The organism is Ruegeria sp. CL6 (assembly GCF_056536465.1).
Genome location: NZ_JBQFPR010000001.1, coordinates 112,570 through 224,728, shown reverse-complemented (window position 1 = coordinate 224,728; position 112,159 = coordinate 112,570). Strand labels below are relative to the sequence as shown.

Annotated in this window: 114 protein-coding genes and 3 tRNA genes (1 of these 117 cut by a window edge); 69 read left to right on the top strand and 48 right to left on the bottom strand. The window is 56.0% G+C overall.

From position 1 onward, the window contains the following. The 3 genes from ACR0LH_RS01165 to ACR0LH_RS01155 form a co-directional block, all read left to right on the top strand. Window positions 1–590, top strand: the 3' portion of a protein-coding gene (locus ACR0LH_RS01165) for a YihY/virulence factor BrkB family protein (RefSeq protein WP_480719313.1). It extends 277 nt beyond the left edge of the window; only the last 590 of its 867 coding nucleotides appear in the window; its start codon lies off the left edge, out of view; it ends in the stop codon at window positions 588–590. Continuing rightward, window positions 587–2,485: a cytochrome c3 family protein gene (locus ACR0LH_RS01160; RefSeq protein WP_480719312.1), complete on the top strand. Its 1,899-nt coding sequence runs from the start codon at window positions 587–589 to the stop codon at window positions 2,483–2,485. Before ACR0LH_RS01165 ends, ACR0LH_RS01160 begins: the two co-directional genes overlap by 4 nt. 146 nt (window positions 2,486–2,631) lie before the next feature. After that, the gene (locus ACR0LH_RS01155; RefSeq protein ID WP_170481963.1) at window positions 2,632–2,772 is read left to right on the top strand and encodes a hypothetical protein; all 141 of its coding nucleotides are present in this window, start codon (window positions 2,632–2,634) and stop codon (window positions 2,770–2,772) included. Here ACR0LH_RS01155 and ACR0LH_RS01150 read toward each other — a convergent pair. Next, window positions 2,769–3,491 (bottom strand): RlmE family RNA methyltransferase, encoded by a 723-nt coding sequence (locus tag ACR0LH_RS01150; RefSeq protein WP_170389256.1) that lies wholly within the window; start codon window positions 3,489–3,491, stop codon window positions 2,769–2,771. The genes ACR0LH_RS01155 and ACR0LH_RS01150 overlap by 4 nt on opposite strands. Beyond that, entirely contained in the window at window positions 3,491–4,603 is a 1,113-nt protein-coding gene (locus tag ACR0LH_RS01145; RefSeq protein ID WP_170389311.1) for a Ppx/GppA phosphatase family protein, read from the bottom strand. Before ACR0LH_RS01145 ends, ACR0LH_RS01150 begins: the two co-directional genes overlap by 1 nt. Window positions 4,604–4,843: 240 nt before the next feature. Here ACR0LH_RS01145 and ACR0LH_RS01140 point away from each other — a divergent pair, with 240 nt between their 5' ends. The 5 genes from ACR0LH_RS01140 (at window position 4,844) to ACR0LH_RS01120 (ending at window position 8,260) form a co-directional block, all read left to right on the top strand. After that, window positions 4,844–5,140 carry a virulence factor gene (locus tag ACR0LH_RS01140; protein WP_480719311.1) on the top strand — a complete coding sequence of 99 codons (297 nt, stop codon included), beginning with the start codon at window positions 4,844–4,846 and terminating at the stop codon, window positions 5,138–5,140. Window positions 5,141–5,166: 26 nt separating this feature from the next. Further along, window positions 5,167–6,093: a methylenetetrahydrofolate reductase gene (locus ACR0LH_RS01135; RefSeq protein WP_480719310.1), complete on the top strand. Its 927-nt coding sequence runs from the start codon at window positions 5,167–5,169 to the stop codon at window positions 6,091–6,093. Window positions 6,094–6,102: 9 nt separating this feature from the next. Then, window positions 6,103–7,164 carry a methyltetrahydrofolate cobalamin methyltransferase gene (locus tag ACR0LH_RS01130; RefSeq protein ID WP_170389258.1) on the top strand — a complete coding sequence of 354 codons (1,062 nt, stop codon included), beginning with the start codon at window positions 6,103–6,105 and terminating at the stop codon, window positions 7,162–7,164. 128 nt (window positions 7,165–7,292) lie between these two features. After that, entirely contained in the window at window positions 7,293–8,120 is an 828-nt protein-coding gene (locus ACR0LH_RS01125; RefSeq protein ID WP_480719309.1) for a polyphosphate kinase 2 family protein, read from the top strand. A 66-nt stretch (window positions 8,121–8,186) separates the two neighbouring features. Then, window positions 8,187–8,260 (top strand) — tRNA-Gly (locus ACR0LH_RS01120). A gap of 1 nt (window position 8,261) precedes the next feature. On the opposite strand, the gene ACR0LH_RS01115 is transcribed toward ACR0LH_RS01120, so the two are convergent. Then, the gene (locus tag ACR0LH_RS01115; protein ID WP_480719308.1) at window positions 8,262–9,119 is read right to left on the bottom strand and encodes a class I SAM-dependent methyltransferase; all 858 of its coding nucleotides are present in this window, start codon (window positions 9,117–9,119) and stop codon (window positions 8,262–8,264) included. Between the two features lie 23 nt (window positions 9,120–9,142). Then, window positions 9,143–11,188 carry an ASKHA domain-containing protein gene (locus ACR0LH_RS01110; RefSeq protein WP_480719307.1) on the bottom strand — a complete coding sequence of 682 codons (2,046 nt, stop codon included), beginning with the start codon at window positions 11,186–11,188 and terminating at the stop codon, window positions 9,143–9,145. A gap of 217 nt (window positions 11,189–11,405) precedes the next feature. Between ACR0LH_RS01110 and guaB the strand changes: the two genes are divergently transcribed. The 3 genes from guaB (at window position 11,406) to ACR0LH_RS01095 (ending at window position 16,492) form a co-directional block, all read left to right on the top strand. Next, window positions 11,406–12,854, top strand: coding sequence for an IMP dehydrogenase (gene guaB / locus ACR0LH_RS01105; RefSeq protein WP_170389262.1), 1,449 nt, complete (start codon window positions 11,406–11,408; stop codon window positions 12,852–12,854). 85 nt (window positions 12,855–12,939) lie between these two features. Then, window positions 12,940–14,097: an RsmB/NOP family class I SAM-dependent RNA methyltransferase gene (locus tag ACR0LH_RS01100; RefSeq protein ID WP_480719306.1), complete on the top strand. Its 1,158-nt coding sequence runs from the start codon at window positions 12,940–12,942 to the stop codon at window positions 14,095–14,097. A 103-nt stretch (window positions 14,098–14,200) separates the two neighbouring features. Continuing rightward, window positions 14,201–16,492 (top strand): ATP-binding protein, encoded by a 2,292-nt coding sequence (locus ACR0LH_RS01095; protein ID WP_480719305.1) that lies wholly within the window; start codon window positions 14,201–14,203, stop codon window positions 16,490–16,492. A 5-nt stretch (window positions 16,493–16,497) separates the two neighbouring features. On the opposite strand, the gene ACR0LH_RS01090 is transcribed toward ACR0LH_RS01095, so the two are convergent. Next, entirely contained in the window at window positions 16,498–17,091 is a 594-nt protein-coding gene (locus ACR0LH_RS01090) for a sulfotransferase family 2 domain-containing protein (RefSeq protein WP_480719304.1), read from the bottom strand. 192 nt (window positions 17,092–17,283) lie between these two features. On the opposite strand from ACR0LH_RS01090, the gene recA reads away from it, so the two are divergent. From recA to ACR0LH_RS01070, 4 genes are all read left to right on the top strand, one after another. Continuing rightward, window positions 17,284–18,351: a recombinase RecA gene (gene recA, locus ACR0LH_RS01085; protein WP_170389266.1), complete on the top strand. Its 1,068-nt coding sequence runs from the start codon at window positions 17,284–17,286 to the stop codon at window positions 18,349–18,351. A gap of 136 nt (window positions 18,352–18,487) precedes the next feature. Further along, complete coding sequence (alaS, locus tag ACR0LH_RS01080; protein ID WP_480719303.1) at window positions 18,488–21,157, top strand: alanine--tRNA ligase; 2,670 nt, start codon at window positions 18,488–18,490, stop codon at window positions 21,155–21,157. Between the two features lies 1 nt (window position 21,158). Beyond that, the gene (locus ACR0LH_RS01075; RefSeq protein WP_170413111.1) at window positions 21,159–21,446 is read left to right on the top strand and encodes a DUF1330 domain-containing protein; all 288 of its coding nucleotides are present in this window, start codon (window positions 21,159–21,161) and stop codon (window positions 21,444–21,446) included. A 363-nt stretch (window positions 21,447–21,809) separates the two neighbouring features. Then, window positions 21,810–22,433 (top strand): transglutaminase-like cysteine peptidase, encoded by a 624-nt coding sequence (locus tag ACR0LH_RS01070; RefSeq protein ID WP_480719302.1) that lies wholly within the window; start codon window positions 21,810–21,812, stop codon window positions 22,431–22,433. A 119-nt stretch (window positions 22,434–22,552) separates the two neighbouring features. Here ACR0LH_RS01070 and ACR0LH_RS01065 read toward each other — a convergent pair whose 3' ends face one another. From ACR0LH_RS01065 to ACR0LH_RS01040, 6 genes are all read right to left on the bottom strand, one after another. Beyond that, window positions 22,553–23,602, bottom strand: coding sequence for a hypothetical protein (locus tag ACR0LH_RS01065; RefSeq protein ID WP_480719301.1), 1,050 nt, complete (start codon window positions 23,600–23,602; stop codon window positions 22,553–22,555). 434 nt (window positions 23,603–24,036) lie between these two features. After that, window positions 24,037–25,854, bottom strand: coding sequence for a translational GTPase TypA (gene typA / locus ACR0LH_RS01060; RefSeq protein WP_480719300.1), 1,818 nt, complete (start codon window positions 25,852–25,854; stop codon window positions 24,037–24,039). A gap of 74 nt (window positions 25,855–25,928) precedes the next feature. Next, window positions 25,929–26,264, bottom strand: a complete 336-nt coding sequence (locus ACR0LH_RS01055) for an SMR family transporter (protein WP_170413098.1) — start codon at window positions 26,262–26,264, stop codon at window positions 25,929–25,931. 378 nt (window positions 26,265–26,642) lie between these two features. Beyond that, window positions 26,643–27,800 carry an HD domain-containing protein gene (locus ACR0LH_RS01050; protein WP_480719299.1) on the bottom strand — a complete coding sequence of 386 codons (1,158 nt, stop codon included), beginning with the start codon at window positions 27,798–27,800 and terminating at the stop codon, window positions 26,643–26,645. Then, window positions 27,797–28,042, bottom strand: coding sequence for a hypothetical protein (locus ACR0LH_RS01045; RefSeq protein ID WP_170389273.1), 246 nt, complete (start codon window positions 28,040–28,042; stop codon window positions 27,797–27,799). Before ACR0LH_RS01045 ends, ACR0LH_RS01050 begins: the two co-directional genes overlap by 4 nt. Continuing rightward, entirely contained in the window at window positions 28,042–28,695 is a 654-nt protein-coding gene (locus ACR0LH_RS01040; RefSeq protein ID WP_170389274.1) for an alpha/beta hydrolase, read from the bottom strand. The genes ACR0LH_RS01045 and ACR0LH_RS01040 overlap by 1 nt, the downstream gene beginning before the upstream one ends. Window positions 28,696–28,872: 177 nt before the next feature. Here ACR0LH_RS01040 and iscR point away from each other — a divergent pair, with 177 nt between their 5' ends. The 11 genes from iscR (at window position 28,873) to ACR0LH_RS00985 (ending at window position 39,328) form a co-directional block, all read left to right on the top strand. Next, on the top strand, window positions 28,873–29,331 hold the full coding sequence (iscR, locus tag ACR0LH_RS01035) for a Fe-S cluster assembly transcriptional regulator IscR (protein ID WP_170485326.1): 459 nt from the start codon (window positions 28,873–28,875) through the stop codon (window positions 29,329–29,331). A gap of 60 nt (window positions 29,332–29,391) precedes the next feature. Next, window positions 29,392–30,435: a cysteine desulfurase family protein gene (locus ACR0LH_RS01030; protein ID WP_480719298.1), complete on the top strand. Its 1,044-nt coding sequence runs from the start codon at window positions 29,392–29,394 to the stop codon at window positions 30,433–30,435. Window positions 30,436–30,453: 18 nt separating this feature from the next. After that, entirely contained in the window at window positions 30,454–31,974 is a 1,521-nt protein-coding gene (gene sufB / locus ACR0LH_RS01025) for a Fe-S cluster assembly protein SufB (RefSeq protein ID WP_170413089.1), read from the top strand. 75 nt (window positions 31,975–32,049) lie between these two features. Then, a complete protein-coding gene (gene sufC / locus ACR0LH_RS01020; protein ID WP_170389278.1) occupies window positions 32,050–32,805 on the top strand; it encodes a Fe-S cluster assembly ATPase SufC in 756 nt (251 codons plus the stop codon). Continuing rightward, complete coding sequence (locus tag ACR0LH_RS01015; RefSeq protein ID WP_480719297.1) at window positions 32,805–34,085, top strand: SufB/SufD family protein; 1,281 nt, start codon at window positions 32,805–32,807, stop codon at window positions 34,083–34,085. Before sufC ends, ACR0LH_RS01015 begins: the two co-directional genes overlap by 1 nt. After that, on the top strand, window positions 34,085–34,570 hold the full coding sequence (locus ACR0LH_RS01010) for a YIP1 family protein (RefSeq protein ID WP_170413083.1): 486 nt from the start codon (window positions 34,085–34,087) through the stop codon (window positions 34,568–34,570). The genes ACR0LH_RS01015 and ACR0LH_RS01010 overlap by 1 nt, the downstream gene beginning before the upstream one ends. Then, on the top strand, window positions 34,567–35,124 hold the full coding sequence (locus tag ACR0LH_RS01005) for a YIP1 family protein (RefSeq protein WP_480719296.1): 558 nt from the start codon (window positions 34,567–34,569) through the stop codon (window positions 35,122–35,124). The genes ACR0LH_RS01010 and ACR0LH_RS01005 overlap by 4 nt, the downstream gene beginning before the upstream one ends. A 12-nt stretch (window positions 35,125–35,136) precedes the next feature. Next, entirely contained in the window at window positions 35,137–36,357 is a 1,221-nt protein-coding gene (locus ACR0LH_RS01000; RefSeq protein WP_480719295.1) for a cysteine desulfurase, read from the top strand. 66 nt (window positions 36,358–36,423) lie between these two features. Continuing rightward, window positions 36,424–36,500 (top strand) — tRNA-Arg (locus ACR0LH_RS00995). Window positions 36,501–36,577: 77 nt separating this feature from the next. After that, window positions 36,578–37,984, top strand: coding sequence for a DUF6538 domain-containing protein (locus tag ACR0LH_RS00990; protein ID WP_480719294.1), 1,407 nt, complete (start codon window positions 36,578–36,580; stop codon window positions 37,982–37,984). 72 nt (window positions 37,985–38,056) lie between these two features. Further along, complete coding sequence (locus tag ACR0LH_RS00985; RefSeq protein ID WP_480719293.1) at window positions 38,057–39,328, top strand: hypothetical protein; 1,272 nt, start codon at window positions 38,057–38,059, stop codon at window positions 39,326–39,328. A gap of 642 nt (window positions 39,329–39,970) precedes the next feature. Here ACR0LH_RS00985 and ACR0LH_RS00980 read toward each other — a convergent pair. Beyond that, window positions 39,971–40,342 (bottom strand): hypothetical protein, encoded by a 372-nt coding sequence (locus ACR0LH_RS00980; RefSeq protein ID WP_480719292.1) that lies wholly within the window; start codon window positions 40,340–40,342, stop codon window positions 39,971–39,973. 259 nt (window positions 40,343–40,601) lie between these two features. On the opposite strand from ACR0LH_RS00980, the gene ACR0LH_RS00975 reads away from it, so the two are divergent. From ACR0LH_RS00975 to ACR0LH_RS00965, 3 genes are all read left to right on the top strand, one after another. Then, window positions 40,602–41,168: a recombinase family protein gene (locus ACR0LH_RS00975; RefSeq protein ID WP_480719291.1), complete on the top strand. Its 567-nt coding sequence runs from the start codon at window positions 40,602–40,604 to the stop codon at window positions 41,166–41,168. 311 nt (window positions 41,169–41,479) lie between these two features. Further along, a complete protein-coding gene (locus ACR0LH_RS00970) occupies window positions 41,480–42,535 on the top strand; it encodes a DNA cytosine methyltransferase (RefSeq protein WP_480719290.1) in 1,056 nt (351 codons plus the stop codon). Next, window positions 42,535–44,043 carry a hypothetical protein gene (locus tag ACR0LH_RS00965; protein ID WP_480719289.1) on the top strand — a complete coding sequence of 503 codons (1,509 nt, stop codon included), beginning with the start codon at window positions 42,535–42,537 and terminating at the stop codon, window positions 44,041–44,043. The genes ACR0LH_RS00970 and ACR0LH_RS00965 overlap by 1 nt, the downstream gene beginning before the upstream one ends. 491 nt (window positions 44,044–44,534) lie before the next feature. On the opposite strand, the gene mepK is transcribed toward ACR0LH_RS00965, so the two are convergent. Beyond that, the gene (gene mepK / locus ACR0LH_RS00960) at window positions 44,535–45,104 is read right to left on the bottom strand and encodes a peptidoglycan L,D-endopeptidase MepK (protein ID WP_480719288.1); all 570 of its coding nucleotides are present in this window, start codon (window positions 45,102–45,104) and stop codon (window positions 44,535–44,537) included. Window positions 45,105–45,143: 39 nt separating this feature from the next. Next, window positions 45,144–45,422 carry a hypothetical protein gene (locus ACR0LH_RS00955; protein ID WP_480719287.1) on the bottom strand — a complete coding sequence of 93 codons (279 nt, stop codon included), beginning with the start codon at window positions 45,420–45,422 and terminating at the stop codon, window positions 45,144–45,146. A 37-nt stretch (window positions 45,423–45,459) separates the two neighbouring features. Between ACR0LH_RS00955 and ACR0LH_RS00950 the strand changes: the two genes are divergently transcribed. Genes ACR0LH_RS00950 through ACR0LH_RS00935 form a run of 4 tightly spaced genes read left to right on the top strand, consistent with a single transcriptional unit; the run spans window position 45,460 to window position 49,696 of the window. Then, window positions 45,460–47,061, top strand: a complete 1,602-nt coding sequence (locus ACR0LH_RS00950; protein ID WP_480719286.1) for a L,D-transpeptidase family protein — start codon at window positions 45,460–45,462, stop codon at window positions 47,059–47,061. Window positions 47,062–47,096: 35 nt separating this feature from the next. Then, window positions 47,097–48,188, top strand: coding sequence for a UDP-3-O-(3-hydroxymyristoyl)glucosamine N-acyltransferase (locus ACR0LH_RS00945; protein WP_480719285.1), 1,092 nt, complete (start codon window positions 47,097–47,099; stop codon window positions 48,186–48,188). A 32-nt stretch (window positions 48,189–48,220) separates the two neighbouring features. Continuing rightward, complete coding sequence (locus ACR0LH_RS00940; protein ID WP_170389287.1) at window positions 48,221–48,478, top strand: acyl carrier protein; 258 nt, start codon at window positions 48,221–48,223, stop codon at window positions 48,476–48,478. A gap of 9 nt (window positions 48,479–48,487) precedes the next feature. After that, entirely contained in the window at window positions 48,488–49,696 is a 1,209-nt protein-coding gene (locus ACR0LH_RS00935; protein ID WP_170389288.1) for a beta-ketoacyl-[acyl-carrier-protein] synthase family protein, read from the top strand. A gap of 55 nt (window positions 49,697–49,751) precedes the next feature. Here the strand turns inward: ACR0LH_RS00935 and ACR0LH_RS00930 are convergent, their stop codons facing one another. Then, complete coding sequence (locus tag ACR0LH_RS00930; RefSeq protein ID WP_480719284.1) at window positions 49,752–50,348, bottom strand: invasion associated locus B family protein; 597 nt, start codon at window positions 50,346–50,348, stop codon at window positions 49,752–49,754. 433 nt (window positions 50,349–50,781) lie between these two features. Between ACR0LH_RS00930 and ACR0LH_RS00925 the strand changes: the two genes are divergently transcribed. Then, a complete protein-coding gene (locus ACR0LH_RS00925) occupies window positions 50,782–52,323 on the top strand; it encodes a helicase HerA-like domain-containing protein (RefSeq protein WP_480719283.1) in 1,542 nt (513 codons plus the stop codon). Window positions 52,324–52,368: 45 nt separating this feature from the next. On the opposite strand, the gene ACR0LH_RS00920 is transcribed toward ACR0LH_RS00925, so the two are convergent. The 7 genes from ACR0LH_RS00920 to ACR0LH_RS00890 form a co-directional block, all read right to left on the bottom strand. Beyond that, on the bottom strand, window positions 52,369–52,641 hold the full coding sequence (locus ACR0LH_RS00920; RefSeq protein ID WP_480681961.1) for a hypothetical protein: 273 nt from the start codon (window positions 52,639–52,641) through the stop codon (window positions 52,369–52,371). Between the two features lie 140 nt (window positions 52,642–52,781). Further along, window positions 52,782–54,095 (bottom strand): branched-chain amino acid ABC transporter permease, encoded by a 1,314-nt coding sequence (locus tag ACR0LH_RS00915; RefSeq protein WP_170553411.1) that lies wholly within the window; start codon window positions 54,093–54,095, stop codon window positions 52,782–52,784. Further along, entirely contained in the window at window positions 54,092–55,102 is a 1,011-nt protein-coding gene (locus ACR0LH_RS00910) for a branched-chain amino acid ABC transporter permease (protein WP_480719282.1), read from the bottom strand. The genes ACR0LH_RS00915 and ACR0LH_RS00910 overlap by 4 nt, the downstream gene beginning before the upstream one ends. Next, window positions 55,102–55,497 (bottom strand): hypothetical protein, encoded by a 396-nt coding sequence (locus ACR0LH_RS00905; RefSeq protein ID WP_170389293.1) that lies wholly within the window; start codon window positions 55,495–55,497, stop codon window positions 55,102–55,104. The genes ACR0LH_RS00910 and ACR0LH_RS00905 overlap by 1 nt, the downstream gene beginning before the upstream one ends. A gap of 80 nt (window positions 55,498–55,577) precedes the next feature. Continuing rightward, entirely contained in the window at window positions 55,578–56,408 is an 831-nt protein-coding gene (locus tag ACR0LH_RS00900) for an ABC transporter ATP-binding protein (protein ID WP_480719903.1), read from the bottom strand. Window positions 56,409–56,416: 8 nt separating this feature from the next. Continuing rightward, window positions 56,417–57,205 carry an ABC transporter ATP-binding protein gene (locus ACR0LH_RS00895; protein WP_170389294.1) on the bottom strand — a complete coding sequence of 263 codons (789 nt, stop codon included), beginning with the start codon at window positions 57,203–57,205 and terminating at the stop codon, window positions 56,417–56,419. Window positions 57,206–57,332: 127 nt separating this feature from the next. Further along, complete coding sequence (locus tag ACR0LH_RS00890) at window positions 57,333–58,514, bottom strand: ABC transporter substrate-binding protein (protein WP_170389295.1); 1,182 nt, start codon at window positions 58,512–58,514, stop codon at window positions 57,333–57,335. A 153-nt stretch (window positions 58,515–58,667) separates the two neighbouring features. Between ACR0LH_RS00890 and ACR0LH_RS00885 the strand changes: the two genes are divergently transcribed. Continuing rightward, window positions 58,668–59,765 carry a PQQ-dependent sugar dehydrogenase gene (locus ACR0LH_RS00885; protein WP_480719902.1) on the top strand — a complete coding sequence of 366 codons (1,098 nt, stop codon included), beginning with the start codon at window positions 58,668–58,670 and terminating at the stop codon, window positions 59,763–59,765. Here ACR0LH_RS00885 and ACR0LH_RS00880 read toward each other — a convergent pair. After that, window positions 59,762–60,766 carry a GlxA family transcriptional regulator gene (locus ACR0LH_RS00880; protein WP_170389296.1) on the bottom strand — a complete coding sequence of 335 codons (1,005 nt, stop codon included), beginning with the start codon at window positions 60,764–60,766 and terminating at the stop codon, window positions 59,762–59,764. The two genes, ACR0LH_RS00885 and ACR0LH_RS00880, sit on opposite strands and share 4 nt — an antisense overlap. Window positions 60,767–60,934: 168 nt before the next feature. Between ACR0LH_RS00880 and ACR0LH_RS00875 the strand changes: the two genes are divergently transcribed. Further along, the gene (locus tag ACR0LH_RS00875; RefSeq protein ID WP_170389297.1) at window positions 60,935–62,305 is read left to right on the top strand and encodes a class II 3-deoxy-7-phosphoheptulonate synthase; all 1,371 of its coding nucleotides are present in this window, start codon (window positions 60,935–60,937) and stop codon (window positions 62,303–62,305) included. 50 nt (window positions 62,306–62,355) lie between these two features. On the opposite strand, the gene ACR0LH_RS00870 is transcribed toward ACR0LH_RS00875, so the two are convergent. Next, window positions 62,356–63,030, bottom strand: coding sequence for a PAS domain-containing protein (locus tag ACR0LH_RS00870; protein WP_480719281.1), 675 nt, complete (start codon window positions 63,028–63,030; stop codon window positions 62,356–62,358). A gap of 255 nt (window positions 63,031–63,285) precedes the next feature. On the opposite strand from ACR0LH_RS00870, the gene ACR0LH_RS00865 reads away from it, so the two are divergent. The 12 genes from ACR0LH_RS00865 to ACR0LH_RS00810 all read left to right on the top strand — a co-directional run bounded on the left by ACR0LH_RS00865 (window position 63,286) and on the right by ACR0LH_RS00810 (window position 75,029). Beyond that, window positions 63,286–64,164 (top strand): YicC/YloC family endoribonuclease, encoded by an 879-nt coding sequence (locus ACR0LH_RS00865; RefSeq protein ID WP_480719280.1) that lies wholly within the window; start codon window positions 63,286–63,288, stop codon window positions 64,162–64,164. A 15-nt stretch (window positions 64,165–64,179) separates the two neighbouring features. Beyond that, window positions 64,180–64,821 carry a guanylate kinase gene (gene gmk / locus ACR0LH_RS00860; protein ID WP_170485398.1) on the top strand — a complete coding sequence of 214 codons (642 nt, stop codon included), beginning with the start codon at window positions 64,180–64,182 and terminating at the stop codon, window positions 64,819–64,821. Next, complete coding sequence (locus ACR0LH_RS00855; RefSeq protein WP_170485401.1) at window positions 64,818–65,339, top strand: gamma carbonic anhydrase family protein; 522 nt, start codon at window positions 64,818–64,820, stop codon at window positions 65,337–65,339. Before gmk ends, ACR0LH_RS00855 begins: the two co-directional genes overlap by 4 nt. A 22-nt stretch (window positions 65,340–65,361) precedes the next feature. After that, a complete protein-coding gene (locus ACR0LH_RS00850) occupies window positions 65,362–66,432 on the top strand; it encodes an ATP-binding protein (RefSeq protein WP_480719279.1) in 1,071 nt (356 codons plus the stop codon). Between the two features lie 172 nt (window positions 66,433–66,604). Beyond that, a complete protein-coding gene (locus ACR0LH_RS00845) occupies window positions 66,605–67,645 on the top strand; it encodes a substrate-binding domain-containing protein (RefSeq protein WP_480719278.1) in 1,041 nt (346 codons plus the stop codon). 84 nt (window positions 67,646–67,729) lie between these two features. After that, window positions 67,730–69,202, top strand: a complete 1,473-nt coding sequence (gene pstC / locus ACR0LH_RS00840) for a phosphate ABC transporter permease subunit PstC (RefSeq protein ID WP_480719277.1) — start codon at window positions 67,730–67,732, stop codon at window positions 69,200–69,202. Further along, window positions 69,199–70,560, top strand: coding sequence for a phosphate ABC transporter permease PstA (gene pstA, locus ACR0LH_RS00835; RefSeq protein WP_480719276.1), 1,362 nt, complete (start codon window positions 69,199–69,201; stop codon window positions 70,558–70,560). The genes pstC and pstA overlap by 4 nt, the downstream gene beginning before the upstream one ends. 10 nt (window positions 70,561–70,570) lie before the next feature. Continuing rightward, the gene (gene pstB, locus ACR0LH_RS00830; protein WP_170389306.1) at window positions 70,571–71,368 is read left to right on the top strand and encodes a phosphate ABC transporter ATP-binding protein PstB; all 798 of its coding nucleotides are present in this window, start codon (window positions 70,571–70,573) and stop codon (window positions 71,366–71,368) included. 16 nt (window positions 71,369–71,384) lie between these two features. Next, window positions 71,385–72,086 (top strand): phosphate signaling complex protein PhoU, encoded by a 702-nt coding sequence (gene phoU / locus ACR0LH_RS00825; RefSeq protein WP_170389307.1) that lies wholly within the window; start codon window positions 71,385–71,387, stop codon window positions 72,084–72,086. Window positions 72,087–72,098: 12 nt separating this feature from the next. Continuing rightward, window positions 72,099–72,788, top strand: coding sequence for a phosphate regulon transcriptional regulator PhoB (gene phoB / locus ACR0LH_RS00820; RefSeq protein WP_170389308.1), 690 nt, complete (start codon window positions 72,099–72,101; stop codon window positions 72,786–72,788). A gap of 125 nt (window positions 72,789–72,913) precedes the next feature. Continuing rightward, window positions 72,914–74,143, top strand: coding sequence for an acyl-CoA dehydrogenase (locus ACR0LH_RS00815; RefSeq protein WP_480719275.1), 1,230 nt, complete (start codon window positions 72,914–72,916; stop codon window positions 74,141–74,143). A gap of 118 nt (window positions 74,144–74,261) precedes the next feature. Then, complete coding sequence (locus ACR0LH_RS00810) at window positions 74,262–75,029, top strand: SDR family oxidoreductase (RefSeq protein ID WP_480719274.1); 768 nt, start codon at window positions 74,262–74,264, stop codon at window positions 75,027–75,029. On the opposite strand, the gene ACR0LH_RS00805 is transcribed toward ACR0LH_RS00810, so the two are convergent. Further along, on the bottom strand, window positions 75,026–75,895 hold the full coding sequence (locus tag ACR0LH_RS00805) for an acyl-CoA thioesterase (protein WP_480719273.1): 870 nt from the start codon (window positions 75,893–75,895) through the stop codon (window positions 75,026–75,028). The genes ACR0LH_RS00810 and ACR0LH_RS00805 overlap by 4 nt on opposite strands. Before the next feature lie 49 nt (window positions 75,896–75,944). Continuing rightward, on the bottom strand, window positions 75,945–77,162 hold the full coding sequence (locus ACR0LH_RS00800; protein WP_480719272.1) for a serine hydrolase domain-containing protein: 1,218 nt from the start codon (window positions 77,160–77,162) through the stop codon (window positions 75,945–75,947). A 197-nt stretch (window positions 77,163–77,359) separates the two neighbouring features. On the opposite strand from ACR0LH_RS00800, the gene ACR0LH_RS00795 reads away from it, so the two are divergent. Further along, the gene (locus tag ACR0LH_RS00795; protein WP_170485421.1) at window positions 77,360–77,965 is read left to right on the top strand and encodes a 2-hydroxychromene-2-carboxylate isomerase; all 606 of its coding nucleotides are present in this window, start codon (window positions 77,360–77,362) and stop codon (window positions 77,963–77,965) included. Here the strand turns inward: ACR0LH_RS00795 and ACR0LH_RS00790 are convergent, their stop codons facing one another. Continuing rightward, on the bottom strand, window positions 77,966–79,003 hold the full coding sequence (locus ACR0LH_RS00790) for a phosphotransferase family protein (protein WP_480719271.1): 1,038 nt from the start codon (window positions 79,001–79,003) through the stop codon (window positions 77,966–77,968). It abuts the gene before it with no gap. Window positions 79,004–79,027: 24 nt separating this feature from the next. Then, window positions 79,028–79,846, bottom strand: a complete 819-nt coding sequence (locus tag ACR0LH_RS00785; RefSeq protein ID WP_170485426.1) for an SDR family oxidoreductase — start codon at window positions 79,844–79,846, stop codon at window positions 79,028–79,030. Window positions 79,847–80,001: 155 nt separating this feature from the next. Here ACR0LH_RS00785 and ACR0LH_RS00780 point away from each other — a divergent pair, with 155 nt between their 5' ends. The 3 genes from ACR0LH_RS00780 to ACR0LH_RS00770 all read left to right on the top strand — a co-directional run bounded on the left by ACR0LH_RS00780 (window position 80,002) and on the right by ACR0LH_RS00770 (window position 82,332). Beyond that, entirely contained in the window at window positions 80,002–81,006 is a 1,005-nt protein-coding gene (locus ACR0LH_RS00780; protein ID WP_170485428.1) for an NADPH:quinone oxidoreductase family protein, read from the top strand. Window positions 81,007–81,130: 124 nt separating this feature from the next. Continuing rightward, window positions 81,131–81,580 (top strand): type II 3-dehydroquinate dehydratase, encoded by a 450-nt coding sequence (aroQ, locus tag ACR0LH_RS00775; RefSeq protein WP_480719270.1) that lies wholly within the window; start codon window positions 81,131–81,133, stop codon window positions 81,578–81,580. Continuing rightward, complete coding sequence (locus ACR0LH_RS00770; protein ID WP_170388350.1) at window positions 81,577–82,332, top strand: LuxR family transcriptional regulator; 756 nt, start codon at window positions 81,577–81,579, stop codon at window positions 82,330–82,332. The genes aroQ and ACR0LH_RS00770 overlap by 4 nt, the downstream gene beginning before the upstream one ends. Window positions 82,333–82,707: 375 nt before the next feature. On the opposite strand, the gene tsf is transcribed toward ACR0LH_RS00770, so the two are convergent. The 5 genes from tsf to ACR0LH_RS00745 all read right to left on the bottom strand — a co-directional run bounded on the left by tsf (window position 82,708) and on the right by ACR0LH_RS00745 (window position 86,495). Next, a complete protein-coding gene (tsf, locus tag ACR0LH_RS00765; protein ID WP_480719269.1) occupies window positions 82,708–83,583 on the bottom strand; it encodes a translation elongation factor Ts in 876 nt (291 codons plus the stop codon). Between the two features lie 77 nt (window positions 83,584–83,660). Next, window positions 83,661–84,452, bottom strand: a complete 792-nt coding sequence (rpsB, locus tag ACR0LH_RS00760) for a 30S ribosomal protein S2 (RefSeq protein WP_170388354.1) — start codon at window positions 84,450–84,452, stop codon at window positions 83,661–83,663. Window positions 84,453–84,617: 165 nt separating this feature from the next. After that, complete coding sequence (gene olsA, locus ACR0LH_RS00755) at window positions 84,618–85,454, bottom strand: lyso-ornithine lipid O-acyltransferase (protein ID WP_480719268.1); 837 nt, start codon at window positions 85,452–85,454, stop codon at window positions 84,618–84,620. Window positions 85,455–85,458: 4 nt separating this feature from the next. Then, complete coding sequence (gene olsB, locus ACR0LH_RS00750) at window positions 85,459–86,214, bottom strand: L-ornithine N(alpha)-acyltransferase (protein ID WP_480719267.1); 756 nt, start codon at window positions 86,212–86,214, stop codon at window positions 85,459–85,461. A gap of 98 nt (window positions 86,215–86,312) precedes the next feature. Further along, complete coding sequence (locus ACR0LH_RS00745) at window positions 86,313–86,495, bottom strand: DUF3553 domain-containing protein (protein WP_170388360.1); 183 nt, start codon at window positions 86,493–86,495, stop codon at window positions 86,313–86,315. A gap of 43 nt (window positions 86,496–86,538) precedes the next feature. Between ACR0LH_RS00745 and ACR0LH_RS00740 the strand changes: the two genes are divergently transcribed. Then, entirely contained in the window at window positions 86,539–87,135 is a 597-nt protein-coding gene (locus ACR0LH_RS00740) for a histidine phosphotransferase family protein (protein ID WP_480719266.1), read from the top strand. On the opposite strand, the gene ACR0LH_RS00735 is transcribed toward ACR0LH_RS00740, so the two are convergent. The 9 genes from ACR0LH_RS00735 to ACR0LH_RS00695 all read right to left on the bottom strand — a co-directional run bounded on the left by ACR0LH_RS00735 (window position 87,132) and on the right by ACR0LH_RS00695 (window position 94,114). Then, on the bottom strand, window positions 87,132–88,394 hold the full coding sequence (locus ACR0LH_RS00735) for a glutamate-5-semialdehyde dehydrogenase (RefSeq protein WP_480719265.1): 1,263 nt from the start codon (window positions 88,392–88,394) through the stop codon (window positions 87,132–87,134). The genes ACR0LH_RS00740 and ACR0LH_RS00735 overlap by 4 nt on opposite strands. Window positions 88,395–88,413: 19 nt before the next feature. Then, entirely contained in the window at window positions 88,414–89,520 is a 1,107-nt protein-coding gene (proB, locus tag ACR0LH_RS00730; RefSeq protein ID WP_480719264.1) for a glutamate 5-kinase, read from the bottom strand. After that, window positions 89,508–90,542, bottom strand: coding sequence for a GTPase ObgE (gene obgE / locus ACR0LH_RS00725; RefSeq protein ID WP_170388368.1), 1,035 nt, complete (start codon window positions 90,540–90,542; stop codon window positions 89,508–89,510). Before obgE ends, proB begins: the two co-directional genes overlap by 13 nt. 37 nt (window positions 90,543–90,579) lie before the next feature. Beyond that, window positions 90,580–91,116, bottom strand: coding sequence for a GNAT family N-acetyltransferase (locus ACR0LH_RS00720; protein ID WP_170388370.1), 537 nt, complete (start codon window positions 91,114–91,116; stop codon window positions 90,580–90,582). Beyond that, complete coding sequence (locus ACR0LH_RS00715) at window positions 91,113–91,271, bottom strand: hypothetical protein (protein ID WP_480719263.1); 159 nt, start codon at window positions 91,269–91,271, stop codon at window positions 91,113–91,115. Before ACR0LH_RS00715 ends, ACR0LH_RS00720 begins: the two co-directional genes overlap by 4 nt. Before the next feature lie 93 nt (window positions 91,272–91,364). Further along, a complete protein-coding gene (rpmA, locus tag ACR0LH_RS00710; protein ID WP_010440093.1) occupies window positions 91,365–91,634 on the bottom strand; it encodes a 50S ribosomal protein L27 in 270 nt (89 codons plus the stop codon). A gap of 11 nt (window positions 91,635–91,645) precedes the next feature. Then, complete coding sequence (locus ACR0LH_RS00705; RefSeq protein WP_170388373.1) at window positions 91,646–92,263, bottom strand: 50S ribosomal protein L21; 618 nt, start codon at window positions 92,261–92,263, stop codon at window positions 91,646–91,648. A 208-nt stretch (window positions 92,264–92,471) separates the two neighbouring features. Beyond that, window positions 92,472–93,194, bottom strand: a complete 723-nt coding sequence (locus ACR0LH_RS00700) for a DUF2059 domain-containing protein (RefSeq protein ID WP_480719262.1) — start codon at window positions 93,192–93,194, stop codon at window positions 92,472–92,474. A gap of 77 nt (window positions 93,195–93,271) precedes the next feature. Then, window positions 93,272–94,114: a DUF2059 domain-containing protein gene (locus ACR0LH_RS00695; protein WP_170485437.1), complete on the bottom strand. Its 843-nt coding sequence runs from the start codon at window positions 94,112–94,114 to the stop codon at window positions 93,272–93,274. Window positions 94,115–94,238: 124 nt separating this feature from the next. Between ACR0LH_RS00695 and ACR0LH_RS00690 the strand changes: the two genes are divergently transcribed. The 9 genes from ACR0LH_RS00690 to ACR0LH_RS00650 all read left to right on the top strand — a co-directional run bounded on the left by ACR0LH_RS00690 (window position 94,239) and on the right by ACR0LH_RS00650 (window position 102,863). Further along, a tRNA-Ser gene (locus ACR0LH_RS00690) sits at window positions 94,239–94,328 on the top strand. Window positions 94,329–94,504: 176 nt separating this feature from the next. Then, window positions 94,505–94,963: a hypothetical protein gene (locus ACR0LH_RS00685; RefSeq protein WP_170416613.1), complete on the top strand. Its 459-nt coding sequence runs from the start codon at window positions 94,505–94,507 to the stop codon at window positions 94,961–94,963. Window positions 94,964–95,168: 205 nt separating this feature from the next. Next, window positions 95,169–96,197: a zinc-binding dehydrogenase gene (locus ACR0LH_RS00680; protein WP_480719261.1), complete on the top strand. Its 1,029-nt coding sequence runs from the start codon at window positions 95,169–95,171 to the stop codon at window positions 96,195–96,197. A gap of 75 nt (window positions 96,198–96,272) precedes the next feature. Continuing rightward, window positions 96,273–97,148: a branched-chain amino acid ABC transporter permease gene (locus tag ACR0LH_RS00675; protein WP_170388382.1), complete on the top strand. Its 876-nt coding sequence runs from the start codon at window positions 96,273–96,275 to the stop codon at window positions 97,146–97,148. Between the two features lie 4 nt (window positions 97,149–97,152). Continuing rightward, a complete protein-coding gene (locus ACR0LH_RS00670; protein WP_170603086.1) occupies window positions 97,153–98,250 on the top strand; it encodes a branched-chain amino acid ABC transporter permease in 1,098 nt (365 codons plus the stop codon). Continuing rightward, window positions 98,247–99,011, top strand: coding sequence for an ABC transporter ATP-binding protein (locus ACR0LH_RS00665; RefSeq protein WP_170388386.1), 765 nt, complete (start codon window positions 98,247–98,249; stop codon window positions 99,009–99,011). The genes ACR0LH_RS00670 and ACR0LH_RS00665 overlap by 4 nt, the downstream gene beginning before the upstream one ends. Continuing rightward, window positions 99,008–99,781 carry an ABC transporter ATP-binding protein gene (locus ACR0LH_RS00660; RefSeq protein WP_480719260.1) on the top strand — a complete coding sequence of 258 codons (774 nt, stop codon included), beginning with the start codon at window positions 99,008–99,010 and terminating at the stop codon, window positions 99,779–99,781. Before ACR0LH_RS00665 ends, ACR0LH_RS00660 begins: the two co-directional genes overlap by 4 nt. Window positions 99,782–99,786: 5 nt before the next feature. Continuing rightward, on the top strand, window positions 99,787–101,673 hold the full coding sequence (locus ACR0LH_RS00655; protein WP_170804024.1) for an AMP-dependent synthetase/ligase: 1,887 nt from the start codon (window positions 99,787–99,789) through the stop codon (window positions 101,671–101,673). 29 nt (window positions 101,674–101,702) lie between these two features. Continuing rightward, window positions 101,703–102,863, top strand: coding sequence for an ABC transporter substrate-binding protein (locus ACR0LH_RS00650; RefSeq protein ID WP_170566649.1), 1,161 nt, complete (start codon window positions 101,703–101,705; stop codon window positions 102,861–102,863). 61 nt (window positions 102,864–102,924) lie between these two features. Here ACR0LH_RS00650 and rpsI read toward each other — a convergent pair whose 3' ends face one another. The 3 genes from rpsI to ACR0LH_RS00635 form a co-directional block, all read right to left on the bottom strand. Beyond that, window positions 102,925–103,410 carry a 30S ribosomal protein S9 gene (rpsI, locus tag ACR0LH_RS00645; protein WP_170388395.1) on the bottom strand — a complete coding sequence of 162 codons (486 nt, stop codon included), beginning with the start codon at window positions 103,408–103,410 and terminating at the stop codon, window positions 102,925–102,927. A gap of 6 nt (window positions 103,411–103,416) precedes the next feature. Next, on the bottom strand, window positions 103,417–103,875 hold the full coding sequence (gene rplM, locus ACR0LH_RS00640) for a 50S ribosomal protein L13 (RefSeq protein ID WP_039536983.1): 459 nt from the start codon (window positions 103,873–103,875) through the stop codon (window positions 103,417–103,419). Window positions 103,876–104,038: 163 nt separating this feature from the next. After that, window positions 104,039–105,442, bottom strand: coding sequence for an aminotransferase-like domain-containing protein (locus tag ACR0LH_RS00635; RefSeq protein WP_480719259.1), 1,404 nt, complete (start codon window positions 105,440–105,442; stop codon window positions 104,039–104,041). A 99-nt stretch (window positions 105,443–105,541) separates the two neighbouring features. Here ACR0LH_RS00635 and ACR0LH_RS00630 point away from each other — a divergent pair, with 99 nt between their 5' ends. After that, a complete protein-coding gene (locus ACR0LH_RS00630) occupies window positions 105,542–105,769 on the top strand; it encodes a DUF1127 domain-containing protein (RefSeq protein ID WP_480719258.1) in 228 nt (75 codons plus the stop codon). A 56-nt stretch (window positions 105,770–105,825) separates the two neighbouring features. Here ACR0LH_RS00630 and ACR0LH_RS00625 read toward each other — a convergent pair whose 3' ends face one another. Beyond that, window positions 105,826–106,269: a PaaI family thioesterase gene (locus ACR0LH_RS00625; protein ID WP_480719257.1), complete on the bottom strand. Its 444-nt coding sequence runs from the start codon at window positions 106,267–106,269 to the stop codon at window positions 105,826–105,828. Window positions 106,270–106,327: 58 nt separating this feature from the next. On the opposite strand from ACR0LH_RS00625, the gene ACR0LH_RS00620 reads away from it, so the two are divergent. The 4 genes from ACR0LH_RS00620 to gluQRS all read left to right on the top strand — a co-directional run bounded on the left by ACR0LH_RS00620 (window position 106,328) and on the right by gluQRS (window position 110,262). Further along, window positions 106,328–107,113: an enoyl-CoA hydratase gene (locus ACR0LH_RS00620; RefSeq protein ID WP_480719256.1), complete on the top strand. Its 786-nt coding sequence runs from the start codon at window positions 106,328–106,330 to the stop codon at window positions 107,111–107,113. A gap of 254 nt (window positions 107,114–107,367) precedes the next feature. Then, window positions 107,368–108,708 (top strand): methylenetetrahydrofolate--tRNA-(uracil(54)-C(5))-methyltransferase (FADH(2)-oxidizing) TrmFO, encoded by a 1,341-nt coding sequence (gene trmFO / locus ACR0LH_RS00615; protein ID WP_480719255.1) that lies wholly within the window; start codon window positions 107,368–107,370, stop codon window positions 108,706–108,708. Window positions 108,709–108,745: 37 nt separating this feature from the next. Further along, a complete protein-coding gene (locus ACR0LH_RS00610; RefSeq protein ID WP_480719254.1) occupies window positions 108,746–109,360 on the top strand; it encodes a class I SAM-dependent DNA methyltransferase in 615 nt (204 codons plus the stop codon). Continuing rightward, entirely contained in the window at window positions 109,357–110,262 is a 906-nt protein-coding gene (gene gluQRS, locus ACR0LH_RS00605) for a tRNA glutamyl-Q(34) synthetase GluQRS (protein WP_480719253.1), read from the top strand. Before ACR0LH_RS00610 ends, gluQRS begins: the two co-directional genes overlap by 4 nt. On the opposite strand, the gene hisI is transcribed toward gluQRS, so the two are convergent. After that, a complete protein-coding gene (gene hisI, locus ACR0LH_RS00600) occupies window positions 110,248–110,637 on the bottom strand; it encodes a phosphoribosyl-AMP cyclohydrolase (RefSeq protein ID WP_480719252.1) in 390 nt (129 codons plus the stop codon). The two genes, gluQRS and hisI, sit on opposite strands and share 15 nt — an antisense overlap. A 48-nt stretch (window positions 110,638–110,685) precedes the next feature. Between hisI and ACR0LH_RS00595 the strand changes: the two genes are divergently transcribed. After that, entirely contained in the window at window positions 110,686–111,138 is a 453-nt protein-coding gene (locus ACR0LH_RS00595; protein WP_170485458.1) for an iron-sulfur cluster assembly scaffold protein, read from the top strand. Window positions 111,139–111,197: 59 nt separating this feature from the next. After that, window positions 111,198–111,836, top strand: a complete 639-nt coding sequence (locus ACR0LH_RS00590) for a MarC family protein (protein WP_480719251.1) — start codon at window positions 111,198–111,200, stop codon at window positions 111,834–111,836. A gap of 187 nt (window positions 111,837–112,023) precedes the next feature. Here ACR0LH_RS00590 and ACR0LH_RS00585 read toward each other — a convergent pair whose 3' ends face one another. Beyond that, window positions 112,024–112,146 carry a hypothetical protein gene (locus ACR0LH_RS00585; protein ID WP_480681982.1) on the bottom strand — a complete coding sequence of 41 codons (123 nt, stop codon included), beginning with the start codon at window positions 112,144–112,146 and terminating at the stop codon, window positions 112,024–112,026. Between the last annotated feature and the right edge of the window lie 13 nt (window positions 112,147–112,159).

Sequence of the window (112,159 nt, the reverse complement as noted above, 5' to 3'; positions counted from 1 at the left end):
CCGGTTCAGGCGTCATAACCATTGGGGGCTTACTGGCCGTGTTCTTCGCATCCAACGGTGTTGTGGCCGTTCGTGCAGCGATGAATCAGGCGTATCATGATCACGATAGCTGGCCGTTCTGGAAAACCCGGCTGTTCTGTCTGGCGTTGGTGGTAATCGGTGGTGCCACGATTTTAGCGATTGCTGCGGTCGAAGTGGTTTTGCCGGTTTACACAAAACTTGTGTCTGAAAGAACCGATGTAAACGTGTCAGAGTGGTTGTCGGTGGATCGGCTGCGATGGACGTTCACGGTCGCGGTGCCAGCCGGAACGGTGATCCTGGCGCATCTTCTTTTGCCGACGCGCCGACATTCCGTGATGCAGATTTTGCCCGGTGTAGTTCTTACGCTGGCGCTTTGGGCTGCCGGGGGATGGGGGTTCTCGATCTATATTGGTCAGTTTGCAACTTACAGCACGACCTATGCGGGATTGGCCGGGGCAATGGCGGCTTTGATCTTCCTGTATCTATGCGCGGCGATCCTGATACTGGGTGCTGAATTTAACGGTGCTTTGATGGACCTTCAAAATTCGGGCAAAGGGACCGTAGATTGAGACACTTCTTTTTCGGTTTATTCGTGCTTTATCCGTCGTTCGCTTGGGCACAGGTCCCGACCTATGTCGGCTCGGATCAATGTACTGAGTGTCATCAGGCCGAAGCCGACGCATGGGCCAGTTCTCATCACGCATTGGCGTGGACCGAGGCAGATGCCGGTCACGTTGCCGCTGATTTTGACGGCACCAGGTTTGAGCATGACGGCATGTCCGTCGAGTTTTCCAATGACGATACCCTGCGTGCTCGGGTCACCGAAAAAGACGGTGTATCGACCGAGTATGATGTGCATTCGGTGGTCGGTATCGCGCCATTGCAGCAATACCTGTTTGAAACCGAGCCGGGGCGTTTGCAGAGCTTTGACGTGGTTTGGGATACCGAGAAGAAGCGTTGGTTTCACCTCTATCCCGATCAGGACCTGCCCCCGGATGACGGGTTGCATTGGACTGGTCCTTACAAGAATTGGAATGCCCGTTGCGCGGAATGTCATGCAACTGGATTTGAAAAGAACTATGACACTCAGACCCGCAGTTACACGTCAACGCAATCGGAAATCGGCGTCGGGTGTGAGGCGTGTCATGGTCCGGGCTCTGCCCATATCGACTGGACAAAAGGTCAGAGCGTTAGCGGCGACCTGACAGAATACGGGTTCAACATGGATTGGGGCAGCGGCCAGACCGAGGCTGAAATCCAGCAATGTGCCGGATGCCATTCGCGCCGCGAAGCGCATGGTGACGGCAATCCCTTGCCGGGAACTCCGTACCACGATGCCTATAACCTCGCGGTGCTGAGGCCGGGATTGTACCATCTCGACGGGCAGATACAGGACGAAGTTTATGTCTATGGATCGTTCCTGCAGTCCAAGATGTACGCGCAAGGCGTAGGGTGCATGGATTGCCACGAGCCCCACAGCGCAACTCTGCTGGCCGAAGGGAATGGGGTCTGCACCCAGTGTCATTCTCTCGCAGGGAACAGTCGCTTTCCGACTTTGAAAGCAAAAGAGTACGACTTGACGGATCATCATCACCATCCTGACGGCAGCGATGGTGCGCAGTGTAAGTCATGCCACATGATCGAGCGTGTCTACATGGGTGTTGACGGTCGGCGCGATCATAGTTTCCGCGTCCCGCGTCCTGACTTGGGGCTTGGCGAAGATGCCTGCACCGATTGTCACGAGGATAAAGATCAGGAATGGGCAGCGACACAGATTGAGGCATGGTTTCCGCAGTCGGAACACCGTGGCGCACATTATGGCACAACGTTCCAGCAAGTGATGTCGGGCCGCGCAGATGGACCCGCCGCATTGCTGGATATCGCCAACGATCGCGGGCAGGCCGGTATCGTTCGCGCAACGGCGGCTTATTTACTGCAGGATTTTGGCTCGGACGAAATTGCGGCACAGACGGTGGCTCTGCTGACCGATGACGATCCGATTGTCCGTGCCAACGCAGCGCCGCTGCAACGACATGCAGGCATGTCGGATCGGGTGCTGCGATTGGAACCCTTACTGTCGGACCCGCGCAGAAATGTGCGGATCGCTGCGGCAAAAGAGTTCCTGACCATACCGCCGCAGGCATTGACTCGTGAACAAGGCGAGCGGGCCGGGCAGGGCATGTCCGAGTGGCAGGGCGCGATAGCCAATCGCCTGGACTTTCCCGAAACGCACATGGTGCTGGGTGGCATGGCATTGACGCTTCGCAATCCAAAAGCAGCCGAGCGTGCCTTTACTGAAGTGATAACCCTTGACCCTCAGCGTGCGGAAGCATGGCCGATATTGGTTCAACTCGTTCAACTGAACCGAGGGGTCGAGGCTGCACGAGACGTTCTTGCCCAAGGGTTGTTGCGGGTTCCGAACCATCCTGAACTGCTGCAACTGCAGGCTCAGATCGGGCGCTGAATTGGCATTGTAAAACCCGCTTTCGGCCATGTTCACGGCAAATTCTCGGGGTATCCAAACCGGAAAGAGTGGAAACTTTCTCGGGTAAGGGGTTTGAAATGTTTGGAAAACCGGTTCGCATATCGCAGCTGCAACGGCCGCTATCAATGTCTCAGCGCATTGAAGACCTGCGCACACGCAAGCCGCAATACCTGAATCACGGAGAGGCTCTGCTGCTGCAGGGTATCGCTGCGGCGTCTCTGCGCGAGCAGGTTCTGACCGAAGAGCGAGTTTCGCTTGAAGATTAAGAGTTGCCCCTAAACCCAGTAGCAACAACAAACTTTTCAGAACTGTCTGACCGGGATGCAGGTGGCTTTACGTTGGCCACCTTGGTGAATTTCTGTTTCAGCAGCTTTTGCAGATCGCCCTCGGCGCCACCTGCCAAGACCTTGGCCACGAAGGTGCCGCCTTCTTCCAGCACGTCGAAAGCGAAATATGCGGCTGTCTCGCACAGTGCCATGATCCGCAAGTGGTCGGTCTGCTTGTGCCCCGATGAGGCGGCGGCCATGTCCGACATCACCACATCCGCCTTGCCGCCCAGCCAGTCCTTGACCTTCTGGTCGGCGTCGTCCTCCATGAAATCCAGCACATGGGCCGTGGCACCCGCGACGGGCTCGACCTCTTGCAGGTCTACGCCCAGAACCGTGCCGATCCGCTTGCCGCTTTTTTCGCCCAGCGCGTTCACCCGTTTGACGGCGACCTGCAACCAGCCGCCGGGAGCGCAGCCCAGATCAACAACCCGCGCGCCGGGGACCAGAAAGCGAAACTTGTCGTCCAGCTCCAATATCTTATAGGCCGCGCGCCCGCGATACCCTTCGGCAGTTGCGCGCTTTACATACGGGTCATTCAACTGCCGCTCGAGCCAGCGGGTCGAGCTGAGCTTGCGCCCGCGTGCAGTCTTGACCTTGACCTTCAGGTCGCGCTGTCCGCGGCCCGAGGTGTTTTTGCCAGTTGGTGTCTTCGCCATCAGAACGGTCCGTCTTCCAATACGCCGTCCGCGCTCATTTGTGCATATAGCAGACCTTCGCGCAGCCCACGATCCGCCACAGAAAGGCGGTCGGTGGGCCAGCAGCGCAACAGTGCCTGCAAGATGGCCGAGCCGGACATTATCAGAGCCTGCCGGTCATCGCCAATGCGCGGGTCCCGGCGTCGACCCTGAGGGCCGAGTTCTAGATAACCGCGTATCACTTTGTCAATCTGATCGCTGGTCATGCGCAGACCATCCACTTTTGTCCGGTCATATCGCTTGAGACCAAGGTGGGAGGCAGCGACGGTTGTGACCGTGCCGCTGGTTCCGACGATCTGAAACCCTTCACGCGCCTGTTCATCCTTGTAGGGGGCAAAATCGGCCAGATTTTCTTCAAAGAACCAGCTCATCAGGGCAAACCGGGCCGAATCGTCTTCGACATCGTTGAACTGGTCCCGCAGGGTCGCGACGCCCAGCGGAACACTGATCCAGTCCACGACCTTGGCCGCAGGAAAGGGGCTTTCGGCCGTGTGAAAGCCGTTGTGCAGGCGCATTATTGCCGCAGGCCGATCCCGGCGCGGAACAGAGGAAACGTCGATCCACACCAATTCGGTCGACCCGCCGCCGATATCCACGACCAGCAGTTGCTCGGTCTTGGTTGAAACCAGCGGTGCGCACGAGATCACGGCAAGGCGTGCCTCCTCCTCGGGCTGGATGATCTCAAGCGTCAGTCCGGTTTCGCGTTTCACCTGGCGGATGAAATCGCGTGAGTTCTTGGCGCGACGACAGGCTTCGGTTGCGACCAGTCGCATCCGTTTGACTTTATTGCGCTTCAGCTTTTGCTGGCAGATGCGCAGCGCCTGAATGGTGCGCGCCATCGATGACCGGGACAAACGCCCGGTTCTCTCAAGACCCGCGCCCAACTGCACGGATTTCGAGAAGCTGTCGACCACATGGAACCCGCTGCCCTTGGGCTGGGCTATCAACATGCGGCAGCTATTTGTCCCCAGATCCAGCGCTGCATACAACGCATCTGGATCGGGTCTTGCCGGCGCGGGGCTTTCGACCGCCTTCGGGAACGCGCCCGCACCTTTGGGACGCTTGGGCGCCATCGTAACGCCCTCCGATTTTCGAGTTACCTCGACCATAGGTCGCGCATTCGCGTCGTGCAAGACGCTCATTAAAGTGATGAGAATTTTGATGTGAGCGTTTGCCCAAAGGTTCGCTACAAGGCGGCTATCCCATCGGGGGCAAAAAGGTCGTTTGAAATGCGCCTTGTGTCGAAAATCGACCGACCTGAGCCCATATAGAAGTTTAGAACCGGTCCATCTGGTTAGGAGGAATCACACGCGATGCCTGACGTCACCATCGTTTACTGGCGCGATATCCCAGCTCAAGTCATCGTCGGCAAAGGCCGACGGGGTGCCAAGCGACAGTTGGAAGAACGGTTCGAGCAAGCCATCGACCGGGCGGCCATGAAGGTGAACGCCAAGGACAGCGATGCCTACCTTGCCGAATGGCGCAAGGCTGAACCCTTTGCAATCGAGGGCGATCCGTCCGAGATCGCCGAGGCAGAAGCCGCGCGTTTGGAAACGGAATACGACCACGAGCGTATCAAGGCTCTGATCGCCAATGACGGTTGGGCATGAGCCTCAAATCTATACGGGAGGCCGTGATGGCTTTGCTGAACTTCAAAAAACGTGATGCGGTCGAAAACGGCCCAGTAAATCCGACCGTCGAAGCCTTTTTGCAGGGCTATTCGATTGAGGTGATGCCCCGCACCGCTGAAAAGGTCGAGGATTTCCGGGCGCTGCTGCCCGAAGGCACCCGCGTCTACATCGCCCATATCGAGGGCACCCCGATCGAAGATATGGTCCAGACCGCCAAACGCATCGCTGCCGAAGGCTATCCGGTCATGCCGCACTTTCCGGCACGGATCATCAAGGATGCCGCCATGCTGGAAAACTGGATTTCGATGTATCAGGGCGAAGCAGGCGTTGAACAGGCGCTGTTGCTGGCTGGTGGAGTCGCCAATCCGCATGGCGCGTTCGACAGCTCGATGCAGCTGTTAGAGACCGGCCTTTTCGACAAGGCAGGCTTCAAGCGTCTGCACGTTGCAGGTCACCCCGAGGGCAACAAGGACATCGACCCCGACGGCTCGACCAAAAACGTCGATGACGCGCTGCGCTGGAAACAGAAGTTCAACGAAACCACCGATGCTGAAATGGCGCTGGCGACGCAGTTCGCGTTCGACGCCAAGCCGATCATCGAATGGGCGGATGGTCTGAAGGCTGCGGGCATCGACCTGCCGATCCATATCGGTATTGCAGGTCCGGCCAAGCTGCAGACCCTGATCAAATTCGCCATCGCCTGCGGCGTTGGCCCCTCGCTGAAGGTTCTGCAGAAACGCGCTATGGATGTGTCCAAGCTGCTGTTGCCCTATGAGCCGACTGATGTGATCACCGAACTGGCCAATCACAAGGCGGCCAACCCGGATTTCAACATCACCAACGTGCATTTCTTCCCGCTTGGCGGCATTAAGTCCAATGCCAACTGGGCCATCAACAACGGCGGCGCTTCGGCAAAGCCTGCAAACTCCTAAGGAACGGATATGACCCGTACAGTCGTAGAATCAAAAACAAAAACTGCCGTTCTGGGCTTTGACGAACCGTTCTGTGTGATCGGTGAGCGGATCAACCCCACAGGCCGTAAGAAACTGGCCGCGGAACTGGAAGCGGGCGACTTCTCGACCGTTGAAAAGGACGCGCTGGCACAGGTTGCAGCGGGCGCGACCGTCTTGGATATCAACGCGGGCGTTGTCTACAACTCGAACCCCAACCCCAACGAGACCGAGCCACCGCTGATGCGAAAGATCGTCGAACTCGTGCAGGGTTTGGTCGAAGTGCCGCTGTGCATTGACAGCTCGGTTCCTGGTGCGCTGGAAGCCGGTCTTGAGGCGGCAGAAGGCCGTCCGCTGCTGAACTCGGTTACGGGCGAGGAGGAGCGTCTGGAACTGGTTCTGCCGCTGGTCAAGAAATACAACGTGCCGGTTGTGGCGATCTCGAACGACGACACCGGGATTTCCGAAGACCCCGACGTGCGGTTTGACGTGGCCAAAAAGATCGTGGAACGCGCTGCAGATTTCGGCATCCCGGCCCATGACATTGTGGTTGACCCGCTGGTGATGCCCATCGGCGCAATGGCAACCGCCGGTCAGCAGGTATTTGCCCTTGTCCGTCGCCTGCGCGAGGAACTGGGCGTGAACACTACCTGCGGTGCGTCCAATATCTCGTTCGGCCTGCCGAACCGCCACGGTATCAACAACGCCTTCCTGCCGATGGCGATGGGGGCTGGTATGACTTCGGCGATCATGAACCCGGTGGCTCTGCCGGTGACGCAGAAGAAGATTGCAGAAAAGAAAGAGGCGGTCGCTGCGGCTGGCATCATCCTGCCAGACGGTATGGACGATGAGGCGTTTGTTCAGATGTTCGGTCTCGGTTCGACCAAACCGCGTGCCGGCAAAGAGATGGAGGCCATACGCGCCGCCAACTTGCTGACGAACAACGACGCTCATGGTGGCGAGTGGATTCGGTTCAACAAATCGCCCGAGGAAGCCGGTGCAGCCGGTGCTGCAGGTGGTCGTCGCGGCGGTGGTCGCCGCCGCCGCGCCTGATCCGCAATACATTTTGATACAGAGGCCGGGCAAAAGCCCGGCCTTTTTCGTTTTGATACCGATCAATGCCGGACTCGGGCGAAACTGCGATACTGATCGCGATCCGTCTAGAGAGGCCGCGCACTTTCATGAGCAAACACTTTCCTCCCAAGCTGGCCGATGCCGATCTGGGCAAGCGGCTAGGCAAAAAAGAGTATTTTGAACAACTTGTAGACCTGCAATCGCAACTGGCGTTGATACAGCAGGCGTTTTTGTTCCACGGCGCCAAAGGCGTACTGGTGTTTGAGGGATGGGACGCAGCGGGCAAGGGCGGTACGATCCGGCGGATCAGTCAGGCGCTTGACCCGCGTAGTTTCAAGGTATGGCCAATCGGTGCACCGAGAAATTACTACCTGAACCGCCACTATCTGCTGCGGTTTTGGGAACGACTGCCGCCAGAAGGGGCGATTTCGGCATTTGACCGCAGTTGGTACGGGCGTGTGCTGGTTGAGCGGCTGGAAAAATTCACTCCCGAACACCGCTGGCGTGCCGCTTATAGCGAAATCAATGACTTTGAGCGGATGTTGGTTGACGATGGCACTCGGATTGTAAAGTTGTTCTTCCATATCTCGCCCGAGGAGCAGATGGCGCGCTTCACCGAACGTCTGCGCAACCCGATGAAACGCTGGAAGCTGACCTATGAGGATTTCCGCAATCGTGAACGTTGGGCCGAGGCTCAAGTAGCCGTAGATGAAATGTTGGCTCGAACATCGACAGAAATTGCGCCTTGGCACGTTATCCCTGCCAACAACAAAAAATACGCTCGGATCAAGGCGATGCGTGCCATTGTCGAAGCGTTCTCCAAGGACATTGACCTGAGCCCGCAACATCTGGATCAGCGAACCCTTGACGCCGCGTGCGAAGCCTTGGACGTTGAACAATCGCTGATCGACAGCCTGCGTGCGCGGACAGAGTAATCATGCGGTTCCGTGTTGAAACGCGCTTGAAGCTGGTCCCGGGCCAATGCTATTCAATCCCACGCGGCGGGTATGATGTAATGGTAGCCTGTCAGCTTCCCAAGCTGAACGCGCGGGTTCGATTCCCGCTACCCGCTCCAGTCACTCGGGCCGACGCGCCTGAAACAGGTTGATGAGCGCAGGTACTTTAACCATATCTCCTGCCTGATAGGGCTGGAATTCACCTGCTACTGCGTCCCGAATGGCAGCGACATCTTCGGGGCTGCCGTCGAAATGGGCGATCACCCGAGCCGCTGGGCCTACGCGGGTGCAGAGTGCTGCGCAGTCCTCTAGCGTGCCATGTACCGGCAAGGTCAGATCAACTGCGTCGACCTTGATGTCCATCAGCCCGGCGTCTTTCAGCAAACCTGTAACGCGATCCTGATCGTGAAAGGCCAAAGGTCCGGGCGCGTTGCGATCCACCCTTGGCGGAGTCCCGAGGCGCGCGGTGGCTGCGGTATGCGGGATATAGAACCAGGGGTTGCCAGAAAGCGGGCCCCAAGCGGCAAAGGTCATTTGTCCGCCGGGCTTGAGGGCGCGGGCCATGTTTGCAAAGGCAGCAACCGTATCATCGAAGAACATCACGCCAAAGCGAGAGATCACGGCATCCCGATCGCCTTCGTCGAAAGCGTGGGTCTGTGCGTCTGCGTATTGAAAACCGACGTTGGTGTTTCCGGCAGCCCGGGCGCGTTCAGCCGCCCGATCCAGAAACGGTTGTGAAAAGTCAGCAGCCAGAACGTGCCCTTTGGGGCCAACGACCTGAGCGACCTGTACCGTGCTTGCCCCTGTGCCGCAGCCGATGTCCAACACGCGATGGCCCGGTTGAAGGGCGGCGCGATCCAGCACCAAATCCAAAACCGGGGCCAACAGCGTGTCCATCTGGCTCTCATAGGTTAGCCATTTCGCGCCCGATGGAGAATTCGCCCAAAACTCCGCCTGTTCTTCGTTTGCTGTTGCCATGTCGCCTCCGATCTATGCGGGGACTATGACCTGCGGCGACGGCGACGGCCAGATTTTTCCTCATCCCCGCCACCCGTGTTGAACGAGGGCGAGGGCAACGTGACCACCTGCGCCAGCTCTGGGAACGGGTCCGTTTTATGCGGGATCGCGTTGGCGGCGACGAAATGGTCCTGGAACTTGGGTTCAATAGCGGTTTCAACCTTGGTGATCTCGCGCACGACACGTTCGATTTCCTTGCGTGCGCCGATATTGCACAGGGCGATCCGCGCGCCGGTGCCCGCAGCGTTGCCCGCGCTTGAGACCTTGTCCAGCGGCGCATCCGGGATCATGCCCAGAACCATCGCGTGTTTGGTCGAGATGTGCGCTCCAAACGCCCCGGCCAGAACGACGCGGTCAACGGTGTCGACCTCCATCTCGTCCATCAACAGGCGCGCACCGGCGTATAGTGCCGATTTCGCCAGTTGGATGGCGCGGATGTCGCCTTGGGTCACGGTGATACGCGGGCCGCCCTCGGCGCTGGCGTCGTGGATCAGATAGGCATGGGTGCGGCCTTCGGGCACGCTGCGGGCGGTGCCGGTTTGCGCGGCCGATCCGATCAGGCCGCTTTCGTCCAGCAGTCCGGCGATGCGCATTTCGGCCACGGCCTCGATAATGCCCGAGCCGCAGATGCCGGTGATCCCGGTGGTGGCAATGTCCTGATCGAACCCATCCTCATCGGACCATTTGTCCGACCCGATGACGCGGAAGCGGGGTTCTTTGCTTATGGGGTCGATCTCGATCCGTTCAATCGCGCCGGGGGCCGCGCGTTGACCGGAGCTGATTTGTGCACCCTCAAACGCGGGGCCGGTGGGCGACGAGCAGGCCAGAACGCGGCTGGTGTTGCCCAGCAGGATTTCCGCATTGGTGCCAACATCCACGACTAGCACGAGGTCTTCCGATTTGCCCGGCTCCTCGGATAGTGCAACGGCGGCACAGTCGGCCCCAACATGCCCCGCGATACAGGGCAGGATATAGACCTGCGCGCGGGGGTTCATTTTGGTCAGGTCCATCTCACGCGCGGGCAGGGACATGCTTTCCGAGGTCGCCAGTGCGAACGGAGCCTGCCCAAGCTCAACTGGGTCCAGTCCCAGCAGCAGGTGGTGCATGACCGGGTTGCACACGAAAACCGTCTCGATGATCAGTGCGGCGTCGATCCCGGCCTCATCTGCGATCGAGGTGGTCAGGTCGTTGATCGCCTCGCGCACGGCGCGGGTCATTTCCTGATCGCCGCCGGGGTTCATCATGGCGTAGGACACACGGCTCATCAGGTCTTCGCCAAAGCGGATCTGCGGGTTCATCAGGCCCGAGGACGCCTTGACCTCGCCTGTTTCCAGATCGGTCAGATGGGCGGCGATAGTGGTCGACCCAAGGTCGATGGCCAGACCGTACAGGCCACTTTCATGCAGGCCGGGCCAGATTTCCACGATCCGCGCGACCGAGTCGTTGTGGCCTTTGTGGACGGCTACGGTAACCTCCCATTTACCTTTGCGTAGAACTGGTTGCAGCTTGGCCATCAGCGACAGATCGGCGGTGACGGCGTCGATCTTCCACTGCTCGCGCAGGGCGCGTTCCAGCCGCTCCAGATCGCCGGTGGGCGAATGCATGTCGGGTTCCTCGACCACGACGAAATACAGCCTTGTGGCCGGGTCCATGGTGATGGCGCGCGCGGCAGCGGCCTTGCGCACTACCTGACGGTGGACCTGAGATTCGGGCGGCACGTCAATCACCACGTCGCCTTGAACGGTTGCCTGACACCCCAGACGGCGACCGGGCTTCAACCCGCGCTTGTCTTCATAGCGTTGTTCCACCGCGTTCCATTCGCTCAGCGCGTCCTCGGACACGGTGACGCCATGCTTGGGAAACTCGCCATAGCTGGGCGTGATCTGGCATTTCGAGCATATCCCGCGCCCGCCGCAGACCGAGTCCAGATCGACGCCCAATTGCCGGGCCGCTGTCAGTACCGGAGTGCCAACTGGGAAATGCCCGCGTTTGCCCGAGGGGGTAAAGACGACAAGGGGGTCGGTGGTCATATCTGGCCTGCCTTTTGTATTCGCGCGTGTTCCGCGCAAGATATGGTTTTAAGCGCAAAGGGAAAGGCCATTCAGCGGCAAGTTTTGCACGTCTAGCGTCGTTTTTTGCCGCGGCATTGCCCCGCAGGGCCAAACTAGTTCAGGTCAGGGGCTTTTCCTTGCCTTAAATCCATGTAATAGGGTCACCGCCAAACGGGGTTTTGCATGGGGTTAATAGATGCAGATTCGTGAGGCACTTACCTTTGACGATGTTCTTTTGGTTCCGGCGGCGTCGTCGGTCCTTCCTGCGACGGCAGATACAGCAACGCGTGTGACGCGTGAAATCACCATGAACATCCCGCTGCTGAGCTCGGCGATGGACACTGTGACCGAGGCGCGCATGGCCATCGCGATGGCGCAGGCCGGTGGGATCGGGGTTATCCACAAGAACTTGACGACCGAAGAACAGGCGCGTGAAGTGCGCAGGGTCAAGCGGTTTGAGTCCGGTATCGTCTATAACCCCGTCACGCTGCGGGCAGAACAGACTCTGGCAGATGCCAAGGCTCTGGTCGAGCGTTACAACTTCACCGGCTTCCCTGTGGTGGATGAGGCAGGTCGTGTGGTCGGCATTGTGACCAACCGTGACATGCGCTTTGCAACATCGGACGACCAGCCGATCAAGGCCATGATGACCACGGACAATCTGGCGATGCTGCAGGAGCCAGCCGATCTGGAAGAAGCCAAAAGCCTGATGAAGGCGCGCCGGATCGAGAAACTGCTGGTTGTTGACGGTGCGGGCAAGCTGACCGGTTTGCTGACTTTGAAAGACACCGAGCAAGCGGTGCTGAACCCCACCGCGTGCAAGGACCGTTTGGGCCGCCTGCGCGTTGCGGCGGCGACCTCGGTCGGGGACGCGGGGTTTGAGCGCTCCGAGCAACTGGTGGATTCGGGCGTAGACATTATCGTTGTGGATACCGCGCATGGTCACTCGCAAGGCGTGTTGGACGCAGTGAAGCGGGTCAAAACCCTCTCGAATGAGGTACAGATCATCGCCGGTAACGTCGCCACCGGTGACGCGACCAAAGCGCTGATCGACGCAGGCGCGGATGCGATCAAGGTCGGTATCGGGCCGGGCTCGATTTGCACCACGCGGATGGTGGCCGGTGTTGGCGTGCCGCAACTTACAGCGATCATGGATTGCGCTGCGGCGGCTGGGGATGTGCCGGTGATTGCCGATGGCGGCATCAAGTTTTCTGGCGATTTCGCCAAGGCGATCGCGGCGGGGGCGTCTTGCGCGATGGTCGGTTCGATGATCGCGGGCACCGATGAAAGCCCGGGTGAGGTGATCTTGTACCAAGGCCGTTCGTTCAAATCCTATCGTGGAATGGGCAGTCTGGGCGCGATGGCGCGAGGCTCGGCCGATCGCTATTTCCAGAAGGACGCGGCGAATGACAAGCTGGTGCCCGAAGGGATTGAGGGGCAGGTGCCCTACAAGGGTTCAGCCAGCGCGGTTGTGCATCAGCTGGTCGGCGGTCTGCGCGCCGCGATGGGCTATACGGGCTGTGCATCCGTCGACGAAATGCGACGCAACTGCAACTTTGTCAAAATCACTGGTGCCGGGTTGAAGGAAAGTCATGTGCATGACGTTCAGATCACACGTGAAAGCCCGAATTACCGCGTAATGTAACCCGCATCGTTTGGCATTGCGGCGTCCGGACAAGGGCGCCGTATTGCGTTCAGCGTGGTTAAGTTCAGCAATCTGGGAAAGCCCCATGACACCTGCCGCACGTATTCAGGCTTCGATCGAAATTCTCGATGACATACTCGCTGGTGTGCCCGTTGAAAAAGCCCTGACGGGCTGGGCCCGTCGCAGCCGCTTTGCCGGGTCCAAGGACCGTGCTGCGGTGCGCGATCATGTATTTGGCGCGCTACGTTGCAAACGATCTTTTGCAGCCTTGGGTGGTGCAGAAACCGGTCGCGGTCTTATGATCGGCGCGATGCGTGCGTCAGGTGCTGACCTCAGCGAGACCTTCACCGGCGCACGACACGCTCCATCTCAGGTATCTAATGAGGAAGCCGCGCGAGACTTTGTGTCGGACGCCGAGCGGTACGACATTCCGGATTGGCTGTGGCCCGGGTTCAATGCGTCGCTGGGTGATCAGGCGGTTCCGGTCGCGATGGCCCTGCAAAAGCGTGCTCCGGTCCATCTGCGCGTCAACTTGTTAAAATCCGATCGTTCCTCAGCAGTTGCCTCTTTGGCGGCCGAGGGCATCGAAGCCCAACCTCATCCCGCCTGTGAAACCGCTTTGGAAATCGTCGAGGGCGCTCGCAAGATCGCTCAGAGCCGCGCTTATGCGGATGGGCTGGTCGAGCTACAGGATGCTGCGAGCCAGGCGGTTGTATCAGCGTTGGATTTGAAGCCGGGTATGCGTGTTCTGGACTATTGCGCTGGTGGAGGTGGGAAATCTCTGGCCTTGGCTGCACACCCGGGTATCGAGGTTTTTGCACATGATGTGAATACGAGCCGGATGCGTGATTTGCCGGCCAGAGCAAAGCGAGCGGGTGCGCGTATCCGGGTTCTGTCCACCGATGAGGCGTTCCAGAACGGTCCGTTCGACGTTGTGTTGGTTGATGCGCCGTGCTCAGGCAGCGGCGCGTGGCGGCGTGCGCCTGCAGGGAAATGGGCTTTGTCATTGCAACGACTGGCCGATTTGTCTTCGTTACAGGGCGAGATACTGGAAAAAACGTCCTCTCTGGTCGCTGAGAAAGGCGTGCTGGCTTATGCGACATGTTCGATGCTGCAAGAAGAAAACGGAGCAGTGGTGGACCATTTCAGGAAAGCCCACTTGGAATGGGATGAGATTTTCCGCAAAACGTGGCTTGCAGCACACGGCACTGATGGGTTCTTTTCAGCACACTTGACGCGATAATATCCGCGCGAATAACAACTAAAAGGAGAGTGTTCGCGAGAATTAAGCGGGCGTTAACCTTATTTGGGCTGATTGTCTAAAAGCCCATTGATCTGAGTTGTTTATGCCCGAAACAGCAGAATTATTTTTTCGTCCGCCCGTCAAGAAAATGCCCGCTGGCGCGCGATTGGCGTCGTTGATAGCGTTTGGAGCGGCGCTCAGCTTGGCGCCGCTTGCCGTTGGGCTTCCGGTTACTTTGGAGGCCGGTATGTCGGTCGCTGGGGCTACACTTTTAGTTGTTGCCTTCGTGGTTGTTGTCAGGGGGTGGATTGCGGATCAATCTACGCGGCAGTCCGTCGAAGTGATGGCCTTGTTTGCAGAACAAGACATGTTCCCGTGCTTGATTGCGGATGCAGAAGGCAACGTGTTGTCGGCCAACTCTAGGGCCAGAGCACGGTTTCACGCTTTTCCGGGCGTCACGCTTGAGAAATGCTTGGCGTCGGTGTTTGCAAATCCATCGGCGATCCTTCTCCGCCTGCAATCTCTTACTGAAATACACGGCCGGGCACGCGAGGATGTGGTCACCGTCGGTTCAACAGTTCCGGTGTCGGTATTTGGCGTCGGACATGCCCTGTATTGTTGGCGATTTCATCTGGGTGAGCAGGGCCAGTGGGACGACGCCAACGTACCGGTTTTGACACATGGGCGAAATGGCACCTTATTGCGTGTAAACGGCGCGGCCGAACATTTGTTGGGGTACAAGCCGGAGAATGTGCAGCAAGTTTTTTCGACCGAGGTTCCTGAATCCGGCGATGTCATACGGGCGGAAACGTCAGATGGCCCACTGCCAGTAACGGTCTGTGACGTTTCTCGATCGGGGTCCGTTCGCGATACGCTAGTTCTTCCCGTGAACGTGGCGATCAGCCAGATCCCCGAAGCTCCGTTTGCTGACTTGCCCGTGCCCATTATGTGCCTTTCTCTTGATGGCCTGATCTTGGATGCGAACCGACTTGCGATGCATTTGGTTGGCGATATACGGCCCGGGGAAACGAATGTGGCACAAATCATGCAGGGGTTGGGCTATCCAATTCACGATTGGCTGTCGCAGTCGGCAGCGGAAGACGCAGTGCCACGATCTGAGTTTTTGCGCCTTTCACGGCGCGACAAGGAAGTTTTCGTTCAAGTTACGCTTAGCAAGGTAACAACGAACGGAGATGTCTGTCTGGTCGCCGTGCTGAACGATGCCACCGAGCTGAAGACGCTTGAGGCCCAATTTGTTCAGGGGCAAAAGATGCAGGCCGTCGGGCAATTGGCTGGTGGCGTTGCCCATGATTTCAATAACTTGCTGACCGCGATTTCCGGCCATTGCGACCTGTTGCTGTTGCGGCATGACCAGAACGATCCCATCTACGGCGATTTGGTTCAGATTAACCAGAACGCGAACAGAGCAGCAGCTTTGGTTAGTCAATTGTTGGCGTTTTCACGCAAACAGACCCTGCAACCCGAAGTTTTGGATTTGCGAGACACGATTTCAGATTTGATCCATCTTTTGAACAGGTTGTTGGGTGAGAAGGTCAGGCTGAGTCTAAGTCACGACCCCGTTCTAAAGCCTGTTCGCGCGGACAAAAGACAGCTTGAACAGGTTTTTATGAATCTGGTCGTCAATGCACGGGATGCGATGCCTGAAGGTGGGGAAGTGCGGATCGAGACAGAAGTCGTCGCGCTGTCCGAACCCTATCGGCGGGATCGCGCAACCGTTCAACCCGGCGAGTATGTTACCGTGAAGGTCATAGACAGCGGTGTCGGAATCCCGGCGGACAAAATGCAAAAGGTGTTCGAGCCGTTTTATACGACCAAACGGACAGGCGAGGGTACAGGTCTGGGTTTGTCGACCGTCTACGGCATCGTCAAGCAAACCGGAGGGTTTATCTTTGTCGACAGCCTTGTCGGGCGCGGAACCGAGTTTACAGTGTTCCTTCCCGTGGCTGGCGATGCCCAAAAAATCACCCCTGATGAGGTCGTTGTGCCAGACTCAGGAAGTGCGCGGCAGGGTGAGGGAGTCGTTCTTCTGGTCGAGGATGAGGCTCCGGTCAGGGCGTTCGCGACACGCGCGCTGCGTCTGAAGGGATACACAGTGCTCGAGGCGGCCTCAGTTGAAGAAGCCCTGAAGTTGCTGGAGGATGGCTCATTGAATGTCGACGTTTTTGTTACAGATGTTGTGATGCCGGGGATGGATGGCCCGACTTGGGTGCGTCGGGCGATAGAGGATCGGCCCGATGTCAGAGTGATTTTCATGTCGGGGTATACTGAAGGTGCATTTGGAGAGTCCGAACCCGAGATTGCGAACTCGACGTTCCTGCCAAAACCGTTCTCTTTGAATCAACTGACCGAGGCCGTGTTCCAACAGATCAACTGACCGCTTCAGAGAGCGGCATCATGACACGCGAATTCTGAGGCGTAGTTTTGGCGAAACGTCTTTTCCGTTTCAGCCGCCAAATTCAACTCGCGCGGCGGAGAGACGTTTTCCCGTTTCAACGAGATTTCCATGTCCAGCCGGTTCTGTAGGAAATCCAGTATCCCGGTCTGGTTTTCATATTTGAAGATGTGACTTGCCCCGAATCCGTTGCTGCGCGTGCGGAAAAACTGGCTCTGGCTGCCAACATCAGCAAACTCGGGCCGGGGGGATTGCATATAAGCTTGTACAAATTCATCAAAGCTCATGTCGTGTGTAGAATGGGGGTGGCCCACACGTTCCTCTCGACCGCGAAACTTGTACCAACTGCCAAGCCAATCAAGCGGTTCACGGACAACGGCCATGACTTCCATCTCGGTGTCGTACATTTTCCGAAATATGTTCTGAAAAAACCGGTCGTACCGCCGAACCGGGGCATGTTTGAGGTCAGGCGGCCCTGTCACAACTATGTCAGCGCGATCTCGCAGTGCCGAGTGATACGCTGTGCTGCCGGTCTTGGGGACGGCTAGAAACGCGAGGCGTTCTTTATAGAAAACAAGCAATTATCCGGTCCTTGGCCTCGTTTCTCACGAGGGCAGAGTGTCGTAAACGACTCTTTAACACAATTGCTGAACAGTAATTTATGTAAGTTTTTATTGAAATGTTCTCTTTTTGGTCTCATAAGGAACAAGAGGCGAACAAAGCAGCGATTGCCGCCCGTTCAAGGGTGTGACAAAAGAGAAGGCGACAGGACAATGGCGGATCTTCTAACCATGAGCGACAAGAAAAACGCAGACAAGCAAAAGGCGCTCGACAGCGCGCTGGCACAGATCGAACGTCAGTTCGGTAAGGGCTCGATCATGAAGCTGGGCGAAGATGCCAAGCAGGATATCGACGCCAGCTCGACCGGTTCTCTGGGGCTGGATATCGCGCTGGGAATCGGTGGTCTGCCGATGGGTCGGATTGTCGAGATTTACGGACCTGAAAGCTCGGGCAAAACCACACTGACGCTGCATTGCATCGCAGAGCAGCAGAAACGTGGCGGTGTCTGTGCGTTCGTCGATGCGGAACACGCGCTGGACCCGCAATATGCCCGCAAGCTGGGTGTTGATCTGGATGAACTGCTGATCTCGCAGCCCGACACCGGTGAACAGGCGCTTGAGATCACCGATACGCTGGTACGGTCCGGCGCGGTGAACATGGTCGTGGTCGACTCGGTTGCTGCGCTGACCCCGAAGTCGGAACTGGAAGGCGATATGGGCGACAGCAATGTCGGCGTGCAGGCCCGTTTGATGAGCCAGGCGATGCGCAAGCTGACCGGCTCGATCAGCCGCTCGAACTGCATGGTGATCTTCATTAACCAGATTCGGATGAAGATCGGCGTTATGTTCGGCAGCCCGGAAACGACCACCGGGGGCAACGCCCTGAAGTTCTACAGCTCGGTCCGTCTGGACATTCGCCGTATTGGGGCGATCAAGGACCGCGACGAGGTTGTCGGCAACCAGACCCGCGTGAAAGTCGTCAAGAACAAGGTGGCGCCGCCGTTCAAGCAGGTGGAGTTCGACATCATGTATGGCGAAGGCATCAGCAAGATGGGCGAACTGTTGGATCTGGGCGTCAAGGCCGGTGTGGTTGAGAAATCCGGCTCGTGGTTCAGCTATGGTGATGAGCGGATCGGGCAGGGGCGTGAGAATGCCAAGCAGTACCTGCGAGACAACAGCCGGATTGCGTTTGATATCGAGGATAAAATCCGGGCCGCGCACGGGCTGGATTTCGACATGCCGCCAGGCGCGGCCGAGGATGACGATATTCTCGAGGCCTGATCTTACCCATAATTCTAACAGACGGGCGGTCCTTTGGGGCCGCCTTGTTTCGTTTGGGCCTCCAATCCTGTGGACTATCCCAAGGGACGGGGATAAACCCATCTGGAACAAGATGATTGCGCGCTGAGAGAGCCTTATGCCCACGCTGAACGATATCCGATCGACCTTTCTGAACTACTTTGCCAAACAAGGGCACGAAGTGGTGGCGTCCAGCCCTCTGGTGCCCCGCAATGACCCGACGCTGATGTTCGTGAACTCGGGCATGGTGCAGTTCAAGAACCTCTTTACCGGCGTCGAAACCCGCGATTATCAGCGCGCGACGACGGCGCAGAAATGCGTGCGTGCAGGTGGCAAGCATAACGATCTGGACAATGTGGGTTACACCGCGCGGCACCACACATTCTTTGAAATGTTGGGGAACTTCTCGTTCGGGGACTACTTCAAACATGACGCGATCCCCTTCGCGTGGGAGCTGATCACCAAGGAATTCGGTATCGACAAAAACCGCCTTCTGACAACGGTTTACCACACCGATGACGAGGCGTTCGAGATTTGGAAGAAGGTCGGCGTTCCCGAAGACCGGATCATCCGCATCGCCACCAGTGACAACTTCTGGCAGATGGGTCCGACCGGGCCGTGTGGTCCGTGCACCGAGATTTTCTATGACCACGGCGATCACATCTGGGGCGGCCCTCCGGGTTCGGCCGAGGAAGATGGCGACCGGTTCATCGAAATCTGGAACATCGTTTTCATGCAGAACGAGCAGTTCGAGGACGGCTCGATGGTGGAATTGGACATGCAATCCATCGACACCGGCATGGGGCTGGAACGGATCGGCGCATTGCTGCAGGGCAGCCATGACAACTATGACACCGACCTGTTCAAAACGTTGATTGAGGCGTCGGCCGAGGCGACCGGCGTTGATCCTTATGGCGACCAGAACGTGCATCACCGCGTGATTGCGGATCACTTGCGTTCGACCTCGTTCCTGATTGCCGATGGCGTGATGCCCAGCAATGACGGGCGCGGCTACGTCCTGCGCCGCATTATGCGCCGCGCGATGCGCCACGCGCACCTGCTGGGTGCGAAAGATCCGGTGATGCACCGCCTTGTGCCCTCGCTGGTGCAGTTGATGGGTGCGCAGTATACGGAACTGGGACAGGCGCAGGCTCTGATCGAGGAGACGCTGCTGCTGGAGGAAACCCGGTTCAAACAGACCCTCGATCGTGGTTTGAAACTGCTGGACGACGAAGTCGCGGGATTGCCCGAAGGGGCTGCTTTGCCCGGTGATGCGGCGTTTAAACTCTATGACACTTATGGCTTCCCGCTGGACCTGACGCAGGACGCATTGCGTGAAAAAGGCCGGACGGTGGATACCGATGGGTTCGACGAAGCCATGGCTGAACAAAAGGCCAAAGCGCGGGCTGCCTGGGCTGGGTCCGGCGAGGCGGCGGATCAGGCGGTTTGGTTTGACGTTCTGGACAACGCCGGGGCCACTGACTTTCTGGGCTATGACACTGAAAAGGCCGAAGGGCAGGTTGCTGCTCTGGTCGTGGACGGCGCGTTGGTTGACACCATCGAGCAGGGCGGCACTGGTTGGGTCATCGTGAACCAAACCCCATTCTATGGCGAAGCCGGTGGTCAGGTCGGCGATACCGGCGAAATTCGGCGGCTTGAGAATATGCAGGATGTGGCGCAGGTTGAAGACACGCGCAAATTTGCCGAAGGTAAAGTCTATGCGCATAAGGTGACGGTAAGCCAAGGCAGCCTGTCCAAAGGCGACGGCGTCGAGCTTGCGGTCGACCACACCCGCCGCAGCGCGATCCGGGCCAATCACTCGGCCACGCACCTGCTGCACGAGGCGCTGCGCGAAACGCTGGGTGATCACGTGGCGCAGCGCGGATCGCTGAATGCGTCCGATCGGTTGCGGTTCGATTTCAGCCATTCCAAGGCGCTGAGCACCGAGGAATTGCAAAAAGTCGAACGTGAGGTGAATGCCTTTATCCGTCAGAACTCGACCGTTGAAACCCGGATCATGACGCCAGACGATGCGCGCGAACTGGGCGCGCAGGCGCTGTTTGGCGAAAAATACGGCGATGAAGTTCGCGTCGTTTCGATGGGCAAGGCACCGACTGGAAAAGGACAGGATGGTGAGACCTGGTCGATTGAACTCTGTGGGGGCACCCATGTCCGTCAGACCGGAGATATTGGTACGTTCGTCGTACTGGGCGACAGCGCAAGTAGTGCCGGTGTGCGTCGGATCGAGGCGTTGACTGGGGATGAGGCGTTCAAGCATCTGACAGCTCAAGATCAGCGTCTTGGGCAGATCGCTTTGGAGCTCAAGGCGCAACCGGATGATGTTGTCAGTCGCGTCAAGGCTTTGCTGGACGAACGTAAGACACTTCAAAACGAGGTCGCGCAGCTACGCCGCGATTTGGCGATGGCCGGCGGCAGCGGGCAGGGCGGAGCCGAGGCCAAAGACGTGAACGGGGTCCAGTTCCTTGCGCAGGCACTGACCGGAGTTTCAGGTAAGGATCTGCCTGCTCTTATCGACGAGCACAAAAGTCGATTGGGAACAGGCGCCGTTTTGTTGATTGCGGATACGGGCGGCAAGGCGGCCGTCGCTGCCGGTGTAACGCAGGATCTGACGGACAAAGTGTCCGCCGTCGATCTGGTGCGTGCAGCAGTCGCCGAGCTGGGCGGCAAGGGCGGCGGCGGTCGCCCAGACATGGCGCAGGGCGGTGGCAAGGACGCCTCGAATTCCGATGCGGCAATCAAGGCCGCCGAAAATATACTAGGAGGATAAGATGACCGCTCTTTGGATTGCGCATGTCACTGTGACGGACGCCGAGGCTTACGGGAAATACGCTGAGTTGGCTGGCCCCGCGATTGCCAAGCATGGTGGCGAGTTCATCGCGCGCGCAGCGCGATACGTGCAGCTTGAAGGGAAAGAACGGCCGCGGAACGTGGTTGCCCGCTTTCCTTCCGTCGAGGCCGCGGTCGAGTGCTATAACTCGCCCGAGTATCAAGAGGCCCTGGATCACGCGCGGGGTGCAAGCGAGCGTGAACTGGTGGTTGTCGAGCTCACCGAGTAGAATCAATTTGGTTGCCGGGTTGCGATTTACCCGGCAGCCGATCTCATGCGCGGAATTCAGCCAACGTCCAAAAAAGTAATTGTGGCCGTTTCTGCGTTTGGACTTTCCTCCCGCGAATTTAGTTTTTTCAAAGACTTGGCTGAGAACGCGCCCGCTGCCGCTGAATTCCCGCGCCATAATTGTGGCCGAGTTCGCGCATTTCTTGCCTGAAATGGTCATATTGAGTAACGAAATTCCGCCTCTTTTTCCTCGCACGTTCGCGTCTGATTGCACAGGAGTGCCCGTTTACCGATAGTTTCGGAAATCGGAATACGGTCCCCTCTGTCGGCAATCGCTCGGAGAGACAATGATCGAGGGACAGGCATGAAATCGATTGGCATCGTACGCAGGGCTTTAGCGGGGAAAACTGCCTTGGCGATTGGACGGTTCTTTGGGGTTTCCGCATTGGCCTGCGCGTCAATGTTTAGTGCGTCCAGCGTCACCGCGAGTGAAGGAAGCTTTATTCGGGCTGTGGTCGCATCACCTCCACCGGCGGGGGCGCGGCAATTGTGCAGACAATATGCGTGGGCGTGCTCTAATAAATCGTCAATTTCATTGACGAACCAGCAAGAGATGCAGATCGTCAAACGTGTCAATCGACAAGTCAATGCGACAACGCGAGAGGTCGCGGACCAGACGCAATACAGAACGGTTGAACGGTGGGCTTTGCCGACCTCGCGAGGTGGAGACTGCGAAGATTTTGCCCTGTTGAAGAAAAGGGACCTGATCCGAGCTGGCATCGACCCCAGCAAGCTTTTGATTGCGACTGTTTTGGATAGGCAAAGACAAGCCCATGCCGTGTTGGTTTATCGTTCGGCCGGTGGCGACTTGGTGTTGGACAATTTGACCAACCGAATAAAACCGTGGTCGGCGACACGCTATCTGTTTCTGAGGATGCAGGATCCGCGAAAACCAAGCGGCTGGGTCGGTGTTTACGGTCGAAGCTGATCAGGTAACTCAACGCACATGTTGATGTCTTGATCTAAAGAAAAAAGGGCGACTTGGAGGTCGCCCTTTGGTGTTTTCAGGAATGTAGCAGCAACCTCTGCGGCTGCCTGAACCTTGGATCAGTCGAACACGCCGCCTAGGCCCGCACCGCGCGAGTTGCCTCCGCCGCCGTTACGGTTGCTACCGCCCTGGCCGTTCCCGCCGAAAATATCAACGTTGTTATTCCCGCCGTAGCCATTGCCGTTCCCATTATTTCCGTTGTTATTCCCGCCGTTCCCGTTTCCGCCAGTGCCGCCACCGCCGGGGTTAAGTGTGCCCGACGTATTGTTGGTTTGGCCACCAGGGTTGGTGTCGTCGCCCTGTCCGGAACGGTTATTGCCGTTTCCGCCGCCGTTGCCGTTTCCGTTGTCGTCGCCGTCGCCATTGTCGCCGCCGTTACCATCGCCGTTGTCGTCGCCGTCGCCGTTGTCGTCGCCGTCGCCGTCGCCATTGTCGCCGCCGTTACCATCGCCGTTGTCGTCGCCGTCGCCGTTGCCGTTTCCGTTGTCGTCGCCGTCGCCATTGTCGCCGCCGTTACCATCGCCGTTGTCGTCGCCGTCGCCATTGTCGCCGCCGTTACCATCGCCGTTGTCGTCGCCGTCACCGTTGTCGCCGCCGTTACCATCGCCGTTGTCGTCGCCGTCACCGTTGTCGCCGCCGTTACCATCGCCGTTGTCGTCGCCGTCACCGTTATCGCCGCCGTTACCATCGCCGTTGTCGCCGCCGTTACCATTGCCGTTGTCGTCGCCGTCACCGTTACCATTGCCGTTGTCGTCGCCGTCACCGTTGTCGTCGCCGTTACCGTTACCGTCGTCGCCATTGTCGTCGCCGTTACCGTCGTCGCCTTCGTCGTCGCTGTCACCGCCCCCTCCAGGAGCGCCGCCACCTGGGGTGCCGCTGGTTGGAGTGACGCCTCCGCCTCCGGTAGATCCGCCGCCATTGCCACCGCCAGAGGAATTGGATCCGACCTGTGGACCTTCGTCATTAGCCGATCCGTCGCCGGACCGCTGTGACACGCCGATCGACGCTGTTGGAATGTCAGTCAATACTGCAGCAAATGCAGGACAGCTTTCCAATGTACGTGCAAGGATGTCCTCAAAGTCTGGGCGGCGCTGGATATAGCGCAGCATGCGCGCGTCCACGACTTGGCAATTACAAAGAGTTTCCGTCGACACAGATTGCCGTGCGGTACTGACCGTACACATTTCAGATGCTTGGGCTGCGCCTACTGTCGCAAATGGAAATGTCGCAGAAACGAATACAATAGATAACAAACGGGATTTTACGCGCATAGCGCCACTCCTTTAAACTCTTTAACACGTCACTGTTTGACACAGTGGTGACACACTTTGGCCACAAATACATCCATCCCTCGCCACATTTTCAAGATGTGTGGGTGAAAGAAAACAAAAATTAATTCACGCTTAGGTAGAAAGATTATTAAAAACAAATAAAAAGCCCACCTCTTTGGTGGGCTTTGTTAATGCGATTATCCCATTTCGGGGCGCAAAAATGTCACGGGCGCAATATTGTTTCCCGTGAGTGAACTGCGTCGCTTTTCTCTTTATGCAGACTTCGCCATGCGCTTACGCTCGTGCGGATCGAGGTAGCGTTTGCGCAGCCGAATGGCGTTTGGAGTAACCTCGACCAGCTCATCATCATCGATATAGGCAATCGCTTCTTCCAGCGAGAACTGAACATGCGGCGTCAGACGAACTGCATCGTCCGAGCCACTGGCGCGCACGTTGGTCAGCTTTTTGCCCTTCAGCGGGTTTACTTCCAGATCGTTGTCGCGGGAATGCTCACCGATGACCATGCCCTGATAGACATCGGTTTGCGGGGCCACGAACATGCGACCGCGCTCCTCGAGGTTCCACAGGGCATAGGCCACGGCTTGTCCGTTCTCCATCGAGATCAGAACGCCTGCGCGACGACCCGGAATTGGCCCCTTATGTGCGGCCCAACCGTAGAAAACGCGGTTCAGAACGCCGGTGCCGCGTGTATCGGTCAGGAATTCGCCGTGATAGCCAATCAGACCCCGTGACGGTACATGCGCGATGATGCGGGTCTTCCCGGCACCTGCGGGGCGCATTTCAACCAACTCACCCTTGCGCGCGCCGGTGACTTTTTCGATCACCGCGCCCGAGAACTCGTCGTCGACGTCAATGGTGACTTCTTCGATGGGTTCCATGCGCTGGCCGTCTTCCTCGCGGAACAGGACCTGCGGGCGCGAGATGCTGAGCTCGAACCCTTCGCGGCGCATGTTTTCGATCAGAACGCCCATCTGCAATTCGCCACGGCCTGCGACCTCGAAGGCTTCGCCGCCGGGGGTGTCGGTGATGCGGATGGCGACGTTTGATTCGGCCTCTTTCATCAGGCGGTCTCGGATGACGCGGGATTGGACCTTTTTGCCGTCGCGACCGGCCAGAGGCGAGTCGTTGATACCAAAGGTCACGGTGATGGTCGGCGGGTCGATCGGTTGCGCAGGCAGCGCTTCTTCCACCTGCGGGGAAACTAGCGAATCCGCAACGGTCGCCTTGCTCATCCCTGCAATGGTAACGATGTCACCAGCTTCGGCCACGTCGATGGGTTGTTGCGCCAGGCCGCGGAACGCGAGGATTTTCGAGGCGCGGAAGTTTTCGATCAGCGTACCGTCGCGCGACAACGCCTTAAGGCTGTCCCCGGCTTTCAGCGTGCCGCTTTCAACTCGGCCGGTTAGGATGCGGCCGATGAACGGGTCGCTGCCCAGCGTGGTTGCGAGCATACGGAACGGCTCGTCTTTCTTGTCTGCCTGTTTGGGGGCAGGGACGTGGTCGACAATCAGGTCGAACAGCGCGGTCAGGTCCTTGCGCGGACCGTCCAGCTCCATATCCGCCCAACCGGACCGGCCCGAGGCGTACATGGCAGGGAAATCCAACTGGTCGTCGTCGGCTCCGAGATTGGCGAACAGGTCGAAACACTCGTCCAGTGCCCGGTCGGGTTCAGCGTCGGGTTTGTCGACCTTATTCAGAACGACGATCGGGCGCAGGCCCAGTGCCAGCGCCTTGGAGGTCACGAACTTGGTCTGCGGCATCGGGCCTTCGGCGGCATCGACCAGCAGGACCACTCCGTCCACCATGCTGAGGATCCGCTCGACCTCACCACCGAAATCGGCGTGGCCGGGGGTGTCGACGATGTTGATCCGCGTGCCCTTCCACTCGACGCTGGTGGCCTTGGCGAGGATGGTGATCCCGCGCTCGCGCTCAAGATCGTTGCTGTCCATGGCGCGTTCCGCCACGGCCTGATTTTCCCGGAACGCGCCGGATTGTTTAAGCAGCTCATCCACCAGGGTCGTCTTGCCGTGGTCCACGTGAGCGATGATTGCGATATTGCGCAGGTCCATGAGGTCAGCCTTTGAACGGGAAGTTGCCGCGCGCATAACGCGGATTGACCAAATAGACCAGCCCTAACCGGCGGTCAGTGGCCTGCGGTCTTTGAAAACAGGTGAATGACAAGGATTCCAGTCAGGATCATGGTCAGGCCAAGAACGGCTGGCCAGTCCAACCTTTGCCCAAAAACGATGAACCCGATGATCGCGATCAGAAAAATGCCAAGGCCGGACCAGATCGCATAGACGATTCCAACGGGCATGTATTTCAGCGTCAGACCCAGTAGGTAGAAGGCGATGCCGTAAGACACAACGACAAGCACTGATGGCCAGAATCGGCTGAATTGCTGGCTGGCTTGCAAGGAAGTCGTGCCAACAGTCTCAGCAATAACTGCCAGAAGTAGAATCAAATACGCTTTGGGCACGGCAGGTCTCGCGTCGATTGTAAGTCACTTTGTTGAGCACGGAACTTTGCGCCACTGCAAGAGGTTTTTGCAAGACCGGCAATCTTGCCTCCGCCGGCGGAATGTGACGCGGTGAGGGTCTGGTTTACCTTACTGTTTATTAAAGAAAATATGTGGCACTAGACCCATGTTTGTTAGTTTTATTTTGCGAGTATTTTTATGACGAAGTTTGCAATTTCCGTCATCGCTGTATCGGCTTTGATTGTGGCGCTGGGGTGGCTAGCTGACGGGGGGTCCGTCAAGAATAGTGTGGCCAGGAATGTTGAATGGTTGAGTGGTACTGAAACCTAGCGTCTGCCGTTTGCGGGAAAAAAGGGGCGTTGCAGCCCCTTTTTTTCGTCAGTGGCTCAGGTTTTCCGAGAAATACCGGTCCAACTGCGGCCGCAGCCATGACCACAGCCGCGGGGCACCCCGTGAGATAGGTGTGCCAACACGCGTTTCGATTTGGGTAAAGGTCACGTTATAGTCCACCCATGAGCCGCCACCGGTTTCTAGGTTTCCGATCGGTGTCTGAAACCGGTCAATCGCCTTGGCAAAACGCGCATCAGGCGTTTCAGCGGCCTCGAACTCCTGCCAAAGCGAGTAAAACATTTGATCCTGGTCCGACGGGAGCAGTCCGAACAATCGGGTCGCCGCAGCCTGTTCCTCGGCTTCTTGTGCGGCATGGTCAACATGGCCGTGAATCGGGTGATCTCCGGCATCTATTTCGACGATGTCATGCAGCAAAAGCATTTTGAGGACGCGGTGGATTGAAACATTCGGGTCGGCATACTCGGATAATACCCACGCAAACAGCATGATATGCCATGAGTGCTCGGCGGAGTTCTCGAACCGCGTGCCAGACAAAAGCCGTGATGCCCGTGAAACGGATTTGAGCTGGTCGGATTCGGCCAGAAAAGGAAGACGCCTAGCGAACGGCGTGTCTTGGCTAGCCGTTTTTTCAAGCATCGCACGGGCAAGCCGGAACGCGTCGGGGAAGTCAGTTTCCAGATAAGCTGCACGTCCGCCGCTCAGGTTGTCGCGGACAACATCCAAGTGATCAGAACGCGGGTCAGGCGCACACAGCACCTGGAACATGGGCTGGCACCGGTCGAGGATTTTGGCGAACCGGGCGTCGGCAGATGAGTCCGCCTCAAACTCTTGCCATAGCGACAGGAATTCCTGCGATTGGTCGTCCGGGAGCAGCCCGAATAACTCTGCCGCCGCCGCGCGTTCCGCGCGTTCAACGGCCTGCCAATCCGTCGCAAGGTGGATCGGGTGATCTCCTACGATGATCTCGACCAGATCATGCAGCAAAAGCATACGGATGACTCGGTCTATATTGACGTCATCACCAGCCAAGGGCTCCATGACCAAGGCCCAAAGAGCCAGTTGCCAGCTATGCTCTGCCGCATTTTCCGGGCGGGACTGATCCAACAAGGCGTTGGCGCGATCAACCGATTTCAGTTTGTCCGCGCATTTAAGGAATTGGACTTGCGCGGACAGTCTCTCAGTCATTGTTTTTCAATCGCCTTTATTTTCTTGCGATGTTCCGACAGACGTTGAATCACAAACTGACGTGCCTTGCGTTCCGCCAGCCGCACCCGAATCTCGGTCAGAAACGCCTCCTCCAGCGTTTGAGAGGATGCGCCAAGCAATTCACCAACCTCGACAAAAAAACGGTCTTCACCGGTTTCGTCCATGACTTTCAACGTATCCTCGGCCAGTTTCGCCGCGAGGGTGTTGAGGGAATCGGACATCAGCGCGTGGTCTCGGTTAGTCGGCGTTTCACATAGTCACTGACATCGGTGATCAGAGTGTCCATGTGGCGATCCTGGAAGAAGTGGTCAGCGCCCTCAACCTCGTTATGGGTGATGGTGATGCCCTTTTGCTCGTGCAGCTTGTTGACCAGCGCTGTCGTGTCCGCAGGTGGTGCGACTCGGTCTGCCGAGCCATTGATGATCAGGCCGGACGACGGGCAGGGGGCCAGGAACGAGAAGTCGTACATATTGGCCGGGGGCGAAACGCTGATAAAGCCGGTGATTTCGGGGCGGCGCATCAGCAGTTGCATGCCAATCCACGCACCGAACGAGAAACCGGCAACCCAACAGTGTTTCGAGTTGTTGTTCATCGACTGCAGATAATCCAGAGCCGAGGCAGCATCGCTTAGCTCACCAACACCCTGATCATATTCGCCTTGGCTGCGGCCCACACCACGGAAGTTGAACCGCAGAACGGTGAAGCCCATGTTGTAGAACGCATAGTGAAGATTATAGACCACCTTGTTGTTCATGGTCCCGCCGAATTGAGGATGCGGGTGCAGCACGATGGCGATCGGTGCGTCTTTTTCCTTTTGCGGGTGGTAACGGCCTTCCAAGCGGCCTTCTGGTCCGGGAAAAATCACCTCGGGCATGTGTGCGTCGGTCCTGTCTTTTTCTTCTGGGGGCCCGGATATACTTGACGGTTATCGTCGGGCACCTTAGAACGGTTCTAATTGTGATGTGCGCTTGTGGGCGCTGTCAGTCGGAGATACGCACTGGCAGCGGCGGCGTCAATGTTTTCGCGTGTAACCTGCCAAGAGGGAAAGACAATGAAGCTGTCGACCAAGGGTCGTTACGCGATGGTAGCATTGGCCGATATCGCGCTTCAGCCGTCCAACGGGTTAGTAACACTTGGTGAAATCTCGGAAAGACAAGATATTTCTTTGCCGTATCTGGAACAACTGTTCGTCAAGTTGCGCCGCGCCGATCTTGTCTCGTCGGTTCGTGGTCCTGGCGGAGGCTACCGGCTTTCCCGACCAGCGGCAGAAATACGCGTTGTCGAAATTCTGGCCGCAGTTGATGAAACGGTTGATGCAATGCAAAAGGGGGCCGGAGCGTCTGGCGCCTCATCCGGCAGCCGTGCGCAATCCCTGACCAATCGCTTGTGGGAAGGTCTGAGCGCTCATGTCTACGTGTTTTTGCACCAGACCCGGCTTTCAGATGTCATAAAGAACGATCTTGCCCCGTGCCCCGCGGTTCCGAGCCTTTTCGCGGTTGTGGACGAATAAGATGGCGGTTCCTGTAATTGCGGCGAATGGACGATTTGCTGGCTCGGCAAAGGTGTATCCATGAGTCGTGTTTATCTTGACCACAACGCGACCTCTCCGCTGCGGCCCGAAGCGCGCGAAGCGATGATTGCCGCGATGGAGGTTTGCGGGAACCCATCATCGGTGCACGCGGAAGGTCGCGCAGCCAAGGCTCTTGTCGAACGGGCGAGGGCACAGATCGCGGCCGCGTTTGGTGCGGACGGTTCGGATATTGTTTTCACTTCGGGTTCAACAGAGGGCGCAGCGCTGGCACTGGAGGGTCGCGGTCTGAGCGGAGCAGGCATCGAACATGACGCCGTCCGAGCGTGGATAGAGGAAGATCTGGCTGTATCAGAAAGCGGTCTGGTCGAAGTCCCGGCCCCTCAGAAATCAACACTTCAACTTGCGAACTCGGAAACGGGGATCATTCAGTCGTTACCAGCGGGACTGGCGGTCACGGATGCGACTCAGGCTTTCGGCAAGTTGCCTGTCGCATTCAACTGGTTGGACACGCAAATGGCGCTGATTTCGGCGCACAAACTAGGTGGGCCAAAAGGAATCGGTGCCGTCGTGATGAAGCGGGGTACTGATTTGCCTGCGCGGATAAAGGGCGGCGGACAGGAAATGGGGCGTCGCTCGGGAACGGAAAACGTCATTGGAATCGCCGGGTTTGGCGCTGCGGCCGAGGCCGCCGCGCGCGATTTGGCCAATGGTGTTTGGGAGCGGGTCAAAGAATTTAGAAATATTCTAGAAAAGACCCTTGAGGCTGGTTCTAAATCTACTATTTTTGTCGGAAAAGGTCAGGAGCGCCTGCCCAATACCCTTTGTTTCGCGACTCCTGGTTGGAAAGGCGAAACTCAGGTCATGCAGATGGATTTGGCAGGATTTGCGGTTAGCGCGGGCTCGGCCTGTTCCAGCGGCAAAGTTCGGGCAAGCGCGGTTTTGACTGCAATGGGATTTGATGAGGCAACGGCGGCCAGCGCAATTCGCGTATCGCTTGGCCCTCATACGAGTGAAGAAGATGTGCTGCGTTTCGCGGAAACGTGGCTGGAAAAAGAGAAAAAGCATCGCGCGCGTGCCGCGTGATCTGACGGAGGGTGTCTTATGGCCGCTTTGGACCAGACCCAGGTAAAAGAAGGTGTCGATCAGGAAACCGTGGATGCGGTGCGTGAGGTCGGAACCTATAAATACGGTTGGGATACCGATATCGAGATGGAATATGCGCCCAAGGGCGTGAACCCGGATATCGTCCGTCTGATCTCGGAAAAGAACGAAGAGCCCGAGTGGATGACCGAATGGCGTCTGGCCGCGTTCGAGCGCTGGACCCAGATTGAAGAGCCGAACTGGGCGATGGTCAACTATCCTAAGATCGACTTTCAGGACCAGTATTATTATGCCCGTCCCAAGTCGATGGAAGAAAAGCCGAAGTCCTTGGACGAGGTCGACCCGAAACTGCTGGCCACTTATGAAAAGCTGGGCATTCCGCTGAAAGAGCAGATGATTCTGGCAGGCGTCGAGGGGGCCGAAGATGCGCCCGCCGAAGGCCGCAAAGTCGCTGTGGATGCCGTGTTTGACTCGGTCTCAGTCGGCACGACTTTCCAGGCTGAATTGAAGAAGGCCGGTGTGATCTTCTGCTCGATTTCCGAGGCGATCCGTGAACATCCAGAACTGGTCAAAAAATACCTTGGGTCGGTGGTTCCGGTCTCGGACAACTTCTATGCCACGCTGAACTCGGCCGTGTTCTCGGATGGATCGTTCGTTTACATCCCGCCGGGTGTGCGCTGCCCGATGGAGCTGAGCACCTATTTCCGCATCAACGCGGAAAACACCGGTCAGTTTGAGCGCACTCTGATCATCGCCGACAAGGGTTCGTATGTGTCTTACCTTGAGGGCTGCACCGCACCCCAGCGCGATACTGCGCAACTGCATGCCGCTGTGGTCGAGATCATCATCGAAGAAGACGCTGAGGTGAAATACTCGACCGTTCAGAACTGGTTCCCCGGGGATGAGAATGGCAAGGGCGGTATCTACAACTTTGTGACCAAACGCGCCGATTGCCGGGGCGACCGGTCCAAGGTGATGTGGACGCAGGTTGAGACCGGTTCGGCCGTGACATGGAAATACCCGTCCTGCATCCTGCGCGGTGAGGAAAGCCAGGGTGAGTTCTATTCGATCGCGATCACGAACAACTACCAGCAGGCCGATACCGGCACTAAGATGGTTCACCTTGGCAAGAACACCAAGTCGCGGATCGTGTCCAAGGGCATCAGCGCGGGTAAGGCGCAGAATACGTACCGTGGGCTGGTCTCGATGCATCCCAAGGCCAAGAACAGCCGGAACTACACCCAGTGTGACAGCCTGCTGATTGGCGACAAATGTGGGGCGCATACTGTGCCGTATATCGAGGTCAAGAACAACTCGAGCCGTGTTGAGCACGAGGCGACGACATCGAAGGTGGATGACGATCAGCTGTTCTATTGCCGTCAGCGCGGCATGGATGAGGAAGAAGCCGTGGCGCTGGTCGTCAACGGGTTCTGCAAGGACGTCCTGCAGGCATTGCCGATGGAGTTTGCAATGGAAGCGCAGCAGCTTGTTGCGATCAGCCTCGAAGGGTCTGTCGGGTAATCCCGAACTCTCTCTCTTGAATTCAGAACATATCGGGGCCGGGTGGTCCCTTGCGATACGCTAAAGGGTCAAAAAATGCTGGAAATCAAAAACCTGCACGTGAAACTCGAGGAAGAAGAAAAGCAAATCCTCAAAGGCGTCGACCTGACCGTCGAGGCAGGAAAAGTGCACGCGATCATGGGGCCAAACGGCTCGGGTAAATCGACGCTCAGCTATGTGCTGTCGGGCCGCGACGGGTACGAAGTCACCGATGGCTCGGCAACTCTGGATGGTGAAGACCTTTTGGAGATGGAGCCCGAGGAACGCGCCGCTGCCGGTGTCTTTTTGGCCTTCCAATATCCGGTTGAAATTCCCGGTGTAGGCAACATGACCTTCCTGCGCACCGCTGTGAACGCGCAGCGCAAGGCGCGCGGTGAGGATGAGCTGTCGGCGGCTGACTTTCTGAAAGAGGTTCGTGCCAAGGCGAAATCCCTGAAGATTGACGCGGACATGCTGAAACGCCCCGTTAATGTCGGCTTCTCGGGCGGTGAGAAAAAGCGTAACGAGATCCTTCAGATGGCGATGCTAGAACCCAAGATGTGCATCCTGGATGAAACGGATTCGGGTCTGGACGTCGACGCGATGAAACTGGTCGCAGAAGGCGTGAACGCCCTGCGGAATGAGGGGCGCGGCTTCCTCGTGATTACTCACTACCAGCGCCTGCTGGACCATATCAAACCGGATGTCGTTCACATTATGGCAGATGGCAAGATCGTCAAAACCGGCGGTCCTGATCTGGCGCTTGAAGTGGAAAACAACGGTTACGCTGACATTCTGGCCGAGGTGAACTGATGGCGCTGCCCGAAGTGAAACAAACCGCAACCGAGGCGCGGTTGGCCAATCTGGTTATGCCCGACGCAGGTTGCACGCGCGCCGCGCGCGAAGACGCGTTGGCGCGGGTATTGGAAATGGGTCTGCCCGGTCGCCGCGATGAGTATTGGAAATACACGCGCCCCGATACACTCACATCACCGGATGCACCCCGTGCGGCGTTGTTCCACCCGGATGAGGCGATGCTGTTTGATGAGCTGGATCGCTTGAAAATCGTGTTCGTCGACGGGGTGTTCAGCCCAGAGGAATCCGACGATCTGAGCCTTGAAGGTGTCACGATCGACAGGATCGAAGATATCTGCTGCAAAGATATTCATTGGGCCAAAGAACTGTACGGAGTGCTTGAGTCGCGCGGGCAGGTTCCGGTGCAGCGCCCTCTGGCTGCGCTGAACACCGCGTTTGCTGCTGATGGCATTGCGATTCACGTGACTGGAAAGCCATCCAAACCGATCAGTTTCGTCTATCGCCATGCGTCCGAAACCTCGGACGCAATGCTGCATCATGTCATTCGCGTTGAAAGCGGGGCAGAGGTGACGATTCTGGAAAACGGTCCAGCAGCCTCGCGTTTCAACAAATGCATGGAAATCGACATCGCTGATAGTGGCACATTGCACCATGTTCGCGCGCAGGGTCGTGACCATGAGCGCAGGGCGGCCACCCATATGTTTACCCGCTTGGGCAAGGAGTCGGTCTACAAGTCCTTTACTCTGACCGTGAACGGCGTGCTGACACGCAACGAGCAAGTGGTCGAGCTGACTGGTGATGACGCCGTGGCGCATGTGGCGGGTGCTTGTGTTGGTGATGGAGATTTCCACCACGACGACACTGTTTTTGTCACCCATGATGCTGTGAACTGCGAAAGCCGCCAGGTGTTCAAAAAGGTGCTGCGCAATGGCGCAACCGGCGTTTTCCAGGGCAAAATCCTTGTAAAAGAGGGTGCGCAGAAGACCGACGGGTATCAGATCAGTCAATCGTTGCTGTTGGACGATGACAGTCAGTTTCTCGCTAAACCCGAGCTTGAAATCTACGCCGACGACGTCGCGTGTTCGCATGGCTCGACTTCGGGCGCGATCGACGAGACGGCCCTTTTCTACCTGCGCTCGCGTGGAGTTCCGGTCAAGGACGCAACCAACATGTTGACGTTGGCGTTTCTGGCCGAGGCAGTAGACGAGATCGAGAACGAGGCTCTGGCCCAGGCAATCGTGGACCGGCTGGAAGGCTGGTTGTCGCGGCATAGCTGATGCCAGTAACGTCCGATATTGTGGCCACGTATCGGGGGCCGGGCCGTGTCGTGCGCCGGCTTCTCGAACTGGGGCAACGTGAGGATCGTGCGTTGGTCTTTGTCATGGCGTTCTGTGTCGTGGCCTTCATTGCGCAACTGCCCAGCTTGTCCCGGCGCGCGCATCTGGAAGGGCTCGAGCTGAATATGCTCATGGGCGGTGCGCTTTTGGGCACGGTGATTATCCTGCCTCTCTTTTTCTACCTGCTTGCATTTATATCCTACGGCGCGGCGCGTTTGGTTGGTGGGAAAGGTTCGGCTTATGGCGCGCGGGTCGCGTTGTTTTGGGCGCTCTTGTCGTCAACACCGTTGGTATTGCTGAATGGTCTGGTCGCAGGCTTCATTGGTCCGGGGCCGACACTTTCGGTCGTCGGTCTAATTTGGGTTGCAGTCTTCCTGTGGTTCTGGTTGTCCGGTTTAAGGCAAGCGCAGAGGTATCCTGAATGAAGGGCTTGTCGCTCAGCGAATTGGCGGTGCTGACGTTAACCAACCCGGCAGAAGCGGCCCGCAACCTGTTGGCCCTGCGCCCGGGTCGCGAGGTTTTGTGGTTGGGTTTTTTTCTGGCCGTTGTTCTGAACGGTCTTGTCCAACTTGGTATCGACCACTTTGTGCCGGTTCCCGAAGGCGAACCGGTTTTGCCACCCGAGCCTGTGCTAATGAATCTTGTCAGATCTGCAGGCGCAATGCTGTTGAGCATCGCTGCATTTCTGTTCATCGGGCGGCTAATGGGGGGCGTTGCTTCGTTTGACGACGTCATGATCCTGACGGTCTGGTTGCAGTACCTCCAAATCGTCGTTTTGCTGGTTACGCTTGTGGTGTCGCTGGTGCTGCCATTCCTGATGGTCATGTTTCTGTTGGCGACTGCGATAATCAGCCTTTACGTCACACTGCATTTCCTGAACGAAGCGCATAAGTTCGGGTCAATCTTGAAATCCTTTGGGGTAGTTGTGCTGTCTGCTTTGGTGGCCGTGCCCTTTGTCCTCGTGTTGAGCCCCGTATAGGGAAGAAGAACTATGTATGACGTGCAGAAAATCCGCGCTGACTTTCCCATCTTGTCCCGAGAGGTAAATGGAAAGCCGCTGACTTATCTGGATAACGGCGCCTCGGCACAGAAACCTCAGGTGGTAATCGACGCGGTAACGCGCGCCTACGCCGAGGAATACTCGAATGTCCACAGAGGTCTGCATTTCCTGTCAAATCTGGCCACTGAAAAATACGAGTCAGTCCGAGGCACCATAGCCCGCTTTCTGGGCGCGGCTGACGAGGATGAAATCGTCCTCAATTCGGGCACGACCGAGGGGATCAACCTCGTTGCCTATGGCTGGGCGATGCCACGTCTTGAGGCCGGGGATGAAATCGTCCTGAGCGTCATGGAGCATCACGCCAACATCGTTCCCTGGCATTTCCTGCGCGAGCGGCAGGGCGTTGTCCTTAAATGGGTCGACATTGACTCGGACGGAGGGCTGGACCCGCAGGCAGTGATTGATGCAATCGGACCAAAGACCAAGCTGGTTGCTGTAACGCAGTGTTCAAATGTTCTTGGAACTGTCGTTGATGTAAAGGCAATCACCCAAGGTGCCCACGCCAAGGGTGTTCCGGTTCTGGTGGACGGAAGCCAAGGCGCCGTGCACATGCCGGTGAACGTGCAGGACATCGGATGCGATTTCTATGCAATCACCGGGCATAAACTGTACGGCCCGTCCGGGTCAGGTGCGATCTACATCAAATCTGAACGCATGGCCGAGATGCGCCCCTTTATCGGCGGTGGCGACATGATCAAAGAGGTCAGCAAAGATCAGGTGATCTACAACGATCCGCCCATGAAGTTCGAGGCTGGTACCCCGGGCATTGTTCAGACCATCGGGCTGGGGGTTGCACTGGACTACATGATGGATTTGGGGATGGAGAACATTGCCGCGCATGAGGCAGGACTTCGCGACTACGCGTTCGAGAAATTGGCCGGCCTGAATTGGCTTCAGGTTCAGGGCACCCGACCAGACAAGGCTGCGATCTTCAGTTTCACGCTGGATGGGGCAGGTCATGCGCATGACGTTTCGACTATTCTCGACAAAAAAGGCGTCGCGGTTCGTGCAGGACATCATTGCGCCGGGCCGCTGATGGATTTCTTCGGCGTTACGGCAACTTGCCGCGCGAGCTTTGGTCTGTACAACACGACCGATGAAGTCGACACGCTGGTCGAAGCGCTAGAACTGGCGCATGATTTGTTCGCGTAAATGCGGGTCTTTCGGGGACGATTTGCAGTTGCACCCGGATCGGATCAAGGTTAGCTAACGACCAAGGCACCTGTAGCTCAGCTGGATAGAGCGCTGCCCTCCGAAGGCAGAGGCCAGAGGTTCGAATCCTCTCAGGTGCGCCATACAGTCCAAAAAAAGTATGTGCTAACAATACCTTACTTGGTTATTGCGCTCCGATTGGTGACACATTAGGTGACACATGTCGAAGAACTGGTTCAGATTTGGCTGTATAAGAATGACGATTCAACATGTGCAATGGCGTAACGGCACCGCCTTCTATCGTCGCAGAATACCTGCTGACCTTCAGAGGCACTACAAGGGTAAGCCCCAACTTTTCCAGTCCCTGAAAACCAAAGACCCATCTGAGGCAGTCAGAAGGTCGCAGGCTGAAACAAAGCGACTGGACAGAGAGTGGAGCCTTTTGAGGTCACGGGAAGGAACCGACCTTGAGGTCCGTGAAGAAGCCATGGGGATACTTCGCAAATACGATCTGGAACCGGGTCAAGCGACAGAGTACGCCAAACACGAGCTTGAACCGGATAAATTCATTGATGAACTCCTTGTTCAGTCACAGGACCGCTACGATCCCAACCCCGGCATCGTAAGGGAACGGCTACCAGATGGCCTGAGAATGGCTGCTGAGCTGTTCTATGCGGAAGGGGATGAACTGAACAAACTCACCTGCCCGAGCTTCTCAGAAGTGATCGACAAGCATCTGTATTTTCACCCTAAACGGGCATCGGACCCACAGTTTGTTCGTGCTGTCCAGAGGTTCATTAAGATCAACGGGGATATGCCGATTGATCAGTATCGAAGGTCACATGGGAACGCCTATGTGAAGGACCTGCTTGAGAGTGACGTTAAGAAGACAACGGTCAAAAGGTATCTGGCTCAGGTTAGCCCAGTCTTCAAGACAGCCATCATCGAACTTGAAGTATCCATGAGTAACCCTTTGAGTAGTCTAACAATACCGGAAACAGGAGAGGGTGATGAATCGAAAAAGAACCCGTTCACACTTGAGCAAATCATTAGCATTCAGAAACGGTGTATGGCGGTCGATGACGAACGCAGGTGGGTGGTCGCTGCCCTAAGCGATACTGGCGCTAGGTTGTCCGAAATAGCTGGATTGCTTCGGAGCGAGGTCTACCTGGATGACGAGGTTCCCTATGTTCACATCACGGCCAATCGTGTCAGAGATGTGAAAACCGATGGGTCTGATAGGAAGGTTCCTTTAGTGGGTGCGTCTCTGTGGGCCGTGAAACAGGCCATGGCTGCAACGGATGGCTATTACTTGTTTCCTGTTACCACAAGGAATGGTGACTATGACAGAAACTCAACGTCAGCAGCGTTGAATAAGTGGCTCACGGATCAGAAGCTACGAGGCGAGAAGCAAAGCTTACACAGCCTACGGCATTCCATGAAAGACCGTCTAAGGAACACGGGTTGCCCGAAAGACGTTCAGGACAGGATAGGGGGCTGGAAAACCCCCGGTGTTGGAGAAGGCTACGGTCTGGGACATGATCTGTCCGTTTTGCACGATCACATGACCAATATGCTCACAACTGAATCCGAAAAGGTTGTGAAGCAATCCACTATTCACACATAAAAAATCAAAACGACTGAGAGGGTGGACCGTAACTGCCGCCCAGCGCAATCCAGATCAGCCAGAAAAAAGCAGATGACTGAGACACAACCGGACCTTGATTTTCAAGTCCTTCTAGCCGCCCATATGGCTTCTCTGAAGATGATCCCGTTCTCAAAGGATGTGAGTGCTGTAGTCGATGACTTGTTGGATAAAACGGTGGCTTTCCAACTCGACAACGGGACCAGAGATAGACGGCCAAAAGTAAAGGACACCGAAACCCTAAAGTCCACCATTGGGGCGTTGCTTGGCGACCTCTTGGAGGCGTCTATGAACGAAGACGCAGAAGGTTGGTGTTGGCGGCTGAGCGACAGAGCGAAATTCAAAGGCTCCAGAGCCACCAGTCGACATTACGACGGTCTGTATCACACTTGGCCTTTGATGGGGCTTATGGAGGTCGCTCCGGGTTATAGCTTCTTGGATGATTTTGACGGTGAAAAGTACCGGCCCAAGAAGGCAACTCATGCAAGGGCTTCGCGTCTCAGAGCCACCCCACTTCTCCTGAGCAAGCTCACTGAACATGGAATCACCCCCGTGGGAATGTCTCTCCATTTCAAAAGGGATTGGAAGACGGAAGTTCCAATCTTGCTTCGAGCTAAGAAAATGCAAGGGCGGAAGAAGGGGGAGCGCCTTGAATACACCAAAACCGCTTTTACAGACAGGCTCGAACAGGAGGTAAGGGAGATTAACGAGTACCTTGCTGAATGGAAGTACAGTTTTGGTGCGCCTCCGGTCTTATTCCGCGTTTTCAATGACGGTAAGAAAAACGGCTACGAATGGGACAGAGGAGGAAGACTCAATACGGGCAAAGGTGGGTACCTTGGGCTTCCTAAAGCGGCTCGGAGTGACATTCAGATCAATCATGAAGACACTGTTCAGATTGACATTTCCGCCTGCCAGTTAACCATCCTGCATGGTTTGTTTGGTGTCGAGTTTAAATCTGGAACGGACCCTTACGCCATAGACGGGATGGATCGAGAAGAGGTTAAGGGCATTGTTAATCATATAGTCGGCTTGGGCAGGCTTCCTAAAGACGGAGGCAGCAGGGCCAGAGACAAAGTGATTGGCCAGTTTCCATTTCTCCGAAACCTAGAAGAACACGGCTACGATACTCTCAGTCTTCAGGCCATTGAATCGAATGTTATGTGCAGAACCCTTCTTACCCTTAAGCGTGAACACCATATACCCGCTCTTCAGGTATTTGACTGCCTGATTGTCCGCCAAAGAGACCTTCAGATTGCTAGGGATGTCTTTGGTCAGACCTTTTTTGATGAAGTAGGGGTCTGGCCTACATTGGAGATTGAGTAAGCTTAGATACTACCTAGGTGAGGGCTTACTTATTGGGGTTATCACCCCTACGAGTGGGGGCAATACCTAGGTAGTACCTTAGGGGCTTTGGTTTCCCTAGGTGACTTACATCCTAGTTGGTGTATATATGTACTACCTTCCCCTTCACTATGAACGCTAAGGGTTCGCTTTGATCCAGATGGTCCGGGTTCTGGAAGCCTTGTCGGTTGGATCGGTCTAAAGCAAATTGGACTCTCAGGAGCGTCTCTATCGGCCTCTCAGGTGGGCAACCCTATGAAAATGCACAGAGGTCCTCAATGGACTCCTCCGTGGCTCTCAGGGGTCTCTGAGATTCGGGCGTAATGGTGCCATTTCTAGCCTCAATGCTTCCGTTGGGTACTCAGTGTCATGAAATAGCTTTGCGTGGCGGTAGAGGCGCAATGAGGGGGATTTTAGCGGTCTATCAGGCTTCATGGGGCAGAAGGGATTAGCCTCAATCAAAAGAATAATAAGAACAATAATAAACCCCCTGTTTTTTGGAGTCGGTTTCTAAATCCCCCGCCCCCTCTTGGTGAGGCAGAAACAACCAGAAGGAATGACAGAGGCGTTGCAATGAAATGATTTGATCGTTTGTAACACCCACAACCAACATTGACGATTGCTTCACGATACGGTGTCACGCTCCAACGCTTTGGATATTATCAATAAAGCGGACCCAATAAGGAATGTTATGCCGACAAAACGACTGAACCAAAAAATTTGGCTTTTCAGGTCTTCCAGCTTCGACTGAAGTTGATCGTAGTAGACCGGCAAACCGTTGGACAAATCGATGTTGCCGAAGTCACTGCCGACGTTGCGGTTTAGCTCAGTGTCGTAGATGAGGTTGAATATCTTGCCCTGATTTTCAAGCAGTTCCAGAATGTATGAAGTAATCTCGCCGTTATAGAGTGGTTGCAAAAGGAAGAACTGGACAGCGAAGCTCAACAGTATCAGTCCACTACCAACTATTTCCAACCATTTGATCCGTTGCTTCATCAGTATGTCTTTCGATCCCGGTGGCTTATTTCTGAGGCATACTGATACTGAAAATCACTAACAGGTAAAGTTTCGACGCTTCAACTACTAGCTAAATTGGAAACCTTCAGCTTAGCGCATTCTGAGGTAAAGATTCTCAATAGGCCTTGCCCTTGTGGTGCAATCGAATTTGCTCGGCGTAATGTTTCAATAGAATGGTCATTGACATTTAGAGACAAATGTATCGCTATGTCTAAAATGCTATTGAGAAAGGTGAGACATGCTTATTGGCTATGCGAGAACATCGACCTTGGATCAGAAAGCAGGGTTTGAGGCCCAACTTGATGAACTGGCGGTTCAGGGGTGTGAGAAGATTTTTAAAGAGCAAGTCTCTTCCGTCGATGTGACTGCCCGTGAACAGCTTAGTCAGGCGCTAGAGTTCATACGGGAAGGAGATACGCTGGTTGTCACCAAGCTTGATCGTTTGGCCCGTTCAGTTGCCCATCTATTGTCCATCCTAAATGAACTTGAAGATAAGGGTGCAGCACTGAAGATCGTAAACCTTGGTATTGATACCTCAACGCCGACTGGCAGGCTGATGTTGACCGTTCTTGGTGGCATTGCTGAATTCGAGCGCGGAATCATGTTGGAGCGCCAGAGGGAAGGCATCGCAAAGGCCAAAGCTGCCGGGAAGTACAAGGGTAGAAAACCAACGGCACGGGCTAAGGCCGACCAAGTACTGAGGTTAGATGCGGAGGGGATTGGAGCGTCTGAAGTCGCTAATCGCCTTAGTATCAGCCGTGCTTCAGTATATCGAATTTTGAATAGCAGCAAAGAAGCACGCTGATTGCTAGGCCTCCTTCGAAGCAACTGCAATCTACTCGCCTCGCAATTGGTTCATCGCCAACGGCTCTTTTGTATCGTTACATCTGACCATGTAAATGCGCGTTGTAGAATGGGGTTCACACTGGCCGTTTGCGGGGTATTTAGGGTTGATGAGCTCCTCTACATACCTCACCATATGTAGCCCCAGTGTTTATACTATCTACCAGATGGGGCTCGACGATGGCATAAATCTGGGGTACTTACTTATTACAGTTGCGAACACAAAAATAAGCCAAATCCGCAGCGCTTAAATACTCGAGGGTGGAGCAGGTAGTGAACAAATCAATTCGTGCTGAGCAGTTTCAGAATGAGTACATTCGCAATCTGAACAGCCTCAAATTGCCAAAAAGAAAACTGAACTTAAAGTATGCTTCTGTGTTCTGCGGAGGTGGCGGCCTCGATCTTGGGTTTAGTCTGGCAGGGTTTCGGCCAGCATTTTCTTCTGACTTGGTTCCACAGTACTGCGATACTGTTGCCAGCAACCTTGGAAGTCGCGGACACATCGTTGAACCACACGACATTTCCGAACTGACTGGTGCATATGTTGAGAGCTCAACTGGGCAAAAAATGGACGTTGTTATAGGTGGTCCTCCGTGCCAGTCATTCAGTATTCTGGGATCGAGGGGTTCGACTAAAGACCCTAGAGGAAAGCTAGTATTCGACTATGCTCGGTTCATACGAGAGCTTTCTCCGAAGGCTTTCTTGTTTGAAAACGTGCCGGGAATAATGACCTTGAACAAAGGTGAAGACTGGCAGCAATTATTGAAGTGTTTCCAAGAAGAAACGGGATTCACGCTGCGGATTGAGAAGCTGAATGCGGTGGAATTTGGAGTGCCACAGTTTCGGCAAAGGGTCCTGCTGGTAGGGTTTCGAGATAGACAAGCGGCAGAGAAATTTGAATGGCCAACTGCAACTCACTTTAGTGAACCCAAAGATGGTCTCAGTAAATATAGGGTAGCGTCAAAAGCGCTTGAAAGTGTAGAGGGTGTACCCAATCACATCCTTCGCAAACACTCTCAAAGAGTGATGGATCGATACAGTCTTGTTGAACCCGGCGGTCGCGATCGAAAAGATCATACGGATCGCATCCATCCGGATCGACCATCTGGTACAGTATTGGTTGGATCGGGAGCCGGGGGAGGGAGACCTTTTATCCATCCATCAGAAAATCGTCACATTACAGTTAGAGAAGCAGCTCGATTGCAGTCTTTCCCGGATTGGTGGGTTTTTTCTGGCGGTCCAACCTCGGCTTATCGACAAGTTGGAAACGCCGTGCCACCTTTGATGGCTCGAGCAGTCGCTGTGGAGGTGGCTAAGGCGCTAAACTAATGATTTTTAGGTCTTTACCGTATCCCGGTTATTCTTGGAGTCTCACCCAACACGCAGCCGGATTTAACAGAGAAACAATTGAAGGCATGATTACCTGCGCACTTCCGTTTCAGGGCCGGAGTAATTTTGGAAGTGATGTTACCAAACTGATGATTGAATCCAATCTCTTCACCCCAAACGAACGAGATGGGAAAAACGATGCTTGGCGTGACTATCAACAAGTCCTTCCAGAGCTAGGACTGATTGTATCGACAAAGCTGAATAGGCACTTGAGGTTAACTCAAATTTCACATGCCCTTGTTGCAGGTGAACTGACGTTCGAGCACTTCGCAAACATGCAAGTTCTGCGGTACCAATACCCAAACGGGCACAAAAGCGATTTGTCTTCAGCGCTAAAAAGTCAACTGCAACAAGCGGGTAAGGGCATTCCAAGTAGCCTGATTGAACTACAATCGAGCACCGGGGTCCTAGTCAAACCCGGTCTGCTTCTTTTGCAGGTTTTGTTAGGTCTTCTAGATAAGGGAGAGCCCCCGAAAATTAGTGCAGATGAATGCAGAGTTTTTGTTGTTCCGTGCAAAAGAAACGAGGAATTTGAAGACGCCGTTTCGGATATTATTGTTGCGCGGAAGCAAAGGACTGACATCTCCAACGTCAACTCAGATAGGAGACTTCGGAGAAACATCCAAGACTGGTTCAAGTTGCTGAGTATGACGACGATTTTTGACTCTGATGGCAGCAGATTTCTTGAAGTTAGTGAAGGGGGACGGAAAGAACTTCAAACATTGCGTGCCATATGCGCAAAAGAGTCAAAATCTAATACTTTTTGGATTCCAAGCGGAGGCAGCCACAGCGATCGCTTGCAATGGTTCGACCACTTTGGGTCAGTTTCTTCAAGCTTCGAGAGCCAACTGGATTTGGTTGCGTCCTCTACCAAGATCGCCGATGAACCCAATTTTGAAGAGTTTAGAGACGACGATAATCTGTCGACAGTTGGTCCAGTGAGTCTGATCGAGTTTTCGGAGGATAGCATTTTCTCCAAAGCAGAAATAGGTTTGGGTAAGGATGTATCTGCACTTGCAATGAGTGTGAAATCTGGTGCTATCAAAAGGCACGCAAAAGCACTACTACACGACCAGTTGGTTTTGCGGTTCGCCAATAGATACAAAGAACAAGGCGCAGAGGTATTGGTAGACCCAAATTCCGTGGATTTGTATGTAAAGTGGGGCGAAAATAAATCCGCCATATTTGAAGTGAAGACTGTCACAAAAAAGTCTATGCCACAAAGACTTAGATTGGCACTTGGGCAAATCAAAGAGTACAGTTTTCGGATAAAAAAGGATTACGGTGTCGACGTAGATCAAGCATTGATCATAGATCGCTCGATGTCCCAAGAAGATTGGCAACGTGAGTTCTTCAACGATTACATGAATGTTGGAGTCATCTGCTCAACGTCAGACAAAACCACTGTTTACCCACCAGCAAAATCCAAAACGTCTGATAGTTGGTAACCTTCTCAGCTCCACCGTCAATTCAGCTGGATGCTGTTGATACATTGCTTTTTAGAAACCAGTCATACCGCGTTGACAACCTCGAACCACGCTAGCGTTTCCGCAAGCTTGTGGAACACCAATACCCTCACATTCCTTTTTGGGAATGTAACGCTGTGTTTTGAAGCGAGATTAGCGCTAAGAACACTCAGTATATACCGAAGATTTGTGACGACTCGGCATTGTGGACACAAGCCTAGAAATTGGTGACACAAAGAGTGACACATGGGTTTTTTCTGTTGACGCAAGTACTTGATATAAAATAGTAATACGAAACGAAAGTTGGTATAAAATCCTCTCAGGTGCGCCATAATCACGACAGTCTCGGGGTCAAAACCGTTTTTGGGGAATTGGCTCGATTGGTGCTCGATGTGGATTGTGCGTCTGATTGCGCCCCTCCAAAAACAAAGAGCGCCCAAGGGCGCTCGTCGTTTTGAAGTGATGCCGGGCTGTTATCCGCCCCAGCTACGGATCTCACCGCAATCCATATGAACGAAGTTTGAACGGGAGTATTTGCCCACGCCACCGGCGCGGCAGGATATTGCGGCCTTGGCCATTTGCGAGACCGAACGTGACGACAAGCGAAGGTCAGCGGCTTGACCTTTCATATGCAACGAATTCTTCGCAACACGACGCGAGCGGGACCGCAAAATCGCGTTTGTCTGCGGCGAGCGATAACCCGACAGCAGCATATAGGGTTCGTCAACATCCAGCAGATTGTGAGAGGCAGCCATGATGTCGATGGTGCGCAGATCCATGGATTTGACCTGATCCGTGCGCCAGTCACGCATGAAGTGGTTCACTTCCTTGACGGCGTCTTTGATGTATTTGCCGTCGACCCAATAGATCATGTCGATCCGTTCGCCGGTGCGACCCGAATACATGCGAATACGCCGGATATCGCCACCGCCGCGGAGAAATCCTGCTGCATTGGAATAAGTAGGTGCCGCGACAACTGCCGTAGCTGCAAATGCGCCCAATAGGGCACGCCGGGTCATGCCCGAAGTACTGCTCGTAGTCATTATTGTTTCGTCCCGTACTGTTCCTGCCTGCGCACGATGTTACGCGCGCGTTCTTAATTTTTTCCCATCCCAGATGCGGGATTTATGACACAGACGCGAAAGCCCGCCAAGAAGTCTTTCATATTCATCTTTTATAGGGGGAATTTTCGGCAGTTTTTTGCGCAGGTGATGTTTTTCGGTATATTCTTTAGGCAGATGGGCTATGCGAGACTCTTGCCGATGCAAACGGGCATCACGCAATGGAAGAAGATTTAAGGTGATGTATTTGTGAATGGACAAGGGGTCCTGCCCAAAACCATATTTGTTCGACGTGAACACTGAAACGTCCAAGTTATTGAATAATCAGGGTCATCTCATGCGAGCCTTATTTCGTGCGTCATCCAGCCTTGTATTTGCGGCTTGTTTTGCCGCTTCAACGGCTTTGGCGAGTGCCGAAAACAAACCTGCGACCGCGTTTCAAATGGCTGTTGCCGAGTATTTGCCCTCGGGTTCAGGTATCGCTGAATTTTACCGCTCCACCGGGTTTTCACCGGTTTGGGTCGGGGACACGCCTGCTCATGAAGACCGCAGGGCGGGGTTGATCCGGGCTTTGTCCGGGGCTGATATGCACGGATTGCCCAACGGGGCATACGATGTTCAGCGATTGCTTGCTCAGATGCAGGACGCTCAATCCATGCGGGATTTGGGGGCGGTCGAGATTTCGCTAACGAAAGCATTCCTTGCTTATTCAAACGATCTTTATTCGGGTGCGCTGAAGCCTGCGGAAATTGACAATGGGCTTGTGCGTAAGGTCGACCGTCGATCTGCCGAGGATCATCTTCAAGGCTTGCTTGCCCACGATGCGGCTTATTTTGAACGGCTTGCACCACAGACGGCGCAGTATAGGGCGCTGATGAAGCAGAAACTCGCGTTGCAGAAAACGATCGAGCAGGGCGGTTGGGGCGGGAGCGTTCCAGAAGGCAAGCTCGAAAATGGTGACACCGGACCCGCCGTAATCAAGATGCGTAACCGGTTGATCTCAATGGGGTATTTAAAACCCACAGCGGCCCCCAGTTTCGATGATGTGCTGCTGGCCGCCGTTAAGAAATTCCAGTCCGATCACGGTCTTGCACCGGATGGGGTCGCAGGGCCGGGCACGATTTCCGAATTGAACCGCAGTGCATCCGACCGACTAAAGGCGGTCTACGTCGCGTTGGAGCGTGAACGCTGGTTGCCAAAAGAACGGGGCGACCGGCACATTCTTGTAAACCAGGCGGACTTTTCCGCGAAAATTATCGACGACGGTCTGGTCACGTTCGAGACGCGCACGGTGATTGGAAAAAACACGCATGATCGGCGCAGTCCCGAGTTCTCGGACGAAATGGAACATATGGTTATCAATCCAAGTTGGTATGTTCCACGCTCGATCATCACAAAGGAATACTTGCCCAAGCTGCAATCCAATCCAAATGCCGTGGGTCATATCCAGATTACGGACCGCAGTGGTCGGCAGGTGAACAGAGGGGCTGTGGACTTTACGCAGTTCAATGCCCGGAACTTCCCTTTTGCCATGCGACAGCCGCCGAGCCAGAGCAATGCTTTGGGGCTGGTGAAGTTTATGTTCCCAAACCAGTACAACATTTATCTGCATGATACGCCGCAAAAAAGCCTGTTCGCTCGTGAAGTGCGGGCTTTCTCGCACGGGTGTATTCGACTGGCGCAACCGTTCGAGTTTGCCTACGCGTTGCTGGCAAAACAGGAAGAAGACCCAAAGGCGTTTTTCCATCGCATTCTTGCGACTGGAAGGGAAACCACAGTGCCCTTGGAAACGCATGTGCCAGTCCACCTTATCTATCGTACGGCCTATATCGGCCCGAAAGGAGAGGTTCAGTATCGGCGCGATGTCTATGACCGTGATCGGAAGATCTGGGAGGCTCTGCAGAAAGCAGGGGTAGCCCTGCCGGACGTTCAGGGGTAATCACCGGGTTAGGACCTTAACCCGGGAAGCCCGACATGCAGTATACAATTCAACAGATCGCCGAAGCTCTGGGTGCAGAAAGCCAGGGTGATGATAGCCTGACTATCGTAAGGGCCGCAGAGCCTGGCGATGCCGGACCGTTGGATCTGGCGATGGCAATGTCGCCGAAATATGCCGAGGCGCTCAAACCGGGATCGGCAAGGGCCGCAATTCTGTGGGAAGGCGCGGACTGGCAAAGTCTTGGGCTTGAGGCGGCCATATTTGTGTCTCGCCCACGTATGGCAATGGCCGGGGTCACCTCGATGCTTGACCGGGGGCAGGGTGTTGAGCCCGGTATTCACCCGTCAGCGGTTGTCGACCCAACGGCCGAGCTGGGCGACAATGTTTCAATCGGTCCTTTGACAGTCATCGGTGCCAGGGCAAAAGTTGGCAAAGGTTCGGTGATTGGGGCGCATTGTGTTGTCGGGATGGATGTCGTTCTAGGCGAAAATGCGTTCCTGCGAGAGATGGTCAGTATTGGCGCCCGAGCCCGGATCGGGGATCGGTTTATCGCACAGCCTGGCACCCGGATCGGGAGTGATGGGTTCAGCTTTGTGACCCCCGAAGTTTCCGGTGTTGAAAACGTGCGCAAGACCATGGGTGATCAAGGGGATACGCAGGCACAAAGCTGGTTACGTATTCACTCGTTGGGTGCGGTTGAGATTGGCCATGATGTCGAGATTGGCGCAAACACCACGATCGACAACGGGACGATCCGCAACACGTATATCGGTGATGGCACGAAACTGGATAACCTTGTGCATGTTGGGCATAACACGCGTATCGGCAAGGATTGCCTGTTATGCGGACAATCCGGCATTTCCGGCTCGGTCGAGATTGGCAACAACGTAGTACTGGGCGGACAGTCCGGCGTTTCAGACAACATTTTCGTTGCGGACGGTGTGATCGCTGCTGGGGGCACGAAGATTCTGTCCAATGTGCCCGCCGGTCGTGTGATCATGGGGTATCCGGCGGTAAAGATGGAAACTCATACCGACATCTACAAGGCGCAGCGCCGCCTGCCGCGTATGGCCCGTGACGTAGAGGCGCTCAAAAAGGCTGTTTTCAAACAGGCTCCGAGCGATTAAATCATCCTCAACGTGAAAATCAGAGGTTCGACATGAGCATCACCGACCGCGTCATCGCCATCATCGCCGAGCAGGCAGTGTTGGAACCTTCGGATGTGACGCCCGAAAGTACGCTCGAGGATCTTGGGATCGACAGCTTGGGTTTGGTTGAGAGTATTTTCGCCATCGAAGAAGAATTCGACATTACCGTTCCGTTCAACGCCAATGAGCCAACGGCCGGTGATTTCGACATCTCGAACGTTGCTGCGATCATTGCGGGCATCGAGAAACTTGTGTCGGAAAAGGTCTGACACAATCTCATGAAACGCGTTGTTATTACCGGGGCCGGGACGATCAATTCGCTGGGCCATTCTGTGCCAGCCACTCTGGAAGCGATGCGCGAAGGTCGCTGTGGCATTTCCGAGCTTGAGTTCCGCGACGTTGAACGGTTGGCGATCAAAATCGGCGGTCAGGTTCGGGGGTTTGAGGCTGAAGGCCGGTTTAACCGTCAGCAAATGACTTTATATGACCGTTTCACGCAATTTACGCTGACCGCTGCGAAAGAAGCGATCGAACAGTCGGGTATCGAGTTTCACGGTGATCTGGCGGCGCGATCCGGTGTTGTTTTGGGCACGGCCGGAGGCGGTGTTTCAACGTGGGATGATAATTATCGGTCTGTCTACGAGGATGGAAAGAACCGGGTCCACCCGTTTGTCGTGCCAAAGCTGATGAACAACGCGGCTGCCAGCCATGTGTCGATGGAGCATAACCTCAAGGGGCCGAGCTTTACTGTTTCGACCGCCTGTGCCTCGTCAAACCACGCGATGGCGCTTGCGTTTCAGATGGTGCGCAGTGGTGCCGCGCCGACGATGTTGACCGGTGGCTCGGAATCCATGCTGTGCTTTGGTGGCGTCAAGGCATGGGAAGGGTTGCGCGTAATGTCCAAGGACGCCTGCCGCCCGTTCAGTGCGAACCGGAATGGAATGGTTCAGGGCGAAGGCGCTGGAGTTTTCGTGTTCGAGGAATACGAACATGCCCGCGCACGTGGTGCGGATATTTTGTGCGAAGTCGTCGGGTTCGCGATGTCATCGGATGCCTCCGATATCGTAATGCCCAGCAAACAAGGGGCCGCGCGCGCTATGTCTGGCGCGTTGACGGATGCTGGACTGAACGCGGATCAGGTCGGTTATATCAATGCGCACGGCACAGGCACCGCAGCCAACGACAAGACCGAATGTGCTGCCGTGGCCGATGTGTTCGGGCCACATGCAGACGAACTGATGATGTCCTCCACCAAGTCGATGCACGGGCACCTGATTGGCGGAACCGGAGCGGTGGAACTGCTGGCCTGTATCATGGCTTTGCGAGACGGAGTGATCGCTCCGACTATTGGTTACGAAGAACCTGACCCCGAATGCGCATTGGACGTAGTGCCAAATGAAGCACGCGACGCCAAGGTTGAAGTCGCCTTGAGCAATGCGTTTGCGTTCGGTGGCCTGAACGCGGTCTTGGCGCTGAAAAAGGTCTGAGCGGTACTCAGTCCGGCAAAAAAGGCGGCCGCTGATTCAGCCGCCTTTAGCTATTTTATTGGCTTTGCTCTGCGTTCAGGCCATCAAACCCTGCGGTAAACCCGGCCAACGACATGTCCATTGCAAGGACCTGATCCGGAAAGCGCGCCGGAACCAGTGACAGAACCGCTTTGGTGCCAGCTTTCATTGCGTCGATATCGGCTTGGCTCAAGCCTAGTTGGGCAACACAGCCAACAGGAACGCAGTGGTGATAGTTGTAGAGTTTGCGCGGCGCGCCATCGATCGACAGGGCAAGTTGCGCCTGAAGCAGGGTTTCAAGCGGAACGATCACGCTGGCCCATGCAACAGCCGCGCCGCCAGCAGGTAGTTTGCCGATGGTTACTTCGGCAATGGGTTCCCCTTGCTGGCCGTTCAGAATTTGGACCAAAGCACAGGGATCTTCACCTTCTTCGGCCTTGATGCATGAAACCTCCCAATCGCCCGACGTTTCCTTGACGAATTGTTCGCCAACACGCGGTCCCGACTGCCCCAGGTCAAGGCCACTGTCGGCTTGCGATGGTTGAGAATCGTTTGACTGGGTTTCCTGAGCTGCCACCGCACCAGACAAAAGCACAGCGCCAACAATGTTGAGTGAGAGAAGTTTCTTGAGCATGAATGCCTCGGCAGATTGGTTTAGCTTTTTGCCCGGTCTAGCATCCTTGCAACTAGGTGTCAGGCATTAAGCTACTTAAATAAGTGGAAGTGATCGGATTCTTGCCGGTTAAACGTAGAAAAGACCGCCTTTCACAACGAAAAAGGGAGCCGGTGGAGCGGCTCCCTTCACTTGAATTTTCTCCCCGTCGGACTGGCCGACTTAGTTATGCGCAGACGTTACGAAAGGGGAACGCGTCGGTCAACTGCAAACCTGAAAATTTAATGACATAGGCGGAAAACTTAAAAAAGCCGCGCTCGAAAGCGCGGCCAGTCGACAGGGAGGAATATGTTGCCTCGCACCTCTCACCGCAGAAGCAACGATTAGACTATCGCAGTTAAATGTTAACTTTGTATGCTTGGGTCAGACCGGTGGAATTGGGGACGTTAATTGAATGACAAAGGGCATTTTTTTAGGCGGCGCGGGTGAAGCCTATGACCAGCCGCAAAGTTTGACGCTAAAATACGCCAATCGGCATGGATTGATTGCTGGTGCGACCGGGACAGGCAAAACGGTGACGCTGCAAATTCTGGCCGAAGGATTTTCCCAGGCGGGTGTTCCGGTGTTTTTGTCGGACGTAAAGGGTGATCTGTCCGGGCTGGCCAAGGCAGGCAGTGAAACGCATAAATTACACGAACCCTTTCATGAACGCGCCAAGAAAATTGGTTTCGCTGATTATTCTTATGCCGCCTGCCCGGTTGCGTTCTGGGACCTGTTCGGAAAACAAGGGCACCCCGTCCGCACAACGGTAACCGAGATGGGTCCGCTGCTTCTGTCTCGTCTGATGGACTTGAGTGAGGCGCAGGAAGGTATTCTGAATATCGCCTTTCGTGTGGCGGACGAAGAAGGGATGCCTCTGCTGGATCTCAAGGACCTGCAATCGCTACTGGTTTGGATCGGCGAGAACCGCGCACAACTCTCATTACGTTTTGGCAATGTGTCGACGGCTTCGATTGGCGCTATTCAGCGGCGGTTGCTGGTCTTGGAGAACCAAGGCGGTGCCAACCTGTTCGGTGAGCCTGCTCTGGAACTTGCGGATCTGATGCGTGTTGACGAAAACGGGCAGGGCGTCGTGAACATCCTTGCCTCTGACAAGCTGATGGGGGCCCCGCGTCTCTATGCGACGTTCCTTTTGTGGCTGCTCAGCGAATTGTTCGAGGAACTGCCCGAGGTCGGCGATCCGGATAAGCCAAAGCTGGTGTTTTTCTTTGATGAGGCCCACCTGCTGTTTGAGGATGCCCCAAAGGTTCTTGTGGACAAGGTCGAACAGGTCGCGCGTCTGATCCGCTCGAAGGGGGTGGGTGTCTATTTCATATCGCAGAACCCGGCGGATATTCCAGAAGACATCCTGGGCCAGTTAGGAAACCGGATTCAACACGCACTCCGCGCTTTTACGGCGCGGGACAGGAAGAACCTGCGTCTTGCGGCCGAGACATATCGCGAGAACCCGGCGTTTGATACCGAGGCCGCAATACGTGAAGTCGGCGTGGGTGAGGCTGTAACCTCGATGCTTCAGAAAAAGGGCGTGCCGGGGATTGTCGAGCGGAGTTTGATCAGGCCACCCGGTTCACAGCTAGGCCCGGTTACAGTGGCCGAGCGTCAGGCTGTGATAGACGCGTCTCCGATGAAAGCGAAATATGACGTTCTGAAGGATCGAGAGTCCGCCTTTGAGATTTTGAAATCCCGTGCCGAGGCCGCTGCAAACGCCGCCGCCGAAGCCGAAGAACAGTCGGAATCGCAATCCGTAGCCGAACGGGAGTTTGCGACCGCGCGGCGCTATTCCGGCAGCAGGGTCGGGCGGTCTTCGTCCCGTGTCACACGCAAAAAGGACACGTTTGCAACCGCCATGAGTGAGGCTGTCATCAAGGAACTGAAAGGCACCACCGGGCGCAGGATCGTTCGCGGTATCCTCGGCGGTCTATTCAAAAACAACTAGGGGCAGCGCGCCGGGTAAAATAGGCCCGGCGCGATCCCATTTCTGCTATTTCAAGCGACGCTGGCCTTCCTGCTTACAGTAGGCGTCTGCCTCTGGCACCGACATCTTGTCAGCCGGGAAATCAATGGCGCGATCCCAGACAACACGATCAGGGCGGTAGAGCTGGCAGGTGACTACGCCCTGAGATGTCTGGACCTTGACTGGTGTGCTTTCCAGGTCTTCGGGGGACGGAATACATCCGGCCAATCCAGCAACAAGCGGAAGAAAAAGAACTTTTTTGGCTATCGAGGGGGTCATGTGAACTCTTTTCATACTCATCAGGATGTCCGCATCATTCAGACCGGGCGGAGCGGTTGCCCGAACCAAAGCGGCTCTTTTTCGTCTAAACAACCCGCGGGGTGAAATCAACAAACCGCGCCAAACAGTTGGCGCGGTTTACAAATAGATTTCAGTCGGTCTTATTTTTCGGGGATCAGTCCTCGTGGGCTGAACCTAAGCACGATGAGAAGGATCAGACCCATGGTAAACAGGCGCATATGCGCGGCACTTTCGATCAGGTGGGCCTTGAGCGCACTGCCATCAGGCATTCCGGCCGTAATCAGGTTCATCATCCACAAGCCGATCGGTTCGACCTGAACCCACAAGAACCAGATCAGGAAGGCGCCCAGAACCGCTCCGAAATTGTTGCCCGATCCGCCGACGATAACCATGACCCAGACAAGGAACGTAAACCGCAGCGGCTGATACGCGCTTGGGGTCAACTGACCGTCCAGAGTGGTCATCATCGCACCCGCGATTCCACAGATTGCAGAGCCAAGCACAAATATCTGAAGATGGCGGCGGGTGACATCCTTTCCCATCGCCTCGGCTGCGACCTCATTGTCGCGAATGGCGCGCATCATGCGTCCCCACGGACTTTTGAGCGCCATCTGCGCCATCCACAACAGCGCCACCAAGACGATCAGGAACAGCAGCGAATACCCCAGCTTGACCGAGAGTGTCGACGCCGTGACGGGATCCAAACCAAGCCACTCGGCCCGCGCAAGGAAGCTCGGATCAGCTTGCAAGTCCACCTCATAGCCAACCACCGGAGCAGGGCGCGGGATGCCGTAGACGTTCTTGACGCCACGGGCCAGCCAATCCTCATTCTTCATCACTGCAATGATGATCTCGGCGATCCCAAGGGTAGCGATCGCCAGATAGTCCGACCGGAGACCCAAAGCTGTCTTACCGATAAGCCAAGCCGCACCTGCCGCAAGCAGGCCGCCCGCGGGCCATGCCAACAATACGGGCAGGTTCAGGCCGCCAATATTGCCGGCGACTGCGGGGTCAATCGCCTCGACCGCTGCGATGCTGGGATCGAATACCGCGCGATAGATAAAGAAGCCGGCGATGAGAATGCCGATGATAGACAGGGTCTGCACCCGCCCCTTAGGCATTCGCGTAGCGACCATCACAGCAGCGACCACCGTTGCAGCCCCCAATAGCAGGGCCAACAGAATACCGTATCCTCCGGCCGACCACGCGCCCGGTGTGGGTGGGGTCGAGATCAGCACCACCGCCAATCCGCCCAGCGCGACAAATCCCATGACGCCCACGTTGAATAGCCCGGCAAAGCCCCATTGCAGGTTCACCCCGATAGCCATGATCGCCGAGATCAGCCCCATGTTCAGGATCAGGATCGCCGCGTTCCAGCTTTGCGTAAAGCCGGTCAGCAGGATCAAAGAGCCGACCGCAATGAAAAGCAGCGTGTTTTTGACGGACTCGCTCATACCGCTTTCCCCTTGAACAGGCCCGTGGGCTTAAACAGAAGCACGATCAGCAGGATCACGAAGCTGACGGCGAATTTGTAGTCGGTGGACAGGAATTGAACGAGGCCCGACGGCTCCAAACCTTCGGGTGCCAGATAGGTCAGCACCTTTTTCCACGCATAGGTGATGGTGACTTCGGAAAACGCGATGATGAACCCGCCCGCAATGGCACCAATCGGATTGCCGAGGCCGCCCACGATGGCCGAGGCAAAGATCGGCAGCAGAAGCTGGAAATAGACGAAGGGCTTAAAGCTCTTGTCGAGGCCATAGAGCACCCCTGCCGTGGTCGCCAGCGCTGCGACAATGATCCATGTGATCATCACCACGCGCTCGGGGTTGATGCCGGACAGCAGCGCCAAATCCTCGTTATCGGAATAGGCGCGCATCGACTTGCCGGTGCGCGTTTTGTTCAGGAACCAGAACAACAGCGCCACAGCGACGACAGCCACGATCACGGTAATACCCTGAGAGGTTTTGATCGCCAGCCCTTCACGCAGGCCGGTCATCGCCTTGAAATCCCGAGCCGAGACGATGAACCGCGCCCCGTCCGAAAAGCGTTGATCGTCCGGCCCAATGATAAACCGCACAAGCCCGTTCATGATGAACATCACGCCCATGGACACGATCACCAGAATGACCGGCTTGGCCTTTTGTTCGCGGTAGAACCTGTAAACCAGTCGGTCGGTGATCAGCAACAGAACGATACAGCCCAGAATGGCAAAGGGCAGGGCCAGCAGAGCGGTCGGCAGCGGCCCGAAATTAACCCCGGCGGCCTGCAGGCCCCACGTGACCAGAACGGCGATCATCGCGCCAAAGGCCATCGTATCGCCGTGTGCAAAGTTCGAGAACCGCAGGATGCCATAGATCAGCGTCACCCCCAAAGCGCCCAGCGCCAACTGGCTGCCATAGGCGATTGCGGGAACAAGAACGAAGTTGGAGAGCGCTACCAGAGCGTTGAGGAAGTCCATTATTCCATGACCTCACATGTACCGATGCTGGATTGAACTGAGAGATCACCGAACGCGTTGTAAATTTGTGAACGTACGCTTCGGCCATCAGGAAACACCGTTATGGTCAATCCTGCGAGTGGTTCCATTGAAGGGATCAGAAAATGCCGTGTCCCGCCAACTCCACTTTGCTCGATTGGGTTGTTTTGAATGGCCGCGTCCAGTTTGATAGGTTTAGAAGATGACGAATAAGCAAGTGTGGATGTTCCAGAAAGCGGACCGGCACTTTCAAGCAAATGGTCGTCAGACCAATCACAATTTAATTCGAATACTTGAGGTAAGGTTTTTGTTGTATCCGTAAGTGCACAATTTGCTGTTAAGCCGATTGCACAAGCCATTGCAGTAATCCTACCCATCTGATTCCTCGGCGCTTGAGTCGCCTTAAACCTGTGCCCTTCTAGTGAACGGGATGTTGAGTCCAAAATCTGCACTTTGGTCACCCCCCCAAGAAACTCTTACGCACTTCGGGGTCGGCCAGCAGTTCCTTGCCCGTGCCGGTATAAGCATTCCGCCCCTGCACCAAAACATATCCCTTGTCGGCGATCTCCAGCGCTTGACGGGCGTTTTGTTCGACCATCAGGATCGGCAGCCCGGTGCGCGAAACCTCGATGATCCGGTCAAACAATTCATCCATCACGATGGGCGAGACACCAGCGGTTGGTTCGTCCAGCATCAGCACCTTGGGTTGAGTCATCAGCGCGCGGCCCACGGCGACCTGTTGGCGTTGGCCGCCTGACAACTCTCCGGCGGCTTGGTTGCGCTTGTCGCGCAGGATGGGGAAGAGGTCATAGACCTGCTCCATCGTCTCAGAAATATCGTCGCGGCGGATGAAAGCGCCCATCTCAAGGTTCTCTTCCACCGTCATTGAGGTGAAGATGTTCGAGGTCTGCGGCACAAAGCCCATCCCCTTGATCACCCGGTCCTGCGGCGACAGGGTGGTGATATCCTCGCCGTCCAGCCGCACCGCGCCTGCGCGGACGTCCAGCATCCCGAACACGGCCTTCATCGCAGTGGATTTGCCTGCTCCGTTGGGGCCGACGATCACGGCAATCTCGCCTTTGTCGACTGCGATGGTGCAATCATGCAGGATGTCTGGCCCTTTGCCGTACCCTCCGGTCATGGTGTCACCAATCAGGAACGGGCCGCCCTCGACCTTGTGCGTCTTACCGCTTTTGCGATGGGCGGGGGTCATGGTGCCGACGCCGTGCGTGTTGGTGATCGAGGCGTCCTTGTTGCCTCTGTCGTCGTGATAGGGATTGTCGCTCACGCCAGCGGTCATGTTTGGGCCTCCAGCTTGTCTTTGTTTTTCAGGCCGGTGCCCAGATAGGCTTCGATCACGTGCTCATTCGCCTTGATCTCGTCCAGAGTACCCTCGGCCAGAACCTTCCCTTCGGCCATACAGATGACCGGGTCGCAGATTTTGCCGATGAAATCCATGTCATGCTCGATGACCACAAAGGTATAGCCGCGTTCCTTGTTCAGACGCAGGATCGTGTCGGCGATGGTCATCAGAAGGGTGCGGTTCACACCCGCGCCGACCTCGTCCAGAAAGACGATCTTGGCGTCGACCATCATGGTGCGGCCCAGTTCCAGCAGCTTCTTTTGACCGCCCGAGACCTGACCTGCCTTGTGATCGGCCAGATGTTCAATGGTCAGGAACTCCAGCACTTCATCGGCCTTGGCGCGCAGCGCGCGTTCCTCATCGGCGATGCGCTTGCGGCCGAACCATGTGTTCCACAGCGATTCACCCGATTGCGCGCCGGGCACCATCATCAGGTTTTCGCGGCACGTCATCGAGGAAAACTCATGCGCGATCTGGAAGGTGCGCAGCAGACCCTTGTGGAACAGCTCGTGCGGGGGCAGGCCGGTGATGTCCTCACCATCCATATGAACCTTGCCGCTGGTCGGCGGCAGAACGCCCGCGATCACATTGAACAGAGTGGTTTTTCCGGCCCCGTTCGGCCCAATCAGACCAGTGATCGAGCCCTTCTGGATTTCCAGCGATGCCCCGTCCACCGCGTGAAACCCGCCGAAATGCTTGTGCACGTCTTCGACGACGATCATTTTTTCCCCTAGCCGCCATTTTCGGCGCTCTTATCGCATCCCCGTTGGCCGGGGTGCGGCCTTTTTTCATTGAAACAGCCCGGACACAAGGCCCGGGCTGCTTGTTCTTATGACCTAATAAGTCTGATCAACGGAAGTTGACGGTCTTGTTCTCGCCGTCGGTGACTTCGATCTCACGATACGAACCCGCGCTTTCACCGGGGCCGATCAGTTCAACACCCGACGCGCCGACATAATCGACGTCCTGACCAGCGGCCAGCAGTTCCAGACCCTTGGCCAGCTCACCGGGATAGATTTTCTCACCCGGAGCGTTGGCGACGTCCATGATCTTGGCGCCATAGTCAGCAGGGTTGGTGGACCCGGCGGCCTGCATTGCCAGCATGAACAGCGCTGCGGCGTCATAGCTTTCAGGCGAATAGGGCGACGAGCCGTCGAAACCAGCGGCTTCGGCCATGGCAAAGTACTTCTCGGCACCTTCACCACCCGAACCGGCGATCTGACCGAACGAGCCGTTCAGGTCGGGGCCGACATTGGCAGGCAGCGAGTCTCCAATCATGCCACCGGGCAGGCCGAACGTGTCGAACGCACCGCTGTCCAGTGCCGACTGAATGATGCCCAGGCCGCCTTGATCCAGATAACCAGCAACGACCAGAATGTCGCCACCGGCCGAGGCCAGCGCGCCAACTTCGGCCGAGTAGTCGGCCTTGCCGTCTTCGTGCGCGGCGACGATGGTGACTTCGCCACCCGATGCCTCGAACGAGGACTGGATCGCGTCCGCCAGACCTTTGCCGTAGTCATTGTTTGTGTAGGTCAGAGCGATCGAGCTGATGCCACGGTCGTTCAGGATGTCGGCCATCACCTGACCTTCGCGCGCATCCGACGGTGCGGTGCGGAAGAACAGGCCGTTGTCTTCCATGGTCGACAGGCCGGGCGAGGTTGCCGACGGCGAGATCATGACCATGCCGTTCGGAATCGCGACGTTCTGCAGGATCGCACCGGTCACGCCCGAGCAGTCGCCGCCGATGATGCCAGCAACACCGTCTGCGATCATGCGTTCGCCGTTCGATGTCGCCAGACCGTTGTCGATGCAGCCAGTGTCAGCGCGGGATGCCGACACGGACGAACCGTCCAGCAGTTTTCCGGATTCGGTGACTTCGGCCATTGCCAGTTCTGCGCCCGATCCCATTGCAGGGGCCAGCGATTCAATCGGTCCGGTAAAGCCAAACAGGACGCCCAGCGTCACGTCTTCGGCCATTGCGGTGCCGGACAGCAGAGCGGTTGCTGCAGTTGCTGTAAGCAGCTTTTTCATATGGTTACTCCCTATTGTGAACGTATTCGTTCTGGGCATGACCCTAGGCAAGCTGTTCCGAAAAGAAAAGTCCTAACGCAAACGTGTTTTTGCGGCCCATAATCCTATTTGTTTTTCTATGGTTGTAGCGGCGTCCCAAAGGTGGAGTTCATGATGTTTCGGTCAATTGCGATTCTGGTTTTGTTGCTGAGTGCGACGACGGTCAGTGCTGACATACTCAAGACTTCGGTTGGTTCTGTGCGGGTGACGCCCCTGGTCGAAGGGTTGGACACGCCTTGGGCGATCGGAGTGTTGCCGGATGGTTCATTCCTTGTCACCGAGCGGGACGGAGAGCTTTTGCATATCGCTGACGGCAGGGCCGAGCGCGTGCGTGGAGTGCCGGACGTGGTCGCCAAAGGGCAGGGCGGCTTGCTGGATGTGACCGTCGCTCGCGACTTCGCCCAGACTCGCGAGGTGTTTCTGACGTTTTCCAAGCGTCAAAAAGGTGGTGCGGGCACCGCCGTGGCGGTCGCGCGACTGTCAGAGAATGGAAAGCGTCTCACGAACCTGCGGGTCATCTTTGAAGCTGTTCCCGGAGGCTCAGGCGGTCGGCATTTTGGTTCTCGGGTCGTGGAAGCGAATGACGGAACCTTGTTTGTCACGATTGGCGATCGTGGTGACCGGCCACAGGCTCAGGACAGGTCGAACCACATCGGCTCGGTCGTCCGAATAAATCGGGATGGCTCGGTGCCCTCTGACAATCCGTTTGTCGGCCAGCCCGATATCAGGCCAGAGATTTGGTCTTTCGGGCACCGAAACCCACAAGGCGCGGGTCTCGATGCGCGAGGGCGTCTGTGGACGTCAGAACATGGTGCGCAGGGCGGAGATGAAGTGAATCTGGTTCTGCCGGGCCGTAACTTTGGCTGGCCTGTGATTTCATACGGAAAGCACTATTCAGGCAAACCAATCGGCGAAGGCACCGCAAAGTCAGGGATGGAGCAGCCAGAGCTTTACTGGGACCCGTCCATCGCACCGTCAGGATTGATGGTCTATTCCGGCAAACTCTGGCCCGAGTGGAAAGGTGACATCTTCGTAGGTTCGCTCAAGTTCAACTATATCGCCCGGCTTGAAGGATCGCCCCTAAAGGAAGTCGAGCAGATCAAAGGAGCCGAGACCGAACGCGTCCGGGACATTGTCGAAGCGCCCGACGGTTCTATCTGGTTTATTTCCGTGGGGCAGGGTGCGGTTTATCGAATGTCGCCAGACGGTTAGACCGACAAGCGACCACCTTGCGCACCACGCTCTCTGTATGGTGTGGTATTGTAATGCGCGCGGTAGCATTTCGAGAAATGCGAGGGACTGGCAAAACCACAGGCCAGCGCCACGTTGATCACGCTCATATCCGTTTGCATCAGCAGGTTACGCGCTTTGTGCAGGCGCAGTTCCATATAATACCGTTTCGGTGACCGGCTGAGATAGCGCCGGAACAGGCGTTCCAACTGCCGGGTCGACATGCCCACATCCTTAGCGAGGATCGAGGGCGAGATCGGTTCCTCGATGTTCTTTTCCATCATCAGGATGACCTGGCTCAGCTTGGGGTGGCGCACGCCGATGCGGGTGGGCGTCGACAGGCGCTGCGTGTCTTGGTCCGTGCGGATCGAAGAATAGATCATCTGGTCGGCCACCGCGTTGGCAAGGTCTTCGCCGTAGTCGTCCGCGATGATTTTCAGCATCAGGTCAATGGATGAAGTCCCGCCCGCCGTGGTCATACGATTGCCGTCAATCTGGAACACGGACTTGGTTAGTTCGACCTCGTCAAACTCCTCAATGAAGCTGTCCGAGTTTTCCCAATGGATCGTGGCGCGTTTTCCATCCAATAGTCCGGCCTTGGCCAGAGTGTAGGCGGCCGTGCACAATCCGCCGATACGCAAGCCGCGACGGGCTTCTCGGCGCACCCAGTTCAGAACCTTTTTGGTCGTCGCGGCCTGAACGTCGACACCGCCGCAAATCAATATGACATCATCACGTTGAAGCTCGACCAAGTCGCTGTCCAGTTTGAATTCCGTCCCAGCCGAGCAGTTTACGGTGTCTCCGCCTTCACCCATGAACGTCCATGAGTAAAGCTGCTTGTCCGCCATTCGGTTTGCAATACGCAGACTGTCCAGCGCCGAAGCGAAGGACAGCAGGGAAAACTTGTCCAGCAGGACAAACACGAAATTCCGAGGGTTAGCCGCAGTGTCTTCCACCGTGACAACTTGGCGTTGCTCTTGCATGGCGAGGTGTCCTTGATTCGGCGCCTTATGACGTTACGTCGGCGACAGATTTGACAGCCACCATGATCAAAGCTTGTTTCCCACGTCAAGAGGCGCAAATCGGATATGGTCACTCTTCCTTGCTTTTTGTATAGAGACGACCTGAGTACTTCAGCGGAGATCAAAGCTATGACCGAGTGGCAAAAAACGAACTGGCGCAACAAGCCCCGGGTTCAGATGCCAGATTATACCGACGCGGCCGCGCTGGCCAAGGTCGAGGCCCAGCTTTCGCAGTATCCTCCGCTGGTTTTTGCGGGCGAAGCACGGCGCTTGAAACAGCATCTGGGCGCTGCTGGACGCGGTGAGGCGTTCTTGCTGCAAGGCGGCGATTGCGCTGAAAGCTTTGAACAATTCAGCGCGGACGCAATTCGCGACACGTTCAAGGTGATGCTGCAGATGGCGATGGTGCTGACATATGGCGCCAAAGTGCCGGTGGTCAAAGTTGGCCGGATGGCCGGGCAGTTTGCCAAGCCGCGCAGCGCCCCGACCGAGGTGGTCGATGGTGTGGAACTGCCAAGCTACCGTGGCGACATCATCAACGAGCTGGCGTTTACACCCGAGGCACGTATCCCGAATCCGGGCAAGATGCTGCAGGCCTATACGCAGGCGGCGGCGACACTAAACCTTTTGCGCGCCTTCTCGACCGGTGGTTTCGCCGATATGAGCATGGTGCATTCGTGGACTTTGGGCTTCACGGATGAACAGGACGTTCAGAAATACTCTGAGATCGCGGACCGGATTCAGGACACGATCGACTTTATGAACGCCGCAGGTATCACAGCCGACACCACGCATGAGTTCTCAACCGTGGAGTTCTACACCAGCCACGAAAGCCTGCTGCTGGAATATGAAGAGGCGCTGACGCGTCTGGATTCGACCTCTGGCAACTGGCTGGCCGGGTCTGGCCACATGATCTGGATCGGCGACCGCACCCGTCAACCCGACGGAGCGCATGTCGAATTCTGCCGGGGTGTATTGAATCCGATTGGTCTGAAATGCGGTCCGACCACGACAGCGGAAGACCTGAAGGTTCTGATGTCCAAGCTGAACCCCGAAAACGAAGAGGGTCGCCTGACCCTGATCGCGCGTTTCGGAGCGGGTAAGGCCGGTGAGCATCTGCCGCGTCTGGTCAAAGCCGTGAAAGAAGAAGGTGCCAAGGTGACATGGGTCTGCGACCCGATGCACGGCAACACCATCAAATCGGCAACGGGCTACAAGACACGCCCGTTCGATTCAGTCCTGCGCGAAGTTCGCGACTTCTTTGGCGTGCACCAGGCCGAGGGCACAATCCCCGGCGGTGTGCATTTTGAGATGACCGGACTGGACGTAACCGAATGCACAGGTGGTGTTCGGGCCGTGACCGAAGAGGATCTGTCGGATCGTTATCACACTGCTTGCGACCCCCGTTTGAACGCGTCGCAATCGTTGGAACTGGCCTTCCTTGTGGCTGAGGAACTGACGAACTTGCGGCGCGACCGCGGAAAACGAGCAGTGAGCTAATCCTGAAAAAAGCGAGCTACGGCTCGCTTTTTTGTTGCCGCGGGGCGGTGTCAGTCCTCGCGTGATACAACCAGTCGCAAATGTGGCTTCTGCTGTTTGAACTCTATCGGTTTTTCAGCAAATCCAGCCGCGACTGGTTCACAGGTCTGCGTCGGCATGTGAGGTGTTGTTGCCGCTCGAACCTTTTGCCAGGACACTTCAAACCGTTTGGGCGTTGCCCCTATCGCTCCGTCGCTGACCAAAACCCCCAAAGCACGGCTTACATCGCCGAGATCGCTTTTGAGCGGCAAGAGGATCATGCGGGCTTGCAGGCGCGTGCGTCCCGGTTTTCCACCGGACTCCAGCGTGAGTTCAGCAATCGCGGGTCCTGCAAAAACCTGTTCCAGAGTGTCGGTGACCTGCGATCGTGCCGAGGGTTCAAAGAAGGTTGTCAGGGGCATGCCGCGAACCTCCATTCCCGCTAGATTGTTCAAATGGCTGCCTGCCAGCCTGTACCGGGCCAGACCGGGCGCTATACGTTCAAGGATGAAGGTGTATTCCAGAATGTTCTCAAGCCCGCGCGGATCAATCTGGGATCGCATGGGCACTCCGTGACCTGTCAACAGTGCGGTCCAATATGCTTCGGCTTGGCGGATGGGCGAAACGCTGCGCCCACTATCAAAGCGATCCATAGAGACGATCTTTCCAAAACTTGACCCGGAACCGTTTCCGAAAAAGGTTTTCATTTCATAACCCTAGCGCCAATTGACCCTGATTTGTCTAAAATGCCAGATAGCGGGGACATATTTGAATAACCAGCCCTGACACGGGTGAGATTGACATGGGTTTCGCCAATCTTGGAGGAATTCTTTAATGAATGGTTAACCTGCCATCGGCAGCGACCAAATCAGCAAACTCTTGCCCTGCGTGCTGTGATGGCATTAGGTGCGGGCAAGAAATTAGAGACGAGCAGCGACGAAAGGGCGGGCATGATCAGATCCATGACTGGGTTTGCCTCGGGCAAAGGGACATTTGGGCCGCATAGCTGGACGTGGGAGTTGCGCAGCGTCAATGGCAAGGGGCTGGACATGCGCGTGCGTGCTCCTGAATGGTTGACCGGCCTCGAGGTTGCTCTGCGTGCGCAAATGTCCAAGGCTCTGAGCCGGGGGAATGTCACGCTGTCCCTGCGATTGAGCCGAGATGAAAGTGCTCCGGAACTTGTCTTGAACGAAGTTGCGATGTCTGCGGCTCTGGATGCTGTGGCCAAGACGCAGCAAATGGCGGCTGCTCGGGACTTGAGCCTGGCCACGCCAAGCCCCGCCGAGCTGATCGCCCTGAAAGGCATGTTGGACGCAGGCAGTGACGTGGATGATCCAGCGCCGTTGGTTAGCCATCTGACCACCGAGTTTTCGGGACTTTTGGCCGAGTTTATTGCGATGCGCGAGGCAGAAGGTCAGGCTCTTTCAAAGATTCTGAACGGTCAGCTAGACCAAGTGGCAGAGTTGACGATTCAGGCCGCAGATTTGGCCGAACAGCGCAAGGACAAGGTTGCGGACTCATTGCGTGAGAACCTAGCGCGCGTCATGGATAACGCGCAGGGTGCCGACCCGGATCGTGTGGCACAGGAATTAGCCCTAATCGCGGTCAAGGCTGATATAACGGAAGAAATCGACCGCCTGAAAGCACATGTCGTAGCGGCGCGGGATTTGCTGGAACTGGACGTTGCGGTTGGCCGAAAGCTCGACTTTCTGATGCAGGAGTTCAACCGAGAGGCAAATACCCTGTGTTCCAAGGCGCAAAGTGCTGATTTGACTTCGGTAGGGCTTGAGTTGAAGGCCGTAATAGATCAGATGCGCGAGCAAGTTCAGAACGTAGAATAACGACAGGAGCGCCAAATGGCGGATCGACGCGGCCTACTCATCATTTTGTCCTCGCCATCCGGTGCAGGGAAATCCACTTTGGCCAAGCGGCTGATGCAGTGGGATACCGATCTGGAGTTTTCGGTCTCGGCGACGACCCGCGCTCCTCGTCCCGGTGAAGAACATGGCCGCGAGTATTTCTTTCTGACAGAGGATGCGTTCAAACAGCAGGTTGCCGAGGGCCAGATGCTGGAACACGCGCATGTTTTCGGAAACTTTTACGGCTCACCCGCCGGGCCGGTCCGCGAGTCGATCAACAGTGGCAAAGACGTTTTGTTCGACGTGGATTGGCAGGGTGAAGTTCAGATCCGTAACTCGGACCTTGGCAAACACGCGCTTTCGATCTTTATCCTGCCGCCATCGATCCCCGAACTGCGCCGTCGGTTGGAAACCCGTGGGCAGGACAGTGCGGACGTGATCGCTAAGCGGATGCTGAAAAGCTGGGACGAGATCAGCCATTGGGGGTACTACGATTACGTTCTGGTCAATGACGATCTGGCGTCGACAGAAGAAAAGCTGAAGACCATCGTCAGCGCCGAACGAATGCGGCGTATCCAGCAACCGAGCCTGCAAAACCACGTTCGCGCGCTACAAAATGAATTCGAGGGCCTGTCATGACCGTTTACGCACTTGGTGAGCATACGCCGCAAATTCACGATGACACATGGGCGGCGCCGGATGCCAACCTGATCGGCAAAGTGGTGATGGAGCAGGGAGCCTCGGTCTGGTTCGGCTGTACCCTTCGCGCCGACCACGAAGAAATTCGCGTCGGTGAAGGCAGCAATGTGCAGGAAAACTGCGTCATGCATGTCGATCCGGGTTTTCCACTGACCATCGGCAAGAATTGCACCATCGGCCACAAGGTCATGTTGCATGGCTGTACGATTGGCGAGAACTCTTTGATCGGAATGGGTGCGATCGTCTTGAACGGGGCGAAGATCGGCAAGAATTGCCTGATCGGGGCAGGGGCTTTGATTACGGAAGGGAAAGAAATCCCCGACAACTCACTTGTTATGGGATCGCCGGGTAAGGTCGTCCGTCAGTTGGATGATGCGGCCGCGCAGAGACTGACCCTAAGCGCCCTGCATTATCAGAGCAACATGCGCAAATTCCGGGACACCATGAAAGCGGTCTGATCGCCGCCAAGGGATTGTTTCCATGTCCAATGACCAACTAATCGAATTTGTCGCGGCCATTCCAATGCCGGCTTTGATGGTTGATCAGACGGAACGCATTATCGCTGCCAATACAGACGCCAAGACGTTGCTTGGTCCGGGTATAGAGGGCAGGCATTTCGCCACCATTCTAAGGCAGCCTCAGGTCATCGAAGCCATGGAGCAGAGCCTTCGAACAAGAGGCCCGGCAAAAACGCGTCATCTGGCGAACGACGGTGCTCAGGACACGACTTTTGAGGTTCAGTGCCGGTATATGAATGGTGTCGGTGCGGTTTCGGGTGGTGCGGTGCTGTCGATCTTTCAGGATGTTACCCATCTGGAACAGGCCGGACAGATGCGCCGCGATTTCGTTGCCAATGTCAGCCACGAGCTGCGCACCCCGCTGACCGCCTTGATGGGGTTCATTGAAACGCTGCGGGGGTCTGCCCGCGACGATGCCGTCGCGCGTGAGCGGTTTTTGCAGATCATGACCGATGAAGCCAACCGCATGAACAGGCTGGTCGGTGACTTGCTTTCGCTGAACCGGGTTGAAAGCGAGGAGCGCATTCGCCCGAAAGAACAGCTAGAGTTGACCGGGTTGTTGCAGTCGATCCTGAACTCTTTGCGTCCGCTTGCCGAAGATGCTGGGGTCGAATTGACACTTGCCGCGTCTCAGGGTCCAGTTTCGTTGCCGGGGGACAGCGATCAACTGCGCCAGGTGTTTACCAACCTGATCGAAAACGGCATCAAATACGGCGGCAGCGGTGGCGTGGTCGAAGTGCGCATTACGTCGTCAGAGCGAGATACCGCGATACGTGGCCCTGCTGTGCGGGTACAGGTCATCGACAAAGGGCCGGGAATCGATGCGACGCATCTGCCGCGCCTGACTGAGCGATTCTATCGCGCCGACAGTCACAGATCGCGCGAACTGGGTGGAACCGGTCTGGGTCTTGCGATTGTGAAACATATCGTAAATCGCCACCGTGGACGGCTGCGCGTTGAAAGTGAACTTGGAAAAGGTTCCGTGTTTACAGTGATTTTGCCGCGTTTATCCAATCCGTTTGCTGAATCCTGACCTCAAAATTTGGTTCTGAAGCCTGCGTTATTTTCCGCTACGTCACTTCCGAACCAAGCAAGGTGTCATAAAAGCGTTACATACCTGTCACAAAAGGCTTACGCGACGCACTTAGGGAAGCGCGCAGGATCATCATGGGGTGATCAAAATCTATCTTTTCAGGGAGACTGAAATGTCCTTTGTAAAACTGTCGGCTTCTGCGCTGGCTATTGCTGCCGTCTCGGCTACAACTGCTGCTGCTCGTGATCAGGTTCAGGTTGCTGGTTCGTCAACTGTCCTGCCTTATGCCTCGATCGTTGCTGAAGCCTTCGGTGAGAACTTTGACTTCCCGACACCAGTTGTTGAATCGGGCGGCTCGTCAGCTGGCCTCAAACGTTTCTGCGAAGGTGTTGGCGAAAACACCATCGACGTTGCCAACGCATCGCGCGCCATCCGTGAAAAAGAAATCGCGGCCTGTGCCGAAAATGGTGTAACCGACATCATCGAAGTTCAGATCGGTTATGACGGCATCGTTTTCGCATCCGACATCAACGGCAACTCGTTCGAGTTCACGCCGGAAGACTGGTACAAAGCCCTGTCCGCGCAGATCGTTGTTGATGGTCAACTGGTCGATAACCCGAACAAAACCTGGGCCGACGTGAACCCCGCGTTCCCTGCGCAGCCGATCGCAGCCTTCATCCCCGGCACCAAGCACGGCACTCGTGAAGTGTTTGAAGACAAGGTGATCCTCGCCGGTTGTGAGCATCTGGGCGATTTCGACGTCTACAAAGCCGCAAATGGCGATGACAAGAAAGCCGCTGAAAAAGCTTGTATCGCACTGCGCACCGATGGTGTTTCGGTCGACATCGATGGCGACTATACTGAAACTCTGGCCCGCATCGACAGCAACAAGGACGGCATCGGCGTCTTTGGCCTGGCCTTCTACGAGAACAACACCGACAAGCTGCAGGTTGCGACCATGTCCGGCATCGTTCCCTCGACTGAATCGATCGCTTCAGGCGAGTACCCGGTTTCGCGCCCGCTGTTCTTCTACGTAAAGAAAGCCCACATCGGCGTGATCCCCGGCCTGAAAGAATATGCTGAGTTCTTCGTCGCAGACGAGGTCGCTGGACCCGACGGCCCGCTGGCCGAGTACGGTCTGGTCTCGGATCCTGAGCTGGCGAAAGTGCAAGATGCTGTCGCGAACGAAACCGTTCTGGGCGGCGGTTCCTAATCTATCTTACGAACGGAACCGGGGCGTATTATTCGCGCCCCGGTTCTTTTTGACTCCACACCTTGCGATACCATCGGAGTTTTCATGACGTTATCCTGGCTGTTACTTTTCCTGCTTGCGCTGGCAGTGATTGGATATTTCACGGGTCGTTCCCGTGCATTGGCAAGTGCGGGCGGAGACGCTCGCGAACTTCATTCACTGCCCTCTTACTACGGCTACAATGTCGCTTTGACAGCATTGGTGCCCGCTTTGGGAGTCCTGATTATCTGGCTTCTGGTTCAGCCGATGATCGTGAACAGCACGGTTTCTGGTCTCATCCCCGAACAGGCAATCCCAGAGGGTTCAGATCGCGGCCTCATCATGAGCGAGGTGCGGCGCGTCGCTGACGGGCTGGAAGGTGCCGTTGCGACCGGTGCAATGACCGAGGCACAAGCGCAGGACGCGAACACGGATATTGAGGAACTAACCTCTACGCTGAAGAACGCTGGGCAGGTTTTGACGCAGGATATCTCTCAGCCGATCCTGATCGCTGCGCAGAAGTACCGCAGTATGACAACCGCCGGTTCTGTCGCCATGCAGATCATCGTTCTTGCTGTTGCGCTGTTGGGTGCGGCCTTCGCCTATATTCGGACGCACAAGGAATTCCGCGCCCGCAACGTGGTGGAGCAGGGTGTTCTGGCGCTGCTGTTGCTGGCTGCGTCCATCGCCATTCTGACGACTGTGGGCATCGTTCTGTCGATGTTCTTTGAGACGCTGAATTTCTTCCAACTGCATTCGTGGAAGGACTTCTTCTTTGGCAGCACATGGGCACCCAACTTCCGTGGCGGGTCCGAGCTGTCGATCCTGCCGCTGTTGTGGGGAACGCTGTATATCTCGGTCATCGCGCTGCTGGTGGCGGTGCCGATTGGCCTGTTTGCCGCGATCTACTTGTCGGAATACGCCTCGGGCGCGACGCGTGCGGTGGCGAAACCGCTGCTTGAGATCCTCGCCGGTATCCCGACCATCGTTTACGGTCTGTTTGCCCTGTTGACGGTCGGCCCCGCGCTGGTTTCGATGTTCGGCGAAGGGGGCGCGCTGGGGGTTGGCTGGATGGCCAGCTCGAACGCAGTGCTGACGGCGGGTCTGGTGATGGGTATCATGCTGATCCCGTTCGTCTCGTCCCTGTCCGACGACATCATCAACGCGGTGCCGCAGTCGATGCGCGATGGCTCGCTTGGGCTGGGTGCCACCAAATCCGAAACCGTGCGTCAGGTGGTTCTGCCTGCCGCGTTGCCCGGGATCGTCGGTGCGATCCTGCTGGCCGCCAGCCGCGCCATTGGCGAAACGATGATCGTGGTAATGGCCGCCGGCGCAATCGCCAAATTTTCAGGAAACCCGTTCGAGGCGATGACGACCATCACAACGCGGATCGTCAGCCAGTTGACCGGCGATACCGATTTTGCCAGCCCTGAAACGCTGGTGGCCTTTGCGCTGGGTCTGACCCTGTTCATCATTACGCTGGGGCTGAACATCTTCGCCCTTTATATCGTGCGCAAATACCGGGAGCAGTACGAATGACCGATATTTCCCAAACCCCAGGCGCTGCTCCTGCTGCGAAGCCCAAAGGTGGCTCGCTGTTTGAGAAAGACGCGCGCACCAAACGCCGCAATGCGGCCGAGGGGCGGTTCAAGCTGTACGGGATTGCCGCCATCGGGATCGGTGTGCTGATGCTGATCGTTTTGGTTACAAACATTGTTACCGCCGGTACGGGCGCGTTCCAGCAGACCTTCCTTGAGCTGAATGTCGAACTGAAAGAAGACAAGCTGGACAAGAAGGGCAACCGCAATATCGAAGACATCAAAAAGGTCTCGACCTTCGGATACGCCCCTCTGATCGCATCGGCGATTGAGGCCGAAGTGCAAGAGCTGGGTATCCAGACAGACCTAAAGCCCAAAGAGATGGGCAAAATCCTGTCCAAGTCAGCGCAGGCGCAGTTGCGGAGCTATGTCCTCGCCAATCCCGACGAGATTGGAAAAACAATCAGCTTCCGCTTTCTGGTTAACAGCCGCGTGGATGGCTACATGAAGGGCCGTGTAACGCGCGAGTCCATCGCCAATGACAAAAGCATCACCACCGCGCAACTGGATTTCGTCGATCAACTGCGGGACGCGGTCGTGCTGTACAAGGCCTTCAATCCCGATTTCATCTTTGGTGCGGACGCGTCCGATCAACGGCCCGAGGCCGCGGGGATCGGTGTGTCGATGCTGGGCTCGCTATTCATGATGTTCGTGGTGCTGGCGCTGGCGTTGCCGATTGGCGTGGCAGCCTCGATCTACCTTGAGGAGTTTGCACCGCAGAACCGGCTGACCGATATTATCGAGGTGAACATCTCGAACCTGGCCGCCGTGCCGTCCATCGTGTTCGGTATTCTGGGTCTGGCCGTGTTCATCAACTATATGCATTTGCCGACCTCGGCACCGCTGGTGGGTGGTCTGGTGCTGACGCTGATGACGCTGCCGACGATCATCATCTCGACCCGCGCATCGCTCAAGGCGGTGCCGCCGTCGATCCGCGATGCAGCGCTTGGGGTAGGGGCTTCCAAAATGCAGGCGGTGTTCCACCATGTGCTGCCGCTGGCTGCGCCGGGTATTCTGACCGGGACCATCATCGGTCTGGCGCAGGCGCTGGGGGAAACCGCGCCGCTGCTGCTGATCGGGATGGTGGGCTTTGTCGCCTCGAACCCGCCCGACGGTCTGGTGGCGGGCTTCCTGTCGCCGAACTCGGCCATGCCAGCGCAGATATACGAATGGTCCAAACGCGCTGACCCGGCCTTTTACGAACGTGCTTGGGGGGGCATCATCATCCTGTTGATCTTCCTCGTGACAATGAACACCATCGCGGTCATCCTGCGCCGCCGCTTTGAACGCCGCTGGTAAGGGGCTTATTATGAACGATATGACACGAGTGGAGAGAACCGTGGACTCCAAAGCTATCAAGATCGCCGCGAACAAGGTTCAGGTCTATTACGGCGACACTCACGCCATCAAAGACGTGAATGTTGAGATCGAAGAAAAGACCGTGACTGCATTCATCGGCCCGTCCGGTTGCGGCAAGTCCACGTTCCTGCGCTGCCTGAACCGGATGAACGACACGATCGACATCTGCCGGGTCGAAGGCGATATCCTGCTGGATGGCGAGGATATCTATGATAAGCGCGTCGATCCCGTACAGCTGCGTGCCAAGGTGGGCATGGTGTTCCAAAAACCGAACCCATTCCCCAAATCGATCTACGACAACGTAGCCTACGGTCCGCGTATCCACGGCCTTGCCAAGAACAAGGCGGAACTGGATGAGATTGTTGAGAAATCCCTACGCCGTGGTGCGATCTGGGATGAGGTCAAAGACCGTCTGGATGCCCCCGGCACCGGCCTTTCCGGTGGTCAGCAGCAGCGTTTGTGCATCGCCCGCGCCGTGGCGACCGAACCCGAAGTTCTGCTGATGGATGAGCCATGCTCGGCCCTGGACCCGATCGCAACCGCGCAGGTCGAGGAGTTGATTGATGAACTGCGCTCACGCTATTCGGTGGTGATCGTGACCCACTCGATGCAGCAGGCCGCGCGGGTCAGCCAGAAAACAGCGTTTTTCCACCTTGGGAACCTCGTCGAGTTTGGCGAGACCGGGCAAATCTTCACCAATCCCGAAGATCCCCGCACCGAAAGCTACATCACCGGCCGGATCGGTTGAGGACAGGTATTAGAACATGACCGAACAACATATTGCATCCGCTTTCGACCGCGATCTCGAAGCGATTCAGGCCCATATCATGAAAATGGGCGGGCTGGTCGAAGCCGCCATCCTGGGCGCCGCACGGTCGCTGGAATCCCGGGACGAGGAGCTGGCCCAACAGGTGCGTCAGGGCGACAAGGCCATCGACGCTCTGGAAGAACTGATCGACGAAGAGACCGCGCGTCTGATTGCTTTGCGCGCGCCCACGGCCAGCGATCTGCGTTTGGTCCTGTCGGTCCTGAAAGTGTCTGGCAACCTTGAACGGATCGGTGACTATGCCAAGAACATCGCAAAGCGGACCACTGTCATAGCCAATGCGGGCGAGATCAACGGCAGCGCTGCGGCTTTGCGCCGAATGGCGCGTGAGGTTGAACTGATGCTGCGGGACGCGCTGGATGCTTATATTCAGCGCGACGCTGAACTGGCCACGGACGTCATCAACCGCGATGAAGAAGTGGACCAGATGTATAACGGCCTGTTCCGCGAATTGCTGACCTTTATGGCGGAAGATCCGCGCAACATTTCATCCTGTATGCACCTGCATTTCATTGCCAAGAACATTGAAAGAATGGGCGACCATGTGACCGCAATCGCCGAGCAGGTCGTTTACCTCGTGACCGGCGAACGCCCGGCAGAGGCGCGGCCGAAGGCTGATATCACTTCGCAATCCGTTTAGGAGTTTTGAGACATGTCCGCTGATCAACCAACCGTGCTGGTTGTCGAGGATGAGCTGGCTCAGCGCGAAGTGCTGGCCTACAACCTCGAGGCAGAAGGATTCAAGGTTTCCAAGGCCGCCAGTGGTGACGAGGCCATGCTGTTGGTCGACGAGGATAACCCGGACATCATTGTTCTGGATTGGATGATGCCGAACCTCAGCGGGATAGAGGTATGTCGAAGGCTGAAATCCCGCCCGGACACGCGGTCAATTCCGATCATTATGCTGTCTGCGCGCTCGGAAGAGGTCGATAAGGTGCGCGGCTTGGAAACGGGCGCGGATGACTATGTGGTCAAGCCGTATTCGGTTGTCGAGTTGATGGCCAGGGTCAGAACTCAGTTGCGTCGGGTACGCCCCGCGACAGTGGGATTGCGGCTGGAATACGACGACATCATTCTGGATTCCGAGACCCACAAGGTCAGCCGCGACAACATGCCGTTGAAACTGGGCCCAACAGAATTCCGCCTGTTAAGCACTTTCATGGAAAAACCGGGTCGTGTCTGGAGCCGTGAACAACTGCTGGACCGTGTCTGGGGGCGCGATATCTATGTCGATACCCGTACGGTTGACGTGCATATCGGTCGGCTACGGAAGGCTTTGACGCAACATGGCGGCAAAGATCCCGTTCGCACGGTGCGAGGAGCAGGCTACGCCTTGGGATGACGTCAGGGCAGGGGGTGCACTCATAAACGTATGAGTTGAACTCATAACATATTGCGAATCTCTTACTGTCATTTCAGCGACCGACAGGTTAGTTTGCGCCCAAGAAAATTGAGCGGAGACAGACCATGAACGCCCCTGATACAAAGCCGACCCTGCGTGCCAAAGATGCTCCGGACTTGGGTCAATTCGCTTGGGACGATCCGTTCCGTCTGTCAGATCAGTTGACAGAAGACGAGCGTATGATCGCGGCAAGTGCACAGGCATACGCACAAGAAAAGCTTCAACCAAGGGTTACAGACGCGTTTCAAAACGAAGAAACCGATCCTGAAATCTTTCGGGAAATGGGTGAAATGGGTCTTTTGGGAACCACTATCCCCGAAGAATACGGTGGATTGGGCGGCGGATACGTGTCGTATGGTTTGGTCGCCCGCGAGGTCGAGCGCGTGGATTCCGGTTATCGGTCGATGATGTCGGTCCAAAGCTCGTTGGTCATGTACCCGATCTATGCATATGGCAGCGAAGAACAGCGCCGGAAATACCTGCCCAAGCTTGCCAGCGGAGAATGGATTGGTTGTTTCGGGTTGACCGAACCGGACGCCGGTTCTGATCCGGCGGGTATGAAAACCCGAGCCGAGAAGATTGACGGCGGCTATCGGTTGACTGGCAGCAAAATGTGGATCTCGAACTCTCCGATTGCGGATGTCTTCGTGATCTGGGCCAAGTCCGATGCGCACGATGGTAAAATTCGTGGGTTCGTTCTGGACAAAGGTCTCAAGGGCCTGAGTGCTCCGAAAATCCAAAACAAGATGAGTTTGCGCGCGTCGATCACTGGCGAGATCGTTTTGGATTGTGTCGAGGTGGGCGAGGGCGCGTTGCTGCCTCATGTTCAAGGTTTGAAAGGCCCGTTTGGGTGTCTGAACCGCGCTCGGTACGGAATTAGCTGGGGTGTCATGGGCGCGGCCGAAGCGTGCTGGCACGGTGCACGTCAATACGGGCTGGATCGGAAACAGTTCAACAAGCCTTTGGCGCAAACTCAACTGTTCCAGCGCAAGCTGGCTGACATGCAGACCGAGATTGCTTTGGGCTTGCAAGGAAGTTTGCGCGTTGGCCGTCTGATGGATCAGGCCGATGCCGCGCCCGAGATGATCTCTATTGTCAAACGCAACAATTGCGGCAAGGCGCTTGAAATCGCGCGCATGGCCCGAGACATGCACGGCGGCAACGGTATCTCGCTGGAATTCCAGGTGATCCGGCACATGGTCAATCTTGAAACTGTGAACACCTATGAAGGCACGCATGACGTCCATGCGTTGATCCTGGGACGGGCACAGACTGGATTACAGGCGTTTTACTGATCCCATCAATAAGTCGCATAATCGGTATTATGGTAAAAAATGTGATTAGCTAACTTTAGCTTTTCACGTTTAACCAGTGCTTTAGGATTACTTCCTGAACACAATGCCGAGGTGAAAAATGGAACTGCGCGGAAAAACGATTGTTGTCACTGGCGCCGCTGGTGGCATCGGCAAAGGTCTTGCAGAACGCTTTGCTCGTGAAAACGCGACTGTAGTTTGCGCGGACATTGATCAAGCTGGTGCAGACGCCATAGCTCAATCAATCGGTGGACACTCGTTTCGTTGCGATGTTTCGCGCGAAGACGATGTGAAGAACCTGATCGAAGACGTTGAAAAAAATATCGGTTCTATAGATCTGTTCTGCGCGAATGCCGGCATCCTGACGCTTGGCGGTCTGGATGTGCCTGACGAAGAATGGGACCGGATTTGGAAAATAAACGTCATGTCCCATGTTTGGGCAGCGCGTCATCTTGTGCCTCGCATGATTGCGCGCGGTGGCGGTTATTTTCTGACAACGGCTTCGGCTGCGGGACTATTGAATCAGCCCGGTGCCGCGCCCTATGGGGTGACTAAGCACGCGGCCGTTGGGTTCGCAGAGTGGCTTTCTTTGACGTATGGCCACAAGGGGCTGTGTGTATCCGTCCTATGTCCGCAGGCAGTTCGCTCGGAAATGACGCGCGGACACGAAGAGTCCGTCGCTTCGATTGACGGAATGCTTGAACCGGAAGACGTCGCCGAAGCGTGCGTCAAAGCAATTCAAGCGGAACAGTTTTTGATCCTTCCGCATCCCGAAGTTCTGAACTACATGCAGGTCAAAGCTGGCGACTACGAGCGCTGGTTAGGCGGGATGCGTGTGTTAAATCAGAAGTTTATCGAAGGAAATTAACCGGATTTCTGCGTTTTCCGCATCAACCCTTCCTGGGCGACCGATGCGACCAGAGTTCCGTCTTCCGAGTATATCGAGCCACGATTAAAGTTGCGCCCTCGTCCGGTCCAGGGTGCATCCATCGCGTACATGTGCCATTTCTCAAAACGTACCGGAGCATGAAACCATAGCGCATGATCCAGGCTCGCGCCGTTGACATCCCCCGAGAACCAGCTCAGCCCGTGTGGGCGCAAGCCAGAGCTTAGCAAGTACATGTCCGAGGCATATGTCAAAAGCAATTGTTGTGTAACTTCATCGACTTGTGATGCGGCATTCATGCGAAACCAGATTTGATTTCGGTCATCTGATTGTTCGGGTGTCAACGGGTGTAAATGACTGGCTTCGCGAACTTCTATTGGTCGTTCTCGTTTCAGTTCGCCGTGCAGTTTGGCTGGGACTTCGTCAAGATACCTGTCGCGCAGCTCGTCTCGCGAAGGGTATTTTTCGGGCTTTTCAAGGCTTGGCATAGCGTGCTGATGATCCCAGCCTTCATCCATCACATGAAACGAAGCGGACATGTTCAGTATTTGTTTTCCATGCTGTATCGCGACAACACGCCGGGTCGTGAAGGAACCTCCATCTCGTGCCCTATCCACTTGATAAATAACGGGAATGGATGGATCGCCAGGTCGAATAAAATACGCGTGCAAAGAGTGGCACAGCCTGTCGTCAACGGTACGGTACGCAGCCGCAAGCGCCTGAGCGACCACCTGCCCGCCAAATATTCTCGTGGGGGTTTCACCGCCTGAACCGACACCGCGATACAGGTCAACTTCAAGCCTTTCGACGTTCAAAAGGTCAAGAAGGATGCGTTCTGCCTCAGTCATGCGGTGTCTCCGGCTGTGTGTTGGAAGGGGCCTATCAGCACAGTCCCGGTCATTCAATCATTGCCCCATGTACAAGAGCCTTCAATTCGGAACGCGATGGGTAAGAACTGGAAGGTGACAGTTGGGTGAAAAATACGACAGTCAGGTCATTTACCCGATCAATCCAAAAGAAAGTCGAGGCCATACCACCCCAACTGTAATCTCCGATGGACCCCGGAGTGCGCGTCCTGCCGGGGTTCAACACGACCGCTCCACCAAGACCGAAACCCGTCCCCTCCATTGGTTGTTCGGCAAAACTCTGAGGCCCCATGGATGCAATGTCTCCGGGTAAGTGGTTTTGCATCATGTAATCGACGGTCTTTGGCCCCAGTAAGCGGTGACCGTTGCCCTGCCCCCGATTACGAAGCATCTCGGCAAACTTGGCGTAGTCGTCGATGGTTCCCACCAGCCCTCCACCGCCTGAAAAGGTCGTTGCATGCTCGAAAGGGGATTTTCCGAGGTGATCTACCAACCGCAGGGTTTGGGCTCCCTTCTCGGCCGAGTTCAGCGCCATCGCGTCCCCGGACAGCGGCGTGTACAGGGACGCAAACCGATCCCCTGCCCCGACAGACACCGAAAAGTCTGTTTCCTCAATCCCCAGCGGTTCAAATATCTGCGTGCGGAAGAACTGGTCGAGTGTCTGGCCGGACACGACTTCGATAACGCGACCCAATACGTCAATTCCAACGGAGTATTCCCAGCGGGTTCCGGGTTGAAACGCCAGTGGCAGCTTTGCAAGATCAAAAACGCGGTCCTTCAAAAGCCCCTGCCTTGGTCCGAAGATCATGTCCTGATCATCCATAGCCGCCGGCAGCACTCCGGGATTGAAAGGATAACTGAAGCCGCTTGTGTGGGTCAGGATTTGATGCAGCGTCGGAGGTGTCGATGCCTCAGTCTGATCTATCCGCGACGCGCCTTTGATCAGGGCGCGTGCATTTTTGAATTCAGGAATAAAATCAGATACCTGCGCGTCAAGATGAAACAAGCCACGCTCGGCCAGAATCATAAGGGCGGCTGATGTCACAGGTTTTGTCATCGAGTATATTCGGGCGATCGTATCGCGTTCAAATGGCAGTTTGTTTTCAACACTTCTGAGGCCCGCCGAGTGGAAGAACACCTCAGATCCACGATGCAGAACCAACAATGAACTACCCGCGTATTTTTCTTCGTCAACATAGCGCTGCATCCAATCACGGATACGGTCCAGCCGCGTTTCATCAAATTTCATCTGACTGCCCATCGGTTCTTGAAAACTTTGAATGTATCGACGTGACTTTGCGATCCCTTGAGCCAAAATGACAGAGAAAACGGCGTTTTCTCCCATTGTCGTACTTTGATCGCGGCCACCTGCTACAATGTTAGAGAAAGAGAATCGGTTCGTCGTGGCGAGTGTGTGGTTGAAAACTGCCATTTGGGGAGAAGAAGATGCCGCAAGCCGTAGATTTCTTTTATGATTTTTGCAGTCCCAACGCGTTTCTAGCGCACAAGGTCCTGCCTGACGTTGCCGCTCGGCACGGGGTCGAGATCAACTATGTTCCGGTGCTATTGGCTACGGTTTTCAAGGCAACGCATAATCAGAACCCGTTTCAGGCGTTTTCAGAAATCCGTCAAAAGTCTGCTTATCTGACCCATGACCTTCATCGGTATGCCAGACGCCGTGGGCTTAGCTTCCATATGAGTCCGCACTATCCGGTCAATACCAAGTTTGCGATGCGCGGCGCTATATTCGCGCGTGGAAAGGCGTGGGAAAACAATTATGTAGATGCCATATTTGATGCAATCTGGGTTCACGGTCAGAAAGTTGATGAGATCAATGTTCTAGCAGATATCCTGCAAGAGAACGAATTGCCGGTTCGTAAACTCCGAGAAGCTATGACCGGAGTTGAGGTGAAGCAGCGGCTCAAGGATCAGACGAAAGCCGCTGTTAGAAAAGGCGTATTTGGCGTGCCTACCTTTTTCGCAGGTTCCGAGATGTTCTTTGGCAAAAACAGCCTTGGGAACTTGGAGCTTGAGCTGCCAAGTTCATCCTGATCAATTGTTTTCGGCCGAAACCAGAGCGGCCAGGCCGTGCTGAGCGAACATCGGGACGAATGCCCCTAGCCTTTGCGCACGCTTCGGATCAGAAGCATTTCCATCCAGAGAACGTTTATAAACCCCCTGTAGGATGGCGGCCATGCGGAAGAAGTTGAAGGCCAGGTAGAACCCGAAATTGTCGATCCCGGAAATACCCCTTCTTTGACAATACTTATCGATAAACTCCTGATCTGACGGCAAACCCAAGGAAGCCCGATCGATGCCTGCCAGTCCTCGTCCCTCTTTTCCCGGTGGCATCTGCCATTGCATTATGACGGCTGCCAGATCGGCGTAAGGGTGGCCGATGGTCGACAATTCCCAATCCAGAACACCGATGCAGCGGGTTCCGTTTTGTTCAAACATCATGTTGTCGATCCGATAGTCACCGTGAACCAGAGTTCGCTGACCGTCATCTGCGGGGATCGCGCTTTCCAACTTTGTGATTAGCGTGTCCATATCCTCAATGGTTCTAGTTTCCGAGGCCCGGTATTGTTTTGTCCACCGTGCGACCTGACGCTCAAAATAGTTCCCTGGCGGCCCGAAGTCCGAAAGCCCGACAGCATCAACGTCAACCATATGCAACTCTGCCAACACGCGGTTCATCTCATCAAACACGTCAGTTCGGGTCTGATTTGTCTCACCGTCCATGGTCGGCTCAAGGAAACTGCGCCCTTCGAGTCGTTCCATTATGTAAAATGCAGAGCCGATGACGTTGTCATCCTCGCACAGAAGATACATCTTTGGCACGGGCACGTTGCTTTCGACAAGCGCGCTTTGAACGCGAAACTCGCGGTCAACCGCGTGGGCCGATTTCAGCAGAACCCCTGGTGGCTTGCGGCGCAGAACGTATGACTTCGCCGGTGTCCGCAGCTCGAACGTGGGATTAGACTGTCCGACGTCGAACTTTGTTGCGTCCAGCGGCCCTTGATAGCCCTCAAGATGAGCGTTCAGGTAGCTGTCCACCGCTGTCAGGTCCAGATTTGCTTTGTCCGTCATTCCTGTTCCCATTGCAGCGCGTTCCTATTGTGCCCCGGCAAAAATATTTCCAGCCGTCACGACATTTATGCCGCCCGAAACCGGTATGACAGCGCCGGTAACATAACTTCCCCCGCGGCCGCACAGAAACAGCATGCAGCCAGCAATATCTTCATCACAACCAACGCGGCCCAGAGGGACGGTTTTGCCTACTTTTTTCCGCAGCGTCTCATCCCCTGTCGCAAACGCCGTCATACGAGAGACAAACGGACCCGGTGCCAGCGCGTTTACGGTGATATTATAGGGAGACAGCTCTTTCGCCATGATTTTTGTAAGATGCAGCACAGCCGCCTTTGAGGCCGCGTAACTGTAGGCACCGTCACCCATCGGGACCTCACCCATCACCGACCCGACATTGACAACGCGCGCCGGATCGTCTGCGGAACCTGACTTCATAAGTATGGGCAGAAGTTTCTGAGTTAGATCGAAAATTCCGGCAACGTTGACGGACATCACCTTGTCCCAGGCTTCGTATGGAAACTGGCCCATCGGCGCACCCCAGGATACACCAGCGTTATTCATTAGAATATCAAGGCGATCTGTCCGGTTGTTAATCTCGGAAACCATGGCCTCTACGCCTTCTTTGGTTCCAACGTCCCCTCCGAAACCTTCGGCGCTGCCAGGAGCATCCAGTGCGTTCAACTCGTCGGCCACTGCTTCGCAGGCTTCGCTTTTACGAGAGGCAATCAGAACATGCGCGCCTGCCCTTACCAGAGCTTCAGCGGCCATTCGCCCTATTCCTGTTGCACCGCCAGTGACGAGTGCGGTTTTACCCTGCAGCGAAAATAACGTTTCGGGGGTCATGGTTTTTACCTCGGTGTTTTCAGTATGGCGCGCATAAGTCGAGATTCCCTCCAGCCTTGCACCCTTCACTAAAGTGCGCGGAGTTGGTTTCTTGACAACAGTTTCTGCGGCGCCAAAGTTCCTCCTGACCGAATAACAGGGATAACGGAACCAACATGCAAGCATTACTCAGCGTCGCTCCTGGGGGACCAGAAACTTTGGAACTGACCACCCTGCCCGACCCGGAACCCAAGAAGGGTGAATTGCTGGTTGGGATTCGGGCCGCAGGCGTGAATTTTCCTGATACCCTGATGATCCGGGACCTGTATCAGATCAAGCCACCCAGACCATTTGCGCCGGGCGGAGAGATCGCGGGCGAAGTGCTGGCGGTCGGCGAAGGTGTTACCGGATTCGACGTGGGTGATCGTGTTTTGGCGCTGACTGGCCACGGAGGGTTCGCAACTCGTCTGCGGATCAAAGCTGCCACTGCGGTCAAATTTCCTGCGTCAATGCCTTTTGAGGACGCGGCGTGTTTCATTTTTACCTACGGCACGTCTTACCACGCGCTCAAGGACCGCGCGAACGTTCAGGCGGATGAAACCGTCCTGATACTGGGCGCTGCCGGTGGCGTCGGTACTGCCGCCATCGAATTGAGCAAGGCTATGGGCGCCAGGGTGATCGCCGCAGTTTCATCTGACGAAAAAGCAGAGTTCTGCCGCCAGATCGGAGCGGATGAAACCATCGTGTATTCGCACACGATGGACCGGGATGCGCAAAAGGCATTGTCTTCTGAAATCAAGACTTTGGCCGGACCTAACGGAGTCGATGTCGTCTACGACGCTGTGGGTGGAGACTATGCCGAACCTGCACTGCGCAGTATGGCGTGGAATGGCCGGTATCTGGTTGTTGGGTTCCCGGCAGGTATTCCCAAGATTCCGCTTAATCTGCCACTGCTCAAAGGCTGTCAGATTGTTGGCGTTTTCTGGGGCGCTTCGGTTTTTCGTGACCCGTCCGGGCACGCAGAAAATGTCAAAGAATTGTTCGACTTATACGGCAAGGGCGCGATCAGACCGCAGATCAGCGCAAAGTTTCCACTGGACCGTGCCGCCGAAGCGCTGACGATGTTGGCGGATCGAACAGCCCTGGGCAAAGTGGTGATTTCAATGCCGGAAAACTCGTGAGATCGAAATCTGAGCTGAACAAAGACGGCGTGCGGGGTGTTTCTCGTGCGCTTGAAATTTGCGCCGGTGGTAGACATCCCCACCTTTTCGCGTTTATGAACCTGTAAACGGGAACAGTGAGAAAATGCACAAAGCTCTGATTTTAAACGGCCCGAACCTCAATCTTCTGGGTACTCGGCAGCCAAAGGTTTACGGCAGCACGACACTGGAGATGGTCGAGCATTTGTGCGTGAAACACGGCAAATCTGTTGGTCTGGACGTGTCTCATTTTCAATCAAACCACGAAGGTCAGTTGATTGATGCAATTCACGTGGCCAAGGACACCCAACACGGCATCGTCCTGAACGCCGGGGCGTACACGCATACGTCTATCGCGCTAATGGACGCCATTGCGTCGGTGGAGTTGCCAGTGGTGGAAGTGCACTTGTCCAACATCCACGCGCGTGAGAGCTTTCGACACGCCTCGTATATTGCGCGCGTGGCGATCGGGCAAATTTGCGGTTTCGGGGCGCAAAGCTATGTGTTGGCTCTGGATGCGTTGTCCGCTCACTTGAACGCAAGGGCTTCTGCATGAAGCTGCATGAGTATCTCCATTTCCTCAGTTATACCAAAACGCTCGAGGAACTTTGGGACGCTCATTGCAGGCAAATGGCCGAGTATGGTTTTCACCGGCTGCTCTACGGTTTCACACGCTTTAGGACTGAAACGTCGCTGGGCGATCCAGAGGACTTCGTAATTCTGACCAACCACGGCAAGGACTACTTGGATGGGTTCCTGCGGGACGGCCTGTATTTCAACGCTCCGATGTTGAAATGGGCTTTGCAGAACGAAGGTGCCGCTAGTTGGAAAATTACACAGGACATGATGGTGGACGGAACCCTTACGGAACACGAACGCAAAGTTGTCGAGTTCAATCGTTCCAAGGGTGTTGTGGCTGGTTATACCGTCAGCTTCAATTCGGTTTCGATGCGCTCAAAGGGCGCGATTTCACTGTCTGGCTGCGGTTCGCGCACTCAGGAAGAAGTTGACGAGGTGTGGGCCGAGCATGGCGAAGACATCCTGTTGATGAACAACGTCGCGCATCTCAAGATTTTGACCCTGCCTTACAATGCCCCTAACCGTGCGCTGACCAAGCGGCAGCGCGAGGCGCTGGAATGGGTCGGCGACGGGAAGACGACACAGGACATTGCCCTGCTGATGGGGCTGACTGCAGCGACGGTTGAAAAGCATCTGAGGCTCGCGCGAGAGTCGTTGGCGGTGGAAACGACGGCTCAGGCTGTGCTCAAGGCGTCATTGCAGAACCAGATGTTCATCATGGAAGCGTAACGGGCCAAATTTTGACGCTGCTCTGCGTCAATTTACCTTAGGTAAGGAAAACATGACTTCCCGAATCTGAGCATTTGGTTGCACAGTGTTAATGTTCCGTGAGTGGTGGCTTTAGCCTGGGAACGTTTGGTCGGATCTTTGCAATAACAAAGCTCTCTGATCGCTCTGGCACAGGGGCGTCTATTCGTCCACGTACCTATGTCGGAAATCATGGGGGGCCTCAACCATCCCCATCATGCGGGGCCCCTCATTCTATCCAATGAGTATTGGACACTTCGGTGTCCTTTTTTATTTGCGCAAACAAAAGGCCGGCTACGCAGTGCGTGGCCGGCCTTTGTGATGAACTCAGAACCCAAACGGGATCTGAGATCGAATTTAGCCCTGAGCGGCTTTGGCAACTTCGGCTGCGAAGTCTTCTTTTTCGACAACGATGCCTTCGCCAACTTCCAGACGGATAAAGCCGGTGATGGTTGCGCCAGCTTCTTTCGCGGCCGCTTCAACGGTCAGATCAGGGTTCACAACGAACTGCTGGTTCAGCAGGGTCGATTCCGCCACGAATTTCTTCATGCGGCCTTCGATCATCTTCTCGATCACCTGCTCCGGCTTGCCGGATTCGCGGGCGATGTCCATCTGAACCTGCTTTTCCTTCTCGACAACAGCCGAGTCCATGTCCGCCTCGGACAGAGCTGCCGGGTTCACAGCCGCGATATGCATCGCAATCTGCTTACCGATCGTTTCGTCACCACCGGTCAGAGCAACCAGAACGCCGATTTTACCCATGCCGTTGGTTGCAGCATTGTGGACGTAGGACACAACGGTGTCGCCCGACAGCTTGGCCATACGACGCACCGACATGTTTTCGCCAATGGTTGCGATCTTGTCGGTCAGAGTGTCCGCGACGTTCTTGCCGCCCAGATCAGCAGCCAGCAGAGCTTCGACATTGTCGACGCCTTCGGCTGCGTATGCGATCTTGCCGACCATTTCTTGGAATTCGGCGTTTTTCGCGACGAAATCAGTTTCCGAGTTTACTTCGACTGCAACACCGTTGCCGCCATTGACGTGGACTGCAACCAGACCTTCGGCTGCGGTACGACCCGATTTCTTGGCTGCTTTTGCAAGACCCTTGGTGCGCAGCCAGTCAACGGCTTCTTCCATGTTGCCGCCGGTTTCGGTCAGCGCTTTTTTCGCGTCCATCATGCCTGCGCCGGTCGAGTCGCGCAGTTCTTTTACCATTGCTGCTGTGATTGCCATCTTTTGGCTCTCCTCAATTCAAACGGAATTGGGGCAGGTCATACCCTGCCCCATATGTCATTTACGTGACGGGCAGCTTACGCTTCGGCAGGGGTTTCTGCGTCGGCGGGCGCTTCTTCTGCAACGGCTTCTTCAACCGGAGCTTCTTCAAACTCACCCAGGTCAACACCTGCGGCGCCCAGCTGGGCGGTCATACCGTCCAGAGCGGCACGAGCGGCCAGGTCGCAGTACAGCGAGATCGCGCGGGCTGCGTCGTCGTTGCCGGGGATGATGTAGTCTACACCATCGGGCGAGCAGTTGGTGTCGACAATAGCCACAACCGGGATGCCCAGCTTGTTGGCTTCGGCGATGGCCAGTGCTTCTTTTTTGACGTCGATGACGAACAGCAGGTCAGGAACGCCGCCCATCTCGCGGATACCGCCCAGCGACGCTTGCAGCTTCTGCTGGTCACGCTCCATGCCCAGACGCTCTTTCTTGGTCAGGCCTTCTGCGCCGGATTCCATGGCTTCGTCGATCTGGTTCAGACGGTTGATTGACTGGGAAACGGTTTTCCAGTTGGTCAGCGTGCCGCCCAGCCAGCGGTGGTTCATGTAGTACTGAGCCGACTTTTCAGCCGCTTCAGCGATCGGGCCAGCGGCCTGACGCTTGGTACCAACGAACAGAACGCGGCCACCTTTTGCGACGGTGTCACGAACGGCCTGCAGAGCCTGATCCAGCATCGGAACGGTCTGGGTCAGATCCATGATGTGGATGCCATTGCGCGAGCCGTAGATGAACGGGCCCATGCGGGGATTCCAACGCTGTGTCTGGTGACCAAAGTGAACGCCAGCTTCCAGCAGCTGACGCATGGTGAACTCGGGAAGAGCCATGCTATTTTCCTTTTCCGGTTTACGCCTGGGCGGGGGTGAAAGAAGCGGATGCTCCAACCGGCGGTCTTGATGAGGATGTCTCCCTCAAAAAGGCCAAACCCCGCCTGCGGGTTTAATGGCGCGCGTATACGGCAGGTTTAGAAGCAGCGCAAGAGGCTTTTGCCCTTATTTTTCAAGCTGCGCCAGACTATGCGCATGACGGACCGCAGCTTCGCAATGAGCAGCCAGTTCTTTGCGGTTGGCAAAGTCGCTGACCTTGGCCGGAGCGTGATAGATCAGCTCGATCGACCCCTGTCGCCGTGCCCCGAGTGTTTTCAGCAGGTGCGGTCCAAAATCCATGTCGCCCCACCATCCGTAAAACCTGTTCGGCTCGCCTTGAGGTGCATGATAGACAACTGAAACCGGCTGCACGTACATGAAATCACGCAGTTCATCGGTAAAGAACGCGGCAAAGAGCGTTGTTTTGAAAGGTAAAACGCGCAGACCATCCGTCGAGGTTCCTTCCGGAAAGAACAGCAACTTGTGACCGGCGGTCAAACGTTCTTGAAACAGAAGAGTCTGTTCGCGCGCTTTCTTGCGATCCCGTTCAATGAAAACCGTGCCGGTTGCGCGGGCGAGCCATCCGATACCGGGCCATTTTGCGACCTCTGCTTTCGACACGAAATACACTCTTTTGCGCGCATTCAGCGAAAAGATGTCCAACCAGGATGAGTGATTTGCCACAACCGCCCCGCGTTGCGTCATCAACTCACCTGATGTTTCAAAGCCAATGCCAAGAATACGCAGTGCATTTCGGCAGACGAACTGCGTGATGAACGGAGTTACCGGGCGGTGCAGTCCAAAGAAGGGAATTTCAATCAGACGAATGACAAGCAGGATGGTTAAACCACCAAGCAGCAAAACGATCAAAGGTACACCACGCAGGATCGCAAGTGCCCAGCCCGAAATGCCGAGCTCGATGGGGTCTGGGGCATCTTCGCTGTGCCAGGACGAGTCACTCAACGCTTTAAGCTCCGCTATAAATACGCCGTTGGCGTTCGTTCATGCGCGCCGTATCGAGGATCAGGCACACGTCCGTAGTGTTAAAGGCGTGGTCAATGAACGCCCCCTCGCCCACGAACCCGCCCAGCCGCAGATAGGCTTTGATCAAGGCGGGCACCTGAACCATAGCCGCGCGGCGGTCCAGCGCGTCCGGGGCGACCAGATCCATCGACTCAAACACTTCGGGCTGCGCCCGGACCCTTAGGTCTGGCGGGGCGAGATGGTTGTGATGCAGCATGGACAGAGGCTGCGCCAGAGCCTGCACATCGGTGCCGTGAAAACTGGCAACACCGAACAGCACCTCGATCTGGCGCTCTGCCACATAGGTCGCCAGACCATTCCACAGATGATACATCGCCGTACCGCCGCGATAGTCGGGATGAAGGCAGGACCGCCCCAGTTCCAACAGCTTGCGCCCGCTGTCTTTCAGGACAGTCACATCATATTCGTCTTCGGAATAAAATTGCCCCAATTCTGCGGCACGTTCGCCCGGTAACAGCCTGTAAACGCCTACAGTTTCGCCTGTCTGGTCGTCGATCGCCAGCATGTGGTCGAAATAGGGGTCGAACTTGTCCCGCTCAAGCCCGGCGTCGTGGTCCACCATCTCTCCGCCGCCGCCCAGCTCGCGTACGAAAACGTTATAGCGAAGCCGTTGCGCTGCGTGCAGTTCGGCGTCGGTCTCGGCGAGTTTGACGGTGAAGGATGGGCCTGCGTCCGGCATCTGAGGTTCCGTGTTGTTTCAGGGCTGATACCGCAGGTGCCGGGGGGATGGCAACATAAGGCGCGAGCGACCGCGCGTTAACCTTTCCTAAACCAGTTTCACGGATCAAAGACAGGCATCAGGGCGATGCGCGATCCGTCAATCACCACTTTCCCCTGCTCGCGGAAGTTTACGGTGATCTTGCCGCCGATATTGGACTGCACTTGTCCAATGCCCCAATCGGGGAAATCAGGGTGGCGGACATACATGCCCGGTGCAAGAATGGCATTGAGGTCTGACATGACTGGGCTCCGGGTCCGGCGGCAGATACAGCAGGAGGTACGCATGAGCGCTACAGACGTCAACCTGGTCGAGCTGATCGGCTCGCGCATCTGTCACGATCTTATCAGCCCAATCGGGGCGATCACCAACGGTCTGGAACTGCTTGAGATGGTTGGCGGCACTCAAGGTCCCGAGATGGAGCTGATCGCAGGCAGTGTCGGCAGCGCCGGGGCGCGAATACGCTTTTTTCGAGTGGCCTTCGGGTCCGCAGGTGAACAGCCCCTTGGGCGGGCTGAAGTGGCAGAGCTGCTGAAGGATGTGGAAAAAGCAGGCCGGGTGCGAGTCAACTGGAACCTGACCGAGGCGGTGCCCCGAAATCAGGTCAAATTAGCGTTTTTGGCCTTGATGTGTTGTGAAAGCGCAATGCCATTTGGTGGAGACGTGACCATCTTGGGTGATGGCCGCAACTGGTCGGTAACTGGCGTCGGCGACAAGTTGAACCTAGACAGCGATCTTTGGAAAAACCTGCCGACGGGCCGTTTCTCAAACAAAGTAACCCCGGCGCATGTGCAGTTCGCCCTTCTACCGGACGCAGCGGTCGCTTTGGGGCGGCGGGTTGCTGTGGATACCACCTCAACCCGCATCGTGATCCGGTTCTAGTCGCGGACAGTCCCGTTCCCGCGGACCAGATATTTGAAACTGGTTAGCTGAGCCGCACCAACCGGACCACGCGCATGCATTTTGCCTGTGGCAATCCCGATTTCGGCGCCCATTCCGAACTCCCCACCATCGGCGAATTGGGTCGAGGCGTTGTGCATTAGAATCGCGCTGTCGAGACGTTCAAAGAACCGATCTGCAGCGGCCTGATCCTCGGTGATGATGCAATCCGTATGGTTCGAGCCGAATTCACGGATGTGAGCGATTGCATCATCGATGCCCTGCACGGGTTTGGCGGCAATGATGCTGTCCAGGAACTCTTTGCCCCAATCCTCAGCGGTTGCGTCAATAGTACCCGGGGTAGCCAGAGAGCCCTCTGCGTGAACCTCGACACCTGCCGCCAGTAGTGCTTGGATAACGCTTTGACCCAATGTCTCGGCGATATCTTCATGAACGAGCAGGCATTCTGCAGCACCGCAAATTCCAGTGCGCCGCGTTTTGGCGTTCAGGACAACATCCAGCGTTTTCTGCAATTCTGCGGCTTTGTCGACATAGATGTGCACGATCCCTTCGAGATGCGCAAAGACCGGTACGCGGGCTTCCCGTTGCACCAGCCCTACCAGCCCTTTACCGCCACGAGGGACAATCACGTCGACATAGTCGGTCATCCGTAATAATTCCTGCACAGCCGCCCTATCCCGTGTGGGGACCAACTGAATGGCGTCTTCGGGCAGGTTTGCGGCCTTCAACCCTTCGACCAGACAGGCATGGATTGCGCCCGAAGAGTGAAAGCTCTCGGACCCACCGCGCAGGATCACGGCATTCCCTGATTTCAGACAAAGGGCGCCGGCATCTGCCGTTACGTTCGGGCGGCTTTCATAGATCACACCGATAACGCCAAGCGGTGTGCGCACGCGTTGAATGTTGAGGCCGGACGCCATGTCCCATTCGGAAAGAACCTCTCCGACCGGGTCAGTCTGATCAGCCACTGTGCGCAGCCCATCGACCATGCCCTGTACGCGGGCTTCGTCCAGCATCAGACGGTCCATCATGGCCGGGCTCAAACCCTTTTCGCGCCCGAACTCTAGGTCTTTTTTGTTTGCCTCGATGATGTCCGCACGACGCGCCCATACTGCGTCAGCCGCCGCGATCAGGGCGGCATGTTTACGCTCGGCACTCGCAAAGGCCAGATCGGACGACGCGGCTTTCGCCCGCGCACCGAGATCAGCCATCAGGGCGGGAATGCTGTCAAAATCCTTCATCTTTCGTGCCTTTCTTTTCTTACAGCGCCAGATCGTCCCGGTGGATCAGAACGGCGCGGCCCGGATAGCCTAGCGTCGCCTCGATCTCGGAAGACTTGCGCCCCTTGATTGCATCCGCCTCTTGCGCGGTATAGCGGCTGAGCCCCTGCGCCAAGCGTCGCGCCTGTGGGTCGATGATCGCCACTGGGTCGCCGCGTCCAAAATCGCCGGTCACTTCGACGATACCCGCTGGCAGCAGGCTTTTGCCATTGCCAAGGGCCTTCGCTGCGCCCGCATCCACCACGATCTCACCGCGCGGTTTCATCGCCGAGATCCAGCGTTTGCGCGCCGCGTGCGGGTCAACCGTGGCCGTGAACCACGTGCAATTCGCCCCGCTTTCCAGCGTTTTCAAAGGGTTCAAAGGTGACCCTTCGGTGATCGCCATATCGCACCCCGCCGCCGTCGCCATCTTAGCGGCCAGCAGTTTGGTCTTCATACCACCTTTGGACAGACCCGAACCCGCATCACCCGCCATCTCCTCAATCTCAGGAGTGATTTCCTCGATCACGTCATAGCGCGTGGCCGAGGCATCCTGAACCGGGTTGCCAGTATAGAACCCGTCAACGTCCGACAGCAGGATCAGTTGATCCGCACCGACCGTGACGGCGATTTGCGCGGCAAGGCGGTCATTGTCTCCATATCGGATCTCATCCGTGGCGACTGTATCGTTTTCGTTGACAATCGGCACGACACCAAGCCCCAACAGGGTCTCAAGTGTGGCGCGTGAGTTCAGATAGCGGCGGCGATCTGCACTGTCCTCAAGGGTAACCAGAACCTGTGCGGTTGTAATCTTGTGCGGCGTTAGCGCCTCTTCATACGCGCGGGCAAGGCGAATTTGACCTACCGCAGCGGCTGCCTGAGATTGCTCAAGCGGCAACGTATCCATCGGCAGGTCCAATACACCCCGACCCAAAGCGATGGACCCAGAGGACACCAAGATAACATCCGTCCCCTGCCCTTTGAGCCACGCAACATCCTGCGCCAGTGAATGAAGCCAGTCTGACCGCAACAAACCAGTGGTGCGGTCCACCAGCAAAGCAGACCCGATTTTCACAACAAGACGTTTGGCGGCACTTAGGGTTGCCAAGGCTGCGCCTCCTCAGCGGGTTTCTGGCGCACCCGATTGTCGTCAATCTGCGCACGCAACGCGCGGAGCACTTCGGTCACGCCCAGATGTGCGACACCCGACATGGTCATGACAGGACCACCGACAGCTTCTTCCAGCGCGGCCTTAGCCAGCGCGCGTTCCTCATCATCTAGCGCGTCGACCTTGTTCAGCACGGTGATCCGAGGTTTCTCGGCCAGTTCACCGCCGTATGCCTCAAGTTCATGAATGATGGTGCGGTAATCTTCGGCCACGGTTTCCGAGGTGCCGTCGACCAGATGCAGCAACACGGCGCAACGTTCGACATGGCCCAGAAAACGGTCACCAATGCCGCGCCCTTCGTGCGCACCTTCGATCAGGCCGGGGATATCAGCGACAACAAATTCGACGTTATCAACGCCCACAACGCCCAGATTGGGGTGCAGGGTCGTAAACGGATAATCCGCAATCTTCGGTCGCGCGTTCGAGGTGGCCGCCAGAAAGGTTGACTTGCCCGCATTGGGCATCCCCAGCAGACCCACATCAGCGATCAGCTTCAGCCGCAGCCAGATGGTGCGGTCGATCCCCGCCTGCCCCGGATTGGCGCGGCGCGGTGCCTGGTTGGTGGCCGATTTGAAATGCAGGTTACCGAACCCGCCATTGCCGCCCTTGGCCAGCAACACGCGCTGCCCAACCTCGGTCAGGTCGCAGATGACGGTCTCTTCGTCCTCATCCAGAATCTCAGTGCCGACGGGCACGCGCAGGACGATGTCATCGCCATCCTTGCCCGTGCGCTGTTGACCACGACCCGGCTGACCGTTCTTGGCAAAGAAGTGTTGCTGATAGCGGAAGTCGATCAGGGTGTTCAGCCCGTCCACAACCTCGGCCCAGACCGAGCCACCTTTGCCGCCGTCCCCGCCATCGGGTCCGCCGTATTCAATGTACTTTTCACGCCGAAAGCTGACGCAGCCGCCACCTCCGGCCCCGGACCGGATGTAGACCTTTGCAAGATCGAGAAATTTCATGACTGTCCCCTAATGCAAAGGCCCCATCGACCACAAGTCAGAGTTTTTTACTGTACGTCCAGGTGGGCACGTTCGCATCACGCGCCACCGAATAGCTTTCTGCATCGCCAAGGTATTCAAACCCGCAATGCGTCAGTACCCGAGCCGACGCCGGGTTGTCCTGAAACACGCTTGCGAACATTGATGTGTTCTCCAACGGGTTGGCATCGACCAGAGCTTCAACTGCAAGGGACGCGATTCCGGTGTTCCAGTAAATTGGCGCGACCCAATACCCGACTTCGGACTGGTTTCGATCCAAACGTTTTAAAGAGATCAGGCCGATCAGTTCAGGGCCGTCATCCTTGATGGCGTCCATGACCCAGACATCTTCCTCCCGATCGTCTGCCATGGAACGCGTCACAAACGCCTCGACCGAGCCGGGCGCCAGCGGGTGTGCGATACTGGTTGTCATCCGCGCCACGCGCTCATCACCTGCATAGTGTTCAATGAGACCCATATCCGACCGGCGCAGTGGGCGCAGGTCGAACCGCTCGGTTTCAATGACCGGCTGATTTATAATTGTCTCAAGCTTCATAAGTGCGTTCCTCCTCCGAACAACACGTAAACCACGGACGCGACAGCAAAACCAACGAACGTCCACATCAGATATTTTCTGCCCAGACCAAGTTCAACCGCATGGGCAATCCGGCCTTGGGCAAGGCTTGGAATATTGCGTGTCGAGTTGGTCATCCGGGTCACTGGTCAAAACTTCGTTAAAACGAGAAAGGGGACCGGCATTTTCTGCCGGTCCCCCATTTATTTCTAAACCTTTAGGGTTTCGGCTTACTCTGCGGCCTCCGCCACTGGCAGGACCGAAATAAAGGTGCGGTTCTTGAGTCCCTTGTGGAACTTCACGGCGCCATCAACAGTTGCAAAGATGGTGTGATCTTTGCCCATGCCCACGCCTTCGCCCGGCCAGAACTTGGTGCCTCGCTGACGCACGATGATGTTGCCTGCGATGGCTGCTTGGCCACCATAGAGTTTCACGCCAAGGCGGCGACCCGCTGAGTCGCGACCGTTACGGGAGGAACCGCCAGCTTTTTTATGTGCCATTCTCTCTCTCCTTAGCCTTGAGCCAGCTCTTTGGCTTGCTCAACCCATTCGGGCTTCACTTTGATGGTGTCGATAGCAGCAATCTGCTCGTCCGACAAGGCGGCCAGAGCTGCAAAGCTCTCGATACCCGCGTCGTTCAGCTTTTTGGCAGCGGCGGGGCCGACACCGTTCAGCTTGGTCAGATCGTCAGCGGCAGCAGCAGCGGCGGGTGCCTCTGCTTTGGCTTCAGCTTTCTTGGCAGGCTTTTTCGCTGCAGGTGCAGCTTCGCCAGCCGGTGCCGAACCGGTTGCGGCTTTGATGCCCGACTTGTCAGCGCCCGACGACAGGATGTCGGTGATTTTGACCAGTGTCAGCTTCTGACGGTGGCCAACGGTACGCTTCGAGCTGTGCTTACGACGGCGCTTGACGAACTTGATGACCTTGTCACCTTTGATCTGTTCGATCACTTCGGCCTGTACGCCTGCGCCTTCAACGAAAGGTGCACCAACAACCGGAGCGTCACCGCCCAGCATCAGAACATCGTTGAATTGGACTTTTTCACCTGCGTCGGCAGCCAGCTTTTCAACGCGGAGGATATCACCCGCCTGAACCTTGTACTGCTTGCCGCCAGTCTTGAGGACCGCAAACATTGCGTCTTTCCTTTGTCTAACCGCGTTCTGTGGTCCCCTTGCGGGTGTTTTGGCTTTCGCCACCTCGAACAGCGCGCCCTTTTCGGGCTGTGTGACGACCCTTGGGATCAGTCCCTTGGGTCAATAATAACGAGACCCGGCGCGGAAAATCCGGCCGGGATGCGCGCTTATCCATAGAATAGCTGTTAAAGTCAACATCAAATACGCATCAGAGGTCTGATCCGTTCAGAACCTGAAACGCAGCGCGACCAAGGCGGTAATAAATCTCATCGTACATACGGTCAAAGCCAACAAAAAACGCTTCGTTCACGGCTCGGCCTGTTTCGGTTCTCGAGAACGCAATATTCTCACGCATCTGCGCTTCGGTAAGCGGCTGATAGGCCATGAGCAGGAAGGAATACAGCCAAGTCTCAGTTTCTCGACGCACGTTATCCTTCTCAGTCAAAAGTTGCGCCAAGAATTCGCCGTCATCCAGGCCGGTGTCTTCGCCAAGACCGCGGAAAAAGTTGTAATCGGCGCTGAGTGTGCTTTGAACGTTCTTTTCGATCAGGTCGTTAACCTCAATATACTCGTCTATCAGCCGATATGATTGAGATGTCTTGTCATCTGAGGAATAGCTGTCCTGCGCCATCTCTTTGATTGTTTCGTCCTGAAACGCCAGCCGCGCCGAGTTTTCAAGGGCGACTATGGTTTGACCCAACTCACTCTCGTAAAACAGAATTGCGCGGTCAAGTTGGCTGTCCGTCAGACGTTCTTTGAATGCCTCTGTAATTTGGTTTCGCATCCAGTCGGGGTCATAGATTTCTTCCAGCCGGGTTTCAAAATAGTCGCCACCGGCACCGCCTAGGAACGTTTCGTTCAGCTCTCGTGCCTGCCCCTTCCCTTCTTGCTGTAAAATTTCGACAACTTCAGACAGCTGCAGCGCGTCCATCAGGCGATCTAACTTTTCGGCAGCGCATAGAGGAGCGGACCAAATCAACAAAGACAGACAAGCGGCAAGCAAACGCATCAGATATCCTGCGCAGGATGGAGGTCCGCCATGCGTGCAGCTAGAATTTCAAATTTCATGGCCATTATTTCATATTGAATAGCATTGAGCAGTTCATACACCTCTTGCATCAGGGGTTGCTCTAACGCCTCGGCATAGGCAACGATTTCTGCGTCAGAAAATCCCTGGTATGTGTAAGCTGCGCCAGCCAATGCTGACAATTGCAGCGCCTGCCGCATACCGGTTTCGTTCTGCTGCAGCATTAGCCTCAATTCATCGGCGTTTAGCTGCAAGTCGATGATGCCAGACGCGCTGGCCGCCAACAGAAACCTTAGTTGAATTTCCTGAAGCGCGCGCAACGCTGTTCCGCTGGCGTCAATCGCTTTGTTCATGCGTTTGATGCTCTCAACCCGGGTCGATCCCTCCTGTATCAGACCGGCCACGATTTCCTGACCTTCAAGCTGTTTGGCGTCGTCATCGTCATTCATATGAGACGCGTTTTCCGCCTCGACCAGGCGTTGTCCAAGGTCAGAAGCGTAAAACTCGACAGCATGGTTCAGCGCGTCTTCGCTGAGCGTTTGTTCCAGTATCGAAACAGCGGTTTCATGCATGTCCTCGGTGTCAAACACTTCATCGGTCAGGCGCGTCCAGTCTGAACCGAAACCGTCGGGGTCGATTCCCAGCATCTCGGGCGCAGAGGCCGAGGCCAATGCAATGCTTTCCAGCGCAACGTCAAAGCCGGTTGTGGTCAGAAAAGCCTCAATCCGGTCACGATCCGCGGCGGCTGCGGGTAAGGTCAGAGCGGACAGCGTCAGCAGCACTGCGGACACAGGCAGAATAAGAGAGCGAGCGATGTGTAACATGGTATCAGAGCCTAGGTGATTTACGTCGTCAGGCAATGGAAAATCCAGTCTTGGTGAATTTTGGGAATTTTCCGCTTGCACCCCCGGTTGTTCCTCACTAAATCCCCCCCTCACAGACCCCCGCGGAGAGGTGCCGGAGTGGTCGAACGGGGCGGTCTCGAAAACCGTTGTGGGTGCAAGCCCACCCAGGGTTCGAATCCCTGTCTCTCCGCCACTATCCTTCTGATTCAGTGATCTTGGACGTTGCGGTGGCGTGATGTCGCCGCCGGTTCAGTGCGGATAGGCGCGGCGCGGCTCAATCCAGCTTAGTGCAGAGAACACGCAGGATTTCCCCTTGGAAAATCAGTAGGGTTAGGCCATCTCGGTCCCACGTATTTAAAGGAGATTCCCATGTCGCGTACGATCTTGTTAGGTGCAGCTATCGCCGCTATTGGCGCAGGTGTTTATTTTTATCTAAACCAACCCGAACCTACGCCCGCAGAGCAGTTGCAGTCCGCCGCCAAGGACGCGGGCGATGCCGTCAGCGATGCCGTGCAGTCGGTTGCGGAACAGGCATCCGACGCGACTGAGCAAGCTGGCCAAGCCGCGGCGGACCTTGCCAATCAAGCTGGAGAAGAAGTGGCCGCCCTGGCCACTCAGGGGCAGGATTTGCTGAATTCCTGGATCGAAGAAGGCACTCTGACGGTTCAGAATTTCGACTATGACGCAATGGTTGCGTCAATCGAGGAAAGCGCGCTGGCTCAAGACTTGCAAACACAGGCAATCGCCATTCTGGACGAGATCAAGGCATCGCCTGACCTCATCGCGGAAAAACTTCAAGAGTTGCGGGCACTTTTGACCGCACAGTAAACCTATTAGGGCCGCCGATTTTTCTGCGGCCCTTTTCTTTTGGTCTGGGTTAGCTCTCGCTACGTCAGGTCACTGTCAAGTTGACGTTGGGCTAACCATTTGTTTGGCTAGCAAAAACCCAACTACGTTGCAGCGTTTTTCAGTGCGAAACAGGCTTATACCTGCCATTTCTCGCGCTGGCGCCAACCAACTGATAGGAAGACTTATGACCTCTCTGCCTTCTAGCATGTTCGCCGTTATTCAAACGCAGGACGGTTATTCTGATGCTGCGACGGGTCCATTTATCGACAACGCGGCCGATTGGCTTGCCGAAGCAGAGATCCCGGCGCCATCGCCCGGTCCGGGACAGGTGTTGATCAAATTGCGCGCGTCTTCGGTGAACCCGTCGGATATCCATTTTATCAAGGGTGAGTACGGTCAGCCTCGGGTCAAGGGTGCGCCTGCGGGGTTCGAGGGCTGCGGTGACGTTGTGGCTGCCGGGAAAGGTGCCGAAGCGCTGCAGGGCCAGCGTGTCGCCTTTGTCGCTGCTGGTTCCGGGGCTTGGGCCGAATATGTCGTGACGCAGGCGCTAATGTGTATTCCGCTGCGCCCAGAGATCACGGACGAGGATGGATCAGCCCAGATCGTGAACCCGATGACTGCTATGGCGATGGTCGATATCGCCAGAAGCGCAGGCGATGCCTTTGTCGTTTCTGCAGCAACAAGCCAGCTTGGAAAGCTGATGTGCAGTTTGGGGCGCGATCTTGGTCTTAAACCGATCGCTCTGGTACGTCGTGCCGATGCTGTCGAGAATTTGAAAGAATTGGGTGCGCATGAGGTTCTGGTGACGTCAGATCCCGATTTCATGCAGAAGTTCTCGGCGCTCAGTGCCTCGTTGAAACCGCGAGTGTTCCTGGACGCAGTGGCCGATCAGATTTCGGAGCAGGTATTTTGTGCAATGCCCAACGGCGCGCGTTGGGTGTGCTACGGTAAGCTCAGCCCCGAGCTGCCCAAGCTGACACAGACGGGTCAGTTGATCTTTATGGACAAAAAGATCGAAGGGTTCTGGCTGACGAAATGGATGACGTCGACCCCGCCCGCCGACCAGATGCGCGTTGTTGGTGAGGTCCAAGCCCGGTTCGCCGACGGTCGCTGGAAAACCGACGTTTCCGAAAGGCTTGCGTTGACGAACGTAGTATCAGGTTTGGCCGGAGCACTGAAAAAGAGTGACGGAAAGGTGATAATCACGCCATAGTAGAACCAAGCCCCGAACAAAGGAGGATGTTCGGGGCGTTAAAAACGCCGGGCAAACCGGCAATGGGAGGTGAACTTGGATAACGCTCAGCTGTTAATCAGCGGGCTGGCGAATGGCTGTGTTTACGGCCTGATCGCGCTTGGCTTTGTTCTGATCTACAAGGCGACCGAAGCAGTGAATTTCGCCCAAGGTGATTTCATGATGCTTGGCGCGTTTGTGACCATCGGGCTTACGAACACCGAGTATATGGGGCTGCCGTTTTGGATGGCTCTGCCGATCTCATTGGGGATCATGGGTGTTTTGGGGTATCTGCTGGACCGTCTGATCATCCGCCGCCTGTTCGGAGAAAGCCAGACTGCCGTTGTCATCCTGACTATTGCTTTGGGCTTCGTGATCCGCTTTGTGGCTGGATTGATCTGGGGTCATGAGCCACAAACCCTGCAAAACCCTCTTGCCGGTAAAGAGGTCCGCTTTGGCGGACTGGTGCTGGGGATGGAAGACGTGGCCGTCATTGTCGTTACCGTTCTGCTGACCTGGGGGATGTACGTATTTTTCAGTCGCACCAAGCTGGGATTGGCGATGCAGGGTGCATCCCAGAACCAGTTGGCTGCATATTACATGGGTATCCCGGTGAAGCGCGTGCAGGGCTTTATCTGGGGGCTTGCAGGCGTGGTGGCCGGGATCGCTGGTATCTTGTTTGCGGCCAAGGGGTCGGTCGATCCAACGACCGGGCTTATGGGGATCAAGGCATTTGCGGCAGCAGTTATCGGAGGATTTGGTAGCCTTCCAGGCGCATTGGCCGGAGGTTTGATCGTTGGTGTGATCGAGCCTTTCGCCAGTCGCTATATCGCTGCGGGGTACAGCCAGATCGCGCCCTATGCTCTGTTGCTGGCCGTGCTGATCTTTCGCCCGAACGGGCTATTCAGTCAGGTTCGGATCAAAAAGGTCTAAGCATATGAGGATCATCTTCAAAACTGACTACATGCAGGATATCCGCCCCTGGAAGGATAGCTACCAGCTTGGCCTTTATCTCGTTTTGCTAGCCGTTGTAGCCACGTCTCCTTGGTGGCTGGATGATTTCTATCTGGGTGAGCTGACGAATGTCCTGATCTGGGCCATCGCCGGTTTGGGTCTGATGATCCTGACGGGGCACACCGGGCAGGTCAGTCTGGGACATGCGGCGTTTCTGGCCTTTGGGTGCTATGCCAATGTCACGCTGATTGAAGCCGGAGTTCCATTTCTGATCGCATTTCCTCTGGCCGGTGTTCTGACCGGAATTGCAGGGGTTACAGTCGCCGTCCCTGCCCTTCGTCTACACGGCATCTATCTGGCAATCTTCACAATGGCGCTTTCGATCCTGATGGACGACCTCATTGTTCTGGCCGAACCGATCACCGGTGGCGTTGCTGGCAAGTATCTGGGTGGGGTCGAGATTTTCGGCGTGTTGGTAGACCGCTGGGGTACGCCGGTTCAGTTCTTCTGGCTGGTTTTGGTCGTGGCCGTGTTGGTGACGCTGGGCTATATCAATCTGCTGCGTGCACCGCTTGGGCGCAGCTTTATTGCGGTACGAGACTCCGAGGTTTCGGCGCAGGCGATGGGTGTTGATATTGCGCGCACCAAGATGATTTCGTTTGCCTTGTCCTGTGCTGTCACGGGATGGGCCGGTGCGTTGATGGGGATGTATGCGGGCGCGTTCAACAATGAAACATTCAGCGTTGTAATCTCCATCCAACTGCTGATGATGATCGTGATCGGCGGACTGGGCTCGATCCACGGTGCTTTCCTGGGCGCTATTATCATCGGCTTCCTTCCGCAATTCCTGTCGATCTCAAAGGAATATGTCGGCGCATTGTTCGGCGGCAGCACCGTCGCCATACCAGGGCTGGAATTCGGCATCTTCGGGATGATCCTGATCGCCTTCATCCTGTTTGAGCCGATGGGCATGTATGGCCGCTGGCTGAAAATCCGTACGTGGTTCGAGCTGTTTCCGTTCTACCGCAAGGACATGTTCAAACGTCAGAAGTCCTACCTCAAGACGGAGCGCCTGAGATGAGCTTGCTTGAGTTCCAGAATGTCACCTTGAAGTTCGGCGGCCTGACGGCGGTGAATGACCTGTCCTTTTCGGTCGAAGAGGGCGAGGTCTTTGCCATCGTTGGCCCCAATGGTGCGGGTAAATCGACGGTGTTCAACCTCATCTCGCGGTTTTACGACCCTTTTGCCGGGTCTATCCGCTTTGACGGCCACGATCTGCTGCAGGTCAAACCCTCGGGCGTGGCCGCCTATGGGGTGGCGCGGACGTTTCAGAATATTGAACTGTTTGAACACGCCACCGTTCTGCAGAACCTGCTGGTCGGACGGCATCGCCACCGCAAAACAAACGTGCTGTCCGAGGTGTTGTTCCTGCCCTCGGCTCGGCGGCAGGAAATCGAAAACCGCGAGAAGGTCGAGGAAATTATCGACTTCCTTGACCTGCAAGCCTATCGCGACAAGATGATATCGGGCCTGCCCTATGGTGTGCGCAAAGTGGTCGAGGTTGCCCGCGCACTGGCCACAGACCCCAAACTGCTGTTGCTGGACGAACCGGCCTCGGGCCTGTCGGTCGAGGAAACGACAGACATGCGCTGGTGGATCGACGACATCCGGCGGCAGATGGGGATTACCGTCTTGATGGTCGAGCATGACATGGGGCTGGTCTCAGGGGTTTCCGATCGGGTTTTGGCAATGGCAGACGGAGCAATGCTGGCGCTTGGGACACCCTCGCAGGTGCAATCCCATCCGGCTGTTGTCGAAGCGTATCTGGGGAAAGCCTCATGAGTGCGCCCATCCTGACCATCCGCAATGTCGAAAGTTTCTATGGCCCGATCATGGCCATCCGGGGTGTTTCGCTGGACGTGCATCCGGGGCAGATTGTCTCAATCCTCGGGGCTAACGGGGCGGGAAAGACCACGCTGATGAAGACGGTCTCAGGTGTGATGGACCCGGAAAAGGGCAAGATCACGTTTGAGGACGAAGAGATCCAAGGCTCTGAGCCGCATAAAGTGGTTCAAAAAGGTATCGTTCATGTTCCCGAAGGGCGTGAGGTGTTCCCCCTGCTGACGGTTGATGAAAATCTATCCCTCGGTGCCTACACCTCGACCGACAAGGGGCAGATCGATCATGACCGCGACCTTGTATTCTCGTACTTTCCGATCCTGAAAGAGCGTCGCAGCCAAGAGGCCGGGACCCTGTCCGGCGGGCAGCAACAGATGCTAGCTATCGGGCGCGGGTTGATGGCGAACCCAAAGATCATGCTGCTGGACGAGCCCTCATTGGGCCTGTCGCCGCTGCTGGTACAAGAGATTTTCGGGATCTTGAAACGCCTGAACGACGAGCAGGACATGACCATGATGCTGGTCGAGCAAAACGCCAATGCTGCGCTGGAACTGGCCCATCATGGCTATGTGATGGAGGTCGGGCGCATCGTCATGGATGGGGACGCGGACGAGTTGATGAAATCCGAAGACATCCAGAATTTCTATCTGGGCGTTCAGGAGGAAGGCGCGCGGGAAAACCGCCGCTGGAAACGCAGAAAAACGTGGAGGTGAGTCAGATGAACATCAGCACCCTGCCCCCTCAGACCAAGATCAACGGCATTCAGTTCAACGCGACCCCCGGACAACGGCCCGTTTTGGTGGATGAGTGTGTGACAATCAGCCAGCTTTTTCAGAAGCGTTGCGCGGCTTTGGGTGATCGTACTGCGCATCGCGAAAAGGATTTCGGAATCTGGAAGTCGTATTCCTGGACCGATTACTGGCAGCACGCGAAATGGATCGGCCTCGCCCTGCGCAAGCTGGGTCTTCAACGTGGCGAGGTCGTCTCGATCCTGTCCGAAGACCGCAAGGAATGGGCCTGGTTCGATATGGGCATCCAATGTGTCGGAGGAATTGCTTCGGGCGTCTATACCACTGATTCAGCCAGTCAACTGAAGTACTTGGTCAATGACAGCGATAGCCGCTTTCTGGTGGTCGAGAACGAAGAACAACTGGACAAGTTTTTTGAGATCGAAGGCGAAATACCCAGTGTTCTGAATGTCATCATCCTTGAAGACGAAGGTCTGCACGACCTTGATCATGCGAGATGCATGATGATCGACGACCTTTACGCGATCGGCCAGCAGGCGGAAAAGGATGCGCCTGACAGTTTCGAGGACGAGATTGCGTTGTCTTCCCCGCAAGACACGGCGCTGCTGGTTTACACCTCGGGCACGACTGGGATGCCAAAGGGCGCGATGCTGAGCCACGAAAACATTCTGGCCGCCATCGAATGTGGCGCACATTCCCTGCCGACACTGGAAACTGACGAACAACTATGCTTCCTGCCCCTCTGCCATATCCTCGAGCGCGATGTGTCGGTCTACTTCCCACTGGCTGCGAAATGCGTGGTTAACTTTGCGGAAAGCCCTGAAACCGTTTTTGCAAACCTGCAGGAAGTCTCGCCCACTACTTTTACCGCTGTTCCGCGCGTGTGGGAGAAGATTTATTCGCAGGTTTTGATCATGGCTCAGGACGCAACTCCGGTTGGCCGCGCCGCTTTCGGATTGGCGTTGAAAGCCGGACTTTCGAGGGCTGAATACATTCTTGCGGGTAAACCTGTGCCCGCCGGAGTAGCTGCCAATTTCTGGTTATGGGATCGCCTGGTGCTGCGCAATTTGCGGCGGATGCTGGGGATGGACAAAATGCGCCGGGGCGGAAGCGGCGCTGCTCCGATTTCGACCGAACTGCTCAAGTGGTATTGGGCTATCGGCGTGCCTTTGGTCGAAGGTTTCGGAATGACCGAGACCTCTGGTTTGGCAACGCTGAACACGCTCCAGAACAACAAGGTGGGTACGATCGGAAAGGCCGTCCCAAGCAATGACGTTCGTATCGCGGATGATGGTGAAATTCAGATCAAGGGTCTGAACATCTTTCAGGGATATTGGCGCAATAACGCAAAAACGGCCGAGACATTCACAGCGGATGGCTGGTTGCGGACCGGTGACATGGGACGGATCGACGACGAAGGTTATGTCACCATAACCGGACGCCTGAAGGACATCATCATTACCGCGGGCGGCAAGAACATTACTCCGGCGGAAATCGAAAGCAGATTGAAGTTCAGCCACTATATCTCGGACGCAGTCGTGATCGGGGACAAAAGGAAATACCTGACGGCCCTGATTATGATAGATCAGGAAAACGTTGAGAAATTCGCGCAGGATCGGAAAATTCCTTTTTCCAATTTCGCGTCCCTGTGTGCTGCGACCGAGGTTAAGGATCAGATCGCGTCCGAAGTCGCGGCCGTTAACAAAGAGTTCGCGCGCGTCGAGCAAATCAAGGACTTCCGTCTGATCGACGTCTTGCTCACTGCGGATGACGATGAGCTTACCGCGACCATGAAACTTAAGCGCAGCTTTGTCGAAAAGAAACACGGACATCTTATTGAAGACATGTACAAATAGATAAGGGATTACCCAAAGGGAGGAGAAATATGAGGAAACTGATCAAACGGCTGGCCACAGCCACCGCTTTGACGGCTTCGGCGACACTTGCCAGCGCCCAGACGCAAGGCGTCACGGATGACGAGATCGTCATAGGCTCGGTCAACGACCTGAGTGGAATCTTCGCCGCCGTCGGAGTTCCTGCCACTAAAGGGGCAAATGTCGTGTTCGACCGCGTGAATGCGGAAGGCGGCGTGCACGGTCGAACGATCCGCTTTGTGGTTGAGGATAACGGCTATCAGATGCCGAGGGCGATGCAGGGCTATAACAAGCTACTGAACCGCGACAAGGTTTTTGCAATGCTGCAGTCGCTGGGAACCCCGATGAACCTGGCGGGTTTCAAGCTGCTGGATCCAAAGGGTATTCCCAATGTCGCCCCCCTGACCGCCGCGCGGCAAATGCTGCAAGAACCGATGAGGAACAAGTTTACGTCCTTTTCGACCTATTTCGATCAAAGCCGCATCGGGGTGAAGTACCTGGCAGAGCAGTTCGGCTCGCAAAAGGTGTGCACGATGTATCTGCCGACGGATTTCGGTGAGGAGATCCTGGAAGGCAGTAAGGCGGGTGCCGAAGAAGCTGGGATCGCGTTCGCAGCCGAAACGACGCATAAACCTGATGAAACCGATTTTGTTGGCTCGCTCAGCAAGCTGAAAGAGGAAGGCTGCGACATTGTCACGATGGCTCTTGGTGTGCGTCAGGCGATCACGGTCGTCGGAACAGCCAAGAAAATGGGCCTTGAGGATATGAAGTTCCTCGGAACTTCGGCCAGTTTCCTGACCGTGGTCGCTCAGGTGCCGGGCGGCGTGACTGATGGGTTTTATGCCGCGGCTTCGTGGCAGGATCTTTGGGCTCGTGCGGATGATCCCGTTCCCGCCGCATTCATCGAAGAATATAAAGCGGCAACCGGCGAAGACCCTGTGGGCTTTTCTATGCTTGGATACGCTGCGGCCGATATGATGGTCAAAGCGCTTGAGGCGGCCGGTCCCGATCTAACGCATGACAGCTTTATCGCAGCGATGGAGTCTTTGAACTACACCGATGAACTGGTGGGGAATGAGATAACCTATGGTCCTGATGACCATCAGGGCGCGGATACCGTCTACGTCAGCGTTGTTGAAAATGGGGCGTGGAAGAAAGTCCACGAAGAATAACCCGAACAACAAAAAAGGGCTCGCAAATGCGAGCCCTTTCCAAATTCGGTGTCCGTAGCGATTAACGCTTCGAGAACTGGAACGAACGACGCGCTTTGCGCTTACCGTATTTCTTACGTTCCACAACGCGGCTGTCGCGGGTCAGGAAGCCAGCGGCTTTCAGAGCGCCACGCAGCGACGGATCATAGAGTTGCAGCGCTTTCGAGATGCCGTGCTTGACCGCACCGGCCTGACCGGTCAGGCCACCGCCTTTGACGGTTGCAACAACGTCGAACTCACCTTCTACACCGGCAACCTGGAACGGCTGGCGCAGGATCAGCTGCAGAACGGGACGTGCAAAATACTTGTCCTGATCCTTGCCGTTCACGGTGACCTTGCCGGAACCCGGCTTGATCCAAACGCGGGCAACAGCGTCTTTACGCTTGCCGGTGGCGTAGGAGCGACCCAGCTCGTCGCGCACGGGTTCACGTGCGATGACTTCTTCAGCCACGGTTTCAACGCCTGCGACGGCGCTCAGCTCTTCGAGAGTATTGATCTGATCAGCCATCGGTCATTAGCTCCGGGTGTTTTTCTTGTTCATGGACTTTACGTCCAGAACTTCGGGCGCTTGCGCCTCGTGGGGATGCTCGGCACCGGCGTAAACGCGCAGGTTGGTCATCTGCTGACGTGCCAGACGGTTGCCCGGCAGCATGCGCTTGACCGCTTGGGTCACGACGCGCTCGGGGTGTGCACCCTCGAGAATCTGCTGCTTGGTGCGCGACTTGATGCCGCCCGGGTGACCCGTGTGCCAGTAGAAGTTTTCTTCACGCTTCTTGCCGGTCATCTGGATTTTGTCAGCGTTGATCACGATGACATTGTCGCCCATGTCCATGTTCGGGGTGAACGACGCTTTGTGCTTGCCACGCAGACGCATGGCGACGATCGAGGCAAGACGGCCCAGAACAACGCCCTCGGCGTCGATCAGGATCCATTTCTTGTCGATGTCTGCAGGTGTTGCAGAAAAGGTTTTCATGGCAGGATAGTCCTGTTTGATGTGAAAGACCGCCCCAAGACAGAGCGGCCCGAATTCGATGGAGCGTATTTAGATTGGGTGCGCGCGCAGGTCAACAATGCTCTGGTCTTTTTTATGCAGTAAAAACAATGATTTAATAAATAGGTATTATTTTACCCCACACCTAGACGCTTATTTGCTCGGGCGGATTGTCTAGCAGCCGTCTTAATTGATGCATGGCGTCTTCAAACCGTTCCAGTGACACATGCCCGTTCATAGCAATGCGCACGGCGTTGGGTGCCCTGCCATCCCGCAAGGCAAACTCATCGGCCGACCGCAGTTGTATGCCCTCTCTTTCTGCGGCCCTGCTGAACGCGGCCGCGCGCCAGCCGGATGGAAGGTTCAGCCAGACGAAAGGAACGTCCGGTGCCCAGTTCAGGTCAAACCCACCAAGAGCATTCACTGCAATTCGGACGTAGTCCCCCATGCGAACGCGAACATCTCTGGCAATTTGGCGGGTTCGTGGGTCAGACAACATCAACCGGGTTAATTCCGCCAGAGGTTGGGCCAGTCCGAAATACCCGTATTCGGCGGATCGCCGTAAATCCACGCTACGCTCGCGTGGTGCAATGGCAAATCCGACACGCAACGCCGGGGTCAAGACCTTTGAGATCGACGACACGTGCCACCCTCTTTCCGGCGCAAGGGCGCGATAACTGGGCTCACGCGCATCTCCCATCCGATAGCAGTCGTCTTCAATGATCTGAACGTCAAAGCGGCGCGCAACTTCGACAATTTCTTTGCGTCTTTCCAACGGAGTGTGCGATCCGGTCGGGTTTTGAACTTCCGGGGACACGCAAACTGCTTGGGCTGGAGTGTGCCGCAATACCTGCTCCATCGAGTTTGGCTCGATCCCCCATTTATCCATTTTTACGCCTATGACCTCGGCCCGCATGAGCTCACCTGCCCGACGGAATCCGGCATAAGACAGGTCTTCGACCAAAACGGCTGGTTTTGGTCCGCGTAGGATTGTTTGAAAGACCAGGCACAATCCATTCTGACCGCCATGAGTCAGCACGATGTCCTCTTGGGTCAATGCACCAAGTGGAAGGTCTGAAAGCCATTCCACAACGGCTTGTCTGGTTGGCAGATACGCGTCGCGGGTTGGGTAGTTCATGAACAGGCCAGGATCAGACTGCGCTACTTTTTGCATGCACTCTCGGATCAATGCCACCTGCCCCACGTCCGCCAGTCTCGGGCTGAACAGGCTGACATTGGCGTTGTATTTGTCGTCTCGCAAATGCAGTTGCCGCGCCCAAACATCGTCCAGCAGGGGGGGCTTGGGGGCGGCGACGAATGTACCACGCCCCACTTCGGCCTGTAGCAACCCTTCATCGGTCAGAATCGTATAGGCACGGGCCACTGTACCCGGCGTGATTTGCAGCCTGTACGCAAGCTCCCGTACCGGAGGAAGCTTTGCGCCAACTTCCAGCATTTTGTTATCAATGGCTTTTCTGATTGTGTCGGCCACCAGAGTGTATTTTGGCCCCTTTGATTTGGGCAGAGCCTCTGGCCAAATTGTATCCATTACAATTCTTCCTTTGATTTTGACACAATGTGGAATGTATCAATCAATCGTACCGAAAATGTTACGTTTGTGTCAATACAATTTGAAAGGATACCCAAGATGACACGCGCAATGCACACCCCCGCCCTCATACTGCTGAACGACAGCCCTCGGCTGCCGCTGATCGCTGTGCTGGCCCTGCGGTTTGCGGCGACTGTCACCAAATGGGAGCGTCACCGCCGCAGCAGGGTCAATTTGTCAAAGCTGGACGACCGCATGTTGCGCGATGTCGGGCTGACCTGGCATCAGGCCAACCGTGAAGCAAACCGTCCCTTCTGGCACGGATAAGGTTTCCCCAGTCCCAATCGGGACATCTTCCTTGGCCGGGTTTTCCCGGCCATTTATTAACCGAATTTCGCAGCCGCTGATCCCTCGGGCGGCAAGGAATAGGTCATCGTTGCCCGTGCGACGGGTTCATCCTTTCCCTCCGAGTACATCAAGACATCGCCAACCGCCAACGTCTTGCCGAGTTTCAGCAACCGGCAATGGGCAATCACGTCCTTGTCGCCATCTGGCTTACGCATGAAATCCATCGAGCAGCCTGTCGTTACAGCAAGGGAAAGACGCCCCTTCCGCGCCAGTATGAGCGCATAAACGCATACATCTGCCAGCCCAAACATCGAAGGACCCGCGACAGTTCCGCCCGGCCTAAGGTGCCTGTCCTCAACAACCAGACGCATAACGATCGTATCTTCTGTCACGCTTTCAACGACAAAGTCCTCGTGGACTTGTGGAAACACCATCCCCAAGTACTCTGTCAGTTCTTCGCGGTTCAAAACCAACGACATACTTCCCCTCCTCGAATTGCCGACCTAGAGTTGGCCTCACATCGGAACGGAGGGCAAGATGGGAATTCTGGAACGTAGCGACACCGGCGCAGTTGCCAAAATCAAAATGAATGCGCCGGACCGCCTGAACGCCCTCAGCGACGAGATGCTGGCTGCGCTTCAGGCGGAACTTGACGCGCTACGCGACGACAAAAAAATTCGCGCTGTGATCCTATCTGGAGCGGGAAAAGGGTTTTGCGCCGGCCATGATCTCAAGCAGATGACAGCCAGCCGCCAGAGCGAGGATGGCGGCAAGGCATATTTTCAGGATTTGTTCGCCAGATGCACCAAGATGATGCTGTCCATCCAGTCTTTGCCGCAACCTGTGATTGCTCAGGTCCATGGCATCGCGACTGCGGCGGGGTGTCAGTTGGTGGCCACGTGCGACCTTGCCGTGGCGGCAGAGGGGACGCGGTTCGGGGTAAACGGGGTGAACATAGGTTTGTTCTGCTCGACGCCGATGGTTGCCCTTAGTCGGAATATTCCCCGCAAGCGCGCGTTTGAAATGTTGACCACTGGCGACTTTATCTCGGCAGAACGGGCGGCCGAGTTGGGGCTGGTCAATCGGGTCGTGCCCGAGATGTTATTGGACCACGAAACGCAGGCGCTGGCGGATCAACTGGCGACCAAACTCAGCTCGGCCGTGAAGATCGGCAAGCAGGCATTCTATCGGCAACTGGATATGCCGATAGAGGAAGCCTATGCCTTTACAGGAGAAGTTATGGCCCAGAACATGCTGCATCGCGACACCGAAGAAGGTATCAGCGCCTTTATCGAAAAAAGACCACCCAACTGGGAACAATAACGTATTTGTATTGGCTTTTTTGCCAATGTTCGCATTTTTGGACTTTTCAAAAGGGCGACACTGTGTCAAAGCTGAGACAAGGCTGCGGCCTTGGATACACTTTTGGGTCGCTGTAGGCGGAAGGTCCCTCCAAGCTGGTTTCTCTCACCGGCGTTGACATTCCCGCAGCGGCGACCCCAAAACTCCCCCTCCAAAGTGAAGTTTTAGCCAACAGACGTTTGCGTTGCTGCGCACTCTGCCCTATGTGGCAGCGCATGACACAGAAATTGCATATCATAGGCGGCGGCATGGCCGGGTCCGAGGCGGCCTGGCAAGCAGCGGAAATGGGCGTCGACGTGGTGATCCACGAAATGAGGCCCAAAGTTGGCACATTTGCGCACCAAACAGGAAATCTGGCCGAGATGGTGTGCTCTAATTCGTTTCGTTCTGACGATGATGAACAGAACGCAGTTGGACTGCTGCATTGGGAAATGCGCGCGGCTGATGGCCTGATCATGAGCACCGCCGACGCCCATCGCCTTCCCGCCGGAGGCGCGCTGGCCGTTGACCGAGACCCGTTTGCCGAAGCCGTTACGGCGAAGCTACACGCCCATCCCCGCGTTGAGGTCACAGCAGAAGAGGTCACCACCCTGCCCGATGACGGCAAATGGATCGTTGCAACCGGTCCTTTGACCTCGACCTCTCTCGGGGCTTCCATCGGTGCTGAAACTGGCGCCGAGTCACTCGCTTTCTTCGACGCGATTGCCCCCATTGTTTATGCCGACAGCATAGACATGAGCAAAGCATGGCTGCAGTCGCGGTATGACAAAGGAGAAACCGAGGAAGAACGCACCGCCTATCTGAACTGTCCGATGGATCGTGATCAGTACGAGGCGTTCATTGATGCGTTGCTGGCTGCGGACAAGACCGAGTTTCACGAGGGTGAAACCGCAGGCTATTTTGACGGCTGCCTGCCGATCGAAGTGATGTCAGAGCGTGGGCGCGAAACTCTGCGACACGGACCGATGAAGCCCGTGGGTCTGACCAATCCGCACCAGCCGGATGTAAAACCCTATGCTGTTGTTCAGTTGCGGCGAGACAATGCGCTTGGAACGCTTTTGAACATCGTGGGATTTCAGACCAAGATGAAATACGGCGCGCAAACAGAAGTGTTTCGCATGATCCCGGGCTTGGAAAATGCCAGTTTCGCGCGACTGGGGGGGATACACCGGAACACATTCATTAACTCTCCTACATTGCTGGATTCGCAGATGCGGTTGAAGTCCAAGCCGAATATCCGCTTCGCCGGTCAAATCACCGGTGTCGAAGGATACGTCGAAAGCGCAGCAATGGGCTTGCTCGCCGGGCGCTTGGCTGCAGCAGAAATCCTTGGGCGGGTTCTTCCAGACGTACCGCAAGACAGCGCTATGGGCGCATTGATTCATCACATTACCGGCGGTGCAGAGGCAAAGACTTTCCAGCCCATGAACGTAAATTTTGGTTTGTTTCGCCCGGTCGAAGGGCTGAAAGGTGGCCGTCGCGGACGAAAAGACCGCTACAAAGCCTACACGGATCGGGCCAAGGCCGAGTGGTCGAACTGGCTTGCGCATTGCTGACTGGACGACCTGCGCATCGTCGGCCTAACATGCGCTCATGAGCGACAAGTACCTCAAGGACGCTTACGGGTTGGACACACCTGAAGCCACACGCGCGCACTATCAGAAATGGGCGGGTACGTATGATGCCGAGGTCGCAGCTCATGGCTATGCTACGCCCGGGCGCGTGGCGCAGGCGCTCTGGTCAAAAATGCCAGAGCCGAAGACTCCGGTGTTGGACTATGGGTGCGGAACAGGCCTGTCGGGGGAATCCCTGCACGCAGCGGGGTTTCGCATTCTGGACGGAATCGACCCTTCACCCAAAATGCTTGAGGGGGCCGCGACCAAGGGTGTCTACAGGCACCTGTCGACTTTTGATTTGGACGATCCAAACCCACTTGAACAGTGCGCATACAAAGCGATTGCGGCGATCGGAGTCATCAGTGTTGGTGCCGCGCCACCCGAGACTTTCGATCTGCTGATGAATGCACTGCCAAAGGGTGGTTTGCTGGCGTTTTCCTTCAATGACCATACACTGGAGGAACAGGCATATACCTGTAGGTTGAACGATTGGCTGGATATGGGGGCTGCGCGCCTATTGTTCCGCGAATATGGCCCTCATCTGCCCGGTATGGACTTGAAGTCTGACGTTTATATTGTTGAAAAAACGTGACATTTATTACTAGGTTTGCGCCCTCTCCGACGGGCCCACTTCATCTGGGACATGCGTATTCCGCACTATTGGCAAGCGACATGGCGCGGGCAGAGGATGGCGTGTTCCTTCTTCGGATTGAGGACATTGACCAAGCGCGCTCACGACCGCATTGGGAAGAACAGATTTTCGACGATCTGCGTTGGCTTGGGCTGGATTGGCCCACCCCGGTATTGCGACAATCGTCGCGGCTTTCTGAGTATACGCAAGCGCTTGAAACGTTGTGGTCACAAGGTTTGCTGTATCCCTGTTCCTGCAATCGTCGGGATATCGCCGCTGCCGCCAGCGCACCGCAGGAAGGCGCACCACTGCACGGACCGGACGGCATTATCTATCCGGGCACATGCCGGAATTCCTCAAGCAGAACGGGGCCAATGCCAAGGGGCATTCCCTTGAGGTTGGATATCGAATTTGCCGCAAACTCTGCAACCAGCCTGTTTCAAAATACAGATACGAAAGGCGATAAAACCGCAAGATTTCAAGAGGATGGAGAAGGTTCTTGCGGTGAGTCCGGCCTGATCGAATTCACTGGGTCAGGGTTGGTCGATACGATTGGGGATGTGGTTTTGTCCCGGCGCGATATGGGTACGTCCTATCACCTGTCCGTCGTTCTGGATGATGCTGAACAAGGTGTGACCCATGTTGTACGCGGTCAGGATCTATTTGAAGCGACCCGAATCCACGTTCTTCTTCAATCTCTACTTGGTTTGCATACGCCAGTTTATCATCACCATCGATTGATCCGGGATGACACCGGGAAAAGGTTGGCCAAGCGTGATGATGCAAGAGCGATTTCCAAGTATCGCGCCGACGGCCTCAGCCCTGATGACATCAGGGCTTTGGTCGGGTTAAGTCATAGGTGACATCAACTCGGTTTCCTGCCCGTCCCGGACGGCGGTATAAAAACAGCTACGCCGGTTCGTGTGACAGGCTGGGCCGGTCTGTCGGACCAGAACCAGCAAACAATCGCGGTCGCAATCCACGCGTAAATCCACCAACTCTTGAATATGCCCAGAGCTTTCACCCTTGACCCAGAAGGACTGGCGCGAGCGAGACCAATATGTGACGCGCCCAGTTTCAAGCGTTCTTTCAACGGCTTCGACATTCATCCAAGCCATCATCAGAACCTCTCTGGAAGTGGCGTCCTGAGCGATAGCCGGGATCAGACCGGCGTCGTTGAACTGCAAGGTCGAGGGGTCGAATGTGGCGTCAGCTGACATGATAAAAACCTTTTGCATCCCGGTGGATGCCCACTATGTATGGGGAACAGTCAACGAGGGAAAGCCATGTCTGGTGAGAATGACTTGATCAAGCTATATTCCGGCCGGATTCTGGCGCTGGCGGCTGATATCCCTCATTTGGATCGGCTCGAAAATCCCGACGCGACCGTGAAAAAGCGCTCGCCTTTATGCGGATCAACCGTGACCGTCGATGTAAAAATTCGCGATGGTCGGGTCTCGGAATTTGGTCAGGACGTGAAAGCCTGTGCGTTGGGCCAGGCTTCGGCGGCTGTTGTTGGGGCTGCCGTCATCGGTGCGACCCGCGCGCAGATTGAAACAGCGCGCGACCAGTTATCCCTGATGCTCAAGAAAGATGGTCCTGCCCCCGACGCCCCTTTTGACGGGCTTGAGGTTCTGATGCCTGCACGCGATTACAAGAACCGGCACGCGTCGATCCTGTTGGCCTTGGACGCGACTGCCGAGGCGATGGAGCAGGCTGAGCAGGCAAACTGCGCCTGACCATAGTTTTTTCTGACGATCCGGTCTAACCTCCTGCGAATTAAGGGGGAGCAGTTATTTTGAACAACCTATTGGAACATTTCGTAACGCTGTGGGTTGTTATTGACCCCATTGGAACCATCCCGGTTTTCATAGCTGTGACCGCTGGTCTAGAAGCGGCCGCGCGTCGAAAGATGGCGCTTTTGGCCGCTATCATTAGTGCCGGCATATTGCTGTTTTTCCTCGTTTTTGGACAACTTTTGATCGAGGCGTTGGATATTGGACTCAATTCCTTTCAGGTCGCGGGCGGGATCATTCTGTTCCTTTTCGCGCTGACAATGATCTTTGGCGAAAGCAAGCAGGACATAGAACAACGTGAGGCCGAGGAAGACATCAAGGACACGATGCACCAGCACAACCCGGCCATTTTTCCTCTTGCAGTGCCGTCGCTTGCCTCGCCCGGCGCGATGCTTGCTATTGTGATTTTGACGGATAACAGTCGATACAGCGTCGTTGATCAGGGAATAACCGCTTTGGTTATGATCTCAGTCGTCGCGATTGCATTCGTGCTGATGTTGCTGGCAGAGCCCATTATTCGCCTCATCGGTCACTCAGGTGCCGCCATCATAAGCCGTGTGATGGGGATGATCCTCGCTTCGGTCGCAGTTAATTCGGTGCTTTCTGCGATGCTAGAAATCATGAAAACCGGCCAATTGTAAAAAAAACCGCCGCTCCTTTCGGGCGGAAAGGGCGGCGGCAGGCATTGCGTTTCTCACGTGGGGTCCGGATTTCCGCGCGGGGCCGAGGCATGGCCCCTTCAAGGGAATTAGGACAGGCAGGTCACCCTTGACTGAGATGGTGATGACAGCGCGGTTTGATCGGCGCGAGATCGCAGGCAGAAAAGGGTCAGAACGTTCCGGGCAGGTGCAGGGCAACCATCAGCATGACCGCCAAGGAAACTGCACCAATCGCGTCCTGCAACAGGGTCGATTGCGAGCGAGCGATGGCGGTCTTAATCTGGGTCAGCATTTGTCACCTCCGG

Bases quoted from the DNA above. Each gene is read 5' to 3' on its own strand.
- ACR0LH_RS01155 (WP_170481963.1), top strand. From the start codon at position 2,632: ATGTCTCAGCGCATTGAAGACCTGCGCACACGCAAGCCGCAATACCTG.
- ACR0LH_RS01150 (WP_170389256.1), bottom strand. From the start codon at position 3,491: ATGGCGAAGACACCAACTGGCAAAAACACCTCGGGCCGCGGACAGCGC.
- ACR0LH_RS01145 (WP_170389311.1), bottom strand. From the start codon at position 4,603: ATGGCGCCCAAGCGTCCCAAAGGTGCGGGCGCGTTCCCGAAGGCGGTC.
- ACR0LH_RS01140 (WP_480719311.1), top strand. From the start codon at position 4,844: ATGCCTGACGTCACCATCGTTTACTGGCGCGATATCCCAGCTCAAGTC.
- ACR0LH_RS01135 (WP_480719310.1), top strand. From the start codon at position 5,167: ATGGCTTTGCTGAACTTCAAAAAACGTGATGCGGTCGAAAACGGCCCA.
- ACR0LH_RS01130 (WP_170389258.1), top strand. From the start codon at position 6,103: ATGACCCGTACAGTCGTAGAATCAAAAACAAAAACTGCCGTTCTGGGC.
- ACR0LH_RS01125 (WP_480719309.1), top strand. From the start codon at position 7,293: ATGAGCAAACACTTTCCTCCCAAGCTGGCCGATGCCGATCTGGGCAAG.
- ACR0LH_RS01115 (WP_480719308.1), bottom strand. From the start codon at position 9,119: ATGGCAACAGCAAACGAAGAACAGGCGGAGTTTTGGGCGAATTCTCCA.
- ACR0LH_RS01110 (WP_480719307.1), bottom strand. From the start codon at position 11,188: ATGACCACCGACCCCCTTGTCGTCTTTACCCCCTCGGGCAAACGCGGG.
- guaB (WP_170389262.1), top strand. From the start codon at position 11,406: ATGCAGATTCGTGAGGCACTTACCTTTGACGATGTTCTTTTGGTTCCG.
- ACR0LH_RS01100 (WP_480719306.1), top strand. From the start codon at position 12,940: ATGACACCTGCCGCACGTATTCAGGCTTCGATCGAAATTCTCGATGAC.
- ACR0LH_RS01095 (WP_480719305.1), top strand. From the start codon at position 14,201: ATGCCCGAAACAGCAGAATTATTTTTTCGTCCGCCCGTCAAGAAAATG.
- recA (WP_170389266.1), top strand. From the start codon at position 17,284: ATGGCGGATCTTCTAACCATGAGCGACAAGAAAAACGCAGACAAGCAA.
- alaS (WP_480719303.1), top strand. From the start codon at position 18,488: ATGCCCACGCTGAACGATATCCGATCGACCTTTCTGAACTACTTTGCC.
- ACR0LH_RS01075 (WP_170413111.1), top strand. From the start codon at position 21,159: ATGACCGCTCTTTGGATTGCGCATGTCACTGTGACGGACGCCGAGGCT.
- ACR0LH_RS01070 (WP_480719302.1), top strand. From the start codon at position 21,810: ATGAAATCGATTGGCATCGTACGCAGGGCTTTAGCGGGGAAAACTGCC.
- ACR0LH_RS01065 (WP_480719301.1), bottom strand. From the start codon at position 23,602: ATGCTGCGCTATATCCAGCGCCGCCCAGACTTTGAGGACATCCTTGCA.
- typA (WP_480719300.1), bottom strand. From the start codon at position 25,854: ATGGACCTGCGCAATATCGCAATCATCGCTCACGTGGACCACGGCAAG.
- ACR0LH_RS01050 (WP_480719299.1), bottom strand. From the start codon at position 27,800: ATGACTGAGAGACTGTCCGCGCAAGTCCAATTCCTTAAATGCGCGGAC.
- ACR0LH_RS01045 (WP_170389273.1), bottom strand. From the start codon at position 28,042: ATGTCCGATTCCCTCAACACCCTCGCGGCGAAACTGGCCGAGGATACG.
- ACR0LH_RS01040 (WP_170389274.1), bottom strand. From the start codon at position 28,695: ATGCCCGAGGTGATTTTTCCCGGACCAGAAGGCCGCTTGGAAGGCCGT.
- iscR (WP_170485326.1), top strand. From the start codon at position 28,873: ATGAAGCTGTCGACCAAGGGTCGTTACGCGATGGTAGCATTGGCCGAT.
- ACR0LH_RS01030 (WP_480719298.1), top strand. From the start codon at position 29,392: ATGAGTCGTGTTTATCTTGACCACAACGCGACCTCTCCGCTGCGGCCC.
- sufB (WP_170413089.1), top strand. From the start codon at position 30,454: ATGGCCGCTTTGGACCAGACCCAGGTAAAAGAAGGTGTCGATCAGGAA.
- sufC (WP_170389278.1), top strand. From the start codon at position 32,050: ATGCTGGAAATCAAAAACCTGCACGTGAAACTCGAGGAAGAAGAAAAG.
- ACR0LH_RS01015 (WP_480719297.1), top strand. From the start codon at position 32,805: ATGGCGCTGCCCGAAGTGAAACAAACCGCAACCGAGGCGCGGTTGGCC.
- ACR0LH_RS01010 (WP_170413083.1), top strand. From the start codon at position 34,085: ATGCCAGTAACGTCCGATATTGTGGCCACGTATCGGGGGCCGGGCCGT.
- ACR0LH_RS01005 (WP_480719296.1), top strand. From the start codon at position 34,567: ATGAAGGGCTTGTCGCTCAGCGAATTGGCGGTGCTGACGTTAACCAAC.
- ACR0LH_RS01000 (WP_480719295.1), top strand. From the start codon at position 35,137: ATGTATGACGTGCAGAAAATCCGCGCTGACTTTCCCATCTTGTCCCGA.
- ACR0LH_RS00990 (WP_480719294.1), top strand. From the start codon at position 36,578: ATGTCGAAGAACTGGTTCAGATTTGGCTGTATAAGAATGACGATTCAA.
- ACR0LH_RS00985 (WP_480719293.1), top strand. From the start codon at position 38,057: ATGACTGAGACACAACCGGACCTTGATTTTCAAGTCCTTCTAGCCGCC.
- ACR0LH_RS00980 (WP_480719292.1), bottom strand. From the start codon at position 40,342: ATGAAGCAACGGATCAAATGGTTGGAAATAGTTGGTAGTGGACTGATA.
- ACR0LH_RS00975 (WP_480719291.1), top strand. From the start codon at position 40,602: ATGCTTATTGGCTATGCGAGAACATCGACCTTGGATCAGAAAGCAGGG.
- ACR0LH_RS00965 (WP_480719289.1), top strand. From the start codon at position 42,535: ATGATTTTTAGGTCTTTACCGTATCCCGGTTATTCTTGGAGTCTCACC.
- mepK (WP_480719288.1), bottom strand. From the start codon at position 45,104: ATGACTACGAGCAGTACTTCGGGCATGACCCGGCGTGCCCTATTGGGC.
- ACR0LH_RS00950 (WP_480719286.1), top strand. From the start codon at position 45,460: ATGCGAGCCTTATTTCGTGCGTCATCCAGCCTTGTATTTGCGGCTTGT.
- ACR0LH_RS00945 (WP_480719285.1), top strand. From the start codon at position 47,097: ATGCAGTATACAATTCAACAGATCGCCGAAGCTCTGGGTGCAGAAAGC.
- ACR0LH_RS00940 (WP_170389287.1), top strand. From the start codon at position 48,221: ATGAGCATCACCGACCGCGTCATCGCCATCATCGCCGAGCAGGCAGTG.
- ACR0LH_RS00935 (WP_170389288.1), top strand. From the start codon at position 48,488: ATGAAACGCGTTGTTATTACCGGGGCCGGGACGATCAATTCGCTGGGC.
- ACR0LH_RS00930 (WP_480719284.1), bottom strand. From the start codon at position 50,348: ATGCTCAAGAAACTTCTCTCACTCAACATTGTTGGCGCTGTGCTTTTG.
- ACR0LH_RS00925 (WP_480719283.1), top strand. From the start codon at position 50,782: ATGACAAAGGGCATTTTTTTAGGCGGCGCGGGTGAAGCCTATGACCAG.
- ACR0LH_RS00920 (WP_480681961.1), bottom strand. From the start codon at position 52,641: ATGAGTATGAAAAGAGTTCACATGACCCCCTCGATAGCCAAAAAAGTT.
- ACR0LH_RS00915 (WP_170553411.1), bottom strand. From the start codon at position 54,095: ATGAGCGAGTCCGTCAAAAACACGCTGCTTTTCATTGCGGTCGGCTCT.
- ACR0LH_RS00910 (WP_480719282.1), bottom strand. From the start codon at position 55,102: ATGGACTTCCTCAACGCTCTGGTAGCGCTCTCCAACTTCGTTCTTGTT.
- ACR0LH_RS00905 (WP_170389293.1), bottom strand. From the start codon at position 55,497: ATGGGTAGGATTACTGCAATGGCTTGTGCAATCGGCTTAACAGCAAAT.
- ACR0LH_RS00895 (WP_170389294.1), bottom strand. From the start codon at position 57,205: ATGATCGTCGTCGAAGACGTGCACAAGCATTTCGGCGGGTTTCACGCG.
- ACR0LH_RS00890 (WP_170389295.1), bottom strand. From the start codon at position 58,514: ATGAAAAAGCTGCTTACAGCAACTGCAGCAACCGCTCTGCTGTCCGGC.
- ACR0LH_RS00885 (WP_480719902.1), top strand. From the start codon at position 58,668: ATGTTTCGGTCAATTGCGATTCTGGTTTTGTTGCTGAGTGCGACGACG.
- ACR0LH_RS00880 (WP_170389296.1), bottom strand. From the start codon at position 60,766: ATGCAAGAGCAACGCCAAGTTGTCACGGTGGAAGACACTGCGGCTAAC.
- ACR0LH_RS00875 (WP_170389297.1), top strand. From the start codon at position 60,935: ATGACCGAGTGGCAAAAAACGAACTGGCGCAACAAGCCCCGGGTTCAG.
- ACR0LH_RS00870 (WP_480719281.1), bottom strand. From the start codon at position 63,030: ATGAAAACCTTTTTCGGAAACGGTTCCGGGTCAAGTTTTGGAAAGATC.
- ACR0LH_RS00865 (WP_480719280.1), top strand. From the start codon at position 63,286: ATGACTGGGTTTGCCTCGGGCAAAGGGACATTTGGGCCGCATAGCTGG.
- gmk (WP_170485398.1), top strand. From the start codon at position 64,180: ATGGCGGATCGACGCGGCCTACTCATCATTTTGTCCTCGCCATCCGGT.
- ACR0LH_RS00855 (WP_170485401.1), top strand. From the start codon at position 64,818: ATGACCGTTTACGCACTTGGTGAGCATACGCCGCAAATTCACGATGAC.
- ACR0LH_RS00850 (WP_480719279.1), top strand. From the start codon at position 65,362: ATGTCCAATGACCAACTAATCGAATTTGTCGCGGCCATTCCAATGCCG.
- ACR0LH_RS00845 (WP_480719278.1), top strand. From the start codon at position 66,605: ATGTCCTTTGTAAAACTGTCGGCTTCTGCGCTGGCTATTGCTGCCGTC.
- pstC (WP_480719277.1), top strand. From the start codon at position 67,730: ATGACGTTATCCTGGCTGTTACTTTTCCTGCTTGCGCTGGCAGTGATT.
- pstA (WP_480719276.1), top strand. From the start codon at position 69,199: ATGACCGATATTTCCCAAACCCCAGGCGCTGCTCCTGCTGCGAAGCCC.
- pstB (WP_170389306.1), top strand. From the start codon at position 70,571: ATGAACGATATGACACGAGTGGAGAGAACCGTGGACTCCAAAGCTATC.
- phoU (WP_170389307.1), top strand. From the start codon at position 71,385: ATGACCGAACAACATATTGCATCCGCTTTCGACCGCGATCTCGAAGCG.
- phoB (WP_170389308.1), top strand. From the start codon at position 72,099: ATGTCCGCTGATCAACCAACCGTGCTGGTTGTCGAGGATGAGCTGGCT.
- ACR0LH_RS00815 (WP_480719275.1), top strand. From the start codon at position 72,914: ATGAACGCCCCTGATACAAAGCCGACCCTGCGTGCCAAAGATGCTCCG.
- ACR0LH_RS00810 (WP_480719274.1), top strand. From the start codon at position 74,262: ATGGAACTGCGCGGAAAAACGATTGTTGTCACTGGCGCCGCTGGTGGC.
- ACR0LH_RS00805 (WP_480719273.1), bottom strand. From the start codon at position 75,895: ATGACTGAGGCAGAACGCATCCTTCTTGACCTTTTGAACGTCGAAAGG.
- ACR0LH_RS00800 (WP_480719272.1), bottom strand. From the start codon at position 77,162: ATGAAATTTGATGAAACGCGGCTGGACCGTATCCGTGATTGGATGCAG.
- ACR0LH_RS00795 (WP_170485421.1), top strand. From the start codon at position 77,360: ATGCCGCAAGCCGTAGATTTCTTTTATGATTTTTGCAGTCCCAACGCG.
- ACR0LH_RS00790 (WP_480719271.1), bottom strand. From the start codon at position 79,003: ATGACGGACAAAGCAAATCTGGACCTGACAGCGGTGGACAGCTACCTG.
- ACR0LH_RS00785 (WP_170485426.1), bottom strand. From the start codon at position 79,846: ATGACCCCCGAAACGTTATTTTCGCTGCAGGGTAAAACCGCACTCGTC.
- ACR0LH_RS00780 (WP_170485428.1), top strand. From the start codon at position 80,002: ATGCAAGCATTACTCAGCGTCGCTCCTGGGGGACCAGAAACTTTGGAA.
- aroQ (WP_480719270.1), top strand. From the start codon at position 81,131: ATGCACAAAGCTCTGATTTTAAACGGCCCGAACCTCAATCTTCTGGGT.
- ACR0LH_RS00770 (WP_170388350.1), top strand. From the start codon at position 81,577: ATGAAGCTGCATGAGTATCTCCATTTCCTCAGTTATACCAAAACGCTC.
- tsf (WP_480719269.1), bottom strand. From the start codon at position 83,583: ATGGCAATCACAGCAGCAATGGTAAAAGAACTGCGCGACTCGACCGGC.
- rpsB (WP_170388354.1), bottom strand. From the start codon at position 84,452: ATGGCTCTTCCCGAGTTCACCATGCGTCAGCTGCTGGAAGCTGGCGTT.
- olsB (WP_480719267.1), bottom strand. From the start codon at position 86,214: ATGCCGGACGCAGGCCCATCCTTCACCGTCAAACTCGCCGAGACCGAC.
- ACR0LH_RS00745 (WP_170388360.1), bottom strand. From the start codon at position 86,495: ATGTCAGACCTCAATGCCATTCTTGCACCGGGCATGTATGTCCGCCAC.
- ACR0LH_RS00740 (WP_480719266.1), top strand. From the start codon at position 86,539: ATGAGCGCTACAGACGTCAACCTGGTCGAGCTGATCGGCTCGCGCATC.
- ACR0LH_RS00735 (WP_480719265.1), bottom strand. From the start codon at position 88,394: ATGAAGGATTTTGACAGCATTCCCGCCCTGATGGCTGATCTCGGTGCG.
- obgE (WP_170388368.1), bottom strand. From the start codon at position 90,542: ATGAAATTTCTCGATCTTGCAAAGGTCTACATCCGGTCCGGGGCCGGA.
- ACR0LH_RS00720 (WP_170388370.1), bottom strand. From the start codon at position 91,116: ATGAAGCTTGAGACAATTATAAATCAGCCGGTCATTGAAACCGAGCGG.
- ACR0LH_RS00715 (WP_480719263.1), bottom strand. From the start codon at position 91,271: ATGACCAACTCGACACGCAATATTCCAAGCCTTGCCCAAGGCCGGATT.
- rpmA (WP_010440093.1), bottom strand. From the start codon at position 91,634: ATGGCACATAAAAAAGCTGGCGGTTCCTCCCGTAACGGTCGCGACTCA.
- ACR0LH_RS00705 (WP_170388373.1), bottom strand. From the start codon at position 92,263: ATGTTTGCGGTCCTCAAGACTGGCGGCAAGCAGTACAAGGTTCAGGCG.
- ACR0LH_RS00700 (WP_480719262.1), bottom strand. From the start codon at position 93,194: ATGGACGCGCTGCAGCTGTCTGAAGTTGTCGAAATTTTACAGCAAGAA.
- ACR0LH_RS00695 (WP_170485437.1), bottom strand. From the start codon at position 94,114: ATGTTACACATCGCTCGCTCTCTTATTCTGCCTGTGTCCGCAGTGCTG.
- ACR0LH_RS00685 (WP_170416613.1), top strand. From the start codon at position 94,505: ATGTCGCGTACGATCTTGTTAGGTGCAGCTATCGCCGCTATTGGCGCA.
- ACR0LH_RS00680 (WP_480719261.1), top strand. From the start codon at position 95,169: ATGACCTCTCTGCCTTCTAGCATGTTCGCCGTTATTCAAACGCAGGAC.
- ACR0LH_RS00670 (WP_170603086.1), top strand. From the start codon at position 97,153: ATGAGGATCATCTTCAAAACTGACTACATGCAGGATATCCGCCCCTGG.
- ACR0LH_RS00665 (WP_170388386.1), top strand. From the start codon at position 98,247: ATGAGCTTGCTTGAGTTCCAGAATGTCACCTTGAAGTTCGGCGGCCTG.
- ACR0LH_RS00660 (WP_480719260.1), top strand. From the start codon at position 99,008: ATGAGTGCGCCCATCCTGACCATCCGCAATGTCGAAAGTTTCTATGGC.
- ACR0LH_RS00655 (WP_170804024.1), top strand. From the start codon at position 99,787: ATGAACATCAGCACCCTGCCCCCTCAGACCAAGATCAACGGCATTCAG.
- ACR0LH_RS00650 (WP_170566649.1), top strand. From the start codon at position 101,703: ATGAGGAAACTGATCAAACGGCTGGCCACAGCCACCGCTTTGACGGCT.
- rpsI (WP_170388395.1), bottom strand. From the start codon at position 103,410: ATGGCTGATCAGATCAATACTCTCGAAGAGCTGAGCGCCGTCGCAGGC.
- rplM (WP_039536983.1), bottom strand. From the start codon at position 103,875: ATGAAAACCTTTTCTGCAACACCTGCAGACATCGACAAGAAATGGATC.
- ACR0LH_RS00635 (WP_480719259.1), bottom strand. From the start codon at position 105,442: ATGGATACAATTTGGCCAGAGGCTCTGCCCAAATCAAAGGGGCCAAAA.
- ACR0LH_RS00630 (WP_480719258.1), top strand. From the start codon at position 105,542: ATGACACGCGCAATGCACACCCCCGCCCTCATACTGCTGAACGACAGC.
- ACR0LH_RS00625 (WP_480719257.1), bottom strand. From the start codon at position 106,269: ATGTCGTTGGTTTTGAACCGCGAAGAACTGACAGAGTACTTGGGGATG.
- ACR0LH_RS00620 (WP_480719256.1), top strand. From the start codon at position 106,328: ATGGGAATTCTGGAACGTAGCGACACCGGCGCAGTTGCCAAAATCAAA.
- trmFO (WP_480719255.1), top strand. From the start codon at position 107,368: ATGACACAGAAATTGCATATCATAGGCGGCGGCATGGCCGGGTCCGAG.
- ACR0LH_RS00610 (WP_480719254.1), top strand. From the start codon at position 108,746: ATGAGCGACAAGTACCTCAAGGACGCTTACGGGTTGGACACACCTGAA.
- hisI (WP_480719252.1), bottom strand. From the start codon at position 110,637: ATGCAAAAGGTTTTTATCATGTCAGCTGACGCCACATTCGACCCCTCG.
- ACR0LH_RS00595 (WP_170485458.1), top strand. From the start codon at position 110,686: ATGTCTGGTGAGAATGACTTGATCAAGCTATATTCCGGCCGGATTCTG.
- ACR0LH_RS00585 (WP_480681982.1), bottom strand. From the start codon at position 112,146: ATGCTGACCCAGATTAAGACCGCCATCGCTCGCTCGCAATCGACCCTG.